The 115,343-nt window shown below is 43.4% G+C and carries 96 protein-coding genes (1 of these 96 running past the window's edge); 42 read left to right on the top strand and 54 right to left on the bottom strand.

Annotated features, from left to right (window positions below):
- The 10 genes from L2W36_RS03355 to L2W36_RS03310 all read right to left on the bottom strand — a co-directional run.
- Positions 1-352, bottom strand: the 5' portion of a protein-coding gene (locus L2W36_RS03355; RefSeq protein WP_236109326.1) for a hypothetical protein. 134 nt of this gene lie to the left of the window's left edge; 352 of the gene's 486 nt are visible here — the first part of the coding sequence; the start codon lies at positions 350-352; its stop codon lies beyond the left edge, outside the window.
- Entirely contained in the window at positions 352-1,173 is an 822-nt protein-coding gene (locus tag L2W36_RS03350) for a carbohydrate ABC transporter permease (protein WP_236109325.1), read from the bottom strand. The genes L2W36_RS03355 and L2W36_RS03350 overlap by 1 nt, the downstream gene beginning before the upstream one ends.
- A gap of 2 nt (positions 1,174-1,175) precedes the next feature.
- Complete coding sequence (locus tag L2W36_RS03345) at positions 1,176-2,051, bottom strand: carbohydrate ABC transporter permease (RefSeq protein ID WP_236109324.1); 876 nt, start codon at positions 2,049-2,051, stop codon at positions 1,176-1,178.
- A 24-nt stretch (positions 2,052-2,075) separates the two neighbouring features.
- Positions 2,076-3,323: an extracellular solute-binding protein gene (locus L2W36_RS03340; RefSeq protein ID WP_236109323.1), complete on the bottom strand. Its 1,248-nt coding sequence runs from the start codon at positions 3,321-3,323 to the stop codon at positions 2,076-2,078.
- 8 nt (positions 3,324-3,331) lie between these two features.
- Positions 3,332-4,318 carry a LacI family DNA-binding transcriptional regulator gene (locus L2W36_RS03335; protein ID WP_236109322.1) on the bottom strand — a complete coding sequence of 329 codons (987 nt, stop codon included), beginning with the start codon at positions 4,316-4,318 and terminating at the stop codon, positions 3,332-3,334.
- 148 nt (positions 4,319-4,466) lie between these two features.
- Positions 4,467-7,841: a GH36-type glycosyl hydrolase domain-containing protein gene (locus tag L2W36_RS03330; RefSeq protein WP_236109321.1), complete on the bottom strand. Its 3,375-nt coding sequence runs from the start codon at positions 7,839-7,841 to the stop codon at positions 4,467-4,469.
- A 27-nt stretch (positions 7,842-7,868) separates the two neighbouring features.
- Positions 7,869-8,984 carry an ABC transporter ATP-binding protein gene (locus tag L2W36_RS03325; protein WP_236109320.1) on the bottom strand — a complete coding sequence of 372 codons (1,116 nt, stop codon included), beginning with the start codon at positions 8,982-8,984 and terminating at the stop codon, positions 7,869-7,871.
- A gap of 127 nt (positions 8,985-9,111) precedes the next feature.
- Complete coding sequence (locus tag L2W36_RS03320) at positions 9,112-10,488, bottom strand: hypothetical protein (RefSeq protein WP_236109319.1); 1,377 nt, start codon at positions 10,486-10,488, stop codon at positions 9,112-9,114.
- A 53-nt stretch (positions 10,489-10,541) separates the two neighbouring features.
- Entirely contained in the window at positions 10,542-11,582 is a 1,041-nt protein-coding gene (locus L2W36_RS03315; RefSeq protein ID WP_236109318.1) for a hypothetical protein, read from the bottom strand.
- A gap of 17 nt (positions 11,583-11,599) precedes the next feature.
- Positions 11,600-12,940, bottom strand: a complete 1,341-nt coding sequence (locus L2W36_RS03310) for a hypothetical protein (RefSeq protein WP_236109317.1) — start codon at positions 12,938-12,940, stop codon at positions 11,600-11,602.
- Between the two features lie 393 nt (positions 12,941-13,333).
- Here L2W36_RS03310 and L2W36_RS03305 point away from each other — a divergent pair, with 393 nt between their 5' ends.
- Positions 13,334-15,709 carry a putative glycoside hydrolase gene (locus L2W36_RS03305; protein WP_236109316.1) on the top strand — a complete coding sequence of 792 codons (2,376 nt, stop codon included), beginning with the start codon at positions 13,334-13,336 and terminating at the stop codon, positions 15,707-15,709.
- 425 nt (positions 15,710-16,134) lie between these two features.
- Here the strand turns inward: L2W36_RS03305 and glmS are convergent, their stop codons facing one another.
- From glmS to L2W36_RS03280, 5 genes are all read right to left on the bottom strand, one after another.
- Positions 16,135-17,967, bottom strand: a complete 1,833-nt coding sequence (glmS, locus tag L2W36_RS03300; RefSeq protein ID WP_031493813.1) for a glutamine--fructose-6-phosphate transaminase (isomerizing) — start codon at positions 17,965-17,967, stop codon at positions 16,135-16,137.
- A 73-nt stretch (positions 17,968-18,040) separates the two neighbouring features.
- Positions 18,041-18,808 (bottom strand): DeoR/GlpR family DNA-binding transcription regulator, encoded by a 768-nt coding sequence (locus L2W36_RS03295; protein ID WP_006070345.1) that lies wholly within the window; start codon positions 18,806-18,808, stop codon positions 18,041-18,043.
- Positions 18,809-19,072: 264 nt separating this feature from the next.
- The gene (locus tag L2W36_RS03290; RefSeq protein ID WP_088879014.1) at positions 19,073-19,606 is read right to left on the bottom strand and encodes an MltR family transcriptional regulator; all 534 of its coding nucleotides are present in this window, start codon (positions 19,604-19,606) and stop codon (positions 19,073-19,075) included.
- A 50-nt stretch (positions 19,607-19,656) separates the two neighbouring features.
- A complete protein-coding gene (locus L2W36_RS03285; RefSeq protein ID WP_038227437.1) occupies positions 19,657-20,805 on the bottom strand; it encodes a mannitol-1-phosphate 5-dehydrogenase in 1,149 nt (382 codons plus the stop codon).
- 131 nt (positions 20,806-20,936) lie between these two features.
- Complete coding sequence (locus L2W36_RS03280) at positions 20,937-22,829, bottom strand: PTS mannitol transporter subunit IICBA (protein ID WP_236109315.1); 1,893 nt, start codon at positions 22,827-22,829, stop codon at positions 20,937-20,939.
- A gap of 471 nt (positions 22,830-23,300) precedes the next feature.
- Here L2W36_RS03280 and L2W36_RS03275 point away from each other — a divergent pair, with 471 nt between their 5' ends.
- Positions 23,301-23,957, top strand: coding sequence for an HAD family hydrolase (locus L2W36_RS03275; RefSeq protein WP_236109314.1), 657 nt, complete (start codon positions 23,301-23,303; stop codon positions 23,955-23,957).
- A 50-nt stretch (positions 23,958-24,007) separates the two neighbouring features.
- Here L2W36_RS03275 and L2W36_RS03270 read toward each other — a convergent pair whose 3' ends face one another.
- Together L2W36_RS03270 and L2W36_RS03265 are read right to left on the bottom strand one after the other, a co-directional pair.
- Positions 24,008-25,030 (bottom strand): MBL fold metallo-hydrolase, encoded by a 1,023-nt coding sequence (locus L2W36_RS03270; protein ID WP_236109313.1) that lies wholly within the window; start codon positions 25,028-25,030, stop codon positions 24,008-24,010.
- A gap of 201 nt (positions 25,031-25,231) precedes the next feature.
- The gene (locus L2W36_RS03265; protein ID WP_006070339.1) at positions 25,232-26,110 is read right to left on the bottom strand and encodes an NAD(P)-dependent oxidoreductase; all 879 of its coding nucleotides are present in this window, start codon (positions 26,108-26,110) and stop codon (positions 25,232-25,234) included.
- Between the two features lie 280 nt (positions 26,111-26,390).
- Here L2W36_RS03265 and L2W36_RS03260 point away from each other — a divergent pair, with 280 nt between their 5' ends.
- The gene (locus tag L2W36_RS03260) at positions 26,391-26,867 is read left to right on the top strand and encodes an SRPBCC domain-containing protein (RefSeq protein ID WP_031493465.1); all 477 of its coding nucleotides are present in this window, start codon (positions 26,391-26,393) and stop codon (positions 26,865-26,867) included.
- 25 nt (positions 26,868-26,892) lie between these two features.
- On the opposite strand, the gene L2W36_RS03255 is transcribed toward L2W36_RS03260, so the two are convergent.
- Both L2W36_RS03255 and L2W36_RS03250 read right to left on the bottom strand, forming a co-directional pair.
- Positions 26,893-27,777 (bottom strand): LysR family transcriptional regulator, encoded by an 885-nt coding sequence (locus tag L2W36_RS03255; RefSeq protein WP_236109312.1) that lies wholly within the window; start codon positions 27,775-27,777, stop codon positions 26,893-26,895.
- 20 nt (positions 27,778-27,797) lie between these two features.
- The gene (locus L2W36_RS03250) at positions 27,798-28,283 is read right to left on the bottom strand and encodes a GNAT family N-acetyltransferase (protein ID WP_236109311.1); all 486 of its coding nucleotides are present in this window, start codon (positions 28,281-28,283) and stop codon (positions 27,798-27,800) included.
- A 226-nt stretch (positions 28,284-28,509) separates the two neighbouring features.
- Between L2W36_RS03250 and L2W36_RS03245 the strand changes: the two genes are divergently transcribed.
- The 3 genes from L2W36_RS03245 (at position 28,510) to L2W36_RS03235 (ending at position 30,108) form a co-directional block, all read left to right on the top strand.
- Positions 28,510-29,109 carry an EamA family transporter gene (locus L2W36_RS03245; protein ID WP_236109310.1) on the top strand — a complete coding sequence of 200 codons (600 nt, stop codon included), beginning with the start codon at positions 28,510-28,512 and terminating at the stop codon, positions 29,107-29,109.
- Entirely contained in the window at positions 29,093-29,383 is a 291-nt protein-coding gene (locus tag L2W36_RS03240; RefSeq protein ID WP_236109309.1) for an EamA family transporter, read from the top strand. The genes L2W36_RS03245 and L2W36_RS03240 overlap by 17 nt, the downstream gene beginning before the upstream one ends.
- Positions 29,384-29,481: 98 nt before the next feature.
- Complete coding sequence (locus L2W36_RS03235) at positions 29,482-30,108, top strand: hypothetical protein (protein ID WP_236109308.1); 627 nt, start codon at positions 29,482-29,484, stop codon at positions 30,106-30,108.
- Here L2W36_RS03235 and L2W36_RS03230 read toward each other — a convergent pair.
- Positions 30,078-31,856, bottom strand: coding sequence for an SgrR family transcriptional regulator (locus L2W36_RS03230; protein WP_236109307.1), 1,779 nt, complete (start codon positions 31,854-31,856; stop codon positions 30,078-30,080). The two genes, L2W36_RS03235 and L2W36_RS03230, sit on opposite strands and share 31 nt — an antisense overlap.
- Positions 31,857-32,038: 182 nt before the next feature.
- Here L2W36_RS03230 and L2W36_RS03225 point away from each other — a divergent pair, with 182 nt between their 5' ends.
- Positions 32,039-32,182: a hypothetical protein gene (locus L2W36_RS03225; protein WP_006070332.1), complete on the top strand. Its 144-nt coding sequence runs from the start codon at positions 32,039-32,041 to the stop codon at positions 32,180-32,182.
- Between the two features lie 87 nt (positions 32,183-32,269).
- On the opposite strand, the gene L2W36_RS03220 is transcribed toward L2W36_RS03225, so the two are convergent.
- On the bottom strand, positions 32,270-32,773 hold the full coding sequence (locus L2W36_RS03220) for a L,D-transpeptidase family protein (protein ID WP_006070331.1): 504 nt from the start codon (positions 32,771-32,773) through the stop codon (positions 32,270-32,272).
- 233 nt (positions 32,774-33,006) lie between these two features.
- Between L2W36_RS03220 and L2W36_RS03215 the strand changes: the two genes are divergently transcribed.
- Positions 33,007-33,726: an SDR family oxidoreductase gene (locus tag L2W36_RS03215; RefSeq protein WP_236109306.1), complete on the top strand. Its 720-nt coding sequence runs from the start codon at positions 33,007-33,009 to the stop codon at positions 33,724-33,726.
- Between the two features lie 45 nt (positions 33,727-33,771).
- On the opposite strand, the gene L2W36_RS03210 is transcribed toward L2W36_RS03215, so the two are convergent.
- Complete coding sequence (locus tag L2W36_RS03210; RefSeq protein WP_236109305.1) at positions 33,772-34,428, bottom strand: cupin domain-containing protein; 657 nt, start codon at positions 34,426-34,428, stop codon at positions 33,772-33,774.
- 255 nt (positions 34,429-34,683) lie between these two features.
- Here L2W36_RS03210 and L2W36_RS03205 point away from each other — a divergent pair, with 255 nt between their 5' ends.
- On the top strand, positions 34,684-34,827 hold the full coding sequence (locus L2W36_RS03205; RefSeq protein WP_006070328.1) for a hypothetical protein: 144 nt from the start codon (positions 34,684-34,686) through the stop codon (positions 34,825-34,827).
- Positions 34,828-35,070: 243 nt separating this feature from the next.
- On the top strand, positions 35,071-35,802 hold the full coding sequence (locus L2W36_RS03200) for a sulfite exporter TauE/SafE family protein (RefSeq protein ID WP_006070327.1): 732 nt from the start codon (positions 35,071-35,073) through the stop codon (positions 35,800-35,802).
- A 62-nt stretch (positions 35,803-35,864) separates the two neighbouring features.
- On the opposite strand, the gene uxuA is transcribed toward L2W36_RS03200, so the two are convergent.
- The 4 genes from uxuA to L2W36_RS03180 all read right to left on the bottom strand — a co-directional run bounded on the left by uxuA (position 35,865) and on the right by L2W36_RS03180 (position 40,817).
- Positions 35,865-37,046, bottom strand: coding sequence for a mannonate dehydratase (gene uxuA, locus L2W36_RS03195; protein WP_038227448.1), 1,182 nt, complete (start codon positions 37,044-37,046; stop codon positions 35,865-35,867).
- Between the two features lie 96 nt (positions 37,047-37,142).
- Positions 37,143-37,892: an FCD domain-containing protein gene (locus L2W36_RS03190; RefSeq protein ID WP_006070325.1), complete on the bottom strand. Its 750-nt coding sequence runs from the start codon at positions 37,890-37,892 to the stop codon at positions 37,143-37,145.
- 81 nt (positions 37,893-37,973) lie between these two features.
- Positions 37,974-39,773, bottom strand: coding sequence for a glycoside hydrolase family 2 protein (locus L2W36_RS03185; RefSeq protein WP_236109304.1), 1,800 nt, complete (start codon positions 39,771-39,773; stop codon positions 37,974-37,976).
- 54 nt (positions 39,774-39,827) lie between these two features.
- Positions 39,828-40,817: a TRAP transporter substrate-binding protein gene (locus tag L2W36_RS03180; RefSeq protein ID WP_006070323.1), complete on the bottom strand. Its 990-nt coding sequence runs from the start codon at positions 40,815-40,817 to the stop codon at positions 39,828-39,830.
- Between the two features lie 308 nt (positions 40,818-41,125).
- On the opposite strand from L2W36_RS03180, the gene L2W36_RS03175 reads away from it, so the two are divergent.
- From L2W36_RS03175 to L2W36_RS03135, 9 genes are read left to right on the top strand one after another with little or no spacing between them, the layout of a single operon-like run.
- Positions 41,126-41,644, top strand: coding sequence for a TRAP transporter small permease (locus tag L2W36_RS03175; protein ID WP_006070322.1), 519 nt, complete (start codon positions 41,126-41,128; stop codon positions 41,642-41,644).
- A gap of 18 nt (positions 41,645-41,662) precedes the next feature.
- Positions 41,663-42,964, top strand: a complete 1,302-nt coding sequence (locus tag L2W36_RS03170) for a TRAP transporter large permease (protein ID WP_006070321.1) — start codon at positions 41,663-41,665, stop codon at positions 42,962-42,964.
- Between the two features lie 60 nt (positions 42,965-43,024).
- Positions 43,025-45,421 (top strand): glycoside hydrolase family 31 protein, encoded by a 2,397-nt coding sequence (locus L2W36_RS03165; protein WP_236109303.1) that lies wholly within the window; start codon positions 43,025-43,027, stop codon positions 45,419-45,421.
- A 12-nt stretch (positions 45,422-45,433) separates the two neighbouring features.
- Positions 45,434-46,897 (top strand): fructuronate reductase, encoded by a 1,464-nt coding sequence (locus L2W36_RS03160; protein WP_236109302.1) that lies wholly within the window; start codon positions 45,434-45,436, stop codon positions 46,895-46,897.
- Positions 46,898-46,918: 21 nt separating this feature from the next.
- On the top strand, positions 46,919-48,328 hold the full coding sequence (uxaC, locus tag L2W36_RS03155) for a glucuronate isomerase (protein ID WP_236109301.1): 1,410 nt from the start codon (positions 46,919-46,921) through the stop codon (positions 48,326-48,328).
- 14 nt (positions 48,329-48,342) lie between these two features.
- The gene (locus tag L2W36_RS03150) at positions 48,343-49,302 is read left to right on the top strand and encodes a sugar kinase (RefSeq protein ID WP_236109300.1); all 960 of its coding nucleotides are present in this window, start codon (positions 48,343-48,345) and stop codon (positions 49,300-49,302) included.
- Between the two features lie 9 nt (positions 49,303-49,311).
- Positions 49,312-49,941, top strand: coding sequence for a bifunctional 4-hydroxy-2-oxoglutarate aldolase/2-dehydro-3-deoxy-phosphogluconate aldolase (locus L2W36_RS03145; RefSeq protein ID WP_006070316.1), 630 nt, complete (start codon positions 49,312-49,314; stop codon positions 49,939-49,941).
- Between the two features lie 56 nt (positions 49,942-49,997).
- Positions 49,998-50,627, top strand: coding sequence for a hypothetical protein (locus tag L2W36_RS03140; protein WP_236109299.1), 630 nt, complete (start codon positions 49,998-50,000; stop codon positions 50,625-50,627).
- Positions 50,624-51,127 (top strand): YgjV family protein, encoded by a 504-nt coding sequence (locus tag L2W36_RS03135; protein ID WP_236109298.1) that lies wholly within the window; start codon positions 50,624-50,626, stop codon positions 51,125-51,127. Before L2W36_RS03140 ends, L2W36_RS03135 begins: the two co-directional genes overlap by 4 nt.
- Positions 51,128-51,156: 29 nt before the next feature.
- On the opposite strand, the gene L2W36_RS03130 is transcribed toward L2W36_RS03135, so the two are convergent.
- Entirely contained in the window at positions 51,157-51,312 is a 156-nt protein-coding gene (locus L2W36_RS03130) for a hypothetical protein (RefSeq protein ID WP_006070313.1), read from the bottom strand.
- A gap of 402 nt (positions 51,313-51,714) precedes the next feature.
- Between L2W36_RS03130 and L2W36_RS03125 the strand changes: the two genes are divergently transcribed.
- Positions 51,715-53,376: a methyl-accepting chemotaxis protein gene (locus L2W36_RS03125; protein ID WP_031493454.1), complete on the top strand. Its 1,662-nt coding sequence runs from the start codon at positions 51,715-51,717 to the stop codon at positions 53,374-53,376.
- A gap of 77 nt (positions 53,377-53,453) precedes the next feature.
- On the opposite strand, the gene L2W36_RS03120 is transcribed toward L2W36_RS03125, so the two are convergent.
- Positions 53,454-53,609 (bottom strand): hypothetical protein, encoded by a 156-nt coding sequence (locus L2W36_RS03120; RefSeq protein ID WP_198559226.1) that lies wholly within the window; start codon positions 53,607-53,609, stop codon positions 53,454-53,456.
- Between the two features lie 244 nt (positions 53,610-53,853).
- Here L2W36_RS03120 and L2W36_RS03115 point away from each other — a divergent pair, with 244 nt between their 5' ends.
- The 3 genes from L2W36_RS03115 (at position 53,854) to L2W36_RS03105 (ending at position 56,664) form a co-directional block, all read left to right on the top strand.
- Complete coding sequence (locus L2W36_RS03115) at positions 53,854-54,957, top strand: DUF3541 domain-containing protein (protein ID WP_236109297.1); 1,104 nt, start codon at positions 53,854-53,856, stop codon at positions 54,955-54,957.
- Between the two features lie 186 nt (positions 54,958-55,143).
- Positions 55,144-55,818: a GntR family transcriptional regulator gene (locus L2W36_RS03110; protein ID WP_006070309.1), complete on the top strand. Its 675-nt coding sequence runs from the start codon at positions 55,144-55,146 to the stop codon at positions 55,816-55,818.
- A 57-nt stretch (positions 55,819-55,875) separates the two neighbouring features.
- Positions 55,876-56,664, top strand: a complete 789-nt coding sequence (locus L2W36_RS03105) for a helix-turn-helix transcriptional regulator (RefSeq protein ID WP_006070308.1) — start codon at positions 55,876-55,878, stop codon at positions 56,662-56,664.
- A gap of 46 nt (positions 56,665-56,710) precedes the next feature.
- Here L2W36_RS03105 and L2W36_RS03100 read toward each other — a convergent pair whose 3' ends face one another.
- The 4 genes from L2W36_RS03100 to L2W36_RS03085 form a co-directional block, all read right to left on the bottom strand.
- The gene (locus tag L2W36_RS03100) at positions 56,711-57,802 is read right to left on the bottom strand and encodes an ABC transporter ATP-binding protein (RefSeq protein ID WP_006070307.1); all 1,092 of its coding nucleotides are present in this window, start codon (positions 57,800-57,802) and stop codon (positions 56,711-56,713) included.
- A gap of 32 nt (positions 57,803-57,834) precedes the next feature.
- Positions 57,835-59,034 (bottom strand): carbohydrate ABC transporter permease, encoded by a 1,200-nt coding sequence (locus L2W36_RS03095; RefSeq protein WP_006070306.1) that lies wholly within the window; start codon positions 59,032-59,034, stop codon positions 57,835-57,837.
- Positions 59,034-60,047: a carbohydrate ABC transporter permease gene (locus L2W36_RS03090; RefSeq protein WP_235225472.1), complete on the bottom strand. Its 1,014-nt coding sequence runs from the start codon at positions 60,045-60,047 to the stop codon at positions 59,034-59,036. Before L2W36_RS03090 ends, L2W36_RS03095 begins: the two co-directional genes overlap by 1 nt.
- Before the next feature lie 116 nt (positions 60,048-60,163).
- Entirely contained in the window at positions 60,164-61,516 is a 1,353-nt protein-coding gene (locus L2W36_RS03085; protein ID WP_006070304.1) for an ABC transporter substrate-binding protein, read from the bottom strand.
- Positions 61,517-61,843: 327 nt separating this feature from the next.
- Here L2W36_RS03085 and L2W36_RS03080 point away from each other — a divergent pair, with 327 nt between their 5' ends.
- Positions 61,844-62,863, top strand: a complete 1,020-nt coding sequence (locus L2W36_RS03080) for a LacI family DNA-binding transcriptional regulator (RefSeq protein ID WP_006070303.1) — start codon at positions 61,844-61,846, stop codon at positions 62,861-62,863.
- 32 nt (positions 62,864-62,895) lie between these two features.
- Positions 62,896-64,581: a glycoside hydrolase family 13 protein gene (locus L2W36_RS03075; RefSeq protein ID WP_124941495.1), complete on the top strand. Its 1,686-nt coding sequence runs from the start codon at positions 62,896-62,898 to the stop codon at positions 64,579-64,581.
- Positions 64,582-64,667: 86 nt separating this feature from the next.
- Here the strand turns inward: L2W36_RS03075 and L2W36_RS03070 are convergent, their stop codons facing one another.
- The 6 genes from L2W36_RS03070 to L2W36_RS03045 all read right to left on the bottom strand — a co-directional run bounded on the left by L2W36_RS03070 (position 64,668) and on the right by L2W36_RS03045 (position 71,871).
- Positions 64,668-65,153, bottom strand: a complete 486-nt coding sequence (locus tag L2W36_RS03070) for an arginine repressor (RefSeq protein WP_050798595.1) — start codon at positions 65,151-65,153, stop codon at positions 64,668-64,670.
- 189 nt (positions 65,154-65,342) lie between these two features.
- On the bottom strand, positions 65,343-66,353 hold the full coding sequence (locus L2W36_RS03065) for an ornithine carbamoyltransferase (RefSeq protein ID WP_006070300.1): 1,011 nt from the start codon (positions 66,351-66,353) through the stop codon (positions 65,343-65,345).
- A gap of 95 nt (positions 66,354-66,448) precedes the next feature.
- Positions 66,449-67,360, bottom strand: a complete 912-nt coding sequence (arcC, locus tag L2W36_RS03060; RefSeq protein WP_031495405.1) for a carbamate kinase — start codon at positions 67,358-67,360, stop codon at positions 66,449-66,451.
- 38 nt (positions 67,361-67,398) lie between these two features.
- Complete coding sequence (gene arcA / locus L2W36_RS03055) at positions 67,399-68,619, bottom strand: arginine deiminase (protein WP_124941496.1); 1,221 nt, start codon at positions 68,617-68,619, stop codon at positions 67,399-67,401.
- Positions 68,620-69,217: 598 nt separating this feature from the next.
- Positions 69,218-70,669 (bottom strand): YfcC family protein, encoded by a 1,452-nt coding sequence (locus L2W36_RS03050; protein WP_124941497.1) that lies wholly within the window; start codon positions 70,667-70,669, stop codon positions 69,218-69,220.
- Between the two features lie 425 nt (positions 70,670-71,094).
- Positions 71,095-71,871, bottom strand: a complete 777-nt coding sequence (locus L2W36_RS03045) for an alpha/beta fold hydrolase (protein ID WP_031494072.1) — start codon at positions 71,869-71,871, stop codon at positions 71,095-71,097.
- 531 nt (positions 71,872-72,402) lie between these two features.
- Here L2W36_RS03045 and L2W36_RS03040 point away from each other — a divergent pair.
- On the top strand, positions 72,403-74,256 hold the full coding sequence (locus L2W36_RS03040; RefSeq protein ID WP_236109296.1) for a heparin lyase I family protein: 1,854 nt from the start codon (positions 72,403-72,405) through the stop codon (positions 74,254-74,256).
- Between the two features lie 59 nt (positions 74,257-74,315).
- Here L2W36_RS03040 and L2W36_RS03035 read toward each other — a convergent pair whose 3' ends face one another.
- Genes L2W36_RS03035 through L2W36_RS03025 form a run of 3 tightly spaced genes read right to left on the bottom strand, consistent with a single transcriptional unit; the run spans position 74,316 to position 75,974 of the window.
- Positions 74,316-74,555: a GNAT family N-acetyltransferase gene (locus L2W36_RS03035; protein WP_236109294.1), complete on the bottom strand. Its 240-nt coding sequence runs from the start codon at positions 74,553-74,555 to the stop codon at positions 74,316-74,318.
- Positions 74,552-75,133: an HD domain-containing protein gene (locus L2W36_RS03030; protein WP_236109394.1), complete on the bottom strand. Its 582-nt coding sequence runs from the start codon at positions 75,131-75,133 to the stop codon at positions 74,552-74,554. Before L2W36_RS03030 ends, L2W36_RS03035 begins: the two co-directional genes overlap by 4 nt.
- Positions 75,134-75,176: 43 nt before the next feature.
- A complete protein-coding gene (locus tag L2W36_RS03025; protein ID WP_006070292.1) occupies positions 75,177-75,974 on the bottom strand; it encodes a PhzF family phenazine biosynthesis protein in 798 nt (265 codons plus the stop codon).
- A 132-nt stretch (positions 75,975-76,106) separates the two neighbouring features.
- Here L2W36_RS03025 and L2W36_RS03020 point away from each other — a divergent pair, with 132 nt between their 5' ends.
- Positions 76,107-76,265, top strand: a complete 159-nt coding sequence (locus L2W36_RS03020; protein WP_006070291.1) for a DUF2256 domain-containing protein — start codon at positions 76,107-76,109, stop codon at positions 76,263-76,265.
- 6 nt (positions 76,266-76,271) lie between these two features.
- Here the strand turns inward: L2W36_RS03020 and L2W36_RS03015 are convergent, their stop codons facing one another.
- Genes L2W36_RS03015 through L2W36_RS03005 form a run of 3 tightly spaced genes read right to left on the bottom strand, consistent with a single transcriptional unit; the run spans position 76,272 to position 79,907 of the window.
- The gene (locus L2W36_RS03015) at positions 76,272-76,997 is read right to left on the bottom strand and encodes an SDR family NAD(P)-dependent oxidoreductase (RefSeq protein ID WP_236109293.1); all 726 of its coding nucleotides are present in this window, start codon (positions 76,995-76,997) and stop codon (positions 76,272-76,274) included.
- A gap of 7 nt (positions 76,998-77,004) precedes the next feature.
- Positions 77,005-78,555: a cryptochrome/photolyase family protein gene (locus tag L2W36_RS03010; protein WP_236109291.1), complete on the bottom strand. Its 1,551-nt coding sequence runs from the start codon at positions 78,553-78,555 to the stop codon at positions 77,005-77,007.
- A gap of 11 nt (positions 78,556-78,566) precedes the next feature.
- A complete protein-coding gene (locus tag L2W36_RS03005) occupies positions 78,567-79,907 on the bottom strand; it encodes a DASH family cryptochrome (protein ID WP_236109393.1) in 1,341 nt (446 codons plus the stop codon).
- A gap of 143 nt (positions 79,908-80,050) precedes the next feature.
- On the opposite strand from L2W36_RS03005, the gene L2W36_RS03000 reads away from it, so the two are divergent.
- Both L2W36_RS03000 and L2W36_RS02995 read left to right on the top strand, forming a co-directional pair.
- Complete coding sequence (locus L2W36_RS03000) at positions 80,051-81,292, top strand: NADH:ubiquinone reductase (Na(+)-transporting) subunit B (RefSeq protein WP_236109289.1); 1,242 nt, start codon at positions 80,051-80,053, stop codon at positions 81,290-81,292.
- Between the two features lie 239 nt (positions 81,293-81,531).
- Positions 81,532-82,554: a GGDEF domain-containing protein gene (locus L2W36_RS02995; RefSeq protein ID WP_063602991.1), complete on the top strand. Its 1,023-nt coding sequence runs from the start codon at positions 81,532-81,534 to the stop codon at positions 82,552-82,554.
- A 74-nt stretch (positions 82,555-82,628) separates the two neighbouring features.
- Here L2W36_RS02995 and L2W36_RS02990 read toward each other — a convergent pair whose 3' ends face one another.
- The 3 genes from L2W36_RS02990 to L2W36_RS02980 form a co-directional block, all read right to left on the bottom strand.
- Positions 82,629-85,523: an HD domain-containing phosphohydrolase gene (locus L2W36_RS02990; protein WP_236109288.1), complete on the bottom strand. Its 2,895-nt coding sequence runs from the start codon at positions 85,521-85,523 to the stop codon at positions 82,629-82,631.
- Positions 85,524-85,578: 55 nt separating this feature from the next.
- Entirely contained in the window at positions 85,579-88,482 is a 2,904-nt protein-coding gene (locus L2W36_RS02985) for an HD domain-containing phosphohydrolase (RefSeq protein ID WP_236109286.1), read from the bottom strand.
- A gap of 160 nt (positions 88,483-88,642) precedes the next feature.
- Positions 88,643-89,215, bottom strand: coding sequence for a malate synthase (locus L2W36_RS02980; RefSeq protein WP_006070283.1), 573 nt, complete (start codon positions 89,213-89,215; stop codon positions 88,643-88,645).
- 155 nt (positions 89,216-89,370) lie between these two features.
- Here L2W36_RS02980 and L2W36_RS02975 point away from each other — a divergent pair, with 155 nt between their 5' ends.
- Complete coding sequence (locus L2W36_RS02975) at positions 89,371-90,918, top strand: DUF3612 domain-containing protein (RefSeq protein WP_236109285.1); 1,548 nt, start codon at positions 89,371-89,373, stop codon at positions 90,916-90,918.
- Between the two features lie 423 nt (positions 90,919-91,341).
- On the opposite strand, the gene L2W36_RS02970 is transcribed toward L2W36_RS02975, so the two are convergent.
- Together L2W36_RS02970 and L2W36_RS02965 are read right to left on the bottom strand one after the other, a co-directional pair.
- Positions 91,342-91,818 carry a methylated-DNA--[protein]-cysteine S-methyltransferase gene (locus L2W36_RS02970; RefSeq protein WP_236109284.1) on the bottom strand — a complete coding sequence of 159 codons (477 nt, stop codon included), beginning with the start codon at positions 91,816-91,818 and terminating at the stop codon, positions 91,342-91,344.
- Positions 91,815-93,188: a DNA-3-methyladenine glycosylase 2 family protein gene (locus L2W36_RS02965; RefSeq protein ID WP_236109283.1), complete on the bottom strand. Its 1,374-nt coding sequence runs from the start codon at positions 93,186-93,188 to the stop codon at positions 91,815-91,817. The genes L2W36_RS02970 and L2W36_RS02965 overlap by 4 nt, the downstream gene beginning before the upstream one ends.
- Positions 93,189-93,457: 269 nt before the next feature.
- Between L2W36_RS02965 and L2W36_RS02960 the strand changes: the two genes are divergently transcribed.
- Together L2W36_RS02960 and L2W36_RS02955 are read left to right on the top strand one after the other, a co-directional pair.
- A complete protein-coding gene (locus tag L2W36_RS02960) occupies positions 93,458-93,853 on the top strand; it encodes a DUF413 domain-containing protein (protein WP_236109282.1) in 396 nt (131 codons plus the stop codon).
- A 193-nt stretch (positions 93,854-94,046) separates the two neighbouring features.
- Positions 94,047-94,943, top strand: coding sequence for a GGDEF domain-containing protein (locus L2W36_RS02955; protein WP_124941506.1), 897 nt, complete (start codon positions 94,047-94,049; stop codon positions 94,941-94,943).
- An 81-nt stretch (positions 94,944-95,024) separates the two neighbouring features.
- Here L2W36_RS02955 and L2W36_RS02950 read toward each other — a convergent pair whose 3' ends face one another.
- Both L2W36_RS02950 and L2W36_RS02945 read right to left on the bottom strand, forming a co-directional pair.
- Positions 95,025-96,650 (bottom strand): polysaccharide lyase 6 family protein, encoded by a 1,626-nt coding sequence (locus tag L2W36_RS02950; RefSeq protein WP_236109281.1) that lies wholly within the window; start codon positions 96,648-96,650, stop codon positions 95,025-95,027.
- Between the two features lie 122 nt (positions 96,651-96,772).
- Positions 96,773-98,548, bottom strand: a complete 1,776-nt coding sequence (locus L2W36_RS02945; protein WP_038222000.1) for a sodium:solute symporter family transporter — start codon at positions 98,546-98,548, stop codon at positions 96,773-96,775.
- A 1,256-nt stretch (positions 98,549-99,804) separates the two neighbouring features.
- On the opposite strand from L2W36_RS02945, the gene L2W36_RS02940 reads away from it, so the two are divergent.
- Positions 99,805-100,491: an oligogalacturonate-specific porin KdgM family protein gene (locus tag L2W36_RS02940; protein ID WP_006070275.1), complete on the top strand. Its 687-nt coding sequence runs from the start codon at positions 99,805-99,807 to the stop codon at positions 100,489-100,491.
- A gap of 60 nt (positions 100,492-100,551) precedes the next feature.
- On the opposite strand, the gene L2W36_RS02935 is transcribed toward L2W36_RS02940, so the two are convergent.
- From L2W36_RS02935 to L2W36_RS02925, 3 genes are all read right to left on the bottom strand, one after another.
- Positions 100,552-101,256 (bottom strand): 3'-5' exonuclease, encoded by a 705-nt coding sequence (locus L2W36_RS02935; protein ID WP_110165266.1) that lies wholly within the window; start codon positions 101,254-101,256, stop codon positions 100,552-100,554.
- 27 nt (positions 101,257-101,283) lie between these two features.
- Positions 101,284-103,191 carry a DUF294 nucleotidyltransferase-like domain-containing protein gene (locus L2W36_RS02930; protein WP_236109280.1) on the bottom strand — a complete coding sequence of 636 codons (1,908 nt, stop codon included), beginning with the start codon at positions 103,189-103,191 and terminating at the stop codon, positions 101,284-101,286.
- A 139-nt stretch (positions 103,192-103,330) separates the two neighbouring features.
- The gene (locus L2W36_RS02925; protein ID WP_006070272.1) at positions 103,331-104,050 is read right to left on the bottom strand and encodes a FadR/GntR family transcriptional regulator; all 720 of its coding nucleotides are present in this window, start codon (positions 104,048-104,050) and stop codon (positions 103,331-103,333) included.
- A gap of 330 nt (positions 104,051-104,380) precedes the next feature.
- On the opposite strand from L2W36_RS02925, the gene L2W36_RS02920 reads away from it, so the two are divergent.
- The 9 genes from L2W36_RS02920 to L2W36_RS02880 all read left to right on the top strand — a co-directional run bounded on the left by L2W36_RS02920 (position 104,381) and on the right by L2W36_RS02880 (position 114,954).
- On the top strand, positions 104,381-105,097 hold the full coding sequence (locus tag L2W36_RS02920; protein WP_062456272.1) for a FadR/GntR family transcriptional regulator: 717 nt from the start codon (positions 104,381-104,383) through the stop codon (positions 105,095-105,097).
- 22 nt (positions 105,098-105,119) lie between these two features.
- Positions 105,120-105,440: a cupin domain-containing protein gene (locus L2W36_RS02915; protein ID WP_006070270.1), complete on the top strand. Its 321-nt coding sequence runs from the start codon at positions 105,120-105,122 to the stop codon at positions 105,438-105,440.
- A 434-nt stretch (positions 105,441-105,874) separates the two neighbouring features.
- A complete protein-coding gene (gene betI / locus L2W36_RS02910; protein WP_006070269.1) occupies positions 105,875-106,471 on the top strand; it encodes a transcriptional regulator BetI in 597 nt (198 codons plus the stop codon).
- A gap of 19 nt (positions 106,472-106,490) precedes the next feature.
- On the top strand, positions 106,491-107,951 hold the full coding sequence (betB, locus tag L2W36_RS02905) for a betaine-aldehyde dehydrogenase (RefSeq protein WP_124941509.1): 1,461 nt from the start codon (positions 106,491-106,493) through the stop codon (positions 107,949-107,951).
- A 23-nt stretch (positions 107,952-107,974) separates the two neighbouring features.
- Positions 107,975-109,663, top strand: coding sequence for a choline dehydrogenase (betA, locus tag L2W36_RS02900; RefSeq protein ID WP_236109279.1), 1,689 nt, complete (start codon positions 107,975-107,977; stop codon positions 109,661-109,663).
- A gap of 37 nt (positions 109,664-109,700) precedes the next feature.
- On the top strand, positions 109,701-110,639 hold the full coding sequence (locus tag L2W36_RS02895) for a choline ABC transporter substrate-binding protein (protein WP_236109278.1): 939 nt from the start codon (positions 109,701-109,703) through the stop codon (positions 110,637-110,639).
- Between the two features lie 50 nt (positions 110,640-110,689).
- Complete coding sequence (gene choW / locus L2W36_RS02890) at positions 110,690-111,532, top strand: choline ABC transporter permease subunit (protein ID WP_006070265.1); 843 nt, start codon at positions 110,690-110,692, stop codon at positions 111,530-111,532.
- 2 nt (positions 111,533-111,534) lie between these two features.
- The gene (gene choV, locus L2W36_RS02885) at positions 111,535-112,722 is read left to right on the top strand and encodes a choline ABC transporter ATP-binding protein (RefSeq protein ID WP_038227515.1); all 1,188 of its coding nucleotides are present in this window, start codon (positions 111,535-111,537) and stop codon (positions 112,720-112,722) included.
- Positions 112,723-112,953: 231 nt separating this feature from the next.
- Positions 112,954-114,954, top strand: a complete 2,001-nt coding sequence (locus L2W36_RS02880) for a methyl-accepting chemotaxis protein (RefSeq protein ID WP_006070263.1) — start codon at positions 112,954-112,956, stop codon at positions 114,952-114,954.
- Positions 114,955-115,343 lie beyond the last annotated feature (389 nt).

Genomic DNA, 115,343 nt, shown 5'->3' with positions numbered 1-115,343 from the left:
GAACATCTAACTCAACATAGGTTTCTATGAATGCTTCGAGTTGTTGCTGATTAAGCTGAGTGATAATTTTTTGAGGCATTATCAATGCCTCCTCGTAGAATGACGGCTTAGGCCCAAGCTTGGAACTTTCCCAAGTTTCGAGTACCTGTTGAAACCCACCGAGATAATGATCACCTTGACGCAGTTCGAGTTTATTCATGCCTTTGAGGGCGATCAGCAAGTTATGTTCGTTTAGTTGTTGATGAGCGTAAACACTATATTGCTTAGAAAGTTGATACGCTTTGAACCAAGCTGTGCCGTAAGCAATTACCACTAACAACGCAAAGAGCGCAAATTTCATACCTTTACTCATTACTTAACTCCAACACCCGTAAACGCTTTAATAAAGTTTTTCTGTAAGCAAAAAAACACGATAACTACAGGTACAGCAATCATGGTTGTCATTGCCCAAAGCTGCTCTAAGTTGGTTCCCGGGACTTCGGTTTGGAAATTGTAAAGAGCCAGTTGCAAAGTCATTAAAGATTCGTCTCTCACATAAAGAAGCGGGCCCATAAAGTCGTTCCAAGCTCCCATAAATGTCAGAATACCGACTGTCGCCAAAGCAGGTCTTAACATAGGTAAAACAATTTTTCTAAAGATGCGAATCTCATTGGCTCCATCAATTCGAGCCGCCTCCAAGTACGCATTATCAATTTGTTTCATAAACTGAACGAGAAGAAATATATTGTAAGCGCTGATGGAGCCCGGAATGATCAACACCCGGTATGTATTAATCCAATTCCACTCATACATCATCATATATGTTGGTATTGTGAATAGTACCGCAGGAATCATCATCGAACCCAAAATAACTTTCAGCCAAAATTCTCTGCCGGGAAGATTAGTCTTAACAATTGCGTAAGCAACCATTGACGAGAACAATACGTTAAGAAAAGTTACTGACACAGAAATAAATATAGTATTAAAGAAAACTCGCGCCAAATTTATCGATTCAAATACTTCTATGTAACCTTTAAATGACCACTCCGCCGGTAGACTATTAGGCGAGTGCATTATTTCCGGCCCAGCCTTAAATGAATTAATCAACATAAAAAAGAAAGGGTACAGCACTACTATAGAGGCAACAATCAATGTTACATAAATCAGGAGCATTGTATTCTTACTCTTATTCATACCTAGTCCTCCTTGCTTGTAATTTTTAATTGCATCATTGTTAATAGATAAATAACGGCAGCAAGCATCAAGCCAATAGTCGAAGCTTCACCCATCTGCATTTTTTCGAAACCTACTTGATATAGGTATAGAACAGGTGTCAAAGCAGATTGATAAGGCCCACCACTCAAGTCAAAATTCATAAATACTTCAATAAACATCTGTAAACCATTAATAATGTTCATCGTCATGACAAAGATAATCTGTGGCATAATCATAGGGAGAGTGATTTTTCGAGTCTTTCGCCACCAGGATGCGCCATCGATATCTGCTGCCTCAAATAGAGAACGATTAATGCTGGCGATTCCTCCTAGGAATATGATCATCTGAACACCAAACCACTTCCATGCACTGAATACTGCAATAACCGGCATTGGTAGCCACTGCTCAAACTTCCAAAAAACAGGCTCTGTTAACATGTTAGCGCTCATCATAGAACTCTGTATTGGCCCTGTCGGACCTGAAACAAAATCGAAGATAACCATTGCTACTGTTATAGAGGTAATAACAGGAATAAACATTATCGTTCTAAACAAGCTGGCCATAAATTTAATTTCATTTAGTAATAAAGCTAGACCTAGACCAATCAAAAAACTAAGTGAAACGAAAATCACCTGATTAAAAATAACGTTAAACAAAGACTTCCAAAAAAGAAAATCCGTCACTACTGATAGCCAATTCGCCAACCCGACAAATTGAGTATTTTCCGGCATGAGAATATTAACGCTTAAGAAACTACTCTCAAAAGACAGGAAGAAAGGATACATTAGAAAAACAATGAAATATATTATCCAAGGCGCAAGGAAAACATACCCCATAATGAGATTATTCTTTTTCATTTATTTATCACTCAAGTTTAGCTATTAGTGGGCAAATATTTTCTTTGCTTGTTCGCTAGCTGAGTTAACAGCCATTTCCGCAGTAATTTCTTTCTTAAGCACTACCCTAGAGTATTGTTGAAGCAATATATTTGCGACATCAGAAGACTGAGAAAAAGGTTCGCTCATAATAGTATAGGGAAGCTGGTCTACAAATGGTTTCGCTTCATTACTTTGGTAGTAAGGACGATCGAAAAGTTCGGTCAACACTGGTAACTGACCCAGCGCAACATTGGCTTTGTGATTGAGCTCATTGTCCATCAATAGTTGCACAAATGCCCAGCTCAGTTGCTCGATTTCAATAGAATTCTTAAAAATCATCAAAGCACGACCATCTAGGGTAGAATATGAAACATCATTTCTACTAACTGTTGGAATCGGTGCTAGCCCAACATCCTCTCCAATCACCATAGGTTTATGAGCAGCCTCACTTAAATTTGCCTTCCAACCAAATCCAAATTGTGTCCACATACCAATGTTGCGAGAAAAGAAACTTTTTTCCATCGTCAAAGGAGCAAACTTTTGAGCTTCCTGCATTGTAGATAGGAATGTCGCCATGTTAGCTTCTTCTTTGTCAAAAACAGGATGCGTTCCAAAACGGTTAAGTAAGGTAAATTCACCTTTATTAAAGTTGTAATATAACTGGGCAAGCATCCCCCAATACCAACTACCTGAGGACAATACATCATTCCAAAAAACTGTTCCGTAAACAGGACTACCATCTTCACGAGGGGGAAGCTGATTGATTTTTTCAGCCGCACTTAAAAACTCGTCCCAGGTTCTAGGGGGTCTGTCTGGGTTTAATCCCGCCTCTTTGAACAGCTCTTTGTTGTAAATCATTAATTGAGTGGTAGCATTCCATGGAATATAGTATGTGCGACCAAAATTCTTTCTAAGAAATACCGGCTCAATTCTTTCTATGAGCTCTTGGTAACCATCAAATTGTTCAAAATATGCAAGCTTTCCCATTTTTGCGTATTTTGCAGGTTGATATCCAAATACACCTGCATACAAGTTTGGCAAGTCGCCTGCAGCCATTCGTGTTTCTAAGTTCTCATCATTTGAGACAACTACATCAACATCTGGATATAGTTTTTGAAACTCAGGTACAACCACATTTCGAACAAACTCCATATAGTTGCCTACCGGTGTCATCACTTCTAGCTTGGTTCCAGCAAACGTAGCCGTCTGGCAACTCATTGCTAGCAAACACCCAATCAACCATTTTTTCATTACCCCACCTACAATGTTTCCCTTAAAATTAATTTAGTCGGTAGAATTCTCAGATCTTCCATGTCATCTTTACTGTTCATTGCGTCAATCAGTGTTTTCGCAGCTAACTCGCCCATACCCACTTTTTGGTGAGAAATAGTAGAGAGTCTTGGAATCATGAGTTCTGCCATCTGTATATCGTCGAATCCGATTAGCTTCATTTGGTCTGGGATTACGATGCCTTTTTCCTTTGCGGCTCGGATTATGCCAATTGCCATTTCGTCATTAGATGCAAATACCGCCTTTGGCTGCTTACCTTCTTCGATTAACTCCTTCATTTTCTGGTACGCTGACCGCTCAGTGAAGTCCCCTTCAATTAATAATGATTGATCAACATTGATTTTGTAATAACCCAAAGCTGAGATATATCCGTCAAAACGCTTTTGAGCATCATAGGAGTCAGAAGGCCCCCCGAAATAATATATTTCTTCAAACCCAGCGTTAATCAAAGCCTTTGTAGCTGAAAACGCCCCGCCAAAGTTATCAATAAGAATGTTATAGATATGTGGCCCGGAAACTTCTCTATCGAGTACAACAACGGGAAAGTCTTTGTTTGCGACCGACTTTATAAACGAATCATCAAATGAATTAGTCAAAACAATCGCACCGTCTACCATTCTATCTCGAATGTATTTATGCGCAGTTGAACCTTCATTGCCGTAAACACTGCAAGCTACTAGGTCATACCCACTTTGATGACATGCCTGTTCTATTCCTTTCACTAATTCGCTGTATATAGGTCCAAACCATGAGTTAAAAAACAGGCCTATTGCATTGCTTTTCTTTTGTTTAAGTTGCTTGGCGTTATTGTTTGCAACGTAATTAAGTTCAGATGCAACTTTTAATACATGCTCTCGAGTCGCTTCACTAATACGTGGACTTCCATTGATAGAGTATGAAACCGTTGCAATTGACACATTTGCCTTCTTTGCTACATCTTTTATCGTCACGGTCATTTTCTACAGATTCCTTACTTCAATTAATTAGGTCACCACAGTGACAGTTGAAACGATTATACAAAGTTATTGAAGACACAACAATTATTACAAAACCAGAACTGCTACTCATAAAGTTAACCCGGCGAACCGGGTTAACAAGTTCGCTTTACACCGTTATCTCTAGAATATTGTCAGAGTTCTTCAGGTTACTTTTTAGATAATTAGATGAAACTATCGCACCGCCTGAACGATAACGGTTTGGTTGTAAATTAAACGGAACTTCTTCTCCGTTTAGAAGAACCGTTTTGGGTGTGTGCTGACCTTCTATCGAATTAATGACCACCTGTACAGGTTTACCTTCAATTTCATAATCCAATGAAATCGTGCCTAGTCGAGAAGATACAATTGGATCAAGTACTAGATCCCCGCCATCAAATCGCAAGCCAAACACATTGCTGATCAATTGATTCAAATAAATACCAGGGCCGCTAGAGTAAATACGCCACCCGCCTTTGACCGACACCTCTCCTGCTTTCACTTTGTCAAAGTTGTCGTATGCAGAATAACGATCATTGAATTTTGCATCAGAGCTTGAGAAGTAAGCGTTTGACTGCCTTATTTCTGCATTAGGAACGCTGTCCTGAATTCCCACAGGAATAATTTTGTATAAGTTGTCAAATACCGCTTCTGCATCACCTAATTTACACAATGCTTCTATGAATCGAATGTGTGCGTGACAATATTGCAAACCAACCTCTCGACCTAAGTTTGCTGCTAGCTCTGCACGTTTGAAATAAGTCTGCTTGCCTGCCTTATACTCTGCCATGCAATCCATCAGTCTCACCCCATCTGGATGGACTAAGTGCTTTTTAATCATCGACATATGTTCATCCGCCATTTCAGGCGTAAACGTCTCGGAAATGATTGAACGGCTTGCCGGCAACAGACGATATTTGATGCCAGTTTTGTTATCCGATGGGTGAAGAAGGTACTCTACTTGCTCAACTTCACCTTGCTCGTCACGATCAAAGTGTATAAAGCCAGCGATAGTGTCATCTTTAATCAGATAGTGGTGGTAATCATGCTCCATATCAGCCGCAAGTTTGGTCAGCCTATCGCAGAAAACCTCAAACTTTTCTGTTCCTTTCAAAATGGCCGCCATAGATTTAAGCGCTTGCAGCGTCAATGGAATCGTCCAGCCACTAACCATGTTCTCACGCAATGATTGATTTGCAGGCTGCAAAGTATCATCCCAATCCCCATCCCCGTAGCAAGAGAGAGAAGTGCCTGGAACAAGATTATCGATGATGTGTTGAATTTGACGTTCAACATGCGTGAACAGCGAGTAATTTTCAGAACTCTTGGCAAAGCCCTCTTCGGCCAGAGTATAAGGAAGCATCTCATCAAGCACGCTAAAATCAGCGGTAACCGTTAAGTACTCACTTAGCGCTTTGAGTGGCCAAACAATAATATCGCCATGGGCATCTTCTTGTTGGATCTGGAAATATTGATCGAACATAAACCATTGAGGCCAAGTCCCAGTTTCTTGATATTGATGGCTGTAAATCTCTTTAAGTAGATCTCTCGCTTTTCCATACTCTTGCATTGACATGAATAGCTCAAATGGACCCTGAGATACATCCCGAGTTCCCCACGCCGCGCCTGAATACTGCTCTAGACCATGTGGCGTACTATAGTGAACCAGCGCGTTGTGCGTAAACCAATGTACAGTTTCATTTAAACGTTGGCTGTTTAGTTCATCATCTGAAAAATGCAGTTTAAATCCTTTGGTTAGCTTCAGTCGTTGTGACTCACACTTTGCTGTCTCTTCATCAAATTCAATGCGTTGGCCTTTAGAATTCTCGCCAGCCAATTCACCGCCAATTGTGACCCTTGCCTTATCGTGTACAAGCCCTTTCAGAACTAAGTAATCTATCGACCCCGTATCAGGGTTAGAAATGATGTCCCACTCAGACAATTCCAAACTTGGTAGTAGACTAAAACTCAATTCAGATGAGAACTTTTCAATCAGTTCGTTGTGGCCCTGAATAGTTAGCCCCTCTTCACCTTGAGTTACACGAATCACGCTGTCTGACTCATTGTTACCAAAGACAAGCTGATGAGATACCGCAATATCCAACGCTACATCCAAGCCACGCGTTTCAATTTCCAACTGAATAATCGGTGTATCTGCAGCGGCAAATGAGCGGACTTCGATAAAACCATCAAGATATTTATAAACCCAACGTGAGTAATTTGTTCCCACCTCATAAGCCGAAGGCATACCTAAAGCTCGGTATGTCTCACCCTGCTTGATCCAGATACGTTGACCGCCATTGGAGAAGTGGTTGAGCGGATTTCGGCAAACACCAAGCAATTTGTTGAACGAGGTGTTACCTAACGTCAACTGTGAGTTAAATACACCAAATATATGATGGGTAGCACTCATGATTGAGTTTTGGTAATCGGTATTATTACCAGTTGCGATTACGTGCCCAGTCGTACGCTCCATATTCTGCTCTTTAGCAGGCAAGGTTACGTATTGACTATCCCCATAGAAGAATGAAAGTAGCTCACCGTCTTTAGATTCTGAAAAACGTCTTTCAGTGCCGAAGAGCTCACTTAGTTCTGTCTCAGTTAAAGGCTCACCTACGATGTAAGGTGCTTTAGCTTGTGCACTATAAGGCAGCAAGTTGTCGCAACTTACGACATGTTTGCCACGCTCATGCAAAACCTTAATGGACGAGACATCAATATGCTGCTTTAGATTTGACTCCTCACAATGATCTTCAATAACCCCGTAGAAGGTCTGAACACTTTTGTTGTTTGGCTCTAGAGTAACGAGTTCCGTTTGAAGAGCGACATAACCCATTTCATACTGATATTTTTCATTGGCTAGTTCGCGATTTTTCAAAGCGATAGCTTCACCAGTGATTTTGTATTCTCGACCGAAGAACTGGTAACCATCCGTACTAAAGCCAACAACAGGCGAAAACGAACCAATCTGAATTCTCGGGTTGCCAACGCTTTGCGGAAGGTTTTGGCGACTACATACGGTGAATCCGTAATCATCTAACTGATAGACTTGGTGATCTAAGTACTGCGAGCAATATGCTTCATTAGTCTTAACTGCACCTTCATCAGCCAATCCGAGATCTTGTCCATAAACTAAGTCAAAGCTCAGTTCTTGATTACCGACATTGCTCACTTCAATATCATAGAAAAAAGCACTGTCTACAACTCTAATCGATACTAGCGCTTCAAATTTGTCAGTCGTAGTTTTCCAAGCTAAAGAACCATTCGACTGTTTAAACGTTTCAATTTCTTCATTAAAAAAAAGTAACGGTGTTGCTGTAATAGCATCATTCTCGAATGCACGTAGATAAACGTTGCTAATAGAGAGCTCATTCATCGGTGTATCAAAAAGAGAGACCATTAGCTCTTTACTGCGAATCGCAGACAGCACACCAGTTGGGCTGAAGGTCATGTTGAGTTCATTCGCACCGACGAGCAAGGTCGGTTGATTAATAAATTGGTGCATCGTAACTAATCTCCAGACGATGAATTGTTAAGAGTAGAAAATGTTGTTTTCAGTTGAGTCATCGAACAGATGGCATTTACCCATGAGTAATTCGATATGGCAGCGAGAACCTACAGAAGGAACCTGCTCGCGGTCTGACTGCTTACAAATGACCGGACATCCTAGTACGTTCAGGTGCACATACACTTCTGAGCCAAGCTCCTCAATAGCTTCTACTTCCGCAGACAGCGTATTGGGACCTTTCTCTAACCGAACGGTTATGTATTCTGGACGTATACCTACGTGAACTTTTTTATCAGTCCAAAGCTCAGCTCGAGCCTGGCGCTCTTTTGGCAGCTCAAGTAGTTTACCGCCGAAATCTATACCAATGTTATTTCCAGACTTACTCACTTTTCCGGTAAGCATGTTCATTGCTGGCGAGCCAATAAACTCCGCGACGAAACGGTTCTTAGGGTTGTGATACACATTCATCGGTGTGTCCACTTGCATGATGTGCCCCTTATTAAGAATGCATACCCGGTCACCCATTGTCATCGCTTCTACTTGGTCATGCGTAACATAAACCATCGTTGCTGGGCTACCAGTGTCTTGAAGCTGTTGGTGCAGACGAGTGATTCGCATACGCATTGAAACGCGCAACTTCGCATCAAGATTTGAAAGCGGTTCATCAAAAAGGAAAACGTCTGGTTTCCTTACCATAGCTCGACCTAAAGCTACGCGCTGACATTGTCCCCCCGACATTTGACTGGGCTTACGATCAAGCAAATCCGTAATTTCTAATAGCTCAGCAGCTTCTGATACTCGTCGCTCAATTTCTTGCTTAGGTTTCTTTGCAGTTTCTAGACCAAAGGCCATATTCTCATAGGTGGTCATATGTGGGTAAAGTGCATAGTTTTGAAAGACCATAGCAATTCCACGGTCTTTTGGTGGCAAATCATTACAAACCTGGTCACCGATAAATAATTGACCGCTAGTAATACTCTCTAGACCTGCAATCATTCTTAGCATCGTTGATTTAGCGCAACCTGATGGGCCAACGAGAACCATAAACTCACCATCTTTGATATCTAAATTGACATCATGAATGGCATGAAAGCCATTATCGTAAACCTTGTTAATCCCTTCAAGAGTGACCTTTGCCATGGGCTATAACATCCTATCCAAATCAAGTTAAACGTTTCAACAAAGAATATCGAAACAACCAGTTCAACGCAATGAATTCATATCGTTAGTTTTACGTTTTCGTGATCTCTATCGCTCTTGAAAGAGTTTACAATATCTCGTCCGCCACAAAAGAGTTGTATAACGACTGCAACGTTGACGTATGTCCTTTTAAATCAAGGTATAACGCTACATTCTCACGTACAGATTCCGCGATAAAAGCACCAACAAACATCCCTTGATCAAGGCCGATAACTTGACTTGATACCCGGCCACTACTATCGATGGCGTCTGCCCAACCAGCCAATGTTTCAATTTGAGGGGAGTTTAGTTTCAATTGATTTAAACGCTGAATTGCATCAGTCGGTGAAAGCATATAATACAAAGCCAAAGCATGAGGAGTTCCTGTGGTACCAGTCTCAATGGAGTCGCCGTATTTACGGTAACTTTCAGACGTCGCTTCTAGTCCAAATGCTGCGTAGCCATCATCCACTGTTGATGATGCTGAAACGAAAGGAATACTATGATCATCAGCATATTGAAGGTGAACTTGAGTGAATTCCTCAACCATCTCGTAACTGGGCATCAATGACTGTTCATCAAGCCATAGCGCAGGAAGAGTAGCTTGAAAATATGAACCATCCCAAGTGAGCATAGGCGTTATATTAGAGCCGGCAATCGAGGCCCCTCCTCTCACTAAGGTCATGTCTGTAAACGCGGTGTAAGGTACCTGCCCATCTGTTATCATGACTGCCCAAAGCGTCGCAAGTCGACTTTCATTGGCTTTCCGGTCCACGTGATAACTAAGATACGCGTGCTCTTCTCGGCTCCAACCTGCCCTCAAAAAGCCCCGATTAGAGTCATATAGAACGTTCCAGCCAGGAACTTGCTGATTTATTAGTGCTTCCGCTCTTAAAGAAAGTTGATTTAAGCGTTCATCTGTGTGATTGTTAAGCGCACCATAAAGACCAGCCAAAGTAAAAGACATTATGCCGTTATCTACCGCCGATGCGATGGCTGTGTCATTAATGGCTAAACTCGAACCTTCTACTTCGTATAGCCAGTAAAAAAGCCCATTCCATTTAGGGGCTTGCTCTAGTTTACCAAGTACAGTACCCAAGCGAGTAATCGCTGCCTCATCACCATACTCTATCATCTGAATGAGAACATTAATGTACAAGGCTATAGCAGATATATTTGTGTAGCTGGAAGGAATTACATCTCCGTCATTAACCAAAACATGGTCAAAGGGAATATGAGCTATATTTGAAACCCCAACACCATCAAGAAAGTAGTCCATATTGTCTTGGAGAGCTTGCTCAAATCCAGCTGGATAGTATTTTGATTCTATGCGAATTTGAGAAATCACGTCTTGGTCAGGAACAATTGGCTCTGTTGGATCATCATTTTGGTTGCTCCCACCGCTTTTACACCCAGTAAAAGCAAAAATCGATAAAGCGAGAAGAGGTAAGTATCTAAATTTCATAGGCGCCTCATAAAAAAAGCCCCGAGGGGCTTATAAACATCGCAGGTAACTATTTAGAAATTCCAAATAATGCCCACTTTGGCAAACACACCTTCTTTATCGCCCCAGGTGTACTCGTTGGCGTTTCTTTGCTTGTGATCGCGGTATGCTAGATCAGCCAATAGGCTCATGCTTGAATTAACAGGGATCTCTGTGTATAAGGCATAATTACTGTAATCGTACCCCGTTCCATCAAAGATTTCAGTTTCTCCTTTTTCATATCGAAGTTCCAGATACACATTGTTGTCAAACCGAAACTGAACCAAGGGTTTGAATGCAGTTTCCTTCCAAGCAAAATCGTTTTTGTCCTCATGAAACAAGAATTTTCCACCTAAGTTGATCCAGTCATTAAATCGATATACATACAAAGGTTCCGATTCGTAAAACATCGCCTTTTCTTCTTTCCAATAACCAGACTCTAGATTTAAGTGGAGGAAGTGTTTTCCAAATGAAAAGTTAAGCTCGGGTGTTATTTGATACTGAGTACTTTCTTCGAAGCCCGATACCTTTTCATATCCAATCTCGACTGCATAATTAAAATTCTCGTTCACCCATTTTTCATAGCGAGGCATCAGATCTATAGTAAGCAACGCATTACCTTCTGATACTCTGTCTTTACCACGATATGCATGTGTTTCTTTTATCACGTATGCGAGTCGGAAATTTTCACTGACTTTAGTTGAACCGTCAGCAAAAATAAACGATTTGAATAACTGGCTAGGTGCATTCTTATAGACGTACTCTTCATACTCATACCCTGTGAGCATACGAGTTCGTTTTTCTTTTGAGCTATCAGAGCTCGTTGTCATAAGTACGGTACCAAAGCCGCCAATATCTCGTAATGATTCATCCGTTGACTGAAACTCTACCTGAGCTCCTGTCACCCCCCCATATCCGGGTAGTTCGATCCCGTCCCACATTCCAGGTTTAGCGTTCACGTCACCATAGCCAGGTAATGAAATACCTTCCCACATACCTGCTTTATGTTCGGCACTCAACAAATTTGGCGAAATAAACGCAAAGCTTAACCACAACGTTGCAGAGAGTTTTCTCATGTTCACGTTCTCCCCAACTAGCGATTATTGGGAACAAAGCTACGATACATTTCTTTTACATCATCCATGTAGTCGCGAGCTTCCAAATAAGTTTGTACGTCGGCATTGATCTCGTCAGCAATAAACGCTCCAACAAACATACCTTGGTCCAAAGAGAGTATTTTTGTTGACATGCGACCTTCAGTATCGACAGCGTCATACCAACCAAACTCAGACTCTATTTTCGGGTAGTAATCTTTCAGCGCTTTTAACGCAGCCACAGAGGTTTCTGGGCTAACAATGTAAGACAAGGCCGTTGCATGCGGTGTTCCGGTCAATCCACCATGCATTTCGTTGTTAAACATCATTTTGCTCTCTGAAAGGTGAGGAACACCAAATTCAGCGTACCCGTCGTCGACGGTTGCAGAGGATGATAACAATGGGATGTTGTGTTTGGCTGCGTAAACCATTTGAGCAAAGGTCATATCCTTTACAAGGCTATAATCAGGCATGAGCTCACTTTCGTTCATCCAAATAGATGGCAACATTCCCTGAAAGTAGGTTCCATTCCAAGTTAACATTGGGTTGTATTGCTTACCATTAAATGTGAATGGATAGGTATATAACTCCATATCATTAAATGCACTAAGAGGAACTGCATTTTCACCTTGGTCACGAGTAATTAGAGCAGCCCAAAGTGGAGCTAACCGACTTTCGTTAGCTTTTCGGTCAATAAAGTAAGGCAGTGGAGCATTTTCTCTTGTACTCCATCCTGCACTCATCAATCCGCGCTGTTTATCATAAATAGCAGCCCAGCCATCTAGTTGTCCCTCAAGAATAGCCTCGATTCTGGAAACGATAGCTTGTTTCTCTGACGACGTTGAATCAAGATACGCTCCCGCTACCCCAACAAGAGAAAACGCTAAGTTGGCATTATCAACTGCAGGAACAATGCCTTCCTCAGTTGGCTGAAGTTTTCCATCAACAATGTCATATGGCCAGAAATATAGCCCCTTCCATGTCGGTGTTTCTTCAAGCACATCAAGAACTTCCCCAATTCTCACTAAAGCATCTGCATTGCCTGCTTTTTCCACTTCTACCAAAATATTCAGATACAGACCAATTTCGGTAGTGTTTACGTAGTAGAAAGGGACAACTTCACCATCGACTATCGATACGGTGTCAAAAGGAACTTTAGAAACTGGGTCAACACCAACGCCGTCGCGGAAGAAATTCAAATTGTTGTTGAGCTCAGCTCTAAAACTTTCTGGATACAAATGATCTCTGATCGTCAATTCATCTAAAACAATGTCGCTGGCAAAAGTGCCAACACTGAAGCTTATCAATGCTGCTGCAAAGGCATACTTTTTATTACTCATCATCATGTCCAATTGATTAAGGGTCTGCTTAAACGTTTATATAACAGTGCGGCAGATTTACTGGGTCGTCAATAGTGGGCAATACGCAAATGTGATCCAGATATGATAATTTTTGTATTAACTATAAAATAGAGAAATTAGCATCGAAAAATCAAAAAACAGTACTTTAAATACAACAGGTTAATATAAATTGCTCACTAAATCACAAAAAAGTCAGTAAGCATTGATAAGGTAAATGTGTTCCCTGTACCTGTCGAAACTCACAAAAATCACATTGGCTTTATCATTTTACTTGCGTTACTGAAATTTAAACATCATGCTCATCACGGATTAAACGTTTAACTAAGTACTGAAATCAGTTGTTAAGTAGCCATAGGATCGAGAAATAAAGCCATGGAACAGTTTCCCCTTAGTAAGAAAACACTTATTGCATCTCTCTGCACCTTAACATTAGTGGGTTGCTTGGATGACCCATACGAAGAACCAAATGAGCCTGTCGATAGAATTGTTCTTTATGGCTCGGGCGATACAGGTGCATTTTCAATGGCTGTTGTCGATAGTTCGGACACAAAAGCGTTTGTAGACGCTAACGGGTCAGTGAGCCAGGGTAATGTTCATACACGAAGTGTGACGGGAAATACACAAAGTATGACAGGAAATCTCAATGGTGACCTCGATATCACTATCACCAACGACGAAAAAGGGCGCGTCTTGCTTCAAAGCAAGGACGGGTCTCCTGTTCTCTTAGACATCGACACCTCTAAGGCTACGTTACAATTTAATAGCAAAATGAAGAGTAGACCTATTGCGGGTCAGGAAATATATCTGACCACTCAAAAGTCAATAGATAATGATGTCGGCCAAGTGTCACTAACTAGCTCTTTCCTAGCCAGCTATAACGGCGCAACACAAACAGTGAAGGTTCCGCTATCTTGTTTTACAACTTCAGGCATGGACTTTACTCAAGCCGTAACTCCTTTTGCAATAGAATCTTCGAACAACCTCGACTTTACGCTTGGTAGCATTCAAATCGTTGCCAACTCTGCTGATGCTGAAGATGTATTGCAATGTCAATCATCGAGCGAAAAAGTTGAAGCTGACGATTCTAACGATAGTTACCAAGTTTCAACTTTGTTTAACATAGATGATAGCGGTACTGGCGGATGGGCTACAGGTATAACCAACTGGATGACATCTGGAGAAACGACTCTTCATTGGGGGTCAGATCATGTCCGATTGGAATATACTGATGCACCACTTGGCGAAAATGGAGGTTTAGTTTTTGCGACAACAGATGGAAGCGATCGAGATATTTCCAGTTACATCGAGACAGGCATGCTTCAGTTCATGCTCAAAGTATCAAGTTATGCCGCCCATCCAACTAAGCGCCTCCAAGTCCAAATGGAGTCAAGCGAGTTCGGAAACTCAAAATCATATCTACTCGGAGAAAACGCGGCTCAGAATCGCTGGACAGAGGTTAAGATTCCATTGAGTGAACTTTTCACTCGTGATGATGGTAGTGTGAACATTAATGTAGTTAAAAACATTGATAAAGGACTCTCTATTTTACCGGAATGGGTAGAATCTACAGATACGCTGCAAGGAATTGACTTTTCAGTTCGCGACATTCGAATCACTATGAGTGATCCTACAAAAGAGATAATGCTATACGGCCCAACTGATGACCAACGCTTTGATGTTATCGTCATAGATAGTGATAGTGTAGAAGCGATAGTCGATGAAAATGGCAATAGTGCACAAGGTAACATCCAAACCCAAAACCCATTAGGCACACCAAGAGGTACACTTAACGTCACTATTTCAGATGACAATGCAGGTCGCATATTGTTACGTAGTAGCGATTCAAGTCATGTAAATATTGATGTTGACCCATCCAGTGCAACTATACAATTTGATGTCTCAGCAATTAGTAAACCAGCATTAGACCAAGAGATCTACATCACGACTCAAAATGAAGTCGGTGTCGACAAGGGGAAAGTGTCAATAACGAGCGCATTACTTGCCAACTACAATCAGGGAACACAAACCATCAAGGTTCCACTTTCATGTTTCTCTAACGAAGGTATGGACTATACAAATACAATTTCCCCGTTAGCACTGGAGTCTTCAACAAACTCTAATTTTGAATTTGGTAACGCTCGAATAATTGGCAGCTCGAACGAGCAAAGCAATGTACTTGAGTGTGATACCACCAGTACGCCGCTTGCTGGAGATGATCAAAACGATTCCTACGCTGCGTCCAAAGTTTTCTTCGTGTCCGGAGGTGTACAAGGCTGGGCAACAGGCATCACTAACTGGATGACAGGGGGAAGTTCAACGCTCCACTGGGGTGGAGACCATATTCGTATCGATTATGACAACGCACCGATAGGTGAAAATGGGGGGTTGGTTTTAAAAACTGTCGATGATAGTACTCGTGACTTGTCTAATTATATAGACCGTGGAGTTCTCCAGTTTATGTTTAATGTCGACAACTATGGTTCTCATCCAACACAACGCTTTCAAATTCAAATGGAATCGAGCCAGTTCGGTAATTCACAGCCTTATATACTTGACGTAGGTATGGGCTGGCAACAGATTCAAGTTCCACTTCGCGATCTTTTCTCAAAGGCGGATGGAAGCATTGATATCAACACATTGAAAAACATTGAAACAGCAGTATCAATTCTTCCTGAGTGGGTTGGAGCTACCGATACATTACAAGGTATGCAATTCTCAATAGGTAGTGTTCAATTAGTCATTCTATAATCTGCAATTTAACTTAGGTTGGAGGTAGCACTTCATTGCCTCTAACCTAAGCTTTCTTAAAACTGGAAAAACAAGGAAGAGGTACTAGTACTTGCTCACGAATGTCGATGACCTCTTTACACCAGTCGAACACCCAAAATGCCACAAGATCATTTTTGAATGAAAGTGGTGAACGCGACCAACAGTAGAACTCTTAACACGAATGCTTTCACCTGAACTGCTGAACTCTCCGACCTTATTAAAAGGAACGTAATCTTTCCCTCCCTTCTCCCTTTTTTTCATCTAAACGTTTCTGGCCTTTCTTTTTGAGAAGCTTATCTGCATCTGACATAAAAAAACCTCCGACTAAGCTAAAATTAGCCGGAGGTTAAAAACGATCAATCTTCATTGTCTTCCGACAGCTCTTGTCGATCTTTTAATTGCCCCTACTCAACAGTTACCGCTTTCGCTAAGTTACGTGGCTGGTCCACATCGGTACCTTTGATTAATGCAACATGGTAAGACAGTAGCTGCATTGGTACGGTGTAGTAGATTGGAGCGATGATGTCATCAACGTTTGGCATTTGGATGATCTTCATGTTTTCATCACCTTCAAAGCCTGCTTTCTCATCAGCAAATACATACAGTAGACCGCCACGCGCACGTACTTCTTCAATGTTCGATTTCAGCTTCTCTAAGAGGTCGTTAGTTGGCGCAACAACGACAACTGGCATGTCTGCATCAATAAGTGCTAGAGGACCGTGTTTCAGTTCACCAGCTGCATAAGCTTCTGCGTGAATGTATGAGATCTCTTTGAGTTTTAGCGACGCTTCCATAGCAATTGGGTAGTACTCACCGCGGCCAAGGAATAGTGTGTGATGCTTATCTGCAAAGTCAGTTGCTAATGCCTCGATTTCTTTGTCGAATGCTAGCGCTTTTTCAATATTTGTAGGAAGTTCATGTAGAGATTTTACGATTTCAGCTTCACGTTCTTCGGTCATACGACCTTGCAGACGAGCGATAGACACTACCATCATTAACATTGCTGCTAGTTGAGTCGTAAAGGCTTTCGTCGATGCCACACCAATCTCAGTCCCTGCGCGAGTCATAAAGGCAAAGTCAGACTCACGAACCAACGATGAACCAGCAACGTTACAGATAGTCATTGCCGACATGTAGCCTTTTTCTTTCGCTAAACGAAGAGCAGCCAAAGTATCAGCCGTCTCACCAGACTGAGATAACGTCACTAGCAAGCTATTAGGGCGAACCACAAAATCACGGTAGCGGAACTCAGAAGCAATTTCCACATCACAGCTTACGCCTGCGATCGACTCAAACCAATAGCGAGCTGCCATACCTGAGTTATAAGACGTACCACAAGCGATGATTTGAACGTGGTCGACCTTCTTAAGAATATCTACCGCGTTAACACCAATTGCTTCAGTGACTACCGCTTTGTCGGTAATACGACCTTCCATAGTGTTGATCAACGCACGAGGCTGCTCGAAGATCTCTTTTTGCATAAAGTGACGGTATTGACCTTTGTCGCCAGCATCATGTTCCGCATTAGACTCAGTGATTTCACGCTCAACTGGGTTGCCGTCTACATCGATAACAGTAACCTCGCGACGAGTAATTTCTGCCACATCGCCTTCTTCAAGATACATAAAACGGCGTGTCACACTCAATAGAGCCAATTGGTCTGAAGCCAAGAAATTCTCACCAACACCAAAACCAATAACGATTGGACTACCAGAACGAGCTGCCACAATACGGCTTGGGTCTTTACGGTCAACCACAACCGTTCCATAAGCACCATCAAGTTGAGCTGCCGTTTTTTGCAGTGCTTCCACTAGGGTTGCAGAAGTACGCAGTTCCCATTCAACTAAGTGTGCGATAACTTCCGTATCGGTTTGAGATTGGAATACATAACCACGCTCTTGAAGCGTTGCACGTAGCTCTTCATGGTTCTCTATGATGCCATTGTGAACCACAGCGATATCACCGGATACGTGTGGATGAGCGTTCGCCTCTGAAGGCTCGCCGTGTGTTGCCCAGCGAGTATGAGCAATACCTGTACCACCAGTCACATCTTGAGAGTCAACCGCATCCGCGAGCTCTTGAACTTTACCTAAACGACGAACGCGTTTCAGTTCTGAATCTGCATCAACAACGGCTACGCCCGCTGAATCATATCCACGGTACTCCAGACGGCGTAAACCCTCTACCAAAATTTCCGCTACGTCTCGTTGTGCTACCGCACCTACGATTCCACACATATCAATTCTCCGTTTCTTATTTCTGTCTCCCTCTCTGAGTGCAAGCAAATCAATGATGGAGGGAGTAATTTTGTTAAGCGCAAATCACCTTTACGCCGTTCGATTCAATTTGAGCTTTCTGCTCGTTAGTTAAACCTTTGTCTGTAACGACGACATCAATGGCATCCCACGCTAATTCTAGATTAGGAATTTTTCGGCCTATTTTCTCGGATTCAATCATTACCACGACTTCGCGTGCGACTTCTGCCATAACATTACTAAGACCGATTAGTTCATTAAATGTGGTGGTGCCGCGCGCTAAATCGACACCATCGGCACCGATAAATAACTGGTCAAAGTCGTAAGAACGAAGTACCGACTCAGCAACCTGCCCTTGAAATGATTCTGAATGACTATCCCAAGTACCGCCTGTCATTAATAGCGTTGGTTCATTTTCCAAGTCATTGATGGCATTCGCGAGTGACAACGAGTTTGTCATTACCACTAGTCCTTTCTTACTGCCAAGCCTTGAGACCAAAGCGCCTGTTGTGCTGCCACAATCGATAACAATTCGATAATGATCATTGATTAGACCAACTGCGGCCTCTGCGATGCTCTCTTTCGAGGCAGACGTCAAACTCGACTCATTCAGCACCTCATCTACGGCTTCTTGAGGTAGTGCTACAGCACCACCATAGCGTCTTAGTAACTGGCCGTTCTTTTCTAAAGAAGTAAGATCTTTACGAATAGTCACTTCAGAGGTGTCGAATAGAGCGGATAGCTCTTCTACGCTCACCTCTCCACGCTCTTTAACAAGTTGAGCAATGGAATGACGTCTGACTTGAGTATTTCGCTTTCGCATTTTAATTTCGATTCAAAACTTAACTGATAGCAAAATTATTTCACAACGTAAGTTATCACGCAAGAAATCCGCTGTATTAAATCTAAGACAGGGTTCACCTGATGAAAAAACACACATAAAACTTTCGTTTCGAAAGATAACATCACGAAGAATGGGTAGTATTTTGAAAAACCGCCGAGGGAAAATTGAGAATAAACTAAGAAGAAAAGAAGGAGAGATAGAAATATAACTTCGGCACAGGATAGTGCCGAAGTTCGTCACTATTTAAACCAGCGGGTTATCTCGACACAGTGTTTCAACCAACTCGGTAATCGCCAGAATAATGGTGGATTTAACGCGTTGATAGTGGCGTTCTAAAAACATTTCCAGCATCACCGCATCTAGGCCATCTGTCATGCTTTCATCGTATTCGATCGGCATCATTTTTTGGATAGCGCTGATTTTGTTCAACTCAAACAACACGTCTCTTTCGGTAAAGCTCACATCATTTTCTTGATGCTTGGTCCATTCACGCAGTGTTACGAAGATATCGATATCATCGAATACTTCCTTGGAGATAACACCTAGACCTAAAAGTAGCTTAGCCCGAACGAGAATATCCCCCAGCGGACCATCGTTGGTCAGAAGAGGATCCACCACGTACTTCACTGCATAGTCGTCTTTATGAAAAATACTATTGATCAGCGTATCTAACGTATCATCAATCGCATCATAAGCCGCCATAAGGCACTCACTCGCGTCTTTCGCTTCAGACAGCGCCTCTAAAAGTTCAGTTTCATTAGGTGGGTGCAGTGGCATAACATCTCTTAATACAAAGGGTGCCACTTGCGTGGCACCAACAGCTTGAATCATTTGAGCGCTAGATACGCTTCGTGCGCTAGTGTAACAACTTCTGAATCAACATTCAGCTCTGAATAATGGGCGAGTGTTTTAGCAAAGCCTTGTTCAGCAAACATAGCTTGAAGCTCTACTGCTTGTGGATCATCGTCATTCTTATAAAGAAATGCTGCCGCAATACCTTTGATTAAGTGAGAGTTAGGTAAACCGTATTCAATCGTACCGTTTAGTGGTTTGATCAAACGATCTTGTGGGCTTAGCTTACGAATTGGTTGACGACCAACACGATCTACTTCATCACGTAGGTATGGGTTGGCAAAACGGTTAAGTATTTTTTGAATGTACGCCGCGTGCGCTTCTGCATCAAAGCCGTAACGACGAATTAATACTTCACCACTTTCCTGCATAGCTGCTTGAACATCTGCAAAGATCGCAGGGTCTTCAATAGAATCTTTAATTGTCTCGTGGCCTGCAAGCACACCCAAGTAAGCCGTTATTAGGTGGCCAGTATTCAATGTAAACAGCTTACGCTCTACGAACGCCATTAGGTTGTCCGTGCATTCCATGCCTTTAATAGCAGGAATGTCGCCAACAAACTGAGTTTCATCAACAATCCACTCGCTGAACGTTTCTACCGTTACTGCCAGAGGATCGGTTTCGCCTTCCTCAGCAGGAGGAACGATACGGTCTACCGCAGAATCTACAAAGCCAATGTGCTCTTGAGCAAACGCTTTAGCATCATCTGATAAATGCTCAAACACCATCTCTTTGAGCTGGCTAGTGCCGCGAACCATGTTCTCACATGCAATGATATTAAGAGGTGCAGTATTGCCACTTTCTAGGCGCTTTTCGATACCTTGAGCAACAGATTTAGAAATGATTTTTAAAACCGTAGGGCCAACTGCAGTAGTTACCATATCAACAGTCGCAATGAGCTCAATGATGTCTGCGCTCGTTGAGTTTACGGCAGTCACATTGTTAACTTGCTCTACAACACAATCTTCGCCAACGATTTTTACTGGGTAGGATTGACGTTCGATTAGGGCATTAACCACTGTTTCGTTTACATCGGCAAATGTTACGTGAATACCCGCATCTGCCAATAGTTTACCAATAAAGCCACGACCGATATTACCTGCGCCAAAATGTAGTGCTTTCATAAGACGTCTTCCTAAATAACTCATTAAAAAAAGAAAAAAACAAAATCAAAAATGAGACCAACAGGGGGAGCGTTGGTCTCGTTTCACTTAGGAGCTATGACTTAAAGCCATGGTGATCATCACCATTTATGCTACTTACCACTTAGGATGCGAAGTACATCCTCAACGTCAGTGGTAGACTTCAAACATTCAACAGCTTCGTCGTCATCAAGTGAATTCGTAATCGCTGTGATAACTTGAATATGTTCATCACCTTGCGCTGCGATACCAATGACCATCTTCGCAACATCATCTTCGTCCTCACCCCATTGAACACCTTCAGGGAATTGGCAGAACACGATACCGGTTTTGTTGACGAACTGTTTTGCTTCAATAGTGCCGTGAGGTACTGCAATCGACTCACCAAGGTACGTAGAAACCAACTCTTCGCGAGCCAACATGCCTTCAACATACTGCGGTTCTACATAACCAAGTTTTACGAGTTGCTCACCAGCAAACTTGATAACTTCTTCTTTGGTTTTTGCTTCCATACCTAAGAAGATATTTTCATTCGAAAGCTTAAGCGTTCCTTCTTCGCTTGAGCTAGTGTCTGCTGGTGCTTCAGGCTTTTTTGGCTCAGCACCCGCTTGTTGTGCATTCACAAGGTCAGAAACCAGACCATCATATAAAGCACCATCTAGGAAGTTGCTTAGAGAAATGTGATGTGAGTTTGCAGCATGTGTACGTGCACGGTCAGTCAGATCTTTATGAGTAATGACGATGTCAGCATCATCCGGTAAGCTGTTGATCGCTAAGTTAGTTACCGAAATGTCTAAGTTAGCAGCATCTACCTTCTTACGAAGCATGCTTGCGCCCATCGCACTTGAACCCATACCCGCGTCACACGCTACGATGATTTTGCGAACTTTTGCTAAGTCTAGAGCTGCACCATTTTGACCTTTTGAAGACGCTTTCATGCTTGCCATTTGGCTTGCAGCTTTTTCTAGAGATTCTTCTTCGTCATCTTGTTTAGATGTTTTCATTAGTAGCGATGCGATGAAGAATGTCACTGTTGCTGAGGCAATTACAGATAGAATCACGCCAACAAATGAAGACTTAGGAGTCATCAGAAGTACAGCAAAGATTGAACCTGGAGACGCTGGAGATACTAGGCCTGCGTCGAACATCGTTAGTGTGAACACACCCGTCATACCACCAGCAATCACTGCGATGATCAGACGTGGGTTCATTAGCACGTATGGGAAATAGATTTCGTGGATACCACCAAAGAAGTGGATGATCGCCGCACCTGGTGCTGACTCTTTAGCATTACCGCGTCCAAAGAACATGTAAGCAAGTAGTAGACCTAGACCTGGACCTGGGTTCGCTTCAATCAGGAAGAAGATTGATTGACCCATTTCTTCGGCTTGTTGGATACCAAGTGGCGAGAAGATACCGTGGTTGATCGCGTTGTTTAAGAACAGGATCTTCGCAGGTTCAACAAAGATAGAGGTTAGAGGCAGAAGACCTGCGTTAACCATTACGCCTACACCCGCAGCAAGTGCAGTAGAGAGTACCTTAACTGCTGGGCCAATAACTAGGAAAGCAAGGATGGCACAAAGCATACCAACGATACCAGCCGAGAAGTTGTTAACCAACATCTCAAAGCCACTCTTAACTTTACCTTCAACTGCTTGGTCAAATTTCTTAATCGTTAGACCGCCAAGTGGACCTACAATCATTGCACCCATAAACATTGGGATATCTGTACCAACAATCACACCCATTGTTGTGATAGCACCAACAACCGCACCTCGGTCGCCAGCAACCATTTTACCGCCGGTATAACCAATCAATAGCGGTAAAAGGTAAGTAATCATCGGACCGACCATCGAACCCAAAGTTTCGTTTGGAATCCATCCGGTTGGAATAAATAGTGCCGTAATCAAACCCCAAGCGATGAATGCGCCAATGTTTGGCATCACCATGTTGGAGAGGAAACGACCAAAGTTCTGTACTTTGATTTTCGCTTCAGGAGATAGCATAAGGTCATCCTCGTTATCAGAAAAAGTAGTCCCTTTGGACCAAAAGTTGTTATTCAAAAGTCCATTAAAAAGTAACACAAGATTTCCAAAAGTCAGCATGACGGCATTTTTGTGATCCAAATCACTACACAAAAACCACAACCAACAATAACAAGTGATGCAGATCACGTAATTGCAGCGTTGATAAATTACACAGCAACTTTATTGATAATGAATCTCATTTATTGTTGATCGACATCACATTTATTAGCCTATAACACATAAAATAATTAGAGACTCAAGTCACACTTTGATTAAATTACCACTCAGAATGCTCATCTAACCCTACTTAAAGCCGACCAATATAGCTCAACAAATAGTCAAAAATCGCTATAATGTAATTTTATTACAGATATGTTTTTTGACTTTCATTTAATCTCTGACAAAGTAGCGCTATAAAAACAAAACGTGAAACCTAAGAGGATTACCTAAATGATCTCCGCACTTTTATTTGATATGGACGGATTGATATTCGATACGGAAACGGTCTACAAAAAGAGTTGGCAATACGCGGCTACCCAGATGGGGTATGAATTAACCGACGACTACTATCAAGGTTTTATTGGCGTGCAAGACCCTGACTGTGAACGAATGTTGTGTGAGCACTTTGGTGAAGGATTTGACTTAGCCGCATACAAGGTCATTCGCGACCAACATTTTCATGAAACAAGAGAACAAGGAATAGGCTACAAACATGGGTTCCACCAGCTTTTCAAAACTGCTAAGGAACTCAATCTTATCACTGCACTCGTCACCTCCTCTCATTTGCCTGAAGTAAAACATAACTTTCAAAACTCAGACTACCTTGAGAAATTCGATACCATAATTACCGCAGAAGATGTACAAAATGGTAAACCTAGGCCAGATTGCTACATCATGGCATGCCAACGCCTTAACCTGATTCCAAGTGAATGCTTGGTACTGGAAGATTCGAATAATGGCATGCGCGCAGGAAAAGATGCTGGATGCCAGGCAGCGATGATTCCAGACATCACCCCCCCCAAAAAAGACATCGCTGAAATAGCTGACTATTTATTCGAGTCATTGGAACAGGTCACCGACCTCATTCGTAGCCAAACGAGTTCTTAAACAACGTCGGTGATTACGCAAACCAATGGTGTCAACCTAGATACCATTGGTTAATCCCACCAAACCTGTTGATTCTCAGTTGCACTCAACTCTCGTATGAGTACCTTTTCTCCAATTTTCGGACATACGACATTTACATTGCGTTCACTAGCTTCTCGAACTAGGCGTTTTAACGGCTCATTCCAAGCATGGAAAGAGAGGTCGAACGTGCTGTTATGAATGGGCAACATGACACTCCCTTTTACATCGATATGCGCTTGAACACTTTGTTCTGGAAACATGTGAATATCGGCCCACCTATCATCATAAGCCCCCGTTTCCATCAACGTTAAATCAAAGGGACCATAACGTTCACCAATATCGCGAAAACCACTGAAATAACCAGAGTCACCACTAAAGTAAATTTTTGATTCACTACCCTGTATCACCCAGCTTCCCCACAACGACAAATCACGCTCTTTGTAGGAACGACCAGAGAAATGTTGAGTTGGAGTGAAAACAAACGTCAATGTCCTAATTCTCGCCGACTGCCACCATTCCAATTCTTGGATTTTATTTCGCGCCACCCCCCAGCCAAGTAAATAGTGTCCGACACGCTTCGGTACAAGAAATTGATCAACTCGTTCATGAAGTTGTTTAATGGTTTGTTTATCAAGGTGATCATAATGATCATGACTGATTAAACAGATATCAATGCGAGGAAGATCTTCTAAAGAGATAGGTAAGGGATGAAAACGCTTAGGACCAACCCAAGACAAAGGCGATGCTCTGTCGCTGAATACAGGATCAGTGAGCAACACTTTACCGTCTATTTTCATTAACACCGCAGAGTGTCCTAAGCGAAATACACAATCGCCTGTATCTGACTCAATGCTTTCACGTCTAATCGTTTCAACCGGAATGCTAGGAACCTGAGAGTAGATTAGCTTATCCACATTTAAATATGAACGCAGTGTCGCTAGCGTATCTTTGAAAGAGGGATTATAGATGAGTTCGGTATTGGTGAATGGTTGAAGCTTAGCTTTGCGGGTAAATGGCAGCGCTTTTACACTGCGAGATAACAACACTGGCATACATGACTTTCCTTGTAGCTGATTATGTTCATTCAGTGTTGCCTGCCAAAATGACATCGAGATGCAAAATACACGAACATTATATGTCGTTAAATTGACCAAACTGAAACAATTGCTAGAGGTGGAGTCTGTATTATTTCCCAAGTAAAAATGACAAAGCCCCGCTTGATAGCGGGGCTCAATTAACTTAGTCGCAAACCGTTACTTCTTAAGTTGAGTAAAGTAGTCGAAGATTACTGGCACGTCGTTTTGAGCTAGACCTGCGTCAACCGCTGCTTGTAGGCTCTTAGAAGTCCCTTCAGCAATCAAAGACTCAGTACCTAGGTCAGATACCATTTCTAGGAAGTAGCCTAGATCTTTGTTTGCATTAGCAATGGAAAAACCTAATTTCTCTTCGCCGTCTACGGCGTAGAACTTACAGAACTGCATAAATGGAGAATTAGATGGGCCTGCTGACATAATGTCGAATAGCTGTTGGCCATCAACACCGGCTAGTTTTGCAACAGCGAACGCCTGCGACATCGTTGCTACAGTGGTCATACCCATAAAGTTATTCACTAGCTTAGTCACGTGACCGGAGCCTAACGCACCAAGGTGGAATACGTTTTCGCCTTGCTCATCAAGAACAGGCTTTACCTTATTAAACGTGTCAATATCACCGGCAGCCATGATGTTTAGTAAACCATCTTTCGCGTGAGCAGGAGTACGACCCAGTGGCGCATCGATCATACCAGCGCCGCGAGCTGCAAGCTCTTCGCCAATCTTGCGAGTGGAAGCAGGGATAGAGGTACCAAAGTCGATAAGTGTTGAACCTTCTTTAATACCAGCTAGGATGCCTTCGTCACCATAAACGACTTTCTCTACTACTGCAGAAGTGGTTAGACACAGCATTACAATGTCGCTGTTTTCAGCCAGCTCTTTTGCCGTTGTTGCTTCTTTAGCGCCACGAGCTACACAAGCAGCAACAGCGTCTTTGTTTAGGTCCATTACGTTTAGCTCGTAACCACGGTTTTGAAGGTTCTCAACCATGTTACCGCCCATAAGGCCTAGGCCGATGAAACCAATGACTGGTTTTGTCATGTGTGACTCCTAAAATACTATTGTATGACTATTTGAGTTAATCATATATGCTCTGTTTGGGTTAAGCAATCAATCTCCGGTGAGATTTTGTGATCAATGCTAGATAATGAGATCTACCACTCGAAAATTGAGCATATAATCATACAAAAGCAGTTTTTCATTACGTTCTGATAACAGAATCTTTATGAAGACTCCGTTCAACGTTAGCCAATTTCTATGACGGCCTGTATATCGTGACTATAGTTAACAAAGGCTCATTAACACGGGAAAACAGATAGGCATGAGCGAGTTAACAGAGATTCATTGGCCTGACTATTACCATCCTAAAAACTCATCCGTACACGTTAAGGAAGAGATTGTCGTACCTTCAGAATGTGAACGGATATGGGCTTGTATCGTTCAAGCGCCTTGTTGGCCTAATTGGCACCATAGAAAAACTGCGGTTCAGATAACAAAAGGTGACACGCGTGAGCTTCACAAAGGAACGATGTTCAACTGGATCACCAAGACCATGAGCTTTGAATGTACGGTAGTGGAATATATCCCTCACGAGCGTATTGCCTGGAAAGGGAAATGTGGAGGCGTTGATATGTATCACGCTTGGCTATTAAGTCCTTGCGACAACGGTTGCCGCATTGTCACTGAATCAACTCAGCGAGGTGGACTCCGTTGGCTAACCGGTAGATTCGTGACCAAACAAGTGGCGGCTCATCACCAACAATGGTTGCATCTACTATGTGAGCAAGCAAAAGGATAACCAAATCACAGAAGACAGGCAGCCTCTACAACAGCGAAAACACTGTGTCGCGTAACCAACGGTGAGCCACATCATTTTGCCATTTAGCATGCCACAGTAAATAGTAACTGTGTGACGGCAATGAAAATGGCAGCGGGTGAATGTCAAAGTCGGATTTGTCTGGCAATCTTTCTACAAGATACTTAGGCAGCGTTACCAATAAATCACTTTCTCGTACAACGTCCAGAGCTTCGCGAGCGCTCGACAACGTTAACGCTACATTTCTTTTTACCGATAAGTTGGCAAAAAACTCGTTCACCTCAAGATCAATATTCGCCACCAAATGCAGTAAGACATGCCGAGACTCAAGGTATCGCTCAAGACAAAGCGTCTGTTGAGACTTGTGATGCTCTTTAGACCTAACAACAACATAGTCGTTGTCAGCAATGCGCTTCCCATAGATGTTGTCCGGGATCCGGTGTGCTGGGGTGATCAGTATATCGACATCCTCCGTGGACAACTCATTAATATCCCGATGTTGCCACAATTCCATACTGAAGGAGGCATTCGGCGCTTGACTCATCAACGCCAAACTCAAGTCTTTTACCAGCGATAATGAACTAAAACTTGAATACGCTATTCGATAGGTGCGCTTTATTTCACTGGGCTCAATCGAACTGTCTGAATATAAGCCTTCAATGGCGCTAAGAACATGAGGTAGCGCTCGTTTAAGCGACTCCCCACGCGCCGTGAGCACGAATGTTTTTCCCTCTCGAATTAACAGAGGGTCAGAAAACTCCGCTCTTAGTTGAGTGAGGTTTCTACTCATCGCCGACTGAGTTACTCGCAACCGTTCTGCAGCTTCAGTGAGGCTACGTGTTTCAAGTAGAGCTTGCAGTGGTCGCAATAACTTGTAGTTGTGTCCTATCATCCGTAACGCGATTTCCTTTTTTATGGTAGAGACTTAAGCATCCAAACATCGCAACCGTTATGCAGCGTACCTTCATAGGGTGCGTTTAAATGTGTGAAACCAAAGTTCTCGTACAATCTCACTGCTGCCGACATGGAAGTGAGTGTGTCCAAGTAGCAAGATGCGTAGCCTTGTTCAGTCGCGAACGCTAAACATTGCTGCAATAACTCCTTACCTAATCCAAGCCCGCGAGTTTCAGGTAGTAAGAAAAGTTTCTTTAGCTCGCATACGTCTTGATGCTCACCAAATGGTGCTAATCCGCAACCTCCAACTACCTTGCCATCCACTAACGCAACAAGATACAAACTGCGATTTGCTTCACTGTAGTTTTCGCTCATTGCTAACACTTCTGGATCCGAAGGACCAAACCCTTCGCCCACTGCGCCAAACTCGGCTCCCACGGACTGAATCACAGCACACAACGCCTCATCGTACTTTGGCATCGCATTTACTATTTCGACTTTCATAATGTTCTCTACTTCTATTAAATACCTTTTCACTGTATGCCGCTTTAAAGCTCTATAAAAGTGATATTTAGTTTAGTTAATCATGATAAAAAGTGATAGTTATACAATTATGCAGAGTAACTCTTATTAGATGGAAGTGAAAAACATAATATATAAGTTATTGGTTATTCCGTGAAAGGAGTCTGACCGTTAGGATAATGACTCGGTTGTAACTGATTGAAGCCCGATGAACAAAAACTTCTCTTTGGCGCTCACCGCCATGACGGCATTTGCGCTTAACTCTCTATTCTGTCGATTCGCTTTGGGAACCGAGGTCATCGATCCAGTAGGGTTTACTTTAATTCGCTTAGTCAGTGGAGCCGTCACCTTGGTTGCCCTTAGCTATCTATTGGACGACCAACGACAAAACCAAAGCTCACTTAAGCTCAGTCAATGTCAATCATTCTCCCTAGGCTTGTCACTTTTTGGCTATGCATTGCTATTTTCTTTTGCTTACATCACGCTTGATACTGGGACTGGCGCCTTAATCTTGTTTGGCACCGTACAATTGACGCTGATCGCTTATCACCGAATCAGTGGCCATCAAATATCCAAGTTAGAGATGGTGGGTATTGCCATCGCGTTAACCGGTTTTGCTTCATTACTATTACCGTCTGCATCTCAACCTTCTATTGTCGGCACTGTGCTGATGGTCTTATCTGGGGTTTGCTGGAGTATCTTCACAATATTAGGGAAAAGCGTCCCATCTCCTATCTTAGCCACTAAACAAGGTTTTCTCGTGGCCAGTATTCATGGTTCTCTATTTTATTTTGAGCCTATTTGTTAGTTCAGAGTCGATTCTATTCAATGCATCCGGTGCTCTTTACGCCGTGTTATCGGGTTCGCTCGCCTCTGCTGTGGGTTACTTTTTATGGTATTCACTGCTTCCGAAGATCGATGTGCTTGATGCGTCATTACTGCAGCTAACAGTCCCTGTTATTGCTATGGCTCTTGGTTGGCTATTTATCGGTGAAACCGTGTCTGCCATGTCGCTCCTATCAACCTTTCTTATATTGGGCGGAATAGGTTTAGTGTCTTGGTTTAAGTTGCAACGTAAATAGAAAATACAGATAGGATACAAAACGTTAATTGGTATCTACCTTAAAGTTGAACTAAGTTAGTAGCATTAAAATAGTCACTTATTCTGCTTGGGATACCCATGAAAACGTTATTAACTATCGCCCTGACCCTTCTATTACCATTGCAAAGCGTCTTTGCCGCGACCGCAGAAACTACAGAGCCGAGCGAGCTAGAGGAGCCATTAGTCAATATTAAAATGATGCTAGATCTTAAGGGAATCGAACAGTCCATTGAACGCTCTGCAGTTGCCATCGATAATTTGGCGACATCGTTAACTTTACTGTCAAAAAATGAAAGCTTGAATGAGGAACAACGACAAGTGCTCGTTGATACCATGGATAACATCAACGAACTCACTGAGATGTCCAAACAATCACTTATTGCCTTACCGGGCGCTTTAGAACAATCACAAAACTCCATCGCCAACAGCACCAAAAAATTTGCCTACGACGTTCGATTTAATGTGTTGTTATTGCTTGCTCTACTTGTCTTCGCCATTGTTCTGGCTTTAATTGCAGCGTACTGGTTAATTCTTCGTCCAATGCAAGGCACCATTATTCACGCCACACGAAACGTGTCCAAAATGGCCAGTGCGATCCATCAAACGGCAGAATCGTTAGAAACGACCACAGCCAATCAAAAGGTGCTAACCGAACGCTTAGCAGCGCACGAGGTTCAATCTACAGACCAAACATCACGTAATTGAGGCCAGCCCCAAGTCGTGATTTCCACACCTTTCAAGATGCCATGAAAGCTCAATGTTTGACGATGATGAAACATTGGGCTGGCTAACCCTTCATGTATCAAAAGCGAACCTAGCTGTTCTAACTGTTTTAAATAATCACTTGGCTTTGAACTCGCCCTAATCTTGTCAATCTCCGAAATAAGGCAATCACTGGCTTGTTTACCAATTGCAGAATGAAGTACGGGGTCACTAAGGAAAAACAATAAAGCCGATACCTGCCTATTATCATCTAAGTTTAAGCTGCTCATAATAAGCTCTTCTTCAAACCCTTCTGCCATAGCTTTTTCAATAAACTCATGAAACTTGTACAAGTTGAGTTCTACTTTCACCCCTTGTCGCTCAAGAATCTTCTTCGCGGCATCAGCGCTTCGTAAAACACCGGGATGAGCATAGAAAGCTATCTGAATAGTTTCAGGTAGGTCAACGGGCTGAGCGGTATGAATTCGCTTAACGTTGTGCCAGAAAGGAAAGAAATTACTCGCTATTTCCGCACCGAAGGTACGCTGATCCAGCGTTAACTGGTGCCAGACATTTTCACCGCATAAGGTTTCACTAAACCAACGTCGTTGAGGGTAAGTAAGTGCTCTACCATACTGATTAAAGAGGAGAAACAGGCAACCATCTTCAATTCTTGCTCGTGATGTGGCACTGAGCAATTCATTCTGATCAAAGTCGATGGCGGGATGGGATATAGTTGACCTAGATGAGGGCTCGATACGCTTAATTGTGGGTGAAACACGGTGCGCACATGCTGCATCACGCTCAGTCACTTTCTCTATACTGCCATCCAAAGACCAAATCGTAACATTATCGGTTAAGGCTCTTAGCCCAAAATACTGTTCATTAGCAACGAGGGAGAGTACTTGTTCTGAATGGTTATTAAGTGAAAAGACACCACTACCGACTATGTTTCGATCATTTTGTGCCAATTGCTCTGGTGGCTGTATCGAATACTTAAGATCGGTGAGCAGCGCCGCAAACCCTCTGTCAGGACGGCTAAGATTGATGGTCATCACATAGGGGGGCTTAACGTCTATGGATTCCAAGTGGTCGAGCTCATTCGCATAGTAGCGATGTTGCTGAAGTTGCAACAATAAGCTTTTAATCGTCTTTGCATCAATCTGGTCACCGTTGTCAAAAAACACGGAAGGTCGAATGTAGAACGTCCAAACTTGAAACGACGGGTCCACTTCCCAATGATGCGCCACATCTGGTTTGAGCTCGCCAGCTTTATCCATTGAAACCAGACAACTATAGAGCTGGCGATTCAAGAATCGTTCGCTATTTCGATGTGGAATATGAGGAACTAATCGAGTTAATGGTCGGTTATAGGTCAGTTGGACATTGACACGTCCTTCAGTGATTTTTGCACCTGAGGTTTGTTGTAGCAGTTGACCAAACGCCACTTGATCATTATCTAAAAATTCCAGAGCCCGATCATACTTACCCTCTTTAACCCATTGAGAAGCAATACGACGTTTAACCTCCCCTTCAGACAATAATCGAATGAGTGTAGAGCGCTGGTTTCGGCCCGCTCTGGGCACCCAAGTAATCCATTCCGCTTGGCTTAGGTGTTTTAGGATCGAACGCGTGTGCCTTGGGCTAGAAAAGAAACGCTCTGCGACGTCAGAAAGTGTCACTGCATGCTGATGACCGACTTCAAAAGCCTCTAGGCGCTTAAAGTAACGATAAAGGTTAATACTTTCCAAAAACAGGTACCAATTCGTCTTAGTAATGTTCCTTATTTTAGCAATTTAAACCCGCATTCATAGATTAATCGCCAAAGCTTTACTTATAAGGAACATTTGAGACAAAAATAACTCTGTTTTTAACTGCCGCATTTTAACCGACAATGAGTTCAGATTCTGAAGCAAACTCAGGCTGGAGGAACATGATGAAACACACTAAGCCTAAAGCAAAACAAGATGCAAAACGTCCATTGCGAGACTACTACTTGGCTCAACTTGCCGGCAGTAAATCCAAATTCAAATCAGAAACGTTGATTCGACTGGCCCAAACCTGCAACTACATGTAACTAAAAATTTAGCGACGGTAAGATCCATTATGTTTATGCTCCACCCCCGCAATCATAAGCTTGCTGTCGCTATTCCGACTAACTTCATTACCATCGAATATAAATAGGCGTGCCTATTTTCACTAAAGAAACAAGCTCATCCATCTCATCGTTAGTAATGGCAATACAACCATTAGTCCAATCAAAGCTTTGTACGAATTGAGGTGGCTTAGTATTGTTGTTCTTCAACCCATGAATTTTAATGTTGCCGCCAGGCGCGACACCCAAACTCTTTGCACGATTTTTGTCTCTCAGGTTAGGATAACTAATGTGCATAGAGCGATAAAAAGCGGAATCGTCCATAACAAAATCGAGATAGTACTTTCCTTCCGGCGTTCGATTATCACCCTCTTGGATTTTATGTCCTCTCGGATTCTTACCAAGCGCGATCCTATATTCACGGATAACAGTATCGCCATCCATCAAGTACATTCGCCTTGCTGATTTCTTTACCTCTACTCTATCAATTTTGACATCTGGAGAGATCTCCAGACCAAAAGATCGAAATGGCAGCCCCACTATAACCAATACAACTAATAACCACTTATACATCAGTTCGTCCCCTAACAACTGACAGGAATTTTAACCCTTTCTGACACACGATCCAACGAGGTGTTTAGGTGCATATCTTTTTTAGTATAGGAACAGAAGGTTAGTTTTCATTGTTGCTATATGACAACACAGTTTCAATTAAATCCCCATATATCAACAATAATTCATCTACTACAATACACACATCTTCGAAAAAGAAGTCTAATCACAAATAACACTTAGAGGGTGAACAAATGAAAAAGCTGATTGTAATTACAGGTGCGAGTTCTGGTATTGGTGAAGCGATTGCTCGTCGTTTAAGTGACGCTGGTCACCCACTATTGCTTTTGGCTCGTCGTGTAGAAAAACTTGAAGCACTGCAACTTCCTAACACACTGTGTAAAAAAGTCGACATCACTGACAAAGCTACGTTTGAAGCTGCAATCGCTAAAGCTGAAGCGCAGTTTGGTCCTGCCGATGCTCTTATCAACAATGCCGGCATGATGCTACTTGGCCAGATCGATACGCAAGACTCTGCAGAATGGAAAACCATGTTTGATGTTAATGTACTAGGTCTACTAAACGGCATGCAAGCGGTGCTAGCACCAATGAAAGCTCGTAACTCTGGCACTATTATCAACATCAGTTCCATTGCAGGTCGCAAGACGTTCGGCAATCACGCTGCTTATTGTGGTACTAAATTTGCCGTTCACGCAATATCAGAAAACGTACGTGAAGAAGTAGCAGAATCAGACGTACGTGTTGTTACTATTGCACCCGGCGCTGTAGAAACTGAGCTTCTTTCACATACTACTTCTCAAGAAATTAAAGACGGTTACGATGAGTGGAAAGAAGTGATGGGTGGCGTGTTAGCTGCAGATGATGTGGCTCGTGCGGTTGAGTTTGCTTACTCACAACCTCAAAACGTCTGTATTCGTGAAATCGTATTAGCACCAACACGTCAACAGCCTTAATAAGACTTGCTGTTGAAAAGCGTAAGGCGACAATCTATTGTCGCCTTATTTTTTGATTGGTAAATGACCGGTCTTAAACCAAATAATTGTCGGTTGTTTTACATAAGGTGTATGTTGGCTTTCGTGAGGGCTTCGCGTCCATGTTCCTTTGGGGTACTCTCCGTGCTCGTCTATCAAGGTCCCTTCTATAACGAACAATTCTTCACCACCAAAATGACCATGTGGATGGTAGTTATCCGGACCATTCCAACGCAGTAGCACAACATTCTCCTGATTGAAGGAGTGCAAAGGCAAAATTTCCATTTGACCTATCCCCGGTAGCCATTCTGCTTGGGTCGTATCAACTCTAACAGACTTGAGATCATTCTCATCAAACTGATTCAGTTTCACCAAGATGACACACCCTTGCTTACTAAATGGCGCGTGTGAACTACCCGGAGGGTTTCGAAGGTATGTGCCTGCTGGGTAATCTCCCGTTTCATCAGAAAACACACCTTCTAATACCAATATCTCTTCACCCAGTGGATGCGAGTGTTGACTAAACCGAGTTCCTGGGAGGTATTCAACGATGCTAGTAACATGACCTGACTCAGCGGCTTCTCGTTCTAAAGGCTTCCGATTAACACCATTTGCGGGAGAAGCGATCCATTCCATAGTCAATGTATCGATAACAACTCTTTGGGAGAAATCCATATTCAACATACAACGTATCCCTTGTTGATTGATGATTTAATTATAAGATATTTGTTTCAAAACACGTACAAACATTTCAATATATCAAATTACATTCCCAGACTTGTCATTGTAAGCAGTTGTAAATTTATGACCTACTCGCTTTTTATACAATTAGTTCAAAGATAAAGTTCAATATATAGCTTGACGTCGCAATTAATATTCTACCAATGACATAAAATAAATAGCAGATAAATACTGTTCACGTTTCAAAGGAGAAGCGATATGGAGAAGATAATTAATACCATTGGCCTCTGCATCATAGCAAGCAAATATGCCATTGTACTACTTGTAGCTGGTATTACTTTCAGTACTGGTGCTTTAGCGACAGAATTACTGCTCTGCACTGGGTTAGAAAGCTCTGAATAGGACATAATAATACTTCGCAAGGAATGAGGGAATATTAGCGGCATTCATTTTTAACTTCTTTTAGTTGCTTAATATTTCAGGGAGCATTACTGCTCCCTTTTTTATTATCTATATCACTTCATATAATAATTCTTAACATCATCTATTTTAAATATTTTGTTACTTTTAGCGTGTCTGCGCGATGACAATTGTATACAATAGCAACACCGCTGTTGTATTGTTGTTCTTTATAAAGGAAGTCCCATGCTCGCTGACTGGTTTAGTCACACGGCACTTATCGCGATGTTGCTGATCTTTTTGGGTTCGTTTGTACAAACTGCCATTGGATTTGGGTTAGCGATCGTTGCTGCACCACTGCTGTTCCAAGTATCTCCTGACTATGTACCGGCCCCTATCTGCTTGGTTGCATTATTTATCTCTTTACTTAATGCTGCGAAACATCGCTCTAATATTGCAATCGGCGGATTAAAAATGGCCATGATTGGCCGTGTACCGGGCTCGATTGCAGGAGCTGCGCTGCTTCTGTACGTTTCCACACAGGTTCTATCTCTGTGGTTAGGGGTATTAGTAGTATTCGCAGTTGTAGTTAGCCTGCTACCATTCAGAATAGAACCAACACCTACCAGAATGGGGGTCGCTGGCTTCTTCTCCGGCTTTTTTGGTACCAGCAGTGCCATTGGAGGGCCACCGATGGCTTTGTTACTCCAGCACCAAGAGGCGAACCAATTAAGAGGCAATTTGTCCGCTTTCTTTGTATTCAGTTCGATCATGTCATTAGTCGTGCAAGCGCCGATAGGCTTCCTAACACTACATCATTTGTATATCACAGTACCGCTTATCCCAGCAGCATGGTTAGGCTATAAGTTGGCTTTAATGACTACTCATTCCCTACCAAAAGAGAAAATCCGTATTGGCGCACTGGCATTATGTTCACTCAGTGGTGTTACCGCTATTGTTCAAGGTCTAATTCATTAACAACAAAAACAAAAAAGGAGGCAAACGCCTCCTTCTTTTTTAGTATACGAATGGTGGAGCCATTACATATAAAATGCGCGCTTCAAAGCGAGTTCCACACCACGGATCTCAGCCAGCCCTTTCAAACGACCGATACAAGAATAACCTGGGTTGGTTTGTTTCTTCAGATCGTCGATCATTTGATGACCATGGTCTGGTCTCATTGGAATCATGCGAGTCTCGCCGGTGCTTAGTCGACGGTTCTCTTCTTTCAACAACGCATTGATCACATTGTACATATCGACATCGCCTTCCAGATGAGCTGCCTCATGGAAACTCATCGGATTATCTTCACGCTGAGTAGAGCGTAAGTGCGTAAAGTAAATGCGATCTCCGTATGATTCGATCATTTTCACCAAGTCATTGTCACCACGAACACCATACGAACCTGTGCACATCGTGATACCGTTCATTTTACTCGGCACTGCCGTCGTTAACGCTTCAATATCTTCAATCGTCGACACAATGCGTGGTAGGCCAAGAATCGGACGCGGTGGATCATCAGGGTGAACCGCCAACTTAAGTCCATACTGCTCACAAACTGGAATCAGCTCTTGTAAGAACAGCACCATGTGTTCGCGCAGCTTCTCTTTATCGATGCCTTTATAAGTATCTAGGCGCGCTTGAAACTCTTCAAGTGTGTACCCTTCCTCGGCACCAGGCAGTCCAGCAATGATGTTAGACGTTAGCTTATCGATCTGAGCTTGAGACATAGCGTCAAAACACGCCTTGGCATCCGCTTGCTCCTGTTCGGTATATTCAGCTTTCGCGCCTGGACGTTTTAGAATAAATAGTTCAAACGCTGCAAACTCGATTTGGTCGAAACGCAGTGCTTTTGAGCCATCAGCTAATTCATATTCCAAATCTGTACGCGTCCAATCTAATACCGGCATGAAATTATAACACACCGTATCAATACCGCATTCAGCAAGATTGATTAGCGATTGCTTGTAGTTATCAATCCACTGTTGATAATTACCAGAGCGAGTCTTAATTTCTTCATGTACTGGTACACTTTCTACAACCGACCAAACAAAGCCTTTTGCTTCAATTATTTCTTTGCGCTTTAGTATTTCTTCTTTTGTCCAAATTTCACCATTTGGAATATGGTGCAGAGCATTTACAATACCAGTTGCTCCCGCCTGTTTAATATCATCTAGTGATACAGGGTCATTAGGGCCATACCAACGCCATGTTTGTTCCATATTAATTACCTATCTTTGGACAAGACTAGTGCGTAGCGAATAATTTCATACTCACTAGTCGTTATTATTATTGAAGAGCTAAATTGTTATTTTTAACTAACGGAAAAGGAAGCCGTCAAATTGCGGATCATCTACGTCAGATAATTCAAATAACGTTTGTTTTACGTTTTCCAAGTGTTGCCACATTGCTTCTCTTGCACCTTCAGGATCTCTACGTTGAAGGGCAAGCAACACTTTTTCGTGATCGTCTAACCAAGCGGTACGATAATTCATGTTAGTGATACGTGAGTGCAACTGTCTCCACATTGAACTCTCATCGCGGCGCATCCAAAGATCTTTAACAATATCACTAAGAACACTGTTTTGAGACGCTTCTGCAATGGTTAAATGGAATAGTTCATCACCATCGTAATCCCCATGACCTGTTTCCAACTGTTGACGCTCAGTATCTAGTGCCTCTCTGAGGCGACTGATATCGTTTTTCGTCACATGCATCGCTGCAAAACTGGCGATTTGGCTTTCGAGTACTTGTCGAGCTTGAAGTAATTCAAAAGGACCAATATCAGAATTTGCCCTAAGCGTTGCCAATTGAGATTGCTGAGCATCAGCAGAGGGCTTTGCGTTGACGTAAACGCCTGAGCCTTTGCGAACTTCAACTAATCCTTGCAGCTCTAGCATGATAATCGCTTCACGCACCACAGATCGGCTCACTTCCATCTCTTCAGCGATATCACGTTCAGGAGGCAGTCTGTCCCCTATTTTGAATTCATCTGATTGAATACGCTCTTGAAGCGCAAGTCCGATTTCTTGATACAGTCTTTTAGGTGCAGTAATAGCGATATTCATAGCATCGTCTTATAAATTGGTCTTAGGTTAATAATATCACTTGGTTTAAATTGGTCAACCAATTGGTTGACCAATTATATGTCATTTCAAGCTTTCTTGTTTCAACTTGCCATAGAAGTCAGCAAGTAGCGTAAATGACTCTTTTTTCGTAAATTTGTCATTCGAGATGAGACCTTTACGGTTCCAACCTTTCTGGAACATGTTCTGGCGACGTTCCACACGGAACTCATAAAGAATCCATGGCGAAATGCCTTTAATGTAATCCAGTTTTTCCAGATATTCGATTTGCTTTTTGTATACATCTGTCATGTATGACTCGCTGAAGAAGCCGGTTTTCGGCGCACCCTCACCAATGAAGCCATCAGCACCAGTCTCCGAAATAACAACCGGTTTACCTGGATTAGAGTTTTCACCGATTTCGATAAGGTCATCAAACACTTCTTCATACCAACCGTAGTACTCGTTGATACCAATAATATCTAGATGCTCAGCTAAACGGTCCTCAATCTTGTTCTTCGCATGGTTAACCAAACAAGCAGCAGAAACTAGACGACAAGGATCATTGTCACGCGCGGTACGAACTAGACCAGACATAAACTCTAAGCGCGCATCCGTATCAGCGTTCTCATTGCCCACTGACCACATAATGATACTTGCGCGGTTACGGTCACGCTTAATCATCTCTAGTAGTTGGTTTTCAGCGTCTCGGTAAGTTGCTGGATTTTCGAAATCTATCGCCCAATATACTGGTATTTCAGCCCAGATAAGGAAACCAAGCTCATCAGCCATTTTGGTCGCCATTTCGTGGTGCGTATAGTGCGCAAATCGCATGTAATTGCAGTTCAGCTCTTTCGCATGCTGGAATCGACGCTTTAGGTCTTCCGGTGTAACAACCTTGCCTATCTCTTTGTCATCTTCATGGACACTGATACCACGTAAGAAAGTATTCACACCATTAACAAAGATTTCAGTACCTTTAACTTCGACCTGTCTAAAACCGATACGATCTGTGACGACATCATTCCCGTAGGTTGCTGAAACATCATACAGCTTCGGACTTTCTGGAGACCAAAGCTCAGGCTCAACGCTTAATTCTATTGTTGCTTTTCCATCTACAATTGACAGTCTCTCATTGATACCCAGCTCTTCAATTGCAAAGGTTATTTCAGACTGTGAACCTTCAACTTCTACGTCAACATGCACCAAGTTATATTGACCGTTTGGTACTAAGTAGACATGTAAATCTCGAATGATCTCTTTTGGGGTTCTTACAATCTCGATATCACGGTATATACCACCGTAGTTGAACCAATCGGTATTGCGCATTGGGACTCGGTCTAGGGTGCGAGTATTGTTTACGCAGCACATTATCCAGTTACGGCCCTGGTTTAATTTACCCGTAAACTCAGCGAAAAATGGCGTGGAACCACCATAGTGATTACCTAGAAACTCGCCATTTAAGAATACCTTACAATCATATTGTGCAGCACCAACACGTAAGAATACACGCTCATCCGTATTAGACTCTTCATAGTCCCAAGATTTGGTATACCAAGCACTGCCTTCGAAGAAATACCACTTCTCCTTTTGCATTTGCCAACACGAAGGTACTGGAATGGTTTCGCCCACGTATGGGTCATAGTCCCAAGGTTCAATTCTTTGCTCTGCTGGCATCGGCTTCATGTCATACCAACGTTGACGAAGACCTGTATCTAAAAGATCAACCGCAAAGTTCCAATGTCCATTAAGAGACTCAGTGTTGCGTCCCCCCATAAACAACATATTGCTATGGTTTAAATTCTGTAGATTGAAAGGCACATCGTATTGTTCGTCATGCAAACAATTAATCGCATTCTCAGCAAGTTCAGAACGTTCTAGCATCTTACTTAAACTCCGAAAGCGGGAGCACAAATCGTGCTCCCAAAAACTCATTAATTATTGAACTGCTAACGCATCGATATCGCGTACGTAGTCTGCAATTGCAGGGTTATTCAACGCCGCATCGTGCATTGGTTTCACTGCATCAACAAATGGTTGTTTTTCTACAGTTACAAACTCTACGCCCATGCTATCTTTTGCTTTCTCGATAGCTTCGTTCGTCATTTTGGTCCATAGATCTTTGTGATACATCATGGAATCTTTAGCCGCTTTCTTAAGAGCTTCTTGCTGGTCTTTCGGCAGCTTGTCCCAAACTTTAGAGCTGATTACTAGAACATCTGGAATCATCGTATGCTCATCTTGGCTAAATACTTTAGCAACTTCACCGTGACGAGCGGTTGTTAGCGCTGTAGGGTTGTTTTCTGCACCATCAACAACGCCTTGTTGCATTGCTGTGTATAGCTCACCGTAAGATAGTGGAGTTGGCGAACCACCCATCAGTTTAATCATTTCAACAGCAGTTGGACTTGGCTGAACGCGGATTTTCATACCACTAAGATCAGCAGGTGTTTTAATGGCTTTTGAGGCGTAGAAGCTGCGAGCACCAGCATCATAATAAGTTAAACCAACAAAACCTTTATCGTGAGAGGAATCTAGGATTTTTTCACCTACTTCACCTTGCATTACACGGTAGTAGTGGTCACGGTCACGGAAGATATAAGGAATGTTAAACGCACCATAAGCTGGTTCAAACGCTTCCATTTCACTCGCATTTGATTTCGCAATGTCTAAAGCACCATTCTGTAGCAATTCCATCGATTCACGTTGAGTGCCAAGCTGTCCATTCGGATAAATACGGATACGAACTTCACCATCTGTCAGCTCTTTCACTTCATCCGCCATGTACTGCATTGATTTATGCACAGGGTGATTACGGTCTTGGTTGTGGCTAAGTTTTAGCGTGGTTACTGCAGAAGCGGTAAAAGAAGTCGATGCAGCGAGAGCACAAGTAACGAAAGTTGTTAGTGCTGTTTTGTTCCAACGCATAGGGGAGTCTCCATTCAATTTATGTTCAGTTATAGGATTAATTATTACAATTCGGTTAACCAATTATGGCTAAATTCCGTTTCTTATTAACTACGCTATCAATCTGAACCATCACCAACCAATAATCAACGTAAAAAATCGAATTGGTTGACCAATGTCATACTTTCATCGCTAAAATTGGTTGGACCAATTTTATTGTGAGATTTGTCACAAGCGGTTTCAATTTACTGTGTTTAAATCTGCTCAACCTTACCTCTTGCTCTTTTTCCAAATTATAAGACGAAGGATTTCGTCAACTAGGAGATGTTATGAATAAGCTCATTACGATAATGAATAAGGTTTTATCCTTATTCTGTATTTCGCTGAGTAGTGTTTTAGTTGTTTGCGTGTCTTGGCAGGTGTTCTCTCGCTATGTATTAAACGCGCCAAGTACATTCACTGATGAAGTTGCCCGTTTTCTCTTTATCTGGGTCGGTTTGATGGGTGCAGCTTATACGCTAGGACAAAAACGCCACCTTGCTATTGACTTATTAGCAATGAAAATCGAACACGACGAAGCTAAACATAACAAGTTGAAGTTACTGATTAATATGATCAGCATGTCTTTCGCCTCCATCATTATGGTCTATGGTGGCGGTAGATTAATGTTAAAAACTCTAGCGACAGGTCAAGTATCTCCCGCTCTAGGTATAGAGATGGGTTTAGTGTATGCCGCAATTCCTCTTGCGGGCTTATTTATGGTGATTTATTTGGTCCAAGATATTCTTGAGAATATCGCTTTTATGACCTCAAAAAATACCAACTCTTCCACTCTTTCAAACCAATAATTAATAAGGAATATTACTGTGGAATGGCAAATAATTATTGTTTTATTTGGTAGCTTTTTCCTTTTCCTAGGATTAGGGGTTCCTATTTCGTTCGCAATTGGTATTGCGTCATTATTAACGGTAATGATGACACTACCTTTTGATGCCGCTATCGCCGTTATTTCTCAGAAAATGGCATCCGGCCTTGATAGCTTTGCTCTACTAGCAATACCATTCTTTATCCTAGCAGGTAATATCATGAACCAAGGCGGTATTGCACTTCGCCTTATTGAATTCGCAAAAGTACTTGGTGGCCGCCTCCCAGGGTCATTAGCTCACGTAAACGTACTTGCTAACATGATGTTTGGTGCTATTTCAGGTTCAGCCGTGGCCTCTGGCGCAGCTGTTGGTGGCACTATGGCACCGCTACAAAAGAAGGAAGGCTATGACCCAGCCTACTCTGCAGCTGTTAACATTACTTCGTGTCCAACAGGCCTATTGATTCCACCAAGTAACACATTCATTGTTTACTCTCTTATTTCCGGTGGCACATCAATCGGCGCACTTTTCCTAGCGGGTTACATACCAGGAATGATTATGGGCCTTGGCCTTATGATCGTTGCCGCTATTATTGCGAAGAAACGAGGCTATCCTGTTGCCGCTAAGCCATCTACCTCTGTCGTCATTAAGAAAACACTTGATGCTTTACCAGCGCTGAGCTTAATCATCGTCATCATGGGCGGTATCATCGGCGGTATTTTCACAGCGACTGAAGCATCTGCCATTGCTGTTGTTTATACGCTATTGCTGGCTGTAGTTTTCTATCGTGAAGTATCGATCAAACAGCTTCCGGGCATTATTCTTGAATCTGTCGTTACGACATCCATTGTTTTACTACTTATCGGTGCGTCAATGGGCATGTCGTGGGCAATGGCGAACGCTGATATCCCTTATATGATAAGTGATGCCTTATTAGCCGTATCGGAAAACCCATTGATCATTCTACTGATCATCAACTTGATTCTGCTTATTGTCGGTATCTTCATGGATATGACACCAGCGCTACTGATCTTTACACCTATTTTCCTTCCAATCGCGATGGACCTAGGTATGGATCCAGTTCACTTCGGTATCATGATGACCTTCAACCTATGTATCGGTATCTGTACTCCACCTGTAGGTAGTGCACTGTTTATCGGTTGTTCTGTAGGCGATGTGAAGATCGACAAAGTTATCAAACCATTACTGCCTTTCTACGCTGTATTGGTACTAGCACTAATGCTAGTGACTTTCGTACCTCAAGTAAGCCTGATACTACCTCAACTATTCCTAGGCTACTAATCTCACCAAATATCATTCTGAGAGCCCGTTTGGGCTCTCTCTATTGAAAGGAATTCTAAAGTGAAGACCATTAGAAACTGGCAATTTAAGCAGCAAAATAATAACGAAATCATTCTAAGCTGCGACGACAAACACACTCTTCATTTATTCGTGCTAGAGAACCATCTAATTCGTGTGTTATTCCAACGTCACAATACTCTTCGCCTTGACAGAACTTGGATGGTGGCACCCGATGGTAACGATGTACCATGGGAAGGTCGCGACAGAATGTCACTAGAGGGGTTCACCTTACCTACTTTCGAACTCTATGAAAACCAAGATACTCTACACATCGAGACAGAGCAGTTGCGTTTAACCGTCCACCAGCCTCTATGGATGGAGTGGGAACATAAAGTAAACGGTGAGTGGAAACCATTAACTAAAGATCGCAAAACAGGTGCATACCAATTGGGTGTTAGTGAACCAGGTATTGCCCACTTTATGAATCGTGGTGACAACGAACTATACTACGGTCTTGGAGAGAAGACTGGCAACCTCAATCGTGAAGGTCGTCGTTTTGAGATGCGCAACCTCGATGCAATGGGTTATGACGCAAGCAAGACCGATCCTCTGTACAAACATGTTCCTTTCTATATAACTAAAACGACCTCTGATGAAAGTGGCGCATCGTTTGGTGTCTTTTATGACAACTTAGCAAGTTGCTGGTTTGATTTAGGAAATGAGCTGGATAACTACCACATCAAATACCGTAGCTATCGTGCCGAAGACGGTGACCTAGATCTGTATTTCATGTACGGCGAAAGCATCAAAAATGTGACTCAACAGTTTGTCCGTTTAACTGGTGGCACTGCCTTTGGTCCAAAATGGAGCTTGGGTTACAGCGGCTCAACCATGCAATACACAGATGCACCTAATTCTCAGGAGCTACTAGAAGGTTTTGTAGACCAATGTGCAGAGCACGGCATTCCTTGTGACTCGTTCCAACTTTCTTCGGGTTATACGTCTATCGGGGACAAACGCTATGTCTTCAACTGGAACTACGAAAAAGTTCCTAATCCAAATGCAATGTCAGACCATTTCCATGCTCATGGGCTGAAGCTAGCCGCAAATATTAAGCCTTGTTTGCTACATGATCACCCTCGTTTCGATGAAGTCAAAGAGAAAGGCTTGTTCATTAAAGATTCCGAGTATGACGTACCAGAAAACTCGGTGTTCTGGGACGCGGACGGCTCACACCTTGATTTTACCAATCCAGAAACTATCAAGTGGTGGCAGGACAATGTTAAAGAGCAGTTATTAGAGAAAGGCATCGATTCTACTTGGAATGACAACAACGAATACGAGATATGGGACAAGAGTGCACGTTGCTTCGGTTTCGGCAAAGAGATTCCTGTTGGCTTGATTCGCCCGCTGCAACCATTACTCATGATGCGTGCTTCTTACGAAGCGCAAACCGAGTTTGCTCCAGAACTTCGCCCATACTTGATTTCACGCTCAGGGTGCCCTGGGATGAACCGCTACGTTCAAACTTGGAGTGGTGACAACAGAACCAACTGGACCAGCTTAAAATACAATATCAAAATGGGTTTAGGTATGAGCTTGTCTGGCTTGTATAACCTTGGTCATGATGTAGGTGGTTTCTCGGGTGACAAGCCTGATCCTGAACTCTTCGCTCGTTGGGTACAGAACGGTGTTATGCACCCACGTTTCACCATCCACTCTTGGAATGACGATGGCAGCGTTAACGAACCTTGGATGCATCCAACTGTCACTCCTATTATTCGTGACGCTATGAAGATTCGTTACCAGCTTCTTCCGTACATCTATGATTCGTTGTATCAAGCTCATACTCATGATGAACCAATGCTTCGCCCTACGTTCCTGGACCATGAGCATGATGAAAATACGTTTATCGAAAATGACGACTACCTACTAGGCAAAGATCTACTCGTCGCTTCCGTAGTAGAAGAAGGACAACGTGAACGTGACATCTATCTTCCAAATAACGAGGATGGTTGGTACGACTTCTACACAGGTCAATGGTATAGCGCTGGTAACACCATTTCCGTCGCCGCACCACTAGAGCGCATCCCTCTGCTTGCTCGTGCAGGTGCAGTGATCCCGACAAGTGCGAGAATCGCTAATGCCAACGCCCAAAAAGATGACAGTCGTGGCCTAAATATTTACCCACTTCAAGGGGTAGGACAGAGTCAATGTAGCATTTTTGATGATGACGGTGAGTCTAACGGTTATCTAACAGGCAACCATATTACTCTGAATATCGAAATGGTTTGCGACAACAACACCATTACTTTGAATATTACTCGTACCGGTGACTTCCTACCGGCATATGACACATTAACGCTGAACCTTCCAAACAGCGAAAAACGTCAACTCATCGTTAACGGAAACACATATCAAAACGGTGATGCGTTTCCACTTTCAGCGGCTAAATAAGGAACCGATTCAATGACAAATATCAGTAACCACACACTGAACGCATCTGTAAGCCAACCTAACTACCCGCGTTCTGAGCTGAAATCACGAGTCGTTCATCTAGGCTTCGGTGCATTCCACCGCGCACACCAAGGACTCTTTACTGATGAAGTTGCGCGAAAATCACAAAGTGACTGGGGTATTTGTGAAATCAACCTTTTCGGTGGAGAAGAATTAATTACTTCGCTACGTGCGCAAGATCATTTATATAGTGTCGCTGAAAAAGGCGCTCTATCGACAGACGTCAAGGTCATTGGTTCAGTAACAGAATCTCTACACCCAAGTTTAGACGGCATCGATGCTGTTATTGAAAAAATGGCCGAACCACAGGTCGCCATTGTTTCAATGACTATCACTGAAAAAGGCTACTGCGCAGACCCTGCTACTGGTCGACTAGATAAGAACAATCCTTTAGTCATTGCCGACTTAGAAAACCCATCTTCTCCAAAATCAGCACTAGGCTACATAGTTCAAGCTTTGAAAGTTCGTCGCGAACGTGGTCTATCACCATTTACCGTCATGTCTTGCGACAATGTACAAGAAAACGGTCACGTGGCGAAAGCGGCTATTTTAGAATTCGCCAAGTTACTAGATGCTGAGCTAGGTGCTTGGATTGAAGCAAACGTAACTTTCCCTTGCACCATGGTAGACCGTATCGTTCCTGCTGCAACGGAAGAAACGCTACGTGAAATTACTGAACTACTCGGCGTTGAAGACCCATGTGGTATTGCTTGTGAACCTTTCCGTCAATGGGTAATTGAAGACAACTTCGTAGCTGGTCGTCCAGATTGGAACATTGCTGGTGCAGAGTTTGTCGCAGACGTTGTGCCTTATGAAGAGATGAAGCTAAGAATGCTCAACGGTAGTCACTCATTCTTAGCTTACTTAGGTTACCTCGGTGGTTACGCTCATATCTCAGACACGATGACAGATGCCGGTTATCGCAAAGCCGCTTTCGATATGATGATGTTAGCGCAAGCCCCATCGCTTAAGATGCCCGAAGGGACAGATTTAGAAGCTTACGCCAAGCTGCTCATTGATCGCTTCACTAACCCTAGCTTAAAACATAAGACTTGGCAGATCGCGATGGACGGTAGCCAAAAGATCCCTCAACGTATGGGGGGAAGCCTAAAATACCATCTAGACCAAGGCTCTGAATTTAAGTGGCTTGCCGCTGGCATCGCTGGCTGGATGCGCTATGTGTCTGGTGTTGATGAGCAAGGTAACGAAATCGACGTCCGCGACCCAATGGCGACGATGCTTCGTAGTGTCTGCGAACAGCACGGTCTGAATGTCACTGTCGTCCCAGCATTACTTGGCATCGAAGCAATTTTCCCAGCTGATATTGGCCGTGACCTTCAGGTTATAGACGCCGTTTCGAGCGCTTATCAATCACTAATCGACAATGGTGCAAAAGCGACCGTCGCGGCACTTTAAGGGTGAGTTAAGGAATTAATGATGAAAGACTTTCTATGTGAAGATTTTTTACTGAGTAATGAAACTGCTCGCCGCCTTTATCATGAGCATGCGGCGGACCAGCCAATTTACGATTATCACTGCCACTTAAATCCAGCCGAAGTTGCAAGCAATCGTAAGTTCGATAACCTCGGTCAAATTTGGCTTGAAGGCGACCACTACAAATGGCGCGGTATGCGCTCAGCTGGTATTCAAGAGCAATTGATCACAGGTTCTGCCTCTGATTACGACAAATTTCAAGCGTGGGCAAAGACAGTGCCTATGACGTTAGGTAACCCGCTCTATCACTGGACGCATTTAGAGTTGCGTCGACCATTTGGTATTACAGGGAAGCGACTTAGTCCCGAGACGGCTGACACCATTTGGAACCATTGTAACGAGCTGCTACAAACGCCTGAGTTTTCAGCACGCGGTATTATGAAGCAAATGAATGTTGTCATGGCCGGGACAACTGATGACCCAGTCGATACGCTTGAACATCATAAAGCGATTGCTGATGATGAAAGTTTCGATATTGAAGTACTGCCTAGTTGGCGTCCTGATAAAGCCTTCAAAATTGAGTTGGATGGTTTTGCAGACTATATGACGTTACTAGGCCGCGCAGCAGATATTGAGATTAACAGTTTCGCAACCCTGCTTGACGCACTTGATCGACGTCTTTCTCACTTCGATGCTCACGGCTGTCGTGCAGCCGATCATGGCATTGAAATCGTTCGTTACGCACAAGTTCCATCAGAGCAAGCATTAGACCACCTGATAAAACGCCGCTTAAGCGAAGAAAAACTCACAGAAGAAGAGTGCGCACAGTTTTCTACTGCGGTACAAGTCTGGTTAGGTAAACGCTATGCCAAGCTAGGTTGGGTAATGCAACTGCACATTGGCGCACAGCGAAACAACAATACGCGCATGTTCCAAATGCTTGGTGCAGATGCCGGCTTCGACTCCATCAGTGACCGTACCTTCGCATTCGAATTAGCTCATCTTCTTGATGAAATGGATCAAAGTAATGAACTACCTAAAACCATTCTTTACTGCCTAAATCCTCGTGATAACGAAATGATGGCGACGATGATTGGAAACTTCCAAGGTGGCGGCATTGCGGGCAAAGTTCAATTTGGCTCTGGTTGGTGGTTTAACGACCAAAAAGATGGAATGCAGCGACAAATGGAACAGTTGTCTCAACTGGGTTTACTAAGCCAGTTTGTTGGTATGTTGACAGACTCTCGCAGCTTCCTTTCTTACACTCGCCACGAGTATTTCCGTCGTATCTTGTGTGACATGATTGGTCGCTGGGCGGAAAATGGCGAAGTACCAAACGACCTATCACTGTTAGGTCCTATGGTTGAAGATATCTGTTTTAACAACGCCAAGCGTTATTTTTCCATCAAGTAATTGGGAGACTTACGATGAAACATATCGCCATCATTGGTGAATGTATGATTGAACTAAATGGGAAACCATTTGGTGAGATGCATCAGACGTTTGGTGGAGATACGCTTAATGCCGCGGTTTATTTGAACCGTGGCTGTCAGCTTAACTCTGAGGACACCTTAATAAGAACCTCCTTTATCAGCGCTTTGGGAACCGACGCGATCAGCGAAGGAATGATTGCGCGTTGGCAAGATGAAAATATCGATACGCAGTTCGTGTTGCGTGACGGGGATCGAACGCCCGGTCTCTATCTTATTCAGCTAGACGAACAAGGGGAACGGACGTTTCTCTATTGGCGTAACCAGTCAGCCGCAAAATACCTGTTACAACACCCTAATTTTGACACCATTGCTCACGCTCTAAAGTCGACAAATATGGTCTTTCTCAGCGGCATCAGCTTAGCGATTTTACCCACTGAGGATCGAGTCAAACTTTTCGGCTTACTTAACGAGCTAAAACGAAATGATGTCGAAATAAGCTTTGATAGCAACTATCGTCCAGCTTTGTGGCCTTCAGATGAACTTATTACCGTCAAAGAAAACTACCGCCAGATGTATCAACTTACTGATATAGCATTAGTCACCTTTGATGATGAAAAGCTAATTTGGGGAGACCTCAATCCTCAAGTAACCATAGAACGACTTCATAGTGAGGGCATCAAAAATGTTGTGCTAAAACTGGGCTCAGAGGGTTGCTTAGTTTCAGAAAACTTTGGCAAGCAATCCCTAACCGTTCCCACGCAGCCCGTGAAAAATGTTGTAGATACAACATCGGCGGGCGACTCATTTAACGGCGGCTTCCTCTCTTGTTATCTCGCTGGCGGCTCAATGGAGCACTCTTGTCAGAGAGGCAATCGCCTCGCGGGAATCGTAATTCAACATAAAGGGGCAATAATCCCCAAGACTGCGACTGATGTCGTGACCAAAAAAAATTAAGGAATTTACATGTCGACTATCAACGAACAACTACAGGCGCTTAAAGTCATCCCTGTTATCGCTATCGACAAAGCGGAAGATATCATCCCTTTAGGCAAAGTGCTGGCTGAAAACGGCCTACCTGCTGCAGAGATCACTTTCCGTTCTGAGGCTGCAGTCGAAGCGATTCGTTTGCTAAGAGAAGCGCAACCAGACATGTTGATTGGAGCTGGTACGGTTTTAAATCGCGAGCAAGTGATTGCAGCAAAAGAAGCAGGAGCGACATTTATTGTTTCACCTGGTTTCAACCCAAATACCGTTAAAGCGTGTCAAGAGCTTGAGATCGACATTGTACCCGGAGTCAACAACCCAAGTACGGTTGAGGCGGCGCTAGAAATGGGGCTCACTACTTTAAAATTCTTCCCAGCGGAAGCATCTGGTGGCGTTAGTATGGTGAAATCACTGTTGGCACCCTACGGTGATGTTTGCTTAATGCCAACTGGCGGAATCAATCCTAAGAATATCAAAGACTACCTAGCGATCCCTCGTGTACTCGCTTGTGGTGGGACATGGATGGTTGATAAAAAGCTAATCGAAGCTGGGGAATGGGAAGAACTTGCTCGACTTACCCGTGAAGCGGTTGCATTAGTGAATAATTAATCTGTATTGTTGAGGCTCCAGAAGGAGCCTCCCAAGCAATTACGAAAAGGATTTTTATGAAGATTTTGTTCCTGCACACTTTAGCGAGCAACATCACCCTCTTTAAACCTCTAGCCGCAACATCGCTCCCTAAACATGACATATTCCACGATGTCCAAGAATCATTTCTAAGCAACATACGCAAAACAGGGCCAACTCCCTCTATCGTCAAGCAGATTCAAGGTTATTTAAACCATCAGCTTACACAAGGCTATGACTTTATTGTCTGCACTTGTTCAACCCTGGGCCCAATTGTGGATGCTTACCCTGATAACCGTGTTTTTCGAGTCGACCGACCGATGGCAGAACAAACCATTGGCTACAGTCGGATACTTGTTGCTGTTACGCTTGAAAGTACGATAGAACCCACTCGATCTTTACTAGAAAGCTCCAACAACCATTCTCAATTCGAGTTTTTATTTATTCCAGCGGCGTGGGAACATTATGTCGCGGGCTCAATGCAGGCTTTCAATTCAAGCATTGCAAACACTATCACTGAGCATCGTACACATTCTACGGACCGTTATGATGCTATCCTGTTAGCGCAAGCGTCGATGGCATATGCATTAGCGGAGTGTCAGTTTGACATTACCGTTTTATCCAGCCCACAAAGTTGCCTGAACTATCTGGAGAAGCAATTAGAATGACGTTAATGCTATTCGCCCAACTTGTTGGTGGTATTGCTTTTGTCTTTGGAATCATGGCATTTTTACAAAAAGACGACCTTCGGTTTCGTTACTGTATGGTCGCGTTTTGCTTCATCATGATGATACATTTCGCCATGATGGGGGCCGTGGTTGGTGCAATAGGTGTCGCTATCAATGGTATTCGTGCTTTCGTCTCTATTAAAACTCGCTCTAAGCGCGCCATGTGGTTCTTCATTATTATTCTACTTGGCATGACCCTCCCCAATGTCTCCTCTCCTGTAGAGCTCTTACCAATTATTGGTTCCGCAGTGGGTACATGGGCATTATTCTCCGCATCTGGTATCAAAATGCGGAGTTTAATTTTATTCAACTCCGCATGTTGGTTTACCCATAATATGTGGATTGGCTCTATCGGCGGTTCACTAGTCGAAGGTACATTTCTGATAGCTAATACCACCACGATATATCGCTTGTGCATGAAAAAACACGAACCAGCATAGATGCTGGTTCAACACTTTGCCTCAAGTTATTAAAGCTTCGTCATCGTTTTCGGACAGGTATCGAGGTGAGTAGTGACAACTAAACCCGCTTCCGTTAGACAAATATTACCCGGTGCGCCTCCTTCCTCAGCTATAGAAGCGAACGAACACATAACGCCTAGCATAAAAATAAAGACTGCTTTCATATTATTCTCCATGTCATTACGTTCAAAAATGACGATTTCCTTTACTTCGTCATTTATAGCTTAGTCGAAGAAATCAACTCGCAAACTGATTTTTATCTTTATTTTTCAGACAGATAAACCACATTAATATGTTAAATGGCAAGATTTATCCGCTGAATCATATAATCGGTAATTTCAGCGGCAATCGTTCTCCGGTTACGGAACAAAAGCCGTTATAGAAAATTTGACAAGCACTTCTTCAAATTAGCTGACTTGAGGGCACAACCTTTATAAACCATTCAGGTAGAAGAACTATTTTCCAAACACCATTCCCTGAATAAATTTTAGGCACACCACTTGCTTTGTTATTGATACGCAACTCAATAATTGCGTATTTATTATAATAATTAGGATACGAATGTTATGAATTTGTCTATTCGAAAGCGGTTGTATGTCTTAACGATACTTCCTTTACTACTCGTTACATTAGGAATTTTAGGAGTCACTTACTCAAAGGTTTCTGAACTCAACCAACAACAATTTGATGATACCCGAGAAAGCTTGCTGGTTAATAAGAAACAAGAACTGCGCAACTACTTACAACTTGCTAAGTCCTCACTTCTGCCTCTAATTGAGAAAAAAAGCCAGAGAGAAGAGGTGCTTCAGCTACTTAAAAATCTTGAATATGGAGAAAATGGCTATCTATTTGGCTATGACTCGAAAGGCAATCGTCTGCTTGTAGGTAAAAATGGTTCAGGTCTAGGCCAAAACTTTATCGATGCTAAAGACAGCAAAGGCAACTTGTTTATTAAAGATCTTATTAATAACGCCAAATCTAATGCATTTACTACCTACTATTTCCCTAAACCAGGACAAACCAATCCTGAAGCTAAATTAAGCTACTCGATATATATACCTGAGTGGGATTTGATACTCGGTACTGGTTTTTACATAGACGACATAGACACCACTATTTCTGCTATGGAGCAGCAAGCAACAGAAGCGCTTAATGCGAAAATTATCACTATCATTTTATTATCTGGACTGACACTGGTTGTGGTATTTGGTATGGCTACCTTCATCAACCGAAGCATTATGAAGCCACTTGATAAATTCGATGCTTCGCTAAAAACGTTTGCGACAGGTGATGCCGACTTGACTGCAAGAATGGAGAGCTTCGATGCACCTGAATTTAAACGTCTTGGAGAGAACTTCAATGCGTTTGTGAGCAGTCTCCAGGAGATCATTACCAACGTCTCGGAGACCAGCCATATTGTTGTGGAAGAAACTCGCGCGATGAAAGGAAGAGCAATGCAGGTGGATAGCCTTGCTACCAATCAGCGAGAAGAGACCGAACAAGTAGCCACAGCTATGACTGAAATGACGACAACATCCTCTGAAATTTCATCTAACGCCACTAGCGCTGCAACATCAGCACAGCAAGCAGACGAAAATGCCCGAGATGCCCAACAAACGGTGAATACAGCTGCAACGTCTGTACAAGCTCTAGCTGATGAAGTCCTTCAAGCAAGTTCAGTTATCAGTAAGTTAGAAGAAGATGTCAAAAACATCTCCACCTCTTTGACCGTTATTCAAGATATTGCCGAGCAAACTAATTTACTGGCATTAAATGCAGCTATTGAAGCAGCTCGAGCGGGTGAACAAGGACGAGGTTTCGCCGTCGTAGCGGATGAAGTTCGACAGTTAGCTAGCCGCACACAAGACAGCACAGGCGAAATCCATCAGATGATCGAGCAACTCAAAAGCGCTTCCGATGAAGCCGTCAGAGCGATGGACTCCAGCCGAACTAGAGGCGATGAAACGGTACGTCAAACCAATGATGCCGCTACCGCCATCGAAGAAATACAACGAGCAATCGCTAATATTCACGATATGAACGCGCTAATTGCAACGGCAACGGAGGAACAAGCGATTGTCGGTAAAGATATAGCTCAACGTATCGTGGTGATTTCAGACCAAAGTGGTGAATCCGCACAACTTGCAGGTCTAAATAAGAGCGGGAGTGACAATCTAAATCAACGCGCAACGCAATTAGAGCAACTGGTATCCCGTTTTACCGTATAAACCGTTTCTCCACTTTAAAACCAAACGAACCAGCAATATATCGCTGGTTCGTGTTAGCTTCTCAATCATACATATGATCAGAGTTTGGTTGTGTTTTTAGGACAACGCTCCAGATGAGTCGTAATCACTTGTCCTGACTCCATCTGACAGATGGTACCTGGCGCACCACCATTTTCAGCAAAGCTTGAGAATGATGCGAATATCAAGCTAAGTGTCACTAATAATGTTCTCATTTTGTCACTCCTTCTGTACTAGAATTAGACAGAAGCGCCGCCTCCCTGCCTCTGCATAACATAGACTAGGAAAAAACAATTCGATTTCAAATTATGCGCTTCTACAACCAAGCTAAATGAAAAAGTGAGGGATCTAAAATCAAGTGTTCATAAATATTCTGAATAAAAATTAACCTCAAAATCACACACGTTTATTAATAACTTTTTACAATCCACCTTTCACTTACCATTTAGGCTGCACGTTATGAAAATGAACAAGGCGATCGTTGCAATAATTGTTAGCGTATTTTTGCTAACCGGTGCTAGTATCATCACTCTTGATACCCCACCAACCAAGCAACATTTTCAGGCGTCAGCAAACGTGGTTAAAGACACCTACGAGTCACAATTATTTACTCTGTCTGCCTACAAACAAGGTCACTTCGGACTGCGTATGTATAGGCAAACACAAGACCCTAGATACAATGCTGTCGTTTTAGGTGATCTTGCCAACGTAACTTCTAGAGTGAATGAAATTGCGGCTGATGTAACCACGCCTGAAGCCATTCGAGCGTATTCTCTGCAAAGACTTAACGACTATAAAAAAGGCAAAGATGAACGCAGCCAACGTCGCTATGAAGCAACTAAAGAGCAACCTGAATATTTCTATATGGGACTGGACTTGTTGCGCTATTTGGCACGACTGAATGAATACGGTGTCGTTCATAAAGACGATAAAAAACTAAGGTCGATTTTACAGCAATACGATTTTGAAACTGTATTAACTGACCCAGAAATGATTACAGCTTGGGCTGCTCAACTAGCAAATCAAGCCTATTGGCTGAAGCAAATCGGTGAACAAGATCTTGTTGATGAATTTATCGCTGCATTTAGAAAAACTTACCCTGATGGTGAGGACTACCGATTAAGCAATCAGCAATTCGGTAATAAACTTTACGGCATGACGCATATTATCCTCGCAGACTCGGGTTATTACCAACGATTGGTCGACGAAAAAGAGCACCAGTGGATCTTCGACTACTTTAGAAAAAACATCGATGACATCATTTTGCATACTAAAGAAGACGTCGTAGCAGAAGTCGGGTTAAGTTTCTTGCTTGCTGGGTTAGATGAAGATCCTGTTGTAGCGAAAACAAGAGTGGCGATACAAAAAGCCATCGACAAAGATAAAGGCATGATCCCATCAGTTTCCGGCGACTTTGATTTTGCTTATGGGGAACATCGAAATGTCCTTGCTATTATGCTGCTCGATTGGCAACCGCCCAAAGAGGGACCAAGCACAGTCACAGTTCCAAAGCTGTTCTCTGAACTCCCTTACGGCGTAAAGAAGATTTCAAAACCTCAATAGCACGTCGAATATGGCGATTAACTAGTAGTCTAAATTTCGAGTAAACATTCAACTGACGGAGTGGTTAATCGACCACCATACATCTCACTTATATAATTAATCGTTTTTCAACGATAATGCAGTAGTTTTACGGTACTCAGTCGGGCAATTATTAGTTACAAAGTAGTTCAGGTTAAGGAGTACTGAATGTCACTAGCAAAAGAGCGAGCCAAACTTCGCTTAAAATCCGATATCATTAATTATCAATTTCCACCCGGTCAAAAACTCAGAGTAAACGAATTAGCAGAACTTTATGATGTAGGCCTTTCTCCAATGCGAGAAGCCATAATTGCATTAAGTAGCGAAGGTTTCGTCGAATATAAAACTCATTTGGGAGGTTTTGTTTCAAACCTAACATGGAAAGAGTTCATCGAATCCACTTCCACTGCAAACTTCATCTTGTCACAGCTTTTATCTCAACGAGAATACCCCCTAGCACCTGCACAGCTGAAAAAAGCGAAGACCTTGGTTACTGAGTTATCTCACGCATTATTAGAATCACCATTAACACTCAACCATATCGATAGAATAGAGCAACTTTATCAGCGATTTCTGCTGACTCTCACTGAAGAAAAATCAAAGACTATTTCCCACCAACTGCTTAAGACAATACTTGGTGTACTATCCCGATATCGCCGTCTGTATTACCTGAAAACCAGAAGCTATAAACAGATGATTGATATTGAGTCACTATTCAGTCTACTGAATGGGTCATTCAATCAAGTAAGCTATGAAAATGAAGAGATTATTCAGCGCGCTGTACAAGCTAATACAAAAACGATTCAAGAAGTTTTCTGTTTAGAACAAAGTTACGATCACTAATTTCATCTACGTGCCTATAATTATTTTTAGTGTATGTTGAAAAGCTAATAAGTCTTTATGTCGAAAATGAATTTTGAGTCTTTGATTTTATCTCAGTCCCAAAAACTGCATGCTGGAGAAATCGAGCAATTTGTTGGCACATGGAATGCCTGCGCCTCAGAACTACTTGAGTTTTATGGTTTGGATAGACTAACGGTTTATCCAAACTCTCCAATACTACTCCGAGACCAAAAAACTCTCTCCAGTGCTCGTGAAACTATTCCCCCTCTGCATAAGTTCGATTATCTGTCGGATGATGATAGTCATTTACACTACTTGCGCTTGCTCAAAACGAAATCACTTTATCGAGTATTTGATGAAGTAGAATTAGCGACATCCAGTCAATACGTTTTAAAACGTATTTTTCGTCAAGGCGGACGTTGGCACGCCATTATTCCCCTAAGTTTCTTTGCCAAACCGTGGGGAGCAATATCGTTAACCAACTTTGAACGAGGTTATGATGAGTTCACAGAGACTCTAGCTCGACAGATAAAAATGGTCGCCGAAATGTGGTTGTGTTATTGGCAGCATGCTGATTTACGTTTAAGTTTACATGGCAATGCTGGCAGTATTGCTCAAGAGTCCGACAATGAACGACTCATTAAACTGACGCTAAAGCAAACGACCATCTTATCGTTACTTGCTCAAGGTAAATCCGCTAAAGAATGTGGAGAATTGCTTCATCTAAGCCCAAGGACCATTGAATCACACAAGTACCGTATGCAGATTGGTCTTGGTTTGGATAGCAAGGCGGAGCTCATTCAATTTGCTTTAAGAAACGGTTTAGGTTCACCTCTTAAAAGTTAAAGAGCCCCTGAAAGGAGCTCTTTGAATAATTGCTAACAACCTCTATTTAAAGATATTTCAAAGAAATACCCTCTTCATTAAATAAGTGAATTTTCTCTGGTTGCGCTTTTAAGTGAATGGTTTCACCTTTGTGGAAATCAAGGATACCTGGTAACTTTGCCACGACCGTCTCATCATGTCCTTCAACATTAATATGTAGGAGAGTCACTTCACCCAAGGATTCGACAAATAACACTTTCCCAGACATAAGTGCATCGGACTCTTCAGCGACTAAAAAGTCTTCCGGTCTGATTCCCAATTGTAACGTACAGCCATTGAGCTCTTGTGCTGCTGCAATTGGTATTTCTACGTTGTGGCCACTCTCTGCAGTAACCAAGGAGTGCTCACCTGCCTTCTCCATACGCGCTTTACTAATGTTCATCGCCGGAGAGCCAATAAACTGAGCCACAAACACATTCGCCGGATTGGTATAAAGCTCAAGTGGCGTGCCTACTTGCTCAATCTTACCTGCTGATAAGACAACGATTCTGTCAGCGAGCGTCATTGCTTCTACTTGATCGTGAGTCACGTAAATCATCGTGGTTTCCGTTAACTCTTCCTTCAAGTTGGCAATTTCGATTCGCGTTTGAACACGTAACGCTGCATCTAAATTGGAAAGCGGTTCATCGAATAAGAACACCTTAGGTTGGCGAACAATCGCTCGACCAATCGCTACCCTTTGTCGCTGACCACCGGAGAGCGCCTTAGGCAGACGATCAAGATACGGTTCAAGTTGCAACATACGAGCGGCTTCCATAACGCGCTCATGTATAGCGTCTTTCGGCTCCTTCGCTATGCGCATCGCAAAAGCCATATTGTCGTATACGGTCATATGCGGATAGAGAGCATAAGTCTGGAACACCATGGCAATGCCCCGCATCGCGGCTGGCAACTCATTCACTCGAGCCCCTTCAATACAAAGCTCACCTGAAGTGATGTCCTCAAGGCCCGCAATCATTCGAAGCAGAGTAGACTTACCGCAACCTGAAGGTCCAACGAATACGATGAATTCGCCTTGGTCGATGTCCAGATCGATGCCGTGCAGTACCTGAGTTTCACCGTATGATTTTTTAACGTTTGTTAGAGATAATCCTGTCATTTCTTTCTTCTCATCGTTGAATCAGGAACTGCTTACTTAACAGAACCAGAAAGTAGGCCACGAACTAGATAACGTTGCAGCGTAAAGAACACGCCCAAAGGCACAGCAATCGAAACAAATGCAGATGCTGTCAAAATCTCCCAGTTACCACCACGAGAGCCTAATAGTTCACGTAATCGTGCTGTGAGTACCATGTGCTCTTCGCCAGTGCCCAAGAATACCGTTGCAACAAGAAGGTCATTCCATACCCATAAGAACTGGAATATCCCGAATGATGCTAGTGCCGGGAACGACAGCGGCAGAACGATTCTCATGAATATTTCGAAGTCAGTCGCACCGTCCACTTTCGCCGACTCGATAATCTCTCTAGGCAAACTGGAGATGTAGTTTCGCAGCAAATAAATCGCCAATGGCAATCCAAACCCAGTATGCGCTAACCATATTCCCAAATAGGTTTTCGCCCCGACACCGAAGAAAGCCCCAATGTCGTTATAAAGTCTTAAAAGAGGAATCAAAGACATTTGCAGCGGTACAACCAACAAACCAACCACAACTGCAATAAGTAGGTTTCTACCCGGCATTCTCATCCAAGACAACGCATAAGCCGCGTACGCCGCAATAAGAATTGGGATGATTGTTGCGGGAATAGTAACGGTCAAAGAATTAATAAACGAACGACCAATACCTTCTGCCGTAAGTACTTCACGATAGTTGTCTAAACCAAACTTCGGTGGCACCACAGCGGTAAAGAAAATTCGTTTCCCTCGTTTGCCTTTGAACGGTTCGAGTGCTGTCATTTTGTAGTGACCATCTTCCGTTACCGTTAGCGTGCCACCCTTTCTCATTTCAGCAACATCACCAGGGACGAATTTTGTCGGTTCGCGAGAAGAGAAACCAAAGGCATGGACTTCAGCAGGCTTACCATCGACGAGTAATTGCCCCTTGAGAACATAAACGTCACCTTCCTGAACTTGGGTGTCAGGCGCTCCAGTGCGGTCTACAAGGTTCTGCTCGGAAGCGGTTAATGACGTCCACCAGCCTGATAACGCAAGCTGATCTTTGTCCCTAAACGATGAGATAAAAAGACCTGCTGTTGGTAGAGTCCATAGAATCACAATCAGCAACACCGAAGCGTGAACCAAAATAGTCAGTGGCGAACGTCGTAATTTGCTTAAGCTAAAGCGTGCGTTACTCTCTTCAAGACTTGGCGCTGTTTGGGCTTTTTCAGTCATTATCGCCCCTCCATTTGAGCGCTAGCTTGGCGCATGTTCCATACCATGACAGGAATTACCGCCACCATGATCACGACCGCAATCGCTGCGCCACGGCCAAAGTCACCGCCACCACGGAACATCCAGTCAAACATCATATTTGCCAGAACCTGAGTACTCCACTGGCCGTTCGTCATCGCTAACACGATATCGAAGACCTTCAGAACCAGAATGGTGATTGTGGTCCACACTACTGCAATCGTTCCCCATATCTGTGGAATGAGAATTTTAAAGAATATTTGTACTCCATTGGCTCCATCCAGTACCGCCGCTTCCACCGTTTCTTCTGGAATACCGCGCAGAGCCGCAGACAAAATAACCATTGCAAAGCCGGTTTGAATCCAAATAAGAATGACCATCAAAAAGAAGTTATTCCAAAACGGGATGGTTATCCAAGCCTGTGCAGTACCTCCAAAGAACTCAACCACGGCATTCAAAATACCTATCTGCTCCGACCCCGGCGCACGGTAGTCGTAGACAAACTTCCAAATGATCGATGCACCAATGAATGAAATAGCCATTGGCATAAAGATTAAACTCTTAGCAATATTCCCCCAGCTCACTTTGTCAGTCAGTGCTGCGATAACCAAGCCAAAAAATGTGGAGGCGGCAGGCACAACCAATAACCACAATAGATTGTTAAATAGTGACTCTCTAAACTCAGGATCGTTGAAGAGCCAAATGTAATTTCCTAATCCTACAAATTTGTCAGCATTTCTGTCGTGCATTGACAGATAGAATGACTCAAATACTGGATAGACAAGATAGAGGCCTAAAAACGCCAAGGCAGGCCCAAGGAATAACCAAGGACGAATCGCTGCCGCTCGTCTAAGGTTTTGTGCCATCTTTTGGTTTGAGACATTTCTGGTAGGAAATAGGATAGTGAGAAGCCAGTTGCTGCCTACGAAGTAGACCACACATCCAGCGACGCCTAGTGCCATGATAAATAAAGAGGAATAAAGCTGTTCCATCATTACCTCGCTTTATAGAGAGACTTAACGAATATCAAGATTGCGAAAGCCGATAGACGACCCAATGAAATTACGTCTACCGGCATCGCGTTACTTCGCCAAGTTACTTACTTCCTTGGTTACTTAAGTGCATCCCAAGTTTTTTGGATGTCATCAGCGACCTCTTTCGCAGGTTTGCCGCCACTGTAGTCGACCATACCTGTCCAGAATGCGCCGGCACCGATCTTACCTGGCATCAAGTCTGAACCATCGAAACGGAACGTCGTCGCATCCAACAAGATTTCACCTTGTTTCTTCAGAGTGTCGTTGCCATAAGCATTAACGTTGGCACCTTTATGCGGAGTCAGGAAGCCCGATTGAGCCATCCAGATTTCATGTGCGATTGGTGACTGTAAGAACTCCATAAATGCGCGTGCGGCTTTAGAATCTTTGGTAATGCTCCACATAGTACCTGCGCCAAGTACTGGCTTACCTAAGTCTTTTGATTCATACGCTGGGAAGTAGAAGAAATCAACGTCAGCACCTAGCTCTGTACCTTCTGGGAAGAAGCTTGGAATGAATGATGCCTGACGGTGCATGTAACACTTAGCTGGCGATGTAAACAAACCTTTTGGTGAATCACGGAAGTCCGTTGCAGCTACTGCACGTGCACCGCCGTCGACGAACTTATCGTTACGTACAAACCATCCAAACTCTTCGATAGCACCAACAACTTTCTCATCATTGAACTTGAGTTCGTTTGTAGTCCACTTATCGTAATCAGCTGGCGATTGAGTACGAAGCATCATATCTTCCACCCAGTCCGTTGCAGGCCAGCCCGTTGCACCACCAGAACCTAGCCCAACACACCACGGTGTTTCGCCATCTTCAACAATCTGTTCAGTCAGTGCTTTTAGCTCTTCCATTGATTGAGGTACTTCATAACCGGCATCTTCGAAGTTTTCAGGCACATACCATACTAGTGACTTCAAATCGACTTTATAGAAGAAACCATACAGATGATCTTTACCGTCTTTACCAGCAAATGTACCTAGGTCAACCCATGAAGAACCAGCGGCGTAGTTGTCATTGATCCAATCACCCATTTTAGGGTCAAGTGGAGTTAGGAAACCTTTAGAGGCTAAGTCTGCCGCTAAACCAGGCTGCGGGAAAATCGCAATGTTAGGTGCACTACCTGCTTGCACATCAATCGCAATTTGCTGTTCAAATGAGTCAGAGCCTGAATATTTCACATCGGCACCAGTTGCCTCTTCAAAATACGCAATGACACTTTCAACAAGCTCTTTATCTTCTGTTAACCAAGGACCAAAAATGGTGACCGTTTCACCTTTCAGATCCATATTTTTCAGCTCTTCGTAGCTTTGCCAGTTAAAGCGTGCGTCTTCGCCAGGTGCGAATTTTAAATCAGCGGCGAATGCGGAGGATGCAGAAACAGCAAGAGCTACTGCGCTAGCAAGTAGAGAGGTTTTCATCAGTAAGACTCCATGTATTCAGATACTTTGTTTCGTTTTTATAGTCAGTTCTTATGTCCTCGACTTAACTTCTTACTTAATTACTTAATCGGTTAAGCCGTTAATGAATACCATAAAACCTTATTGACAATTCGACCACTTTCTTGCCAAATCTTGTGCCTTTGATCATGTTTTGAAATACCTTGATTACAATTAAGTGACAAGCATCAAACAAATTATAATGGCTATGAAATTTTAATTTCGCATTCCTTCTTAATCGATTTAGACTCAACTGATAAATTTCGCTATTCTAGATTGCAGATAATATAAATATGGACAATGACTGATATGGAACGGAAGAAACCTACATTGAAAACCGTCGCCGCTCACCTAGGTGTATCAACGGCTACCGTATCAAACGCTTTCAACCGTCCAAACCAACTTTCGAAGGCGCTGAGAGAGAACATTCTGCTTGAATGTGAAAAACTCGGTTACACCGGCCCAAGTATCACTGCACGAAGCTTACGCACCGGAAAGACCGGCGTAATCGGAGTTTTGCTCGCAGACAACCTCGCCTATAACTTTACCGACCCAGTAGCTACTCAATTTTTAGCTGGAATATCAAAGACTTTAGACGAGTCTCATGTCAACATGCTGTTGCTGCCATCAAGCAGTGATAACTATCAGAATACCCAGGTTGAAACTATCCCCGATAGTTTCATAGTTTATGGCAAACCTGTGGACTCAAGCATAATCAACCTGATACTACGCCAGCATAAGCCTGTCGTGGCAGTCGATTTCGCCTTGCCTGACATTCCATCCATCAATGTCGACAACCGCAAAGCAAGCTACGACATAGCCATGCATGCTATTCATTCATCCGACGACAATGTGCTTATCTTGGGGCTGCGTCTTGAGCCATCAACATCGTTATCGCTTGCCAACCTCGACAATCTTTATACCAGCGAAGAGTCCGTTTCTCGTTGTCGTTTTGAAGGTTACAAAAAAGCTCTCGAGGAAAACGGCATACCGTTGTCATTCGAAAATGTCTGGCAAATTCACGATCTTGACGAAACAACGTTAAAAACCATGTTGCGTGGCACACTAACGGCCCCTAAGCGCGTGGATGTACTGCTTTGTATGAGCGATAAAATCGCTTTGGCCGCTCTGGAAGTGGCAAGAGAAATCAACATCGATATTCGAATTGTTGGCTTTGACGGAATACCCAAAGCTGCTGAAGCCGGCTTAACGACTATTCAGCAGCCTATTGAGAATAAAGGCCGAATCGCTGCAAAGATGGCGCTCGGCCAACTACCCTACGAATCTATCCAACTGGATACGGAGCTTATTATTCGTACCAGCAGTTAGACATTACCTCACTTGCTAAGGAGAATTGATCCATGAGTACGGAACAACTGGAAAAGCGTTGGTGGCATGACGCTGTCGTTTATCAAATCTATCCAAGAAGTTTCAACGACTCTAACGGAGATGGCATTGGTGATATCCCAGGTATTATAGAAAAATTGGATTACATCAAAGCCCTTGGCGCGAACGTCATTTGGCTCAGTCCTGTGTATAAATCTCCGATGGATGACAACGGCTATGATATTTCTGGCTATCGTGAAATTGCACCAGAATTTGGCACCATGTCCGATATGGAAAAGCTGCTATTCGAAGCGGATAAACGCGGTATCAAAATTGTCATGGATCTCGTGGTAAACCACACCTCAGATGAACACCCTTGGTTTATCGAATCCAAAAGCAGTAAGGATAATCCAAAACGCGATTGGTATATTTGGAAAGATCCCAAAGAAGATGGCAGTGAACCCAATAATTGGGAATCTTTCTTCAAGCCTAAAGCGTGGACACTTGATGAAGCGACCGGCCAATACTATCTGCACCTGTTTAGCAATAAACAACCTGACCTAAACTGGGCAAATCCAGAGGTACGTGAAGCGGTCTACGACATGATGCACTTTTGGCTGAAAAAGGGCTTAGGTGGTTTCCGAATGGACGTCATTAATATGATCGGCAAACCGTCAGACTATCCAGATGCAACTATTTTTGACGCAGGAGTAGCAGGTTGGGAGCATTGGTCAAATAACCTACTTGTGCACCAATATCTGCGTGAAATGCACGATAAAGTTCTGAAGCATTACGATGTACTCACCGTAGGTGAAACTCCCTTCACCACAACACTGGATGGCCGTTACTACTCTCACCCTGATCGCAATGAAATTAGTATGATCTTCCAATTCGAACATGTCAGCATCGACCGCGAAGAACACAATGCAGTGAAAAAAGATTTTGACTTAGTTCAGTACAAAGAAATCATGTCGCGCTGGCAGGAAGACTTATACCAGAAAGGTTGGAATAGTGTGTATTGGAGTAATCACGACCAACCTCGTACGGTATCGCGTTATGGCTCTGACTCTCCTGAATATCGCATCATCAGTGCAAAAATGCTCGGCACGGTTTTACATATGATGAGCGGCACCCCGTATATTTATCAAGGTGAAGAAATCGGCATGACCAATAAGCACTTCAATAACATCGAAGAGTTTAATGACCTCATGGCGAAGTTCCATTACCAGAAAATGATTGAACGTGGCGTTTCCAATGATGATGCCATTGAGTTTTTAAACTACTTCTCTCGTGACCATGCCCGTGTCCCAGTGCAGTGGGATACAAAAGCTCATGCAGGTTTCACTACAGGCACGCCTTGGCTCCCAGTGAATGAAAACTATGTGGAGATCAATGCAGAACAAGCGGTTAACGACGAGGATTCCATTTATCATCATTATCGCCAGCTTATCCAACTGCGCCAAGGTGAGGAATATGGGGATGTTGTGGTTTATGGCAATCATACGTTACTCGACCCACAAGACAGTGAAGTCTACGCATATATTCGCTCGAGCGGCGAAAAATCTTTGCTTATCATTGCTAACTTTACTGATAGTACCTTAGAGAGAACCTACCAATACGGTGTGAAACAAGTCATACTAAATAACTATGATGATGCACCAAGCTCACTACACGAGCTAGTATTGAAGCCTTATCAAGCCATGATCATTGATATTGAATAACTAAGGCAAATTTAGTAAAAGCAGCGATTAACAACATCGCTGCTTTTTTGTTGGGGTACAACAGTTATCGTGTTGTATCAATATGGCTACAGTGCACCAAGCCTGGCTCTAACGACACGCTCACATCGACTCACTTCAGAAGCCTGTTTCGGGATCACTAGAATCGTATCATTGCCACCAATAGTCGCCAAAATATCAGCGTGCGGGTCAATATCAATCAAGCGAGCAATAAGCTGGGCACTTCCAGGGTGAGTTTTCACGACAACGAGAGACTGATTGTTAGTGATCAGCTCGATCTGTGACGAAATAGAAGAGTCAACACGAACAGGGCTGTTCTCCGACGTTAGACAATACGCCTTTTTACCGCAGGCATTTTGAACTTTGACTACTCCCAGGTTGGTCAATAGACGAGAGACCGTCGATTGACTAATCCCATCATAACCAAGGTCTACCAGTGCTTCGCGGAGCTTATTCTGTGTAGTAAAGCTCTGCTGCTGAAGAAGCTTCTTACATACATCTGTCAGTTTTTGATCGACATCGAGCATGTCGTTACAAGTTGGAGTTTCATACATGTTATCACCTGTAAAATATTGAAACTCATCCATGAGTGGGTTCGTGATCTTGTATTTGTTTCGCTGGTATAACGTAACAATTAATCGTTCTGAAAAATCCCGATCCAATCGCATTGTTACAGCAACTTATTGCTACTTTAGTTAAGATGAGAGGACATTCCTGTTCCTCTCATGCAATATGCTAGCCCTTTAGCTACCTAAGGTCGCGACCATTACCGCTTTAATCGTGTGCATACGGTTTTCCGCTTCATCAAAGACAATAGAATGCTCGGATTCAATCACTTCGTCGGTCACTTCGCAGCCATCAGCTAACATTGGATATTCTGCTGATAAAGACTTACCCACCGTCGTATCTTCGCCATGAAAAGCAGGCAAGCAGTGCATGAATTTCACGTTTGGATTGCCTGTCGCTTTGAGCATTTCCATATTGACCTGATAAGGCAGCATCAACTTGATACGTTCAGCCCAGGCTTCTTTTGCTTCACCCATAGAAACCCAAACGTCTGTATATAGGAAGTCACACCCTTGAACACCTTCACGTACGTCTTCCGTGAGTATAATTTTCGCTCCGGTGTGTTTAGCAATGGATTGACATTCCGCAACAAGTGCTTCTTCAGGCCAGAACTGTTTTGGCGCAACTAAATGGATTTCCATACCCATTTTTGCCGCGCCTACCATTAACGAATTACCCATGTTATTACGAGCATCCCCTAAGTAGGCAAAGCGAATATCTTGCAATGGACGACCTGGAGCATGCTCCATCATGGTCATAAAGTCTGCAAGAATTTGAGTTGGGTGGAATTCGTCTGTCAAGCCGTTCCAAACCGGTACACCTGCATAAGCACCAAGCTCTTCAACGATAGATTGACCATAGCCGCGATACTCAATCCCGTCGTACATACGCCCAAGTACCCGAGCGGTATCTTTCATTGATTCTTTATGGCCGATCTGCGATCCCGTAGGCCCAAGATAAGAAACTTGTGCTCCTTGATCGAATGCCGCCACCTCAAAAGCGCAACGAGTGCGGGTCGATGTTTTTTCAAAGATGAGCGCGATATTTTTGCCTTTTAAACGAGGTTGTTCGTATCCGTTGTACTTGGCTTTTTTAAGTTCAATGGACAGCTCAAGCAAGTGCTGAATCTCACGAGGAGTAAAATCTAGAAGTTTAAGGAAGTTGCGATTGCGAAGATTGAAAGCCATATTGTGTTCCTTTTCTATCTATGCGTGTCAGTCACGACATCACTCTGCTACTGACACGCTCGTGCTTTAATTTAAATACGTATTCGACGACAAAATTAGTGTTTTGAAATCGTGGTACCTGCGGTCCCTTCAAGAATGCGAAGACCATCTTGTAGCGCGCCGATCCCCACCATTTGCCCACCTTGATTAATAAACTCACACGAGGCATCAATTTTAGGCCCCATTGAACCTTCATCGAACTGGTAACGTGACAGTTCTGATGGTGTCGTGGCTCTCAACGCATGTTGAGTTGGTTTACCCCAATCTAGGTAAACGGCGTCGGCATCAGTTAATATCAGTAATCGGTCTGCGTGAAGTTGTTTGGCAAGGAAAGCTGCCGACATGTCTTTATCAATCACCGCCTCAACTCCAACCAGCTTGCCATCTTTATGCGTGACCGGAATACCACCCCCACCAGTGCAAATAACAAGGTGCCCCTCATCAATAAGGGAGGTGATAGCTTCGTGCTCAACAATGCCAGTTGGTAATGGACTTGGGACCACACGGCGGAAATAATCACCATCAGGTTTCACAGTCCAATTATATTTCTCAGCCAGTTCACATGCCTCCTGCTTGTCATAGACAGGGCCAATAAACTTGGTAGGATCTTTGAATGCCGGATCGGCTGGATCCACAGTCATTTGGGTCAACATGCAGGTGATATTCTTGCTGGGCATTTGATTCTTGAACTCTTGCATCAACATGTAGCCAATCATGCCCTGTGTCTCGCTACCCAATACATCAAGTGGGTAAGGACTCACTTTCTTATATTCCAGTCCTTGCAATGCTAATAGCCCGACTTGAGGGCCATTTCCGTGCACCAATACGACGTTATATTGCAGGGCAATTTCCGATATGGTTTTAACCGCGATTTCAATATTGTGGCGTTGTACTTCTGCTTCGAGTGGCTCTCCGCGCTTTAGTAAGGCATTACCACCCAAAGCAACAACGATAGTTTGTTTCTTCATAATCTTTTATCCAATACAGGTAATCAAAAGCGAAGTGACTAAATACCATCACGTTCAATTGGGCAGCTCATACAACGCGCACCACCGCGGCCGCGGCCAAGCTCATCACCAGGGATTGGTAGTACGGTAATGCCGGCTTTATCGTACTTCTCGTTGGTATAGGTGTTGCGTTCGTAACCAATAACAACACCGGGTTTGACCGTCAGGACGTTATTTGCATCATTCCATTGTTCACGTTCAGCTTCGAAGTTGTCGCCTCCAGTAGTGATAAGATTTAACTTGTCGACCTGTAACGCTTTTTCGATCGTCGTAATGTACGAATTCTGCTGCGTAGCCGTTACTCGACCGGATTCATCACCAGTAAGACTCCAACATTTCACGTCATCAGGAATAACATTAGGGTAGATGGAGAACGTATCCTCACGCATGTGTGTCATAACCGTATCTAGGTGCATGCATGAGCGATCTTTCGGTAGTTCTAAAGCAATAACCTGCTTAGCTTGGTTATTCTTAAATAAGCTCGATGCTAAATGCTCTACGCCCTGTGGCGTGGTACGCTCAGACATGCCGATCAACACAGAGCCTTTACCTATGACCAGTACATCTCCACCTTCGATAGTCGAGTGATCATACGATTGCTGCTCATCACCAAAGTATTTAATGAAGTCTTGTCCAGCAAAGGTCGGATGCCAGCGATATATTGCACGTAAATGATTTGTTTCCCTTTGACGAGCGACCTTCGCCATCGGGTTGATAGAGACACCACCATAAACCCAGCATGATGTATCACGAGTAAATAAGTGATTTGGCAACGGGTCGATAATGAAATCGTTAGCTTTATATAAAGATTGCAACATTGACGAAGACTCAAGCGGCATTTCACCAAATGACAAGCCCCCAGTAAGTACTTTAGCTAATTCGATGTTTGGCATATCACTCAAATAACATCTCACATCGTTGGCAAAGGTATTGCCATAACGAAAATCTGAAACCTGAATATTTAGCAGCCAATCTTTTGCTTCTGAAATAGCGAGAGTTTCAGCAAGTAAATTTGTTAGAAGTAAAACCTCAACACCTTGTGATTCTAGTGTTTTGGCAAAAACATCATGCTCTTCGCCAGCCTTCTCTACCGCTAGTACATCGTCAAACAACAGTTGATGGCAGTTAGAAGGCGTTAAGTGAGTGAGAGCACGTCGTGGACGATGTATTAAGACACGGCGTAACTGACCAACTTCAGAACCAACATATAGTTTATTCATAATCATGTCTCTCTAATATTATAAGAACCAAAATCGTTCTTTATGGAATATATTAATAGCTTCGTTGTGGTGTAATTAATATGTACCAATCATTCAAAATAATATTGGACACCGATCACACAAATATATATGTAAACAAAGGCGTCATAAAAGTGGCTGTTAACAATATTTATTCCTTGATAAATATAATTACCGAGAATTAATCTGGCATATTAAATGAAATAGTATGCATGGATTATTCGTGAAGCAGTCATAGTTACGTTCTTTTAAGAAACTTGATTCGCATTATTAATTCTAATGGATATGATTACTTGGAAGAAATATGCATTGGCTTTTGTTAGTTACCTATTCCTAGCTCACCTCCTCTGTATCCATTAACAATTTTTAGTCTATTTTCGTGATAAATATCACATTCAAGAGACCGTCGGACATAAGCGATAGAACGCTGCTCATATTCAAACAAAAAGGAGAAAAATTGGTATTTCGTCACAAGGGTATAGAAGTGACGACTATCTTTCGCAGCTAACTCAGAAACTGCAACAAAAAAAGCCCACTGCTAATAGCAATGGGCCAGTATAAAGACTAGGCAAACGAACATTTAACCGACAAGCGTACCAATACTAAGCATTACCACGCAGAATACGGTCAGAATAGCCATTAGTGGAGCCACCCATTTCAGCCATCTCACGTAAGGAACCCGAGCTATAGCAAGACCTCCCATCACAACAGCAGAGGTTGGAGTTATCAAATTCACCAGCCCTGAAGCGGATTGATACGCTGTAATAACCAACTCTCGACCAACACCGGCAAAATCACCTAGAGGGGCCATTATCGGCATCGTCAACACAGCCAGACCAGAAGTCGAAGGCACCAAGAAAGACAATAATATTTCTAGGAAAAACATAACATTAACAAACACGATCGAAGAAAGACCAGTGACAATATGTTCCGCAGAATTCAATATGGTATCAGTGATCATCCCTCGGTCCATCACAACAACGATGCCTCGAGCAATACCAATAATCAAAGCTACTCCGAGTAAGTCTCTCGCTCCTTCAATAAAGCTATTGATGAAAGATTCTTCACTCATTCTAGCGACAAGCCCAACCAAGATCGACGAGGCTAGGAACATCGCAGAGATCTCTGCCATCCACCAGCCAGCAACCGAAACACCGTATATCATTACAGCAAATGAACCACCAAAGATCGCTAAAATCACTTTTCTCGTTATAGTGAAATCGAGTTTTTCCTCTCCTTTATTACCGAGGAAATGAGCCTTGTTCTCCTCGTGTTTATCATAAACAATGGATTTAGACGGGTCAGCCTTGACCATTCGAGCATATCTCATGACATAAGCAACACAGATGATCCACCCAAGCACTAACATGGCTAGACGCAATAAAATACCATCGGTAAAAGGAATACCTGATGCATTCGCAGCAATCACCGTAGCAAATGGATTAATTGTGGAACCCAGAACTCCAATCCCAGCTCCCAATAAGATGGTAGCGGCCGCTACAAGTGGGTCAAATCGAGCTGCCATCATTACTGGGACGAGAAGTGTGTAGAATGGTAGAGATTCTTCTGCCATCCCATAGACAGTGCCACCCGCGGCAAACAAGGCCATAAGGATGGGAATCATCAACTCTTCTCTACCCTCTAACTTGTGAGTTACACGCTCAATTCCAGCATCTATCGCTCCGGTCTTAGTCACTAATCCCAAGAAGCCACCAATGACTAATACAAATAACGAGACATCAATTGCACCTGCTTCATAACTATTGTGATCATAGAAGCCATCAATAGGAGCCATTAAGACGTCGATTGGAGTTTGTGGATTACTTTCTACGCTAGAATAAGTTCCAGCCACTGGAACTTCTCTGCCCAGATCTTCATTCATCACTCTCTCATATTGACCCGCAGGAATAATCCAGGTCATGACTGCAACGATAGCAATCAACACAAATAAAATGGTATAGGCTGAGGGAAACTTGAAATTTGCAAAAAAGCCTCCCGACTTTTTCGGCTCGTGAACGACGTGGGTAGTCATAGTATTCTCCTTAGTAGAAGGGCTATCCTGCTACTTTAGCTGTATGTTTTACATTCAATCACCACATTGAAGCCATAAGAATTACTAATCATAATTTCAAAGAAAATATACGCCTTTATTTACTGTTATTCTTGTGCCTTGTTCACACTTATTCTTGCAATAGTTAAATGGCCGCTGAAATAGAATTATTTGTCTGGATTAATAATTAGATATTTTTGAAGAATATTCGCAAACAAAACAATCTCAAATGATAACTACTTTTGAATTTGGATATTTATTCAGATATATAATTATAAATATCTAATGAAATGAATTTTCTATTTTTTGAAGAATGTCACTCAAAATGCTATTAGCTAACGAAGTCACGAGACAAAATGCCGCAGCACTAAAGAACTAACACTATCGTATCGTTCTGTAATGCTACGTTATTTCGATTCGAACTTATCGGTCTCAATAAAGTTCAGTACCAATGAGGTTACATAAGGATCACGACGTAGCCTATCGTGTTTGATATCTACTTCAATAAAGTCTCGCATACCATCAAGTTTTGTCGATTCCACCGAGACTAGCCCATCGTTGCTCTTGCTAAACATGCCACTGAAAACCGGGTAGCTTTGCGTACCTGCTATGACACCGAAATCGTAGTTTGGAATTGGCAAACTGTTTGGGAATGAATTAGGACTGGTTGTTAGCGATTCAGCGGTACCACCCACTAGAGATAGCATCCAAGTGTCCGAAAAGAAATCAGCAACATCACTACCATGGTTGGGAGTACCAACAAACACCACTTTTCCCATCTCCGATGAGTCGACAAAATCAGGGTGCTGTGCCAAGTACGAGCGGATCACCAATCCACCTAATGAATGCCCAACAAAGTGAATTTTCGACTGATTAGTTACAAGGTTTTTTGAGTGATTAAATTCGTCAATACATCGAGAGAGCTCCTTGGCACTCTCGGCAAGCGTATTTTCAATAGGCTGGCGAAGCGTTGGATAATCCACGACACAGACTTGATAGCCTTGTTTGGCAATACCTTTTGACATATTCTGCATCGACCAAGCGCTTCTCGCTAAGCCGTGCACTACAACAACTTGATCTAAGTGGTGTGCATTTAGTTCATTATCGACGGTTTCTATCTCCGGCTTACTGCAACCCACTAGAGCAAGAGCGGTCAATATTGCCATACTGACTTTCCACTTCATTCCACGCCTCCTAACCTCGATACCACCCCCAGAATATCAAAGTGGTTTAACCACTTCTACACCATCTCTGTAAGACTTTCATTCCAATTCTAAGTAAATTTACAAAAAACCAAAAACCACTGTACCGCTGAGTTTTTAATCGGCTATTCAATATGCTGCAGTGTGAAAGCTAACAATTTAAAACTTATGCGCTCATTACTCGCCGAACGCAAAGAAATCTTATTATATTCACTGTTTTTATGTGTCCATCACTAACAAAACTACTGCCGTATTAACCCTTGGTATCACGTATATATTGGCTAAAGAACTTATTCGTAAATTTTGAGCCTTAGTCGCTATTTTTCTATCTAATGCGTAGAAATAGCCTTTCTTTCCCAACATACATTCACCGCATCAATATAAAACTTGTTTGATATGCATTCCAAACTTTCTAAGGTGTTGAAGAGTGCACTCATTTAATTCCAATTTGCTCCGCCTATTACATGTTGCGACCAGAACTCGTAACAGGCGTAAATAACTAAGGAATATATTATGAGAACAAGATTAAGTTACCCTACAATGATTCTCCCCGCATTGATGTTGGGGATGCTGCTGAGTACCTCACTGACCTTCGCCAATGTCGATTCTGATGGCGACGGAGTTCCCGACCTTGAAGATATTTATCCCTGGGACGACACCAAGTCTGCCTTACCTATTCACCGATTACCTTCCATTGTGGAAGCGGAAGATTACGACCTTGGTGGACAAGGCATCGCCTACTTCGACAAAGAACCAGAGAACCGAGGGGGAAAGCAATACCGTAACGATGGTGTGGACTTCTCTACTCACAGTGATGGACAGGTACACGTTGGCTGGTTTGCACGCGACGAATGGATCAACTACACCGTACAAATCGAAGAGGATGCCTACTACGAATTTTCTGCTTGGTTAGGTTCTTCTGCCGACAAAACCAAACATGTAGAACTGCGTAAGGGCACAGAGGTGTTGTTCCGGATTCCATTCCTTTCCTCCACCCAGATTACTCGCGAGTTTGAGCAAACCTCACCTCAAACCATTTGGTTAACTAAAGGGGAACATACGTTTACGCTCGCAGCAGTAGAAGGTTCAATCCGTATTGATCGCTTGCAGTTTGACTTATCGCCCCTTTCTAAAGACTCTGATAACGACGGTGTCGTTGATGCCGAAGATGCCTTTCCCTATGACCCTAACGAATCTGTCGATACGGACAGCGATGGCATTGGAAATAACAAGGACATTGATGATGATGGAGATGGTGTTGCCGATATAGACGATGATTATCCACTTGACCCAGAAAGGTGGAAAAATGAGGTCACCATTATCTCCCCAGATAGCTGCAATGGTTTAGAGAACCAAGCACTACTATGCAATGTGTTAGCAAACGACCTAGACCCTGAAGGTGATGAACTAACCATCGTCATTGCATCTGAACCAAACTATGGAACAGTTACCGTTGTCGAAGGACAAATACTATATCAGCCAAATGCTGACTTTGTCGGCTTAGATGGCTTCTTCTACCATGTAGAAGACGGATTTAACCGATCGCAACCAGTTTGGGTCGACATTCAAATCGACCGAACCACGACAATCGAAAATCCAGCCACCATATACACTGCTGGTTGGGAAAACGGTCTAGCAGATTCCGGCTTACCTGGGGAACTCACCCCCTCTTTTTCTAGTAGTTACGACTCACTCACCAAAATACCCGCCAGCTATCACTATTACGAGGTAGCTCAAGTAGACTGGGCTCGCACAGGTAATCATGTGATGAAGTTTTACGGCGAGCCACCAGCTTATCGAAGCGAAACAGCCTTTATGGATGGCCGCTATCAGTACGCACCGGGAGATGACTTCTATTTTAGTGCCAGTATTCGCCCCGATGCATCTTGGCAGACCATCACTAAGTACTCCATTATCTTGGCACAGTGGAAGTCATTCAGTTCTGGTCCTCACGCCGCAGTGCGTCTAAGCAATGATGGGCTTTTCAGACTCAGCTTCCACGCACCTAACTATCCGGTGATCGATTTAGGCGTTGCACCACAAGACCAATGGACTGATATTCGTATCTACTTTAAAAAGTCTTTGGCCGACGATGGACGAGTAAAAGTCTGGGTCAATGGTGAGCTGAAGCTCGACCGGAAAGGTAAAAACATGCTGATTAGCAATAATGGCTACACCAAGATCGGAATGTATACAGAAATTCGCAGTCCTAGGACAATCTATTTCGACAACGTTTCTGTCTCTAAAGCCATTAATAGAGAGTTGGATGCTTGGGGACGCTCCCCCGTGGATGGTATCTATAATGACAGTGACGATGACGGTAAAAGTAATGGCTTAGACCCGTATCCATTTGACACAGAACGTTAGCCTTCGTCACTCTTGCAGCGACGGTGTGAAAACCGTCGCTAAGCTAACCCAAGGTACGGTTATCTACTCAAGAATCTAGCCACATACCAACAGTCGGCTTCAATCTGATAGCCTTGCTCTCTAGCCCACGCAAGACCGTGATCGACTAACTGTTTTGCAGCGCCCTTTCCACGCAGTGATTCTGGTACAAAGGTGTGAGTAAAATTAACCGTATTACCCGAAAGCTTGTAATCCAATACCGAGTCTTGCCCGTTCGAAGAGAGTACAAATCTCTGTCTATCTTGTTGATGTTCAATCATGATATTTCGTGCCCTAATTGCGCTAGATATTGTTTCATAAACGCCACTCTACTGATTGCTTCCTGTTTACCCGCTTCGGTTTTCATTGTGTCTGCAATGGAAAATAGCTTGATGTAAAAATGGTCAATGGTGAACTTGGCATCGTCAGCAGAACGCTCAATGCAAAAAGGGTCATCAGTACTATACAAAGTTCGACCTAGACTGGTCGCAACCTGAATACAACGTGTAACACCTATAGCACCCAATGCATCTAATCTGTCAGCATCTTGTACTACTTTATCTTCAATAGAATCGGTTGCGATATTAGCGGAAAAACTGTGCGCGACAATCGCATGGTGGATGGCATCAATATGCAGCTCTGGGTAACCTATTGATCTCAAAAACTGACACGCCTTGTGTGCCGCGATAGTTGAACTGCTCGCACGTTCTGGATGATCTTTAGGATAAGTAAAGCAATCATGCAAATAGGCCGCTGGAATAACCACATCCAAATTAGCGTTTTCTGTCACTGATAAGCGTTTAGCACAATTAACGACCCGTAATACATGGTTAAGATCATGCGCCGCATCAGTGATCATTTCCGCTCGAATAAAGTCCAGAAACTGAGGAATCCATTTCTCATTAAACACTGATAGTACCTTTGATAAGCGTAATCGCTTGACCACTAAGCTCAATACGGTCTTGTTTCAACATCATACCAACGTAGCCTCCGCGCTCAGAATCTTGGAAGCCAATTAATGAACACTTATTGAGTTTATCGGCCCAATAAGGAGCCAATGCACAATAGGCAGACCCCGTAACAGGATCCTCATTGACTCCAACCCAAGGAGCAAAATAGCGAACGATGAAATCCACATCACTACGCTCAGATTTAGCCGTTACCGCCAATGCTCGACCTTCACATTGGTTAAGAGCGTGAAAATTTGGAGTTAGATGATGCAGGCGTTCTTCACTTTTCATCACCAGTAAGTCTTTACCACCTTCGAACTCACCCCAGAACTCGATATCCTCTTCTTTCAGACCCAGAGCCTCCAATTTCGCAAGCGACATGTTAGCCTCATTGGCAGGATAAAGTGGAAAATCTAAGGAAATACGTTCACCAACTTTCTGCGCATGAAGCTCCCCAGAAAGCGTATGAAAACTGCATTTTCCATCTTTTTCTAACAGCCCTATTTCATCTAGTACATTAACAGTAGCCAGTGTGCCATGGCCACAAAGCGCCACTTCCAGTTGAGGTGTAAACCAACGCAAGCGGTTATCGGATAATGATAGAAATGCGGTTTCTGAGATCGCCATTTCCTTAGCGATAGACAACATTAACGATGCGGGTAACGGTTCTTGAGTAATACACACACCAGCAGGGTTGCCCTTGAAGGGCTCACTGGAAAATGCATTTACCTGATAAATATCTAACTGCATGACGACTCCTTATGGACCGTTACTACTTTAAAGGATAGATAAAATAATCGCGAGAAGAGTTTAAATGTTATGGGTGATGATCTCGTCTGTTATCAACTCGTAGATATCAAAAAGAACCAAGACGCGATCAATATGCATCGAAAATCACATCTTCCGAGAAAAATCTGTGGTCATTGTGACAAGCCTTTCACTTGGCGAAAAAAATGGCAACGCTGCTGGGAGCAAGTTCGCTATTGCTCAAAGCGATGCTCAAGTAAAGCGCGTGGAGCTAAGAAAACGTCAGAATGTTAAACATTGTCACCACCGAATATCACTGCCATCGTAAGCAATGAACCGACCGTTGTCTTCTGGTCTAAGATTTTCCAAAACGTGGAACAGTAATCCTGCGGTTTTATCTGGCGCGAATAGCTGTTTTTCTGGCACATTGGCTTGAAAAGGCAGAGAAAGTTCGGTGTCCGTCGTTCCAGGATGTAAAGCTATCGTGCAGGAACGTTTGATTAAGCGACCCCATTCAATACTTATGTTCTTCACTGCCATGTTCAACGCGGCTTTTGAGCAGCGATAGCTATACCAGCCACCTAATTCATTATCGTCAATGCTACCTACTCTTGCGGATATAGTAGCGAAGCGGGGGGCATCCGACCTTCTGATAAAAGGTAAAATGTGCTTTGCTAACAGCAAAGTAGGCAGAGTATTGACTTGAATACTGGTCATAAGGTTGTTTGAGGTAACTGCCTTTAAACTCTTTTCAGGAGTAAGCTCATTTATCGACAAGACACCAACACAATTGATGACCCAATCTAGATGGTCAACCTCAGCATCGAGTGACGTCGTTAACGAGCTATAGTCATCTTCTACGGTGACATCCAAAGCATACCAGCGCAATCGCGCGTGCTGCACTCTAGGCTGAGCACGGCGATAAGTAGCAAAAACATTGGCATTGGTGTGAGTCAGAATATGTTGGCTTAACGCACTCCCTATCCCTCCAGAAGCACCAACGATCAAAACATTCAATGGCTGCATCTATACCTCACAGGCGCTCTATTCGAGCTATATTTGCTTCGGCCGTTGTAAGATGTTCATCCTGTACTTCGGGAGCCAATCTGTCCCAAGTCCGATAAATCATCGCTGTGCGGGGGTTCTTACTCAACCACTCACGATGCTTATGCATAAACCGCCAGTAGAATCCGTTAAAAGGACAGGCTTGTTGGCCTGAACGCTCTTTGACGTTATAAAAACACCCACTACAATAGTCACTCATTTTGTTGATATAGCCACCACTGGAACCATAAGGTTTGGTCGCAATAAGTCCTCCATCTGCGTATAAAGCCATACCTCGGGTATTGGGCATTTCTACCCACTCAATCGCATCAACATAAATACCAAGATACCATTGCTCTACTTGGTCTGGGTCCAACTCTGTGAGCAACGCGAAGTTACCAGTCACCATTAAACGCTGAATATGATGAGCGTAAGCGAAATCAAGAGACTGAGTGATGGCTCGCTTCATACAACTCATCTTTGTCTCGCCATTCCAAAAATATTGAGGTAGCGCCCTAGAGGCTTTTAACGCATTGGCCGTCGAGTAGTCTGGCATATTGCTCCAATACATGCCTCGAATATACTCACGCCAACCAAGTATCTGTCGGACAAAGCCCTCAATCTGTGCAAGCGTGATCTGCCCATCAGAGTGAGCATACTGTTCAATGGCTGCATACAGCACCTCTAAAGGGGAAAGCATCTTACAGTTAAGCGAAAATGAAAGGCGGCTATGGTACAGACTCCACTGACTCTCATGCTGTTCCGTCATCGCATCTTGAAAACGGCCAAAATTGGGCAAACAAACTTGGCAAAAGTGTGCCAGTAGAGTGAGAGATTGAGAACGATTAATCGGCCAAATGAGTTGTTCACCAATTCGTCCTATCGAAGTGAGGTTGTGACGCTCTATCCGAGACACCGTCTCCTTCGTCGGTGACGCAAACAATAACGGTGTGGGTAGCGCCTCTATGTCGGATTTTTTTAGTTTGTTGCGATTATTAGCATCATAACTCCATTTACCGCCAAGTGGTTTGGTTTCACTTTCCATCAACATGCCATGTTTCTTGCGCATCTTGCGATAAAAGTGGTCCATGACTAATGCTTTACCTCTAACGAAATAGGTTTCTAATTCTGAAAAAGGCAGTAAAAAGTGTTCAGACTCCACCAAGGTGGCTGAAAATTGTGGGTGAGAAAAGCGAGACAACTGGTCAAGCAGACGATATTCGTCTGGCCTTTGATACTCAAATCTAACGATGTTGTGTTGCTCACCGACTGAAGCAATCAGCTCCGTTAAAGAGTCAAAGTCGCAAGTGTCATCTAGAGTGAGATAGTGAACGTGATGCCCTTGCTGCATTAAGCTTTGCGCAAAACTTTCCATGGATAGGAAGAACGCCACTTGCTTTTGAATATGATGCGTCACGTATTCAGATTCTTGCTTTAGTTCGGCGATTAGATAGAGGACATCATTGTCCAGTTGAGAGAACCATGAATGTTGGCTATCCAATTGGTCACCCAAGACGAGTCTCAGCGTTTTGTATCCCATTTTCATTCCTATCAGTCCTGAATTGGCCAATCCGTCATATCCACCGCGTTCAAACTGGAATTAGGCCGGTCACCCTTCCACTTACGGATGAAAACACTTTCAGGATCATAGAGTTGGCTCTGTTTATCTAAATCAAACTTTCTGTTCCCCCTTGGGTCAGCACCCACCCCAGCCAAATATTGCCAATTTCCCCAGTTCGACCCGACATCATAATCAATAAGCATGTGCTGGAAATAGCACGCACCATAGCGCCAGTCGAGTGACAATTCGTGCACCAAACAGCTCGCGACCAGTTGCCTCCCTCGGTTAGACATGTAGCCTGTCTCACGGAGTTGGTTCATACAAGCATTCACAATGGGAAACGGCGTGTTGCCTTCGACCCACTGACGTAATCTTGAGGCATAAAAAGTGGTCAGGGGACGCTTGTCTTGTATCCCACCAAATGCAAACAGCTTGGCGCCATGTTTGTGGCTGTACCAATGAAAGTACTCGCGCCAGAGTAGTTCAAACAGAATCCAGTGAGTGGACTCGTTACTACCATGCTTTTGCTCGAAACGGTGTAGTTGATTCACCACTGCTCTGGGCGACACATTGCCGTTGGCTAACCAGAGAGAAAATTTGGTCGAGCTGCTCCAGTTATCGAGTTCGTTGCGTGTGGATTTGTAACTAAGCGCCGCCTGAGTAGCAAAGTAGTCTCGCACATGCCCTAAGCCCGCCAGTTCACCTCCACGAACGCTGCTATGAAGCTTCAAAGAAGACGGTTCGCACCCATAGCTGGCAGGGAGGCCATCTCGATTATTCATTGGAGGTGGTAGCTGGGTCGTAGTTTGAGATGGGGACGGCACTACAATACTTTCCAATTTATTCTTGAAACGAGTGAAAGAGTGTGGCAAGTCTTCTAAGTCAAAAGGCAGTAACGTTTGGTGAAATAAGGACTCGGTATCATCACGATGCAAAACGATATCGGTGCGCTTGAAGAGCGCTTTAGTAACCACATAGTCAATGTACCAGCTTGCACTGTTCGCTACATACAGATCAGTAATCGAATAATAGTCGAACATCTGTTCTAGCTGGCTCACGGCCTCATCAAGGCTGGTGACGGAAACTTGATGTAGTACTTGCCCGAGTTGCATCAGAGATTGGTTCAGCTCACCCAGCGCCTGCATTTTGAACTCTCGCTTCGCTGAATCGTCTATCTCTACCGGCAGAAAGCGTCTGTCGTACATGGTTTTCAGCTCATCAAAGTACACGCAATGCAGTCTGTCGACGTGCTCGCTGGCCTTTTGCAATAACTTATTGTCGTGCAACCGGAGATCATGGTTGAACCAATAAATTCCTCTTCTTTTTGACATACCATTCCCCAACGTCATCTTTTCCCAGACATCTGATACGCAGTAACACCCTTGATAGCTTAGAAGAGAGTTGGTCATTCTGTGATTCCATCACGTAGAAACTTTGTTGAAGCTATAAACAACACCTCAAGGAGGGCTTTGGGATGTCATTGAAAAAAAACCTCGATAAACTCGCTCCTCATTTTGAAGCTGGAGGCAAATACCAAACTTTTTATCCACTTTATGAGGCAGTCGCCACGTTGTTTTACACGCCTGGGCACGTCACTCGAGGACAGACACATCTGCGGGATAGTATTGACCTCAAACGCATCATGATAATGGTTTGGATCGCTGTATTCCCCGCAATGTTCTGGGGGATGTTTAATATTGGCAACCAGACTGTCGCAGCGCTATCGGTCACCTATTCCCCAGAAGAAATCAATCAAATGATCGCCGAAAGCTGGCGCCTATCATTGGCATTTGGCTCTGCCAATGATCTGATTGCGGCGGGCTGGGCAAGTAAAATGTTGTTTGGCGCTAGCTACTTCTTACCTGTCTACCTCACCGTATTTATTGTGGGCGGTTTTTGGGAAGTCCTGTTTGCTATCGTCCGCAAGCACGAAGTTAACGAAGGTTTCTTTGTCAGCTCAATCTTGTTTGCTCTCATCCTCCCGCCAACTATCCCGCTTTGGCAAGCAGCATTAGGGATAACCTTTGGTATTGTGGTCGCTAAGGAGGTTTTCGGCGGTACAGGGCGCAATTTTCTAAATCCGGCTCTCGCTGGACGGGCATTTCTTTACTTCGCCTACCCCGCTCAAATGTCTGGAGGGGCCGTATGGGTCGCCGCAGATGGTTATTCGGGCGCTACACCGCTAAGCCAATGGTATGAAGGTGGGGAGAGTGCCCTTTATAGTACCCTAACCGGACAGCCATTAACGTGGTGGGATGCTTTCTTTGGCAACCTGCCTGGGTCTATGGGCGAAGTATCAACAATACTGATTGTGTTGGCGGGTATATTCTTGATAGCAATCGGAATCGCCTCTTGGCGAATTGTGGCGGGAGTCTTAATTGGCCTCACCGTAACCGCCACCATGCTAAATGCCATTGGTTCGGATTCCAACCCTATGTTTTCGATGCCCGTTTATTGGCATTTCGTCATTGGTGGTGTCGCTTTTGGTACCTTTTTTATGGCAACCGACCCAGTGTCCGCTGCGTTTACTGATACAGGGAAATGGGCCTATGGTTTACTGATAGGAGTTATGACTATTGGTATCAGAGTGCTCAACCCAGCCTATCCGGAAGGTATTATGCTCGCCATATTATTTGCTAATTTATTCGCACCGCTATTCGACCACTTCGTGAAAGAGGCCGTAGTTAGACGGCGAGAGAGGCGCATTAGCAATTAGCCGCTACAAATTTACACAGCCAACAAATAATGGCGTTAATTTTAATGCATTTTATAAATAGCGCCATTATTGAACCAAAATCACGTTAATATTTGAGTCCGTTTTCAAAAACTGAACTTTCTAAAGTGACAAACTACTGAACTCGTTGGATAATTATAAATAATCGGACCAGAAGAGTCTGAGTTCAAATTAAGTGCAAGCCTCGCCAATCAGAATGAGCCAAGGACAATAGTTAGATCATGAAAAAGAACGATTTTCAGAAATCGGCGGCTAATTTAAAAAAAGCAGTACCATTGATGGTAAAACACCACGTTCCCGCGACGCCTGCCAATTATGCACTTTGGTATACTTATGTCGATCAGACCATTCCAGAACTGAACGCTGAAGTTGACGCTATTCTCAAAGATTTCGACATTTTACCGCCCGCAAACACCAATCTACTTTATCGCGACCATATTGCCGGCAAAGCCGAAGTCAATTTGCAAGATCTCAAGCACAATATGGAAGCCCTAGTTACTGAAGTTTCAAGTTCAATGACGGATGCCATCGCCGATACATCACAGTTCTCCAAAGTACTTGAGCAAAGTTTTGACGGATTAAGCACGCAAATAGAATCGCAGCGCGATCCGACACTTGATGAAGTAATGCCTTTGATTCAACAGTTGGTTGACGAAGCAAACGATATTCGCCATTCAACCGACTTCATTCATAACCAGTTAAAAAACGCCAGTGATGAGATAGCACGCCTAAAATCACAGTTGGCTAAGGTTCAATGCAATGCGTTATTCGATAGTTTGACGTCATTGTATAATCGCGGAGCGTTTGACGCCGACCTCAACATGTTCTGCGATGCTAAGCAGCCAATGAGCCTCATTTTTTTGGATATTGACCACTTTAAGAAATTCAATGACGAATTCGGGCACCTATTTGGTGATACGATCTTAAAAGGCATTTCACAACGTCTAAAACAAGCTTGTCGAGGTGGGATAACTGCCTACCGTTTTGGCGGAGAGGAATTCGCATTGATCATTCCTAATAAGTCCTTGAGAGTGGCAAGACAAATGGCGGATGCACTGCGTCTGGCCATTGAAAAAATGACGATTAAAGATCGAAAAAATGGTTCAAAGGTCGGCAATATTACCGCTTCCTTTGGTGTCGCTGAATTTACAGCAGGTGATACCTACACCTCACTGGTCGATCGCGCAGATAAGATGCTTTATGATGCCAAACGAGCAGGCCGCAACCGAGTTATGCCTTTTTAATCGCTCAGTAAAAACCCTAGTCATAAATTAGAATAACAAGGGCAGATAATTCACTCTCTGCCCCTTTTATTACGTCACGATAAATACTGCTCTATATCTACTTCATCAATCTGTTCAGGGTTTAAGAACTTCATGGCAAATGTTTGGTAAACCCCAGACGTCAAGAATAGCTTAAATAACTCTGCATCAAGGTGTTGGTCTTTGACCATAAAAGACATGATCTTAATCGACTCTGATAACGTCTTGGGTTCTTTATAAGGTCTATCTGCACTGGTCAACGCTTCAAAGACATCGGCTAACGCCATCACTCTGGCAGTAAGCGGCATTTCATCGGCTTTGAGCCCCATAGGGTATCCAGTTCCATCCACTTTTTCATGATGACCGCCAGCTATAGCAGGAACATTACGCATTCCTTTTGGAAATGGCAGACTCTCCAGCATCTTAATGGTTTCAACGATATGGTTGTTAATCACATAACGCTCCTCATCGTTTAACGTGCCTTTGCGAATCGATAAGTTATACAGCTCTCCCAAATTATTCTGATACATCGGTTTTTTAAGCGTAAATCGAGTCGAAGGCTCTGTTTCAACTGCCCATGGAATGGCATGATATGGCTGATCGGCCAACACCGACTCACTTTCACCAGGTTTTGTTTCAGCTTGCTCATAACGTCGACGCTCTTCCCAAGACAACCCTTGGCCTTCATCAATAGTTTTAGTCCATTGCCGCTGAGCGATAGAATGAAGACGTGTCACCGCATCATCCGTCATAAACTCACCGCCTACATTCGTGGCGGCAATAAAGGCAAAGTCGTCATCAATGCGCTGCCATTTAGCGTCTAGCTGTTGTTGTAATTCAAACGATAAAGGTTCACCTAGGGCCTGCTGTAATATCAAGATATGTGCGTCACGTTTAAGCACCTCGAATCGTGTTCTTATTTCGTGAATGCGGTTATAGATTGTCTCTAGCTTCACTGCTTTATCAACCACATGTTCTGGCGTCGTTACCTTGCCACAGTCATGTAGCCAAGCTGCCAACTGCAACTCTTGCCACTCTTCAGATGACAGCTTAAAGCCTTTAAATGGCTCAGTTTCAGACTGCTCGGCGGCTTTGGTCAACATTTCTGTTAGTACTGGAACACGTTGACAGTGATTACCCGTGTATGGAGATTTCGTATCAATCGCGCCCGCCATGACCTCAATAAACGAGTTAAGCAACGCTTTTTGATTAGCAAGAATTTGCTGAGACTCAATGGCAACAGAAGCGTATTCGCTTAATGATTCAATAAATGGCAAACGTGTGGTCGACAACGTATCAAGCTGTTCACTTTCAATAATCAAACCGAAGCCACCTAACACCTGACCACCTCTGTCTAACAACGGTAAAAACAAGAACACGTCATGGGTTCCTATTTGCGGAATAGCATGCTTGATGTCCTGATATTCGACCGCTAACGCTTTTGGTCGGGTGCCATTTAAAGATTCGAATAAATACGCTACATCGCGGTTCTTTGCATCAAGTGGTGACAGTGCAGAGAGATCAAACTTATCGTCCGTTTTTGAAATCACACTGTGCGGAATCAACACGTTGTCATCATCACTTAGATACAACAAAGCACGCTTCGCACTGGTCGCATCTAGTGCTCCGTTAGCCACTAAATCCAACAAAGGTTTCAACTCGTCTTGCCTTGCAATCGCATTGGTCAATAGCAAGAATCTAGATAGTGTCTGCTGCATCCCAAACAGAGCTTGAGATAAGTCATGAATCTCTTTGATATGTGACTTTTGCGGTGTCTTTCTAGAAAAGTCAAAGCTCTCTATTTTCTGTGCTCGTAGCGTTGCCCTTCGAATTGGCGCAGAAACACGCTGCGCTGCAATATACACAAAAGGAAGGGCAATCAATAAAACGATGAGTGAGGTCAGGATTGATCGCTTGGCGATAACTTGAGACTTATCCAACAACTCTGTGGATTTCACCACCATCATCAAATACAAGTCATGACCGGAGTTATTGACCGACTTAGTTACTTTACCTATCCATTTTTCACCGTCGACATAAAATTCATGTACGGTATCTACCGTATTGCCAAATAATAGAACGGCTTCGTGAACAACAGGGTTATCAATATCTTCAATAAGAATGGTGGCACTATCCAAGGCGCCTTCTTGAATAATTACTTGTTTTGGGTTGCTGTAGGCGTACAAGCGCCCACTTTCATCATAGAGCACCCGAAATGAAGATTTACGACTGATGGTTTCAGCAAGCACCTGAGAAATTTGATCCAAGGTGATGTCCGCGGCGACCACTGCGCCACTCTCGGAACGCCTTGACACTGTGACACCAATCTTTCCTAACTTTTGGAAATAGTAGGGTGCAGACATAGATACGGAGTCGGAGTTAGCAATACTAAACCACTCTCGCTCTCTTAAGTCGGTCTGATATCCATCTTGTGAGGTAAAGTTAACCAATTCGTGCTCTTCATCGTACTCGTATCTATGTAATTGTTGCTGGTCAGCATAGTAACTAAACACCACATAGTGTGCCTCAGGAGAAACCTCAAACCCCTTTTGGATCTTACGGTCAAATACTCGATAGACACTGAAATGGTCACCATTAGGTAGCGTTAAGGTATAGGAAAAAATAGAAGGGCTAGCGGATAATAAATAGCTGATTTCGGGAACGTAACCGAGACGTTCGTCATGCGTTGAAAAACGACTCAACTGCCCTTTGGAAAATGCAGTAACGGTTGAAAATGCAGGACTATAATGGTGAAGCAAATTGGCTCTCGCTTCACCAGAGATTCGGTCAAATAGATGGTCATTAGCGTCAACCAATACTTTATTTAAGCTTGAATACGTAAGCCATAACTGCACACCGCACACCAACATCACAATGATGATAAACAAACTCGATATGTGGATGTGCAGTGGGTAACGGAACCAGCTTTTGCCCGCCCTTTTGAAATCCATTTCACGTACCTAAAACTAATTAACTGATAATTAATAATAGGTTACGCCACCGATTTTAGTAGCTTAACTCATCCACATACTGAGAAATATCCACGTCATCTATTTGCTTACTATCAATATGCGCCTGCGCATAATCACGATAGACACCAGAGGTTAAAAACAGTTTGAACAAAGCTGGGTCCAAATGTCCGTCCTTTACCATAAAACTCATGATTTTGATGGCTTCAGAAAGCATCTTTGACTTCTTGTATGGTCGGTCACAACTTGTTAGTGCCTCAAAAACATCAGCGATAGCCATGGCACGAGCAGGGAGGGGAAGTTCGCTGGCTTTCAAACCTAATGGATACCCGGTTCCGTCCACTTTCTCATGATGACTACCAGCTAAAAGAGGCACATTTTTCATATGTCTTGGGAATGGCAAGCTCTCTAGCATTCGCAGTGTCTCTATCATATGGCTGTTTATGATGTAGCGTTCTTCAGGGTTCAACGTGCCTTTGCGAATCGATAAGTTGTACATCTCACCTTGGTTATTTTGATGCTCACCAGCCTTTAAAACAAAACGTTCTTCCCGAAGAGGCGCTTTTTCCCACGCAACCAAGTGCGATTCATTATCTGCCAACACGGGAACATTTTTACCTTCAACAAAAGGATTGTCCGAATAACGTGCGAGCTCCTCCCATGAAAGACCTAATCTAGGATCAATCGTGCTCTGCCATGTTCTTTGAGCAATAGTTTCTAAACGTTTTACTTTGTCGTCATCTAAAAACTCAGAGCCCAAATTGATTTCAGCAATCAGTGCAAATTCCTTATCTAACTCTTCCTGAGCCAAGCGAATCGCTTCCAAGTCCTGATTATCTATTTGACCACTAAATTTAGCTCGATAAGTGGTTAGTTCTACATCGCGCTTTAATACCTCAAAGCGAGTCCTGACTTCATGAATTCGATTGTAGATGGTCTCCAGTTTGGTGGACTTATCGATAATATGCTCAGGTGTGGTCACTTTCCCGCAGTCATGTAGCCAAGAGGCAATATGCAGCTCTTCCCACTGTTCTTTACTCATTGAAAAATCGGCGAAAGACCCTTTAGTAGAGTCCTGAGCTGCTTGAGTCAGCATTTCAGTCAACACTGGAACACGCTGGCAATGGTTGCCGGTATAGGGTGATTTGGTATCAATAGCTCCTGCCATCACTTGAATGAATGAGTCCAATAGCGCTCTCTGGTCAGCCAACATTGTTTGAGTTTCAATGGTAACAGAGGCATATGCGACCAACGTCTCTAGATACTCTTTGTTATCCATTAATACTTGAGATTCATGCTCTTCATCAAAGCCTAAACCCAGCCCACCAATTACTTTTTTGTTGCGGTCTATCAAAGGAATAAACAATAAGTTGTCGGTTTCATTTTCCTTAACAACAAAAGGCCTAGCCTCGTAATACTTAGAATAAACCGGTTGCTTTTGATTAAAAAATACCTCTACATCTTGAGCAAGCCTAGGTTCATCTAGGGGTAATCGCGGCTGTGTAGTGATATCAATAATGCCTTTGGTTTTGAGCTTGATAAACTTAGGTTCGAGATATTTCTCATCTTTACTCAATAAATACAAATATGTACTGTTTGCGCTCGTTGCATCTGCGGTTTCGACACAAACCAATTCAAGTATCCGCTCTAGGTCATTCTCTTTTGCCATTGAATTGGTCAGAGAAAGAAAACGCTTTATTGTCGCCTGCATCACCGTCAATGAATCCGACATAGCTTTGATTTCAGTGACTCTAGAGTGCTCCTGACCACCATCATCAAAGTTGAAATGTTGTATGGCTCGTGCTTTCTGAGTAGCCTGACGAATTGGCCGTGCTAGCCACTGCGAAAGATAGTAAATGCAGGGTAATGCGATTAATAATGCGAAGAACGAACCTATCAGCGAGCGTTTCGCTACAATATTGGCATCTTTCAAGAGCTGCTCTGACTTTACTGCCATCACTAGGTTAAATAGCTGGTCACGAGTGCCGCGCAGCTTATCGACTTTAACGACCCACTTTTCTCCTTGATAGTTGATTTCTTTGGCTTGCGGACCGAACTCAACGATGTTTGTTGTTCCTGAGATTAAGGGGTGGTTAATTTCTCCCAACTTGAGAGGTGCCGACTGTCTTAAAGCATCTCTTACTTCAAATAATTCAGGTCGGCTGTAAGCAAATACATTAAAGTCGTCGTCATACAACACTCTAAGTGCATCGCGGTTTTCATCACTGTCCCTTAATACTTCAGATACTTGATCCAATAAAATATCCGCTCCAAACACCGCTCCATTAGCTGCTTTTCGATGAATAGTGATACCGGTTCGCGACAGTACCGGCATAAAATATGGTTTAGATACGTGAGCGTGTACCAGCGATGCTGTGCGAAACCAATCTAATTTTCGTGGGTCGCGAAGCGGGCTACTCATTTCACGAGATTGCAGCAAGGCAAGGTGAGCACTGTAAGTTCTGACCTCTAGCTTATTTGTATCTGTATTAAAGTTTAACGCCGCATACTCTGCACTGTGGTCAATCCCTAAATGAGTCCGCATCCGATCATCCGCTAAACGAACAACCGCTAACCACTCACCATCAGGAAACGCCGCTTTTAGCGAGAAGATATGTCTATTTGCTCTTAAAAGCGACACTAACTCCGGGACAAATGCAAAACGCTGCTCTGGGTCTACTTCCCGAACCAGTTCTCCAGCAGAGTAGGCATCGACAATGCTAAATGCTGGGCCGAAGTGATAGGACATATTACTGCGTGTCTCGCCGGCGATACGTTCAAATAAGTTTTCATTCGCATTCAATAGAACTTTATTCATACTCGTTTGAGTAATCCATATCTGAACACCACTTATCACCAACACCAAAATGACGAAAATTGCGGAGATATGAATATGCAAAGGCAGAGTGAACTTTTTACTGGATTGCGAGCTGGTTGGCATATCGACTAACACTTTGAATTGACACAATATAAGACTAGTCGAGTTAGCTATTGACGAGAAGTTAAATATAGAAAAATAATATAAAAAAATACCCCACTGCTCGTAAGTGGGGCTTCACTACCAAAGGAAAACGGTATTTAAGTAAAAGTGCTAGCGGGTATTAAAAGGCGAAACTAAATCCGAGGTTATAATCGTCACCGTTTTTCGCCGTAAACTCTTTGTCTTCACTACAAGCTCTAGGACGGCCTTGGTCATCACCTTGAACTAGGCTAACCCAGTGGCGAATACCAGACGCATGGCATTGCTCTGTTTGGCCGAAGGTTGTGCACGTTTCTAGTTGGATATCTTCAATTTCTACAAGCTCTAGATTACCGGTTCCTTTGCGCTTACCCATCATCACTTCTACGTGTGTCCCACTCTCATCACGGAATAGAATTGCTTCAGGAGCACATTTATCACCGGCGTAAGCCACAAAGTGTTTTGCGCGCTTCAACCCCGTATGCTCACCATTCTTAAAATAAGCTTGCACGTGACGATAATCTATTTCGTAACTTACCACGTCTTCGTGTGAGCCATTTTCTAGTGGAAACAAAGTATCAAGCAGCTGTTTCGCCATCTTTTGTTTCTCTATTTGCTCGTCGGCTTTCACCATTTCCACGGCAAAGACAGCTTCTGCGATAAACGTTGAGTGGTTTTTATGTAGTTCTGTTTTATCGAATGTCAGCATGTTCATAGTCTTTCCCTCATACGGCCTTTTGTTCTATTTAGAGCAAATATCCTAAACAAGTGTTTAAATTTATATTCGTTTTGTGATTTGTATACTTTGTAGACTAGCCTGTTTTTGACTACAATTTCACAACAAAAATTTTACAATGTGAATTTTACAAAATGCCTCTGTCAAAAAGTCTAATCCGTCAGTCCCATTTTTTGGGCACTAAGGTAAGAAACCTTAGAAAACGCAACCATTTAACAATGGAAGACCTCTCTGCGCGTTGTATTCGCATCAACCCAGAGTACGCTCCTTCTGTTTCGTATCTATCGATGATTGAACGAGGAAAACGCGTCCCAAGCATCGATATGCTTGAAGTTATCGCCGAAGTTTTCCAAAAAGATCCAGCATGGTTTTTAGATAATGAGCCTGAGCAAGAAGAAATTACTCCGGTTAAAGGCAATCGCGGAGGCATCAGTGGCATGGCTTTAGAGCCAAGCTTTTTATTTTCAAACGACATACTGCAAATTGCCATTCCGGAAATGTTGTCGCAAACCGGAATCACCGGAAGACAATTCGCCCATCTTTTGATCCGCGCTCACCAAGAAAGTTTGCAAAACCACTTTCCCGATCTAGAACGGGCTGCAGAAGAAGTGGGACTGAAGCGATTGAATCTATCTGTAGAAGATCTGATCGATATTGCTGGCGATTTAGGTTTGCGAGTTCAATGGGTCAATCGCACACCGAAAGATGTGGTGGATGAGTTAGGAATTAATGCTAAGCAACTCGTTACCTCGTTTTTTGAGCCTCCAGGTACCATCTACCTAAACGAAATACTCAAAGCATACCCAACAAGACTCAAATATGATCTAGCGGTTTATATCGGACACCGAATTTTGCACAGTGAAGAAGGGCTGAAAAGCGTACTCAGTGTTGGTCATCACAATAGCTGGGAAGACTCTGCAGCCAACCAGTCCACATCTGCTCTCAACTCACAAGATATTTTGCAAGCATGGAGAGATTTTGAATCCAGCTTTTTTGCAGGAGCCCTACTTTGCCCTAAAGTCCCATTTAGACAACTACTAGACAGAAGTGGGTATGAAATCGACGTTCACAAACGTGCAGGCGTATCTCCGTCTGTCGCCATGCGTCGTATGACCGTGGTATCTCCCTATCCACATTGGCACTATTTCGACGCCTACGGGCCTGGAAAGCTCAAAGCCGTCTACCGAGGAAACGGTATTCCGCTGCCATGGGGAAACATGCGGATGGTGAACGACCCGTGTCAACACTGGGCGGTATTTAGGCGCTTATCTGAACCTCAAAACGGCTCTTCTGCACAAATCTCTATTCTTAATGTGGGTGAAGAACCTCGTATTTATTGCTGTGAATCCATCAACATGACCGACCCGGCTGGAAATAATCGAGTACTCTGCGCGGGTATTGATCTAAATCCTGCGATAGATGCTCAAGGCGGCAACGCATTGGAGATAGCCAGTGAACTAAAACGATCATGTGTCGAAGGGGGTGGCAGTGTCAGCATTCCTCGTTCTATCAAAAAGGATCTGCAAACAGTGGCTAAAATCCTCAATATCAATTGGGTTGAACGAGGTATTGAAGGCGATGCACGGTTAATTTGTTCGAGAGGAGCAGCATGTCCGAGAAAACCAAGCTGTTATGAAGGCTGTGCTGAAAGTAAGGGAGTTGAACTAGGCGATATTGTGTAAGCCTCAGTGATTTAGCTCTTAGCCTAAAAATAAAAAAAGCCAGCCACCAAATAGTGTGACTGGCCATATACAAGTGTGAACAATAGAGGTTCACTAACAACGTCAGTTGGCTAGGTGACCCTCGGCTTAAAAAGGGTCGTTCTAAATAATGCATCAAGCGTGCCAACTTTTTAAATCGTTGTTTTCAGATAATTCTGGTCAGATAAGTATCGATTTCATGTAAACCATACTCATATAGTATTTTCATTTTGCAAAAACAGATGCATTTTGCAATTAGTCCTTCTCTATATTTGCAAAAACGCAATAAAAAAACCATAGCAATATGAAATCAGTATCTAAGCAACCTGATATTTATAAAACAACACCAATAGATAACAGACTAAATACCCTACAATGCTCCAACATTTTAGGTTCTCTGTTGTGTTAGAGCTTAATTCCTTCAAGCTCCAGCAGCTTTCTTTTTCGTTCAACTCCGCCAGCATAGCCTGTCAATGTACCACTTTTCCCAATTACGCGATGACAAGGAACGATAACTGAGATGGGGTTTTTTCCATTTGCAGCTCCAACGGCTCTTACGGCTTTAGGTTTGCCTATTCGATTCGCTAACTCTTGGTAACTTATCGACTCTCCGAAAGGGATATCACACAACGCTCGCCAAACAAGCTTTTGAAAATCAGTTCCTTCAGCTGCTAAGGGGAGATCAAATGACTGTACCTTGCCTTCAAAGTAACAAGAGAGCTGTTTAGAAGCTTCAGCCAAAATTGGATGCTCGGGAGCTAGTGAGCCCAGAACATCGGGCAATGTAGTATGCTCTTCAAACCAAAGTCCTAGCAGACCATCATCGTTCGCTTGAATAGTGACATTCCCAAGTGGGCTTGGTGTTATTAGGTAGTAGTTCATGAAAAATGACTCCAACAATGTAATGTAGCGTAGCTTCCCCAAGGTGACACATTCGCAGCGTTCAATTGTGGGTGCTCAGCAAGGTATTTTTTAACGATCAAATCTGTATCAAGAAACAAGTTGGGCTCGGAGGCTCCCCTCATCTTTGCATAACTAATGGTCCATGGACCTATGCCTTTTAGAGCCAACCAGTTATCTGGTGTGTCCTCGGGCGAATTGGTAATATGATGAGCCAACCGGGCTAATGTCTCTTTTCGACTGTTTGGCATTTTAAGAAAACTAAGGTCGGAACGGGCGACGATATCCGCACTAGGAAAAACTCGCTGCCCAGATACCGTATGATCCAAAGTGTCAGTCAGCAAGTTAAGCTGCCCTATAGCTGCTTTTACCGAAACCTGCTGCCCAACTACAGCTCGAACACCCGCTTCCCAAGTCGACCACACACCAGGAAGCCGCAGCCCTGATTTAATAACTAATTGGTCGTCGTACTTCGATAGCAACTCTTCAATCAAAGCCACATCGGTGTTTAAATCGAAGACTCTTTTTATATTGCTCATCAACCAAGACAGTTTTGTGACATCTTCCAATTCAAATTCCACTTTGATTGTTTGCTTGCCCTCCACATCAGCGTGTAACTTGAACCAAGCTAAACTACCATCAATCTCCACATAACGAGCGTAGCTGTATTGCGTCACTTCTTCTACGCCTTCTATTGCTCTTAAACGATAGAAATCGAGTAACGACTCCCAGTGATATTGACCTCGGTAAGCCAAATGAATCACATTGCGACCGCTGTCATCTTGCCTTGCATGGTGACGCCTCATTTCTGAAGGCGTCAATTTAAGATACTTCTTAAAGGCATCATTGAATCGTCGAGTACTATTAAAACCGCTGGCAAAACCAACATCAGTTATTGATAGTGAACTGTTGTGAAGCAGTTGTTTGGCAAACATTAATTGATGATATTGAGCATACACCTTGGGTGACATACCCAGGTGGTTTTGAAATAGTTGTCTTAAGTATCGACTGGTAACGCCGAGCCTATCTGACAACGTTTCCAAATTGGAGTGCTGTAACGCCCCCTGCTCGATCAAACTTAATGCTCGTCGAAAACTGGTTTCTTTACCAAGCCAGGCCCACGAATTAGGCGCACTATCCGGACGACAGCGCAAACAAGGTCGATATCCTGCCTGCAACGCTACAGGCGCCGTAGAGAAATACTCAACATTCTCCTCTCGTGGCAAGTTTGCTGGACAAATAGGGCGGCAAAAAATGCCCGTTGTCTTCACTGCCACAAAAAATACGCCATCAAACCTTGGATCCCTTGATAATCGGGCAACAGAACATTGCTCTCTACTAAGTGACTCCATACCTGCCTCTAACCTTGCCTACTCTATCGCCAGTGTAACGCACATTTTGCATCTTACTAGCCACTTTCGGAACTCAAGGGCGACATGAAATCTTCATCAAACCATCACACAATATTAAAAAACCCAAGTAAAAGTAGCGTCTAACCAATGAGTTAATGAACAAACCAAAAAACGTTGAAAAAATCGATGGGTAGAATTTCAAAAACCTTACATCCTCTGTCTATACTGAGGCTGAGTTCGATGATTAACGTCATTTTATGAGGGTGGCTATGTCAAATGTAGATTTTCGTCTTGGAAAGAGACCTTTTTACGATAACAAGCGGTTTCGACGTGGATTTGCTAAATCTGGCGATTTTACTTTAGCTGAAGAAGATATCTTGATTCGCTTTGGAGATACGATGAGTTTGCTAGAAAGTGGCGAGCTATCTCCGGAATCGGATTCAGAAAAACACTTTCTAGAAGTGCTCCAAGACGAAAGTCATGCAGAGAGCAAACTAGAAAAAACATGGTTGAAATACATACACCTTGCACGCGATAGGAAAAGGTTTCATGCATTAAATGGTAAGAAATCTGAACCAGAGACAATCAATGAAGATGTGGGCTATGACGATTCAGATGTGCTCAGTGATGACATAACTGATGAGAATATAGATTCTGACAACTAGTTTTACAGGGAAACCAAGGCTCTCCAGCTTGTCGTAAATATATGTGATAGCTTATACAACTAGCTGTCACATATAGCTTTTAAACCTATTTCTCGATCTCAACCTCAGCTTTTTCTATCACCTTTGTTATTTATTTTTTGCTTATATACTCTATTGTTAATAAAGTAAATTATAAAAATATTCGTGGAAGAGCATGCTTACTGAATTAGACGAAGTATATGAGGTGCTTTCTTGTTTACCTGATCCTGTCTTCATAATAAGTGAAGAAGGAGAATATGTTGATTTTCTTGGCGGGACTGATACTCAGTCGTATCATGACGGCAGTGTACTGATTGGGCAAACTCTGCACTCGGTAATGCCTTCCGAGCAAGCCGACTGGTATATCAGTCAAATCATCACATCACTCGATAATAATCAGGTCATGACTGTCGAATATGATCTATGCGTTGAAGATCTTAACGGCATTGACCCCAAATCGGGTCCAGCAGGCACATTAAGGTTTGAGGGCAAGATCTTTCCGCTTTCTTTTACCTGTAAAAACCAAAGGGTAGTTTGTTGGCTCACTCGAAACATATCGAAGCGCCATCGCCTTGAACTAAAGCTCCGTAAACAGAGTGAATCCGATCCACTCACACAAATAGCTAATCGCCGCTATTTTTTCTCCACATTAGCAACCATAACTAAAAGCACGACCCCACACTGTTTATTGTTGATGGATATTGATTACTTCAAAAAGGTCAACGATACCTATGGACACCTAGCAGGGGATAACACGCTAAAAGAAGTGGTTGCTCGAATACAAGATATCATTCGGCCTGATGATACTTTCGCCCGAGTAGGTGGCGAAGAGTTCGCACTGCTTCTACCTGATATTGAAGAGCACACGGCTTACGAGATTGCGGAACGCATTCGCTGTACCATAGCCGATACGCCTTTCCACTATGAACAGCAGACCTTTTCGATAACATTGAGCGTTGGCATAACCCAAGCTCGCTATCAAGAGCGAAATAATCATATTTTTTCAAGAGCGGATGACGCGTTGTACATTGCAAAGAGCCGAGGTAGAAATCAAAGTATGGTATTAAGTTAGCCGATCAGCACAGAGTACTCGGCCACTAAAAAAGCGGCCACTTGACCGCTTTGACTTTACCTTACGAAATTTCCTGACAGGTTACTTGTTGCTATTCACTAATACGTAAGTCGGCCCCGCACTATCAGCGGTAATCAATTGCAACTCAGAGGTGTTTGCCCCTGCTCCTTGGTATTGATTAAACCCGTTTTCCAATGACATGTTTGGAAGTGTTAGTGAGTAATTTTCTAACTGCTCTTGCCCTACTATAGTTGGGGTGTAAAACTCATTATGGTAACTAGCATCAACCAGAGGAAACTGCTCTGTAGCTCGTACACTCACAAACTCTGGGTTTTGTGAATTGTCGACGACATTGTTGTTAAATCGAATATCAACACCAGCAAAAATATTGTCTACTTCGGCATTATTGAACAAGCTAACACGGTGAGATTGATTACCGTAGACAATGCCCCACTCGGTATCAACAAACGTGTTGTTCTCTATGTCGATGTTCTTTGGTGTCCATTGCTTGTTTAGCTCTTTTCCTTTTACAGACTGGTCAAGCTGCTCGCCGTTTTTTACGTCGATAATCCCTGTATTAATGACAATACCACCTCGAAGATCAGCGTTACCTTCAATTAGTCCATCACGCCCACGTGTGTTAGCAAAGTAGTTATTGCGAATCACATGATCTTCATCGTAGATGCGCACACCACCTGTTAGCAATTTCTTGTTTCCAAGAATAACGTTGTTCTCTACCTTATTACCTTTACCATGTCTCAATGAAATCAACGCTGCACTTTCGAATATTGTGTTACCCGAAATCTCGTTATCACCCGACTTGATAGAGATAAGTTCACGTTCTCCATCCATATCTACGAGCAAATTATCGACAAACTTAGAACTAGAATCCCATTGCGAAGATTTCGAGTCACCAATTCGAATCGCTTCCCAGCTGTTACCGTTGTAACGAACGGCTTCTTTTATATCTAACTCATTAAACTGGTTCTGTTTTTGGTCAACAAAAATATTATGAGCAATAAGGTGGTTATCTCGCGTCTCATCTTTCTGAACACCAATCAAAGTGCCACGTTTTTGCTTTCCTTCAAATCGATTATTGATGACTTTTCCATCTTTACCCCATAAGGACACCCACAGGTATTTAGGATATTCAGAACGACGCTCATCAGGTTCGTACGCATAATCATGATTGAAGTAATAGAATGTGGAATTTTGCAGTGTGTTTCCGTTACCCATCATGCGAACTCCGCCGAAACGTTCCGCCGGGCCGCCTTCAGTGAACACCAAACTATCTAGCGTCACGTTGTTACCTGTTAGTTCAAATTGAACCAGACCAGTAAACCAAACCGCTCCTGCAGTTTCGGCCTTAATCGTCACACCATTTGCCGCAATTGTTACATGCCCCAAATTGGTATATTTTCCATCTGGAATCGTAATCACCTCACCATCTTTTGCATTCTCAAGTTGAGATTTAAGTGCGTTAACCTGTTGGTCTGACTTGGACTCAAGCATCGCACCATCAACATCAACCAATCTGTCACTCGACAAAAGGTAATCGCGTGTCACTTCATTAAACGCCATAGGCACAGACGCTTGAAGCATCGTTTTATTAGCGTGAGTAGTGTCAACATTCGTGTTACCGCAACCAACCAGCGCAACTGAGGCGAATACTGCCGTTAAAGATAAAGCGAGGACATTTTTTTTCATGTGATTCTCTTTATGAATTCTTGTTGGATTAGATTTAACAATGGACTTGCTTGAACGTTGCAAGCATTAGAAAGGTTGAAAGCGGCTGGAATCAGCCGCTCAATATTTATGAATAAAGCACTCTAGTTTTCGGTAGCTACGTTGGCTTCAGCCGCACTTTCCACTTTGTCATCCACTGCTTTGACGAGCAGTAAGCCGACTGCAAAGACGATGCTGCCGCACAGAACAAACACGAAACGCCCCCACAATGGATTTGGCAAGACGAACATCGCCATTACACCAACACCAGCAACGGCGATCAATGAACCCAACATACGACGTTGTCTATTATCAAGCTTCTTCTGTTCAGTACTTTCTGCCACAAGAGGTGTCGCTAGATTGTTGAAGAACTTGTCGACGTCTTTTTCACGATGCTCAGGTAAAGGCTTATAGAACAACGTTGAGAGTACAAAGAAACCTGCGGTGAAAATCATGTGACCAATCAAGCCAATAGCGACTTTTAAATCAGCCCATTCACGACCAGTCAACTCATTAAGACCGAACCAGTTTTGAATCATGTCTGCCGTAATGACAAAACCGACGAAATAAGAGACAAAGCCACCGACGACTAGCGTTCCCCAACCCGCCCAATCCGGCGTTTTACGAATGAAGAAACCACAGAATGCAGGAATAGTCATTGGGAAGCCGATCAAAGCACCCACGTACATCATAGTGTCGAAAAGGCTTAAACCTTTAAGGGAGTTAATAAACAGAGCGACTAGAATAATAGCAATGCCGAAGAAAGTAGACGTCAGCTTAGAAACCACGACTAGCTCTTTTTCATTGGCATTTGGACGCAGAATCGGCTCATAAAAGTTCTTAACAAAAATCCCTGAGTTACGGTTCAGACCAGAGTCCATGGAAGACATGGTCGCTGCGAACATCGCTGCAATCAAAAGACCAACCATGCCCACTGGCATATACTCCTGAACGAAGTAAAGGTACGCAAAGTCGCTCGCTTTAGAACCAGCTTCTGGGTATTGTGCCGCCAAGTCCACACCTTGACCTGCAATAAACCATGAAGGCATAAACCAAATGATTGGCCCAAGCGTCATCAACACACATGCCAAAAGTGCAGCTTTACGAGCGTTATTTGAGTCTTTTGCAGCCAAATAGCGATATGAATTCAACATGTTGTTAGTAATGCTAAACTGCTTTAGGAAAATAAATACAGCCCAGATACTGAAGATACTTAAATAGTTGAGGTTATCACCGGTAACAAATGACTCGGTTGGGAAGTTCTCAACGATATTTGAAACACCACCACCATGATAAACCGCAACAATTGCACACGTTACCGTTACGGCCATGATAATGACCATTTGCATGAAGTCAGAGGCAATGACGGCCCAGGAACCACCGGTCACAGACATGACAAGAACCACAAGGCCGGTAAGAATAATGGTTGTGGTCATATCGAATCCAAAAATACCAGAAGCGATGATGGCGAGACCATTCAGCCAAATACCTGCCGAGATAACACTGTTAGGCATCCCTGACCACGTAAATACCTGTTCATTTACTTTGCCAAAACGCATACGTATCGCTTCGATGACAGTGACGACACGCAACTGACGGAATTTAGGAGCAAAGTATAGGTAGTTCATTAAATAGCCAAATGCGTTGGCAATAAAAATGATGGCAACGGCAAAACCATCGGTAAACGCTTTGCCCGCAGCTCCGGTAAATGTCCAAGCACTAAACTGCGTCATAAATGCCGTTGCACCAACCATCCACCAAAGCATGCTACCGCCCCCACGGAAGTAGTCACTTGTAGTGCTAGTAAATGTTCGAAACATCCAGCCTATTGCTATAAGAAATAGGAAATAGATGCCTACAATTAGGGTATTGAGATCCATCTTGAAACCTTTTGATATGTTATTCGGTTACGTTAACTATACGTCCATACCTTACAATTTGTAGTACAATATAATTATTACGTGAACAAGATCGTTTATTTAACCATCATTATTGTATTACATATGATCCGTATCATATTTTAAAGAATATCGAGATCTACATCACAACCGAGAGACAAATCCATAATTTAAAAGCAAAAACAATCAGTTAAATAAAACCATAATCGAAACTAATGATTTATAAATTAAGGAAAGCATAAGTAAGTGAGACAATTTATTGTAAGACATAAAAAAACACCCTCGCATCACCTGTAATAATGCGAGGGTTAAAACGACATTAGGAGATCCATTGTCAATGTAGAGTGACGTCGACATTAACTCCGGGGGTGTTTGAGTGAGGTGGTAAACAACACTCTTTTACTTATCAAGTAGGTTTTGGAGAATCATCCCATTCGCTTGGGGTCGTATGGAATAATCTGAACGCTTGGCTGCTTTGCCACATCCAAGCTAATTCTGACACTTCGTGTCGTGCTCTACCAAAAGCAAATTAATATTAATGTATTACAAATAAAATTAATGCGACATAGATCATATTTTGGAAAGGTGTAGAACTCTCTCGCGACGACCACACCACTAAAACCACATTAAAATACTGAAATAAAACAATTTAATTCTCAAGCCTCGCAACCTAAGTCTCGATAGAAGACTCCCTTCCAAGTATTTTCAATACTGTCACCTCTCTTTCAACACGTCAAAATCTGCATATTTGTAGTATTTATAAAAGTCGTGAGTGTATTTTTGTGCATACTCTGTCTCTATCCCATCATTAACAACAAACTAAATCACCAACAGTTTGTTGCTGTGGTCTGAGCGCAAATCTATTCGACAACATTCCAACTTTAATGGTATTTGAGTTGGAAGTAGAAACCTCCCTCAATAGGATAATTCGAAGGCTTCAATTGGATAAAAATCAACCGCACCACAGCGTTATTGTGATTTAATAGTATAAATATATATAAAAATTACTTTACCTACATCACATATCTTATTGTTAAATTCGATAGAGGCACAACTACACAAAAACAGATAAAAAACTTATATATCAATAGTATAGCTTAATTTATTGCAGTAAACCGTATGAAAGGCATTGCCAAAGGACGGCCAATCCCGATCCGTATCACATTAAAAACATAGAAAACCCCTTATCATATTTGTCATACATTACCACAAACTAAAAATCTTAAGGGTTAAATAAGATGAGCACTTTAAACAAAGTAACAGTGGCATTAGTTTCTGTGTTCGCGACAGCAGCGGTAAGCGCAGCTTCTTTAGATATACGTACTGAGTACAAGCACACAACGGAGCAACATGCGACGCGCATCAAAATGGGAGACAGCATCGGTAACTTCTACTATAGCGGTGAGTTAAAGTTCAAAGGAGAAGATGGCGCGTTTCTTAAAGACTTGCAAAATAATGGTTGGGAGCTGGATTTAGGTTATCGTTTTAAGATTAACGACAACTGGACTATCCAACCAGGTATGCCTATCGAAGCTCGTTCGGCGGGTATGACTTACAAACCACAGCTTCGCGTGACTTACGCACTGGATAGTGTTGAAGGACTCAGCTTAAGTGGTCGTTATCGTTATGACATTCGTCAAAACAACGGTGAAGACGCACAAAATGAACGCCGTCATCGTCTAACGGCTAACATCAATTATTCAGTAAACGAGTGGCGCTTTGGACTTGAAGGTAACTATTATAAAGCAGCAACAGATGGTTATATCTTGTACAACGGCAAAGATACAAACTACGAGCTAAACGCCACAGCACGTCGTAGCTTCGGCCAATGGGCACCGTACGTTGAGTTTGGTGATGTGAACGTCGATTCTGTTACAGATCGCCGCGAACTACGTAGCCGACTGGGTGTCACATACAGTTTCTAAGACGTAATTCAAGAATCAGTAAAAAGAGGTGTCTTGATAGGCACCTCTTTTTTTACCCCCTTATTGGCTTAGTCGGTACAATTTTCCAATACAAGGGTGCTGTTTGTTGAAAAGTCGAGTCGACTGAGCCAAAAACAACTCTGCAGTTGCAATAGCATCAATTAAGGCCTCATGCCCATTATACTCAGGTAGTCCGTATCGCTTCCTAGTCTCAGACAGACGAACATCGATCTCAGCATCTTTATTCACCGCTAACGCCATCGACTTTTCAATAGCTAGTGTATCCAGCCACATCACTGGCAGATCTGACACTCCATACTTCTGAGTCAAATATTCATCAACGAATGCCGCTTCAATCATCGAACCGTGTGCAATCAGTATTTTGTTTTTTGCTGCTTGAAATAACTGTGTCATCGCAGAATCTAATGAAATTCCATCTTGCAACATTTCAGGCATGATATGGTTTATGACCGCGGTTTCCGCCTTAACCTCATTTGGCGACTCAATAAACAGCTGTTTTGCACTAGCAACATTGACCGTAAAGTTGGCAATTTCTACCCAACCTAAACTAAGAATGGTGTTGGTATTGGCATCTAACCCAGTCGTTTCAAAATCCAACACTAGGTACTCGACTTCTGTTGCTAATACCTCCATTCTCGGCGGTTGCTCACTTAACAAGTTTCTCAACTCATTGGGTATCTTTTGATTGGCGAGATATCGCTGCCTTTGCTTGAGATAATGGTTATAAACGTGAAATTGATTCATCACGCTTTTCAAAACACCAGCCACTAGTTACAACCTCCCACCAAACCGGAGTTTAACCGCATCTTGCAACGTAGAAATGATTCTAAATGCATCTTTCAAGTTGCCACGTTCAAAACTGCCAAATGAATCGGGATTGATGTGATTATCCGGCTGCTCACCTCGTTTTAGCGCTTGTAGCTGATGATGCTGTCTAAACATAAGAATGTAATGGTAAGCATTGATAATGTTTTTATATGAGTCATCACTTAACATGCCTTGCTCATTGGCTTGAGTGAATCGTTCGTCGGTATTCGACGAGTCGCATTCTACGGCAAGACCGTAAATACGCGCTAAATCAATAACGAGGTTTATCGCGTATTTTTTTATATTCAGAGTTTTCTTGTTCTCGCCTGTTTTTTCCAGCACTAGGCTGTTAAAAACACCAAGAGGGGGTGACGTATTAATAGCATCTCGAGTCAAAATCCCTAAAAACTCACGGTTGCTACGAATGTTGGAGTGAAGTTCATCGCGTAATATATCGGCATAGCTCGCTTCACCATAAACACAGCGAATTTCCAAGAACACGCTGATATTCAAAAGTCTTTCGTATTCAGGGTTCGATACCCATTTTTTATAATAGTGTTTCCATGTCGACAATGGCTGACACCATTTGGGCGTAGCTGCCATATATTTACCCGGACACAAGGGATATCCGCAAGCAGCAAGCCCATTTGAGACATACTGTGATAAGTGGCGGAAGTAGACTTTGTCATTCTCGGTCGCCTCATCACTAAGAATGATTGCATTGTCTTGATCCGAAAGCATGTGAACTTCATTTCGAGCGTGAGAGCCTGCAACTATCCACGAAAAATGACATGGTGGCTCCCCCAGTTTATCAATCGCAATCTGAATAATTCGACGATTGTACGCATCCATAATCATCGACATTACCCGACCTATGGTCTCAGGTGCGACATTTCCTTCTACTAGAGCTTCAAATATGGCCTGACGTTCCGTGGTGAAACTCGCCATGTTACGAACACTGGTAGCGTATTTGATTTTTTCGATAAGAAATATCGCTTGCATGCGATGATTCTGCACCAAGTGCGAAGTGGTCAGCAGGCCCACCACTTTACCCTCAGAAACAACGGGTAAACCCCGAACATTATGTTGCATCATCAATGATGCGGCATGCAAAACCAGATCGTTTGGGCTGACTGTTAGTGGATTAGGCGTCATCACATCCCTAATCGGAGCACTGTTATCATGGCCTTCTGCGATGACTCGTTTGGTCATATCACGATCCGTCATCAGGCCAACTAACTTGCCGTTGTCACACACCACCGCAGTTGAAGATCGTTTAACAACTCGCATTTCGTGTGCGACATCTTTAATCGACATAGAGGCATCAACAATCGCAATGACTCCACTCGCCACGTCAGACACCTTTTTAATAAACAGACCTTTTTCTTTATTGGACCAAACAACATCTAGTGCAGATTTAAGGCGAACTTGCGCTTGAGAAGCAAAGTGTTCCGCGTATTCTGGGTTACGTTTAAAGATGGTTTCAAGCGTAGAATGAGGGATTAAATACAGAAGCGTATTTTCGATGGCAACCGCTTGATAACCCGCCCCTTTAGAAACTTGATCATCGAGAAAAGTAAAGCCAAACAAATCTTCACTTCCCAGTCTTGCGCGAAGAACGCCATCGGGTTTGCGTTGCTCCATAGAGCCAGTTCGAATGACATATAGAAACTTCTGTTGGCTTTTCGGCAAATTATCCCCTTCTCCACTAAGCCCAGACTGCCCGTTACAAGGGTCAATCACCTCACCCTTACCCAAATAGGTGATTTTTATTTCCGCAGCGACCTTACGAACCAGCTCTTTGGGAAGTTTATCGAACGGATCAACGCTACATAGAAATTGCGTGATATTGGGTAGAAGCGCGTGAGGCATGTGAAGTCTCCAATTGACATTTTGTATTATTATATCAATAGAAATTTCACAATGGTGCACTTTGGATACAAAAAAGGCAGCTTATATGCTGCCTTTTTCTTCAAATTGTTAACAAGCGCGCTCATCTCTTCTCTTGGTGTTAACTTGCTACAGGAAGCCTGTGGTTTTCTTCGCGTAGATGGTTTGCTGACGCCTCACGAGCTTTGTCACTATCCCCTGCCATGATCGCTTCGTAAATAGCTCGGTGTTCGTTGATACACGTCGAACCGCCGTCTGAAGAGAACTGGATAAAGTTAACGAACATAGTGGTAAGAATATTGCCAAACGGGAGATAAAAGTCATTGCCCGTCGCATTAAAAATCAAACTGTGGAAACGAGTATCAACATCTAACCATTTAGACTGTTCAAAGTTTTCTTCTTTAGACACTTCGACCATTTCTTGGAAGGTCGCAGACAACTCAATTCGTTGCTCTGCAGACGCGAACTTGGCCGCTAACGCACATGCTTCTGGTTCAATAGCACGGCGCAGTCCAAGGAACTGACCGCAGAACTGTTCTACATCGTTAAGACCATCCATCCACTCGATCAACTGTGGATCGAGAAAGTTCCAGTAAGCGCGATCAACAACACGTGTACCAATTTTAGGTCTAGATTCAAGCAAGCCTTTTGACGTCAATAGCTTAACTGCTTCACGAAGTGCAGTACGGCTGATACCAAATTGTTCACACAACGCCATTTCGCCTGGAATAATTGAACCTTCCGGCAAATCACCAGAGAGAATACCTCGAGCAATTTCACGAGCGACCTGGACGTGGATACTGCGCTTTGAACCCGTAATAGAATTAAACTTACCTGACATATCTTTATCGCTTACTTAAAGTGTTTATGTATTATTTTAGCAGCTATTCTATCACTAAACTTTCCAGAATAGATGTGATACATCGCATTTATTCAGTGTAAATGTCTTACGTTTTGCCCCAATTAACCACCCTATTACCCAATAACCGGCTAATTTATGTGTTACCCATCGCATAATCCGAGTCTCATGCTCAGCTTGCGACCTAGAATTGTTTTTTTACTGTTTTGTCCATTGACGCCATTAAGTGATATTGTATTATTATATAGTTATTACACAAACACACGTGAACTTAATTGACGTGTGAACCTAACAACCAACAAGGTCAGAACTATGGCTACGTTCCATACCGTGGCAGACTCTAGCAGAAGAATTCACGTTCAAGTGGCAAAAGAAATCGCCAGCAAAATCCTTACCGGTGAATTAGAAGAAGGTGAAAAGTTACCGAGCGAGTTAGAACTTTGCGAGAAGTTTGGCATCAGCCGTACTGCACTTCGTGAGTCCACTAAACTACTTTCTGCCAAAGGCTTAATCGAGTCAAAACCTAAAGTCGGGACCAATGTGACAGCTCGTCACCATTGGCACTTTCTCGACCCTCAATTTCTTGACTGGGTAAAAGACACTGAGAATGTCCAACGCTTCCTCACCCAATTTTTGGGACTTCGAAAAGCGATTGAACCAGAAGCCTGCTCCATGGCAGCGAGAAATGCCTCTATCGAGCATCGCAAGGCACTGTCTGTCTGTTTTCAAAACATGAAACAGGCCGCGTTTAATCACGACTACACAGCGTGGACACATAACGATCATGCCTTTCACAAAACGATATTCTTAGCGACAGCTAATCCGTTTTACGTCCCTTTTGCCAATATTCTTGAATCGCTTTTTAAGACTTTTATCGATGAAGCTGCCGTGGGCGGGCGATTCTGTATTGAAGAGCATGGGGATATTTACGACGCAATTATGACTGGCGATGCAGACTCTGCAAAAGTCGCATCACGCCAATTATTAGATGATCACAACCAAAGACTTGCCCTATTAGAGGCGGTTTAAACCTGATTTAGAGGAAACAGCAATGTTCGTATACAACAAAGATGTAGCATTAGAAGATCAAGGTGGCGGCCTACGCCGCAAAGTGTTGGCGCATTGTGAAAACATGATGACCGTAGAAGTGCACTTCGAAGATGGAACGGTTGCACCAATGCACAACCACCCTCACGAGCAAATTACCTATGTTGTCTCTGGTGAATTTGAATTCACAGTAGGTGAAGAGACAAAAATCGTCAAAGCGGGAGATACTGTTTATAAAGTGCCAAACATTATGCACGGCTGTAAGTGCTTAAAAGCCGGTATCTTAATTGATAACTTTACCCCAATGCGTAAAGACTTCATTTAAACGCTAACGCAATGGGCAGTAGAGGCTCTCTTAACTGCCCATTGCGCTTCTCCAAATGCCCCTTCTTAGTGACTCTCTTGCGTTGTTATTTCTTAATAGTTCGTACTCTAAATATTTATTGAGCCAAGTCAGCCTACTCAATATGGTTTTTCCGCTGAACCGAAATTCCAAACCTTTCACTCCCAGACAAATTAAAAGCCAAAGCAATCATTTTAAATCAATGAATTAGATGCCAACAAATCAACTACACAGCTTGGTTTAGCACTTTTATTGACCTGTTTCTTTGGTGTCGAATGATAGACCCACTCTTTGGTTGTGTTAAAAAATGTTTACTTACTGGTTATGAAAAAAGAGAGATTTAATTTGAACTCAAATCTTTTTTCAGGCATTTTATATTTAACTGAACGTTCAATTAAAAATAAAAGGGAGTTCAAATGCCGAAGGTTGGCATGCCATTAGTCAGGAAACCACAGCTAGTTCAAGCAGCCATGTCTGTTATAGATCGTGTGGGCTTGCACGCCGCGAGTATCTCGTTAATTGCCAAGGAAGCCGGCGTCTCTACAGGTATCATCAACCACTATTTTGGTGGTAAACACGGCCTTCTCGAAGAGACCATGCGAGAGATCCTAAGGCAGCTTTCTAGAACCGTGACATCTCACCTGAGTCAAATCCCCAAAACAGAACACGTCAAACGTATCAATGCCATTATTGACGCCAATTTCGTAGGATTTCAGGCAGAAAATAAAGTGGCGAAAACTTGGTTAGCGTTTTGGTCTTATTCAATGCATGACGCCCAGTTGAAACGCCTACAACGTGTCAATGAAAAACGCCTGTTATCGCACCTTAAGATTGAACTCAACACTTTGCTCACACCGGAACAAGCCGATGTCGTTGCTAACGGTATCGCTGCGCTTATCGATGGAATTTGGCTAAGAGGCACCTTGACCCCAGAAGGTATTGACGCTGAAAAAGCCCGTTTCATCATCAACGATTATCTAGATAAGCAACTCACTTTTTACTCATTAAAATAATCATAAGTCAGACTTTCAAATGGATATGAAAACACTCTACATCGACGGACAACTTCAACAAGGCTCATCCGACGAATACTTTACGACCTATAATCCTGCTAACGGTGAGCCCTTAGCTGAAATCGTCCAAGCAAATTCTGAGGACTTAGCGTTTGCTATTGAATCTGCTAAAAAAGGCTTCGCCATTTGGTCTGCGATGAGCCCCATTGAACGCAGTCGAATTCTTCTCAAGGCAGTGGCATTGCTGCGCGAACGCAATTCTGAACTCGCTGCTCTCGAAGTTACTGACACCGGAAAACCACTACAAGAAGCCCTTGAAGTGGATATTGCCACGGGTGCCGACGTCATCGAATACTACGCTGGTCTCGCTCCAGCATTGCAAGGTGAGCAACAACCACTTAGCGAGAATCAGTTTTTCTACACCAGACGTGAACCTTTAGGCATCTGCGCGGGAATTGGCGCCTGGAACTACCCGATTCAAATTGCTATGTGGAAGTCTGCACCGGCACTTGCTGCGGGTAATGCCATGATTTTCAAGCCTTCGGAAGAAACGCCTCTAAGCGCACTAAAGCTTGCGGAAGTCTATAGTGAAGCGGGAGTACCAGATGGTGTGTTCAATGTGATTCAAGGTGATCATCGGGTTGGTCAGATGCTGACAGCACATCCTGATATTGCCAAAGTTTCCTTTACCGGTGAATCAGGTACAGGGAAGAAAGTCATGGCTGATAGTGCTCGAACCCTTAAACACGTCACCATGGAGCTTGGCGGTAAGTCTCCAATGATCATCTTTGAAGACGCTAAACTGGATGACGCAGTATCTGCCGCTATGGTCGCGAATTTCTATACCCAGGGCGAGGTCTGCACTAACGGCACCCGCGTCTTTGTACATCAATCTATATACTCAGCCTTTATTGAGCAGCTGAAATCCCGCACTGAAAAACTGATCGTTGGCGACCCGATGGACAGCAAAACGCAAGTTGGTGCCCTCATTTCAAAAACACATTTATCTAAAGTTTTAGACGCCATTGAAAGTGCTAAGAAAAGTGGCGCAACCCTACTGACTGGCGGTTATCAGGTGACTGAAAATGGGTTAGACAAAGGTAACTTCGTCGTGCCAACTGTCTTCGTCGATTGTGACGACAACATGCCGCATGTACAGCAGGAGATCTTCGGACCTGTAATGTCAGTACTTACTTTCAATGACGAACAAGACGTTATTGCACGCGCTAACGACACCGATTATGGATTGGCCGCTGGACTTTTCACTCAAGATTTATCACGAGCACATCGCGTTATTCATCAAATGCAAGCTGGTATTTGCTGGGTGAACACATGGGGTGATTCTCCAGCAGAAATGCCCGTAGGCGGATATAAGCATTCTGGTATTGGCCGTGAAAATGGACCTGAGACCTTAAGGCATTACACCCAAACTAAGAGTGTTTTAATCGAGCTTGGCGAATACGTCAGCCCTTACGCCTAACGATGAGTTTACGGAGACAGATTATGGAACAACGCTACGATTATATTATCGTCGGCGCGGGATCGGCTGGCTGTGTTTTGGCAGACCGACTAACGGAAAGCGGTGAGCACTCTGTATTACTGTTAGAAGCAGGTGGCAGCGATAAAAGTATTTTTATTCAGATGCCAACAGCCCTATCTTACCCAATGAACACCGAAAAATACGCTTGGCAATTTGAAACCACTGAAGAGGCGGGTCTAGATGGACGCAAGCTACATTGTCCTCGCGGTAAAGTGCTTGGCGGTAGCTCATCCATAAACGGAATGGTGTATGTTCGCGGGCATGCTTGTGATTTCGACCAATGGGAACAACAAGGTGCAAAAGGTTGGAACTACCAGTCTTGTTTACCCTATTTCCGCCGCGCAGAGTCTTGGGATGGTGGCAGCGATGAGTATCGTGGTGGGGACGGCCCAGTTGGCACTTGCAATGGCAATAACATGACTCGTAACCCACTCTATCAAGCCTTTATCGATGCAGGCAAAGAAGCCGGTTACCCTGAAACTCAAGACTATAACGGTTATCAGCAAGAAGGCTTTGGTCCGATGCATATGACCGTTGATGGTGGGGTCCGAGCTTCTACATCCAATGCCTATCTAAAACGTGCCCTCAAGCGCCCTAACCTCACGCTGATTAAAGGTGTCGTGGTTCATAAAGTCTTATTGGAAGCAAAGCAAGCTGTCGGCGTCCAGTATGAAAAGTCTGGTATTGTCGTCGATGCCAAAGTGAACAAGGAAGTCATTTCTAGCGCTGGTTCTATCGGCTCAGTGCAGCTCTTGCAGCTTTCCGGAATCGGTCCTAAGAAGGTGTTGGAGCGCGCAGGCGTGACGGTAGAACATGACCTCGCTGGTGTAGGTGCTAATCTTCAAGACCACCTTGAAGTGTATTTCCAATACCACTGCTCTCAGCCAATCACGCTAAACAGCAAACTCGGTTTGGTGAGCAAAGGGCTTATTGGCGCAGAATGGATTCTTACTCGTAAAGGCTTAGGTGCGACCAACCACTTTGAATCTTGCGCGTTTATTCGTTCTCGTAAAGGGCTTAAGTGGCCCAACATTCAATACCACTTTCTTCCAGCTGCTATGCGCTATGACGGACAAGCGGCTTTTGATGGGCATGGTTTCCAAGTGCATGTGGGGCCTAATAAACCCGAGAGCCGTGGCACCGTAGAGATTCGTTCGGCAAATCCACATGACAAGCCATTAATTGAGTTCAATTACATCTCGACCGAGCAAGATCGCCAAGATTGGCGAGACTGCATTCGCCTGACTCGTGAGATTCTAAATCAACCCGCAATGGATGCCTACCGCGGTGATGAGATTCAACCTGGGCTTCATATTCAAAGCGACGACGCTATCGATGAGTGGGTAAAGCAGAACGTAGAAAGCGCATATCACCCTTCTTGCAGTTGCAAAATGGGGGCCGATGATGACCCACTAGCCGTGCTCGACGAGCAGTGCCGCGTTCGCGGTATCAAAGCACTACGCGTGGTCGATTCTTCCATTTTCCCAACGATTCCAAACGGTAACCTTAACGGTCCAACCATCATGGTTGCCGAGCGCGCTGCCGATATGATCTTGGGTAAGCCTCTTCAACAAGATAAACAACCTGTTTGGATAGCCCCGAACTGGGAACAAACACAACGAATAGGCTCTCCATTGAGAGAGCTGGACTAAGTCCACCAAAGTCAGCCAAAAATAAAAAGGAAATAGCATGTCAACGATGACAAAAACACTCTCAGCACTCGCTCTTAGTAGTCTGGCGATGAACGCCTATGCCAACCAATGTGCAACGGTACGTTTTGCCGATGTTGGTTGGACAGACATCACTGCAACCACTGCGGTCACTACGGAACTACTAAAAGGTATGGGTTATAAAACCAAAACCGATCTTCTGTCAGTACCTGTCACTTACTCTTCAATGGCGAACGGTGATATCGATATCTTCCTTGGCAACTGGATGCCTACGATGGAGGGAGATATCGCTAAATATCGTGAAGCCAAAACCGTAGAAACCGTTCGTGCCAATCTAGAAGGTGCTAAGTACACCCTAGCCGTGCCTAAATATGTCTATGACGCTGGCGTAAAAAGCTTTGCTGATCTAGCCAAACATGCCGACAAATTCCGCGATCGTATCTACGGCATTGAACCAGGCAACGATGGTAACCGCCTTATTCAATCCATGATCGACAGTGACGCTTTCGGCCTCAAGGACTTTAACTTAGTCGAATCTAGTGAAGCGGGCATGGTATCTCAAGTTTCTCGCGCTGCACGCCGCAACCAATGGATTGTGTATTTGGGTTGGGCACCACACCCAATGAACAGCAATATCGAAATGGAGTATCTCTCTGGCGGTGACGATTACTTCGGTCCTAACTACGGCGGTGCCAACGTTTACACCAACGTGCGTGCCAACTATCTATCTGAATGCCAAAACGTGGGTCAACTGCTGAAAAATCTAGAGTTCAGCCTTGAGATGGAAAACCAATTGATGGAAGCCATCTTAAATCAAAATGTACAACCGTCAAAAGCGGCACAGCAATGGATGAAGGCAAATCCAAAGCAAGTAGAAGCTTGGCTATCTGGCGTAACAACTCTATCGGGTGAAGACGCAAACGCAGCAGTACAAAGCTACATCGACTCAAAAGCGTAATTCAAAATGAGTGGGCATAACTGTCCACTCGAAAACACTAAGGTTGTATTGTGAATTTTATTACTGACAACAAAATCCCTCTGGGTCAATGGATGGAAGCAGGTGTCGACTGGCTGACATTCAATGCCGCAGGCCTGTTCGACGCAATTTCTATCTTCCTTGAAACCATCATTTTGTTCGTCGTTGATGTGTTTAAATGGATGCCACCTGCAATGCCGATCATTATGACCGCAGCCATTGCTTGGTATCTGCACCGTAGTATCCCTTTGGTACTATTTGTCATTGGTGCTTTGCTGACGATTTTGAACCTTGGCTACTGGCAAGAAATGCTAGAAACCTTTGTTTTGGTGTTTGCCGCGACAACGATTTCTGTATTAATTGGCGTACCTCTTGGCATCATGGCAGCACACCGCCCTTGGCTGTATACGTTGCTGCGCCCCATTCTCGACTTAATGCAAACCGTCCCCACTTTCGTCTATCTGATTCCAACTTTGGTTCTGTTTGGGCTGGGTATTGTTCCTGGATTGATCTCCACCATTATTTTCGCCATCGCCGCGCCAATTAGACTAACTTACCTTGGCATCACCAAAGTACCGGAAGAGTTGGTGGAAGCAGGCAAGGCATTTGGTGCCACACGAATGAAGCTGTTGTTTAAAGTAGAACTGCCAGCGGCCATGCCCAGCATCATGGCTGGCGTGACCCAATGCATCATGCTGTCTTTATCCATGGTGGTCATCGCCGCTCTCGTCGGTGCGGATGGACTGGGTAAACCCGTCGTTCGAGCCCTAAATACGGTCAATATTTCTCAAGGATTTGAAGCCGGATTAGCGATTGTCCTAGTTGCTATTATCCTAGACCGACTCTGTAAATCGCCGAATCAAAAGGAAGCCTAGTCATGGATGCCATTACGATTAAAAACCTAGACGTTGTCTTCGGTGATAAACCGCAATTAGCGCTTGAGCAACTTGACCAAGGCAAAACTCGTCAAGAAATCATCGACCAAACCTCGCAAGTCGTCGGGGTCGACAATGTGTCGATGAGCGTAAAAGAAGGTGAGATTTGCGTCCTGATGGGACTTTCAGGCTCAGGTAAGTCCAGCTTACTCCGTGCAGTCAACGGCTTAAACACCATCTCCCGAGGCTCATTAGCGCTGAAAAATGGTGACGATTATGTTGATTTAGCCACTTGTGATGACGAAACGTTACGTCACCTACGTACTCATCGTGTTTCTATGGTCTTTCAGAAATTTGCTTTGATGCCTTGGCTCACCGTGTTGGACAATGTAGCTTTTGGACTTGAACTGCAAGGCATGTCGAAGTCGACAAGGCGAAACAAAGCACGCGAGCAGCTAGAGCTTGTTGGTCTCTCTGAGTGGGAAGATAAGTACCCGCATGAGCTATCAGGTGGTATGCAGCAGCGTGTTGGACTCGCTCGTGCATTTGCCATGGATACTGACATCTTATTGATGGACGAACCCTTTTCTGCCCTAGATCCATTGATTCGAACCCAGCTTCAAGATGAGCTGATTCTTCTCCAAGAGAAACTCAATAAGACGATTCTATTCGTCAGTCACGATTTGGATGAGGCTCTAAAAATAGGCAACAATATTGCCATTATGGAATCTGGCAAACTAATTCAACATGCGAAGCCAGAAGAAATTATCCTCACACCAGAAAACGACTACGTCCGTGATTTTGTTGCTCACACTAACCCGCTTAACGTACTTAAAGGCCGCTCATTAATGCAACCAGCAAGTGAGTTAAAGCAAGAACATGATCGTTTGCAGATCTGTTCCGATCAATCGGTTTGGGTCAATCAAGCGAATGGCAAACTCAGCATCGTTAAAGACGAGGAACTAAAGCTCGTCCATTGGGATGCAAATCGAGGTGATCTGACCCATATTGATCAAAGTACCGTCGTGGTCGCCAGTCCAGACATCGGTATGAGAGAAGCAATAGAACTTAAGCAGCGTAGTGGGTTACCGATTTTGTTGGTTGAGTCTGGTAGAGTCGTTGGCATTCTCGATGACAGCGAATTTTATGACGCATTGTTAGGTAACTTTAGTACTCACCAGGCAGCCTAACATGGCCAAGAAATGATCTCCTCCTTGTTGAAGCTTGGAAGAATCTCTCAATTTTATTGGCTATCACTTTGTTTTATAACCACAAAGTGGTAGCCAAAAAATTGACACTCATCAAACCATTGACGCTTCTCGTATCGTATCAAAGTTCTAATACCCTGACGTGTAATACGTGTATTGAACTCTGTAAAATCTTTAGGTTACGCATCCAGTTTTTTATACACGGTTTATACAATGCCTAACCTTCTTAAGTTACTTAATATTAAAAACACCATTCTCTTGGTTTTTCTAATTCCAACAACACTTTTGATGGGACTCATCGCTACCCAGATCTTCAAAGCCCAAGAACGTGCCGACCATGCCCAAGCATCACAAGAAGCGGTCGAGCTGTTCCATCTGTTCGATAACATTGCTCATCAATTTGCTGTTGAACGAGGATTAACGGCAGGTGTGGTAGCATCCAAAGGACAAGGGCCGCAAGTCACAGCACTTAAACAGCAAAGGGTGAAAGCCGATCAGGCGTATCAAAGTCTATTGGCCTTTGCACCACAAGTGTTGGACAAACAACTGATAGACCGTTTAAGCCAGGATGTTCGACAACAGTTGGAACAACGCAATAGCATTCGCCAGCAAGTTGATACTCTGAATATCAAGGATTCACCTTTTGCGTTTTACTCCAATATCAACCGCATGGCGCTTGATAATCTATCGGTAATTTTAACTCAGGTTGACGCACCAAAGCTTGAACAGCAGTTACGTGGTCTACACGCCTTACTAGCTATGAAAGAGGAAGCCGGTAAAGCTCGTGGCGCTCTCAATGGTGCATTTGCCGGACAACGTTCAACACTGGATGCATACGCCAACATCACCAGTTATATCGCAACCGAAGCCTATGCCCTTCGTCAAGCAACACTTCTGTTTTCCGCCGAGCAAGCTCATCAGCTATCTGCAATGACTAACAGTTCAAACTGGCGTGACGTGAATGCCATTCAACAAGATTACCTGTCACAGAAAACAACGCTGGACAACTTGCAAGGACCAAGTGCTTCTCTTTGGTTTGAACTTGCTACTAAGCGTATCGGACAAATTAAGTCTATGGCCGATTCCATTGCCAACGATATGACAGCACTGGCGTTACAAAACCAGCAACAAGCACAGCAGCTAGTCTATGCGTATATCGCTTTAACATTATTTGTGGTGCTACCTCTCTCCATCATCGCATTCATGTCAACCAATCGCCTACATCGCCGTGTTAGTCGTTTTGTCGAACAAATCGATACCATTGCACGCAGCAAGGATTTGAGCCTAAAACTGCCTTGTGAGCAAAAAGATGAACTTGGCAACATCGCTCACCACTTTAATCAGCTAACGGACAGCTTTGCATCGGCATTACAAACCTCTCTCGATGTCGCACAAAAAACTGAGCAAGAAATGGCAGAAATGAGTAGGTTGGTCGCCTCGACTCAAACCGTGAGTCAGCAAACTCATCTGCGTTGTGACAATATCGCAACGGCTATGACAGAAATGGCCCAAACCAGTCAAGAAATGGCGGGCATTACCGTAGAAGCCCAACAAAGCGCTGATAGCGCTCAGAATGATGCAATGCAGTGTCAAAGCCATGGGGAACATTCACTCTCGACCACGACCAAGTTAATTTCGAGTGTTGACGACACTTACACGTGTCTAGAACAGTTGGAAGTGAAGATGGCGAACGTGTCTGAGATTCTCGACAACATTAATGCCATCTCTGAGCAGACCAATTTGCTGGCGCTGAATGCCGCTATTGAGGCAGCACGAGCGGGTGAGCAAGGGCGTGGGTTTGCCGTGGTAGCAGACGAGGTTCGTTCACTTGCTCAGCGCAGCAAAGAATCAACTGAAGTCATCCGCAACCTTCTGGATGATATCTCTAGTAACGCGAAAACCTCATTTGAGAACATGCAGCAAAGTCGTGATGCCAGTTATTCGGCACAATCTATGGTATCGGAAACCAATGCCATGATCGAAACACTTATTGGCACCACCAAGAAGATCACAGACTACAACAGCAGTATCGCGACAGCGACTGAAGAACAAGCACAAACCACACAATCGGTTGAATCAGATATCGATAACCTGCTCTCTATGGTGGAGGAAACCGATAGTAATATTCAGAAAATGAACAAAGAAATGCACATTGTGAAACAAAGAATGGAAGAGTTAGTGTCGGAAGTTTCTCTATTTAAGCTAAACACCTAATCAAGTATAAAAGCAAAGGCCCTAGTCAGTGATGACTTGGGCCTTTTGGATCGTCGTGACAATGCGTATTAGTCTTCAATTTTCGAGCGGTAAACAAAACCGCCGATAAAGACAACCAATACCAATGCTAGCGCTTCTAGAGTCGGGACATCGAACATGTATTTGCCTTATTGATGAGCTTGCCAAAACACTGCTGAAAATCCACAAACAAAAGCTAACGCTAATCCAATGAAAGCAATCGCTTCGTGTTGCTGCTGAAATATTTCCATAATGCCAAAACTGTATGAGGAAAAGGATCTCAATAGTGAAGCAACTATTTCAGCCCCTCAAGATGATAGATCTTTACCGACACTAGCCACTCTGATAAATAAAATTCACTCAAATTCTAT

It is taken from the genome of Vibrio sp. McD22-P3 (genome assembly GCF_021568915.1).
GTDB lineage: Bacteria > Pseudomonadota > Gammaproteobacteria > Enterobacterales > Vibrionaceae > Vibrio > Vibrio mediterranei.
Note: the sequence above shows the minus strand (reverse complement) of the source record. Positions and strands in the feature narration are given on the sequence as shown.

What these genes read in the sequence shown, in the direction of transcription:
- L2W36_RS03190 (WP_006070325.1), bottom strand. Translation starts at nt 37,892, where the DNA reads ATGAATATCGCTATTACTGCACCTAAAAGACTGTATCAAGAAATCGGA.
- L2W36_RS03270 (WP_236109313.1), bottom strand. Translation starts at nt 25,030, where the DNA reads ATGCCAGTGTTGTTATCTCGCAGTGTAAAAGCGCTGCCATTTACCCGC.
- L2W36_RS02980 (WP_006070283.1), bottom strand. Translation starts at nt 89,215, where the DNA reads ATGAACATGCTGACATTCGATAAAACAGAACTACATAAAAACCACTCA.
- L2W36_RS03175 (WP_006070322.1), top strand. Translation starts at nt 41,126, where the DNA reads ATGAATAAGCTCATTACGATAATGAATAAGGTTTTATCCTTATTCTGT.
- L2W36_RS03085 (WP_006070304.1), bottom strand. Translation starts at nt 61,516, where the DNA reads ATGAAAACCTCTCTACTTGCTAGCGCAGTAGCTCTTGCTGTTTCTGCA.
- L2W36_RS02880 (WP_006070263.1), top strand. Translation starts at nt 112,954, where the DNA reads ATGCCTAACCTTCTTAAGTTACTTAATATTAAAAACACCATTCTCTTG.
- L2W36_RS02995 (WP_063602991.1), top strand. Translation starts at nt 81,532, where the DNA reads ATGAAAAAGAACGATTTTCAGAAATCGGCGGCTAATTTAAAAAAAGCA.
- L2W36_RS03265 (WP_006070339.1), bottom strand. Translation starts at nt 26,110, where the DNA reads ATGACAAAACCAGTCATTGGTTTCATCGGCCTAGGCCTTATGGGCGGT.
- L2W36_RS02950 (WP_236109281.1), bottom strand. Translation starts at nt 96,650, where the DNA reads ATGAAAAAAAATGTCCTCGCTTTATCTTTAACGGCAGTATTCGCCTCA.
- L2W36_RS03095 (WP_006070306.1), bottom strand. Translation starts at nt 59,034, where the DNA reads ATGACTGAAAAAGCCCAAACAGCGCCAAGTCTTGAAGAGAGTAACGCA.
- L2W36_RS03050 (WP_124941497.1), bottom strand. Translation starts at nt 70,669, where the DNA reads ATGACTACCCACGTCGTTCACGAGCCGAAAAAGTCGGGAGGCTTTTTT.
- L2W36_RS03210 (WP_236109305.1), bottom strand. Translation starts at nt 34,428, where the DNA reads ATGTTGAATATGGATTTCTCCCAAAGAGTTGTTATCGATACATTGACT.
- L2W36_RS03305 (WP_236109316.1), top strand. Translation starts at nt 13,334, where the DNA reads ATGGAACAGTTTCCCCTTAGTAAGAAAACACTTATTGCATCTCTCTGC.
- betA (WP_236109279.1), top strand. Translation starts at nt 107,975, where the DNA reads ATGGAACAACGCTACGATTATATTATCGTCGGCGCGGGATCGGCTGGC.
- L2W36_RS03010 (WP_236109291.1), bottom strand. Translation starts at nt 78,555, where the DNA reads ATGGGATACAAAACGCTGAGACTCGTCTTGGGTGACCAATTGGATAGC.
- L2W36_RS02955 (WP_124941506.1), top strand. Translation starts at nt 94,047, where the DNA reads ATGCTTACTGAATTAGACGAAGTATATGAGGTGCTTTCTTGTTTACCT.
- L2W36_RS03125 (WP_031493454.1), top strand. Translation starts at nt 51,715, where the DNA reads ATGAATTTGTCTATTCGAAAGCGGTTGTATGTCTTAACGATACTTCCT.
- L2W36_RS03250 (WP_236109311.1), bottom strand. Translation starts at nt 28,283, where the DNA reads ATGAAAGTCGAAATAGTAAATGCGATGCCAAAGTACGATGAGGCGTTG.
- L2W36_RS03025 (WP_006070292.1), bottom strand. Translation starts at nt 75,974, where the DNA reads ATGCAGTTAGATATTTATCAGGTAAATGCATTTTCCAGTGAGCCCTTC.
- L2W36_RS02970 (WP_236109284.1), bottom strand. Translation starts at nt 91,818, where the DNA reads ATGAACTACTACCTAATAACACCAAGCCCACTTGGGAATGTCACTATT.
- L2W36_RS02945 (WP_038222000.1), bottom strand. Translation starts at nt 98,548, where the DNA reads ATGGATCTCAATACCCTAATTGTAGGCATCTATTTCCTATTTCTTATA.
- L2W36_RS03160 (WP_236109302.1), top strand. Translation starts at nt 45,434, where the DNA reads ATGACAAATATCAGTAACCACACACTGAACGCATCTGTAAGCCAACCT.
- L2W36_RS02915 (WP_006070270.1), top strand. Translation starts at nt 105,120, where the DNA reads ATGTTCGTATACAACAAAGATGTAGCATTAGAAGATCAAGGTGGCGGC.
- L2W36_RS03150 (WP_236109300.1), top strand. Translation starts at nt 48,343, where the DNA reads ATGAAACATATCGCCATCATTGGTGAATGTATGATTGAACTAAATGGG.
- L2W36_RS02930 (WP_236109280.1), bottom strand. Translation starts at nt 103,191, where the DNA reads ATGCCTCACGCGCTTCTACCCAATATCACGCAATTTCTATGTAGCGTT.
- glmS (WP_031493813.1), bottom strand. Translation starts at nt 17,967, where the DNA reads ATGTGTGGAATCGTAGGTGCGGTAGCACAACGAGACGTAGCGGAAATT.
- L2W36_RS02975 (WP_236109285.1), top strand. Translation starts at nt 89,371, where the DNA reads ATGCCTCTGTCAAAAAGTCTAATCCGTCAGTCCCATTTTTTGGGCACT.
- L2W36_RS03130 (WP_006070313.1), bottom strand. Translation starts at nt 51,312, where the DNA reads ATGAAAGCAGTCTTTATTTTTATGCTAGGCGTTATGTGTTCGTTCGCT.
- L2W36_RS02965 (WP_236109283.1), bottom strand. Translation starts at nt 93,188, where the DNA reads ATGGAGTCACTTAGTAGAGAGCAATGTTCTGTTGCCCGATTATCAAGG.
- L2W36_RS03325 (WP_236109320.1), bottom strand. Translation starts at nt 8,984, where the DNA reads ATGGCAAAGGTCACTCTTGAAGGGATTAACAAGGTTTACGATAATGGC.
- arcA (WP_124941496.1), bottom strand. Translation starts at nt 68,619, where the DNA reads ATGAATAAACTATATGTTGGTTCTGAAGTTGGTCAGTTACGCCGTGTC.
- L2W36_RS03275 (WP_236109314.1), top strand. Translation starts at nt 23,301, where the DNA reads ATGATCTCCGCACTTTTATTTGATATGGACGGATTGATATTCGATACG.
- L2W36_RS03225 (WP_006070332.1), top strand. Translation starts at nt 32,039, where the DNA reads ATGATGAAACACACTAAGCCTAAAGCAAAACAAGATGCAAAACGTCCA.
- L2W36_RS03260 (WP_031493465.1), top strand. Translation starts at nt 26,391, where the DNA reads ATGAGCGAGTTAACAGAGATTCATTGGCCTGACTATTACCATCCTAAA.
- L2W36_RS03015 (WP_236109293.1), bottom strand. Translation starts at nt 76,997, where the DNA reads ATGCAGCCATTGAATGTTTTGATCGTTGGTGCTTCTGGAGGGATAGGG.
- L2W36_RS03315 (WP_236109318.1), bottom strand. Translation starts at nt 11,582, where the DNA reads ATGAGAAAACTCTCTGCAACGTTGTGGTTAAGCTTTGCGTTTATTTCG.
- L2W36_RS03290 (WP_088879014.1), bottom strand. Translation starts at nt 19,606, where the DNA reads ATGCCACTGCACCCACCTAATGAAACTGAACTTTTAGAGGCGCTGTCT.
- L2W36_RS03255 (WP_236109312.1), bottom strand. Translation starts at nt 27,777, where the DNA reads ATGATAGGACACAACTACAAGTTATTGCGACCACTGCAAGCTCTACTT.
- L2W36_RS03120 (WP_198559226.1), bottom strand. Translation starts at nt 53,609, where the DNA reads ATGAGAACATTATTAGTGACACTTAGCTTGATATTCGCATCATTCTCA.
- L2W36_RS03005 (WP_236109393.1), bottom strand. Translation starts at nt 79,907, where the DNA reads ATGTCAAAAAGAAGAGGAATTTATTGGTTCAACCATGATCTCCGGTTG.
- uxuA (WP_038227448.1), bottom strand. Translation starts at nt 37,046, where the DNA reads ATGGAACAAACATGGCGTTGGTATGGCCCTAATGACCCTGTATCACTA.
- L2W36_RS03100 (WP_006070307.1), bottom strand. Translation starts at nt 57,802, where the DNA reads ATGACAGGATTATCTCTAACAAACGTTAAAAAATCATACGGTGAAACT.
- L2W36_RS03075 (WP_124941495.1), top strand. Translation starts at nt 62,896, where the DNA reads ATGAGTACGGAACAACTGGAAAAGCGTTGGTGGCATGACGCTGTCGTT.
- L2W36_RS03235 (WP_236109308.1), top strand. Translation starts at nt 29,482, where the DNA reads ATGAAAACGTTATTAACTATCGCCCTGACCCTTCTATTACCATTGCAA.
- L2W36_RS03110 (WP_006070309.1), top strand. Translation starts at nt 55,144, where the DNA reads ATGTCACTAGCAAAAGAGCGAGCCAAACTTCGCTTAAAATCCGATATC.
- L2W36_RS03345 (WP_236109324.1), bottom strand. Translation starts at nt 2,051, where the DNA reads ATGAAAAAGAATAATCTCATTATGGGGTATGTTTTCCTTGCGCCTTGG.
- L2W36_RS02920 (WP_062456272.1), top strand. Translation starts at nt 104,381, where the DNA reads ATGGCTACGTTCCATACCGTGGCAGACTCTAGCAGAAGAATTCACGTT.
- L2W36_RS02985 (WP_236109286.1), bottom strand. Translation starts at nt 88,482, where the DNA reads ATGCCAACCAGCTCGCAATCCAGTAAAAAGTTCACTCTGCCTTTGCAT.
- L2W36_RS03000 (WP_236109289.1), top strand. Translation starts at nt 80,051, where the DNA reads ATGTCATTGAAAAAAAACCTCGATAAACTCGCTCCTCATTTTGAAGCT.
- uxaC (WP_236109301.1), top strand. Translation starts at nt 46,919, where the DNA reads ATGAAAGACTTTCTATGTGAAGATTTTTTACTGAGTAATGAAACTGCT.
- L2W36_RS03115 (WP_236109297.1), top strand. Translation starts at nt 53,854, where the DNA reads ATGAAAATGAACAAGGCGATCGTTGCAATAATTGTTAGCGTATTTTTG.
- L2W36_RS03185 (WP_236109304.1), bottom strand. Translation starts at nt 39,773, where the DNA reads ATGCTAGAACGTTCTGAACTTGCTGAGAATGCGATTAATTGTTTGCAT.
- betB (WP_124941509.1), top strand. Translation starts at nt 106,491, where the DNA reads ATGGATATGAAAACACTCTACATCGACGGACAACTTCAACAAGGCTCA.
- L2W36_RS03280 (WP_236109315.1), bottom strand. Translation starts at nt 22,829, where the DNA reads ATGCTATCTCCTGAAGCGAAAATCAAAGTACAGAACTTTGGTCGTTTC.
- L2W36_RS02940 (WP_006070275.1), top strand. Translation starts at nt 99,805, where the DNA reads ATGAGCACTTTAAACAAAGTAACAGTGGCATTAGTTTCTGTGTTCGCG.
- L2W36_RS03105 (WP_006070308.1), top strand. Translation starts at nt 55,876, where the DNA reads ATGTCGAAAATGAATTTTGAGTCTTTGATTTTATCTCAGTCCCAAAAA.
- L2W36_RS02925 (WP_006070272.1), bottom strand. Translation starts at nt 104,050, where the DNA reads ATGTCAGGTAAGTTTAATTCTATTACGGGTTCAAAGCGCAGTATCCAC.
- L2W36_RS03090 (WP_235225472.1), bottom strand. Translation starts at nt 60,047, where the DNA reads ATGATGGAACAGCTTTATTCCTCTTTATTTATCATGGCACTAGGCGTC.
- L2W36_RS02990 (WP_236109288.1), bottom strand. Translation starts at nt 85,523, where the DNA reads ATGGATTTCAAAAGGGCGGGCAAAAGCTGGTTCCGTTACCCACTGCAC.
- L2W36_RS03220 (WP_006070331.1), bottom strand. Translation starts at nt 32,773, where the DNA reads ATGTATAAGTGGTTATTAGTTGTATTGGTTATAGTGGGGCTGCCATTT.
- L2W36_RS03030 (WP_236109394.1), bottom strand. Translation starts at nt 75,133, where the DNA reads ATGATCACTGATGCGGCGCATGATCTTAACCATGTATTACGGGTCGTT.
- L2W36_RS03180 (WP_006070323.1), bottom strand. Translation starts at nt 40,817, where the DNA reads ATGCGTTGGAACAAAACAGCACTAACAACTTTCGTTACTTGTGCTCTC.
- L2W36_RS03140 (WP_236109299.1), top strand. Translation starts at nt 49,998, where the DNA reads ATGAAGATTTTGTTCCTGCACACTTTAGCGAGCAACATCACCCTCTTT.
- L2W36_RS03040 (WP_236109296.1), top strand. Translation starts at nt 72,403, where the DNA reads ATGAGAACAAGATTAAGTTACCCTACAATGATTCTCCCCGCATTGATG.
- L2W36_RS03215 (WP_236109306.1), top strand. Translation starts at nt 33,007, where the DNA reads ATGAAAAAGCTGATTGTAATTACAGGTGCGAGTTCTGGTATTGGTGAA.
- L2W36_RS03080 (WP_006070303.1), top strand. Translation starts at nt 61,844, where the DNA reads ATGGAACGGAAGAAACCTACATTGAAAACCGTCGCCGCTCACCTAGGT.
- L2W36_RS02960 (WP_236109282.1), top strand. Translation starts at nt 93,458, where the DNA reads ATGTCAAATGTAGATTTTCGTCTTGGAAAGAGACCTTTTTACGATAAC.
- L2W36_RS03070 (WP_050798595.1), bottom strand. Translation starts at nt 65,153, where the DNA reads ATGTATGAAACTCCAACTTGTAACGACATGCTCGATGTCGATCAAAAA.
- L2W36_RS03205 (WP_006070328.1), top strand. Translation starts at nt 34,684, where the DNA reads ATGGAGAAGATAATTAATACCATTGGCCTCTGCATCATAGCAAGCAAA.
- arcC (WP_031495405.1), bottom strand. Translation starts at nt 67,360, where the DNA reads ATGAAGAAACAAACTATCGTTGTTGCTTTGGGTGGTAATGCCTTACTA.
- L2W36_RS03310 (WP_236109317.1), bottom strand. Translation starts at nt 12,940, where the DNA reads ATGAGTAATAAAAAGTATGCCTTTGCAGCAGCATTGATAAGCTTCAGT.
- L2W36_RS03335 (WP_236109322.1), bottom strand. Translation starts at nt 4,318, where the DNA reads ATGACCGTGACGATAAAAGATGTAGCAAAGAAGGCAAATGTGTCAATT.
- L2W36_RS03045 (WP_031494072.1), bottom strand. Translation starts at nt 71,871, where the DNA reads ATGAAGTGGAAAGTCAGTATGGCAATATTGACCGCTCTTGCTCTAGTG.
- L2W36_RS03200 (WP_006070327.1), top strand. Translation starts at nt 35,071, where the DNA reads ATGCTCGCTGACTGGTTTAGTCACACGGCACTTATCGCGATGTTGCTG.
- L2W36_RS03245 (WP_236109310.1), top strand. Translation starts at nt 28,510, where the DNA reads ATGAACAAAAACTTCTCTTTGGCGCTCACCGCCATGACGGCATTTGCG.
- L2W36_RS03320 (WP_236109319.1), bottom strand. Translation starts at nt 10,488, where the DNA reads ATGAAATTTAGATACTTACCTCTTCTCGCTTTATCGATTTTTGCTTTT.
- L2W36_RS02935 (WP_110165266.1), bottom strand. Translation starts at nt 101,256, where the DNA reads ATGAATCAATTTCACGTTTATAACCATTATCTCAAGCAAAGGCAGCGA.
- L2W36_RS03035 (WP_236109294.1), bottom strand. Translation starts at nt 74,555, where the DNA reads ATGATTGAACATCAACAAGATAGACAGAGATTTGTACTCTCTTCGAAC.
- L2W36_RS03285 (WP_038227437.1), bottom strand. Translation starts at nt 20,805, where the DNA reads ATGAAAGCACTACATTTTGGCGCAGGTAATATCGGTCGTGGCTTTATT.
- L2W36_RS03350 (WP_236109325.1), bottom strand. Translation starts at nt 1,173, where the DNA reads ATGAATAAGAGTAAGAATACAATGCTCCTGATTTATGTAACATTGATT.
- L2W36_RS03340 (WP_236109323.1), bottom strand. Translation starts at nt 3,323, where the DNA reads ATGAAAAAATGGTTGATTGGGTGTTTGCTAGCAATGAGTTGCCAGACG.
- L2W36_RS02895 (WP_236109278.1), top strand. Translation starts at nt 109,701, where the DNA reads ATGTCAACGATGACAAAAACACTCTCAGCACTCGCTCTTAGTAGTCTG.
- L2W36_RS03295 (WP_006070345.1), bottom strand. Translation starts at nt 18,808, where the DNA reads ATGCGAAAGCGAAATACTCAAGTCAGACGTCATTCCATTGCTCAACTT.
- L2W36_RS03020 (WP_006070291.1), top strand. Translation starts at nt 76,107, where the DNA reads ATGCATCGAAAATCACATCTTCCGAGAAAAATCTGTGGTCATTGTGAC.
- choV (WP_038227515.1), top strand. Translation starts at nt 111,535, where the DNA reads ATGGATGCCATTACGATTAAAAACCTAGACGTTGTCTTCGGTGATAAA.
- L2W36_RS03065 (WP_006070300.1), bottom strand. Translation starts at nt 66,353, where the DNA reads ATGGCTTTCAATCTTCGCAATCGCAACTTCCTTAAACTTCTAGATTTT.
- L2W36_RS03135 (WP_236109298.1), top strand. Translation starts at nt 50,624, where the DNA reads ATGACGTTAATGCTATTCGCCCAACTTGTTGGTGGTATTGCTTTTGTC.
- betI (WP_006070269.1), top strand. Translation starts at nt 105,875, where the DNA reads ATGCCGAAGGTTGGCATGCCATTAGTCAGGAAACCACAGCTAGTTCAA.
- L2W36_RS03330 (WP_236109321.1), bottom strand. Translation starts at nt 7,841, where the DNA reads ATGCACCAATTTATTAATCAACCGACCTTGCTCGTCGGTGCGAATGAA.
- L2W36_RS03145 (WP_006070316.1), top strand. Translation starts at nt 49,312, where the DNA reads ATGTCGACTATCAACGAACAACTACAGGCGCTTAAAGTCATCCCTGTT.